The following is a 115,343-nucleotide window of genomic DNA, read 5'->3' as shown; positions in this document are numbered from 1 at the left end:
GCGCGTGTTTTAAGGCTGTAAAGCACGTCGCTGAAATATTGCCGGAGGTCATCCTCGACAAACGAACCGGATTCCAGCGTGAGTGTGCTGAGATCCCATATTTCCCGAAGCTCTGCCGGAAGATGTATTTCCATAAAATCACGGGCAACATCTGGCTGGGTCAGAAATTGACGGAACATAGCGTCATGAGGTGTAGGGGTATAGTTTGTCTTCATCTGCCCTGACTCCGAAATAGGGACATGTTCACTACCAGAGGCGCATGAGCAACGATGCAGAGTTACAACAGGCGTTATTTAAACACAGGGCACAAGGCTCAACGCGTCATGCTCTTATTACTCACGTTCTGTTCACCTTTTTAACTTACAATAAACCTGGTTCCCTTTTTTAAAGGGATATCGTGTGCCTGCAAAAATGTCAATCGAAGCAGTTCGATTAGCTATTTTCTTTGAAAAAATTTAATCGTTATTCTGGCCTGATAATCTGCTGGACCAGCAGCGTGAAAAAAGACTTTTTTGATAAAATGACGCCGCGATACCTATTTAATGTAACTTAAATGTTGAGGGAGTTAATATGCGCTTATTAAATATATCAGAAGCGAAAAGCGTCAGCGGTGCTGATATCGGCTACGCAGAGTTACTTGGGATGTGGAATGACGCTGGCCTGAATTCAGATTGCTGCTTCAATTATAATCGTGCCGCTAAAACCATTAATGCTATCGGTCTGGCCAGCGCGACTGAATACAAAAGCTGGAACAATTCGTCTATGGGTGAAGCCGGATGGATGCTCAACGAGGCGGGCGAGAAAGTGACCTGGTTCAATAACGGTCTTTTTATTGCTTTTCAGGTCAGTTGATTCGGCCTGCGCAATGGGCAAATCGTTGCATTATCTGACCGCGTGATACCGGAAAAGGTTTCTGACGCCTCAGGAACCTTTTATTTAAGTTAAGCAGTGGGTTTACTGACTGGCCGTTATATCTGATCTGACATCCACCCGTGCATTTAGTTACATCATACATATACTACAGAAACAGCTGTTACGGCCCTCCGGGCCGTGCGGGGCGGCTTGTCAAAGGGCACTCGGAGTTTCAGAACAGCTCGATGATAATTGCCAGAGAGGGGCAGCGGGGCGCAGGCTCGCCCGGATAATACTGCCAGCTCTTATTGGTTGTTGTAACTAACATAAGGGTTGATGACAAATAATCTGGCCTTTCTTTTCCGCCTGCACATCAGGGCGCAGACCGTCGTGGCTCCGGTTATCCGGTATAAGTGCCAGGATGCTGTTATGGGTGCTATATCCTGCTCTTTAAATTGTCTTTGAAAACGTAATCCCTCGCGGGCTGTTAAGCAAGTAACATCATTAAATTCGCCCTGATTCGGCAAATACCCTCCCCTTGAGTCGGCTATAACGCCTGAATGACTCAGCGATTTATGTAAAAAAGAACCACTCAGGTGAGAAGCAATATAGGGTTAATTTGAAATCCAATAGTAACGTGCAATTACATTGAGGCTTTATCCCGATGCGAAATCTTTGCATAACGCCAAGCATAAGCGTGTGTACTCTTCGGCGTCATTGTTCTGCCAGAATTTAAAGCGGATTGTAGTGGCTGGATAAGGCTGCCGTTAAGAGAGGGGACTCGGCTTGTTATAAATGATCCAGATCAATTTAATTCACGTAAATCTTTTGAATGCCCTACTGTTATCACGTCGTTTAAGAATGCGAAAACATAATACGGCATCGTTTTAAACAGCAATATACGGGAACGGTTATGAAATCCTCAGCCTTTATCCACAGAAGTGCCATTATCCTTGCCATGATGCTCTCAGCCATGTCACTGGCTGCCTGCTCCGGGAGTTACATCATCTCAACCACGGATGGTCACATGATTACCACCAAAGGCAAGCCGGCTAAAGACAAAGAGACCGGCATGATTGCCTATAAAGATACAGATGGAAATATGCATCAGCTCCAGCAGCATGATGTTAAGGAAATTGTACAAAAATAGGCCTTTTCTGCACTGAGCAGAGTTACCTCATCCTCTGACTTCACGGAAAACAGATTCGATGGAATGTTGTTTGAGCGGTCCTGGCTTAGCACTGTGTGCCTCTTCCTCTGCAATGGCGACAGGCCTCAACGCAGAACAGGGTAAACACTTCACCACCCTTAAGGCAGAGACGGGCCACTCCTCCAGCAGTATCTATCCGGACAGTCAGTGGATAAAAGACGATAGATGACGTTGAGATTGCTCAGACAGGAACGGGCTATAGCCTGGAGACTGGGCCAGTAATTATAGCCGCCGGCGTTAAAACCACGTATGTCGTTAGCGGTATGACTTTTTAATAATCGCTGAGAAACAGATGATGAAACCTTTCCTGTTACTTTTCTTCACTCTCTGTCTGACCGGATGCGTTCAGTACAAATGGGTTAAACCTGATGCCTCTGAGCAGCAGGAGATGATGGCAGAAACCGCGTGTCAGGCTCAGGCGCTGCGTGAGTTGCCGCCTGATAACATTGTCAGTGGCAAATACACGTCTCACGACGACAAGCATAAAACAACGGATACCGACTACTCCACCAGTGACGCGAACGAAAGTCAGCGCGAAATCCTGGTGAAAGATTGTATGTTCAGACAGGGCTGGCAACAGATTGAGGTTCAGCAGTGATGATCTGATGACAGGCGTGGCCGGGAGAACGCCTTCTGGCCCGTTCTGTTTCACCGTTATAACGTTTTACAGAGGATCGTTCTCTGTCTGATCCCTGCGCTGTGCATGCGCCGCGCGTCGGCAGCGTTCAGAACAATATTTCACTTCCTCCCAGCATCTTTCCCATTTTTTCCGCCAGCTCATCGGTTTTTTGCACATTTGACAGTAACGAACCGGTAATGACTTTTTATTCCCCTTAAACACGTTACTCCCCCGCCTAATCAATCCTGACGCTGCTGTTAACCCCTTTGTTCTCTGAGTGTAGCTCAACCCGACAGCGCAACGTTTTCCGGAACACCTGATCCATGATGTCATCGTCAGACTCAGAACGGTCTCAGCTGTTTATAAACGTGTAAAATCTGACCATATTATCTGGCGAGACGGGCATATCAAAGCCTGAGCCGGTATCGACGTCTGTATTCTGGCAGTTATATACAGCGTTAAACTGTGCGCTTCTTAAAGGCAAATTAATTACATCAGGCAACCATCGGACTCTGTTAATGCCCGCTAAGGTTAGCGGATAGTCAGGGGCGGTATTTTGCAGGGTGTCATGCAACAGGCTGTCGATACCTGTGCGCTTTGCAATGTTTTTACGATGCTGATCATAAGATCCTCACCCACCTCAGACAGCAATGATGTGCCACGTTTAATGCATCCTGTGCAATAATACCGTCAGATAATATTACGCACGATGACATTAGCGCCCCCTGATGCACTTAGTTATCCAGTCTGTGCCTGTATGCAGAGTAATTAGAACCGTAAATACTCTCTGAAGAACGGATTAGCCTCGCATGATTCCGCTTAAGTTATGTCCATCGGTTTAAGCACGTATTCGCGTAACGTATTAAAGCCAAACGGCACGACGTTTAGTAAACTATCCGCATCCTGATTATGTTAACAGCACCAGGCCACTCCAAATAAAATTAATCAAATACAGTGCGTTACAAATAAAACCGGGCTAACCAGGCGGCCTGGAATTAACCGCTCTGGCGTTATTTAATAAGGATTTTCACAGCTTATCCCTTCCTGACAGGATAAGCATTCGCCGTTTATCTGACGCCCGGTGTAAATAATTTTATCTTTTCCTGCTCATGAACCTAATCTGAGAGCACACGGCTTCGCTTGAAAAATGGCGAACAAGTCTGGTAACAGACTGAATTATCCGATGAGGGCTGACAGGTTTTTTTTGACAGCGTACGTGAGAAAAGGGTAAAAATGCATAAATTTACTTTTGTTTAACGCTGATGCGCTAAATAGAGTTTCAACTCTCTCAGAAAGCGATTAATATGGCTGTGTTGAACTCCAGGTTCTGTATTTGATTCTTCGAAGGCAAGCATCCTAAAAAAGCAGGTCTGACGAAAAGCATCAGCGTGAACCCGCTCTGTATTTTATTATCTGAACATGACTATGGTGACTTTGATGAGTGACACTCTCAATAGCTTGAATAATATCCGTACCCTTCGCGCTAACGCTCGCGAACTTGATCTTGCTGCTTTAGAAGAAATGCTGGAAAAACTCTCCGTTGTCGTTAGCGAGCGTCGTGAAGAAGCGCAGGCTTCAGAAGCGGCTAATCGTGAAAAAGCAGAAAAACTGGCAAAATACCGCGAATTACTGCTGCAGGAAGGTATCGATCCTAACGAGCTGTTAAATGGTATGCAGACTGCGCCGACAGAGAAGAAAAAGCGTGCGCCCCGCCCTGCCAAATATCAGTACACCGATGAAAATGGCGAAGTTAAGCAGTGGACCGGTCAGGGCCGTACCCCCTCTGCGATTAAAGCTGCCATTGATGAAGGTAAATCGCTGGACGATTTCCTGATTTAATCCGGCAGGCGTTTATCAAAACCCGCCCGGCGTTGCCCGGCGGGTTTTCTGCATCCTGTTGTTTAGCGAAACGCGATGAAACTAACCCCGTCATGCATGTCTGCCACACCCTCCTGACATCACATTAGCTCCCTCAATGGCTGATCCTCCGCGTTACTGCTCTTCACCCATAACCTGGTTTCGCCCTGCCCGTTTTGCACGATACAGAGCCTCGTCCGCGCGCGCTATCAACGCCTGAGGCGCTGACGGAGAGTCAGCCGCCAGGCTTACAGCACAGCCAGCACTCAGCGTGACATGTTTTTGCGGCAGTTCAGAAGTGAGGTGCGGAATATCAAGCTGATTAACGGCTTCGATGAGGGTTTCAGCGAGATGGAGCGCGGCTGACAGCGGCTGATCCGGCAGAATAATCGCAAACTCTTCTCCGCCGTAGCGTGCCGTGAGTTCGTTTTTACGCCGCGTGTTCTGTGCCAGCACGGCAGCGACTTTTTTCAGACAATCATCACCGGCGACATGGCCATAGGTATCGTTGTAACGTTTGAAATAGTCGATATCAAACAGAATCAGTGATACAGGCTCGCCGCTGAGCGCCGCCTTCTGCAGGCTCTGCATCAGCATTTGATCAAAATAGCGCCGGTTGGCCACGCCAGTCAGGCCATCACTGTGTGCCAGATTTTCCAGGGAGCGGTTAGCTGCGGTCAGCTCATCGCGCAGTCGGGTCAGCTCACGCTGATACCGCAGCGTATGCCGTGCCTGACGCAGTACAAAGTTACCCAGTAAGATGATAACGGCCAGCAGGATCAGGCTCAGTATCAGATCCTGTACCCAGCCTCTGAGCCAGTGCTGAAACAGGGCGCGTTTGTCATACCCGGCGGCAACCACCAGCGGATAGCGCTGCGATCGGACAAAACCAAAGATGCGCTGTTTACCATCCAGTGCGGCGGTCCACTGACCGCTGCCTTTGTCGGCATTCGCCAGCATCTTCAGGAAAAGCGGACTCACCGAGAGGTTTTTACCGATGTAGCTATCCGGCATTGGCCGGGCGTAGAGCACCGTACTGTCTGCCAGCATCAGCACCAGTACATCCCCTTCACTGAGCTCGTAGTAGCTGTAAAAACGGCGGAAGTAGTCCACTTTGATGGTGGCCAGTAAAACGCCGCGAAACCCATTATAGGCATCATTAACACGCAGCGTCACCGGAATCACCAGTTCATGCGTGGTGCGACTGCGCAGCACCGGGCCAACATGCAGAGTGTTTCGCAGACTGGAGCGGTGATAAGCAAAATATTCGCGATCGGCATTATTAATATCAGGCGGGATACGGTTCATGGAAGTTGCTATCCACTTACCGTGCGCATCATAGTAAAACAGGCCGTGAAGCTGAGGCAGACGGCTCTGCAGCAGGCGCATTGTCTCGCTCAGCCCCCGGCCATCCACCCCGTTCGTCGCAATCTGCTTTTCGAGCTCGCGCTGTAATTCACGCAAAGAGAGTTCGGTCTGTAAAAACGTATCGTCCGCCTGGCGCGCCTGCGATAGCGACAGGTTGACCGCCGTATCCTCAACTTTCCTGACGGTGTTGTTCCAGTCTTCACGCAACGACCAGAGATCGGATCCAATCACCAGGACAGCAAGCAATACGCCTGACAGCGTAATGCTTCTGAGAAGGGGGGAAATCCCTGACGCTGTCTCATCATTTTTACGGCGAAACTTCATGCCTGTCCTTAATAAAACCTGTTGACTGATTTAAGCACAGTTATCCCCCGGCAAAAATGTAAATCCCGCAATCCCCTTTCGATAGCGATAATCGCTATTTTATCAGCAGATTTCGCTTTTATATTACGTCGGGTCAACTCAGGGAACACACCCAAAACCGGAAAAGCAGTGCATAAATCTACAGAGAGACTTCAAATGGCATGCGGGTCAGTGTTACCCTTGCCCGCTGAAAAATTTGCACTTTATTGATTAACTTGAGTATTTGAGAATTTTGTATGAATAAGAACCTGAACAGCCTGAATAATATCCGCACGCTTCGCGCCGAGGCACGCCATCTGACTGTGGCCACGCTGGAAGAGTTACATCAGAAATTAGAGGCCGTGGTGAACGAGCGTCGCGAAGAGGAAAATGCGCGGGCAGCAGAGGCGCGTGAGAAGGCGGAGAAACTGGCCTTCTACCAGGAGCTGTTGCAGGAAGAAGGCATTGATCCGGCGGAGCTGGTCAACAGCACCCCGACCCCGGCTCCCGGTAAAAAGAAACGGGCGAAGCGTCCGGCGAAATACCGTTACAGCGATGCTCAGGGCCAGGTTCACTTCTGGACAGGTCAGGGCCGGACGCCCAGCGTGATCAAAACAGCCATTGATAAGGGTCAGTCGCTGGATGATTTCCTGATCTGATCAGGGTGAACGTACTGCCGTTACGCTGGTTGCCCGCTGCAGCCGATCGCGGTATTCAGGCATGACCAGGCCCTGATCCTTACCCTGGTCATGCCCCATCCCGCCGCGTATGTTATTAAACACCGGTCAATCAAGAAACTGTGCCTGACTACCTTCCCCATAAGTCGGCACCACCATGCGCCAGCACGATGGCAATGTCATCGTGCTGGCGAGAATATCGGGACAGCAGTCGATACCTGATGCGATACCCGTCGAAGTTTTCAGCCCCTCCTGTCAGTGATAAAAGGCATCGCTTTCAGATTCGACAGGATTAGGCCAGACTGCCTGATAGAGAAATGACTATCCCCCTGAAAGGAGTTCCCTGTGAACCATCTTTGGAAACTGCACTGGCTGGAGGCATCAGGTCAGGTCAGGCAGTACGAATCGGTTATCGTCAGGGAAGCTGAAACCGCCTTCCACCATCTCTCGTGCGTAACAGACGTTCCACGTCTGGATATATTAATTCAGTGTGTACCGGAGGCTGTGATACCTGAAACAGGTTTTGCAGGCAGGGCTTACAGTTCGACATTGTTCGGCATGGCCATTGATCCGGCAAACCCGAACCTGTCCCGGGAGCTGCAAAATGGCAGGCTGATGCGGCAGATCGTGCACGAGGTCCATCACTGTCTGCGCATGCGCGGGCCCGGGTATGGCTGGACGCTGGGGGAAGCATTAGTCAGCGAAGGTCTGGCCGGTCAGTTTGTCTGCTGGCTGCTGGAAACAGCGGCAGAACCCTGGGAGTGTGCCATCGAGCTCAGTGAATTACAGGCTAACCCGGTCCCCCTGACGACGCTGCAAAGCGCCCGGTACGACCATTCAGCCTGGTTCTTCGGCACCGGTGCATATCGCCGCTGGTATGGGTATACGCTGGGCTATCAGATGGTTGCCGCCTGGCACCGTCGTCATCGGGCATGTCCGACAGAAAATTGGTTCGGCGTCACAGCAGATGACGTCATCGCCGCGGCTCTGGAAGAGGGATTAGTCACACAATGAAGATAAAAAAATGCCGCAGCAGGCTGCGGCATTGATTATCCAGGCTTCCATCAGAAATCGGCTTTCAGTACCACACGGTAATTGGCTTTACCGGCACGAACGTGGTCCAGCGCCTTATTGATGTCAGACATCGGGAAATACTCAACCTGAGGGGCAATGTCAGCCCGGGAAGCGAGGCGCAGCAGGGAACGCAGCTGGCCTGGCGAACCGGTGGACGACCCCGTCACCGCCTTGTCACCCATGATCAGTTCGAAAGCACTCACTTCAATCGGCTTCATCACAGCACCCACGGTGTGGAATTTGCCCTGAGGAGCCAGCGCAGCGAAATAGGGCTTCCAGTCGAGGTCGACAGCGACGGTGCTCAGGATCAGATCAAAACGACCCGCCTGTTTCTTCAGGGCTTCAGCGTCGCGGCTGTTAACCACTTCGTCAGCACCCATATCCAGGATTGACTGCTTCTTATCCGGCGTTGAACTGAAGGCCACAACTTCGGCGCCCATCGCGTGCAGGATCTTGATCGCAATGTGGCCCAGACCGCCGATACCAATCACGCCGACGCGGCTGGTGGCAGTAATGTTGCTCATCAGCAGCGGTTTAAAGACGGTAATCCCGCCACACAGCAGGGGACCCGCGGTCGCTGCATCCAGCTTCTCCGGCAGCGGGATCACCCACTGCCAGTCAGCGCGCAGCTTCTCGGCAAAACCACCTTTATTCATGATGGTCGGGATACTGCCCTGCTGGCAGTTAACCTGTTCGCCGTTGATACAGGCATCACAGTGCTGACAGCTTTTTGCCGTCCAGCCAATGCCCACTCGCTGACCGACAGAGAGTCCTTTGTTTTTAGCCGCATCACCCAGGGCAGAGACCCGGCCGATGACTTCGTGTCCGGCGATCACCGGAAACTGAGAGATGCCCCATTCGTTGTCGATCATCGACAGGTCTGAGTGGCAGACGCCACAATACTCGACCTCGACTTCAACTTCTTCGGCTGCCAGCTCGGCGGCATCGTACTCATAGAGTTCCAGGGCCTGGCCAGCCTGCATGGCTGCATAACTTTTGATTTTCATTTATACCTCTGCGTGGTTAATCACCGACAAGTGTAACAACTGCGGGCGCGGCTTGCCTGGCCGATGCGCTTATATCGCAATTTCTTACATTTTATCGAGATAAATCAGCCTTTAACCTGTGCGCCGGAGAGCGTCTGCAGCACCTTGAGCTGGGCTACTGCCTCCTGCATCGCGTCCATGCCCTGCGTGAGTTCACGCAGGCTGCCGAGGTGCTTCGCAATATCGGCGCGCTCATGTCGCGTCTGCTGATTCATGGCAGCCAGCGTGTCGGCTGCGCTGATGCTGCGCTCTGCCATCTGCGCGGCGGTCTGCGCTGAATCACTGGCCACCAGCCGGATACGTGAGATGGTGCTTACGGCCTCACTGATGTTACTCGCGGTCGCTTCAGCCTGCTCTTTCGACGAGTGCGCCAGCCGACGAACCTCGCCCGCCACCACGGCAAAGCCGCGTCCCGCCTCGCCTGCGCGCGCCGCTTCGACTGCCGCATTCAGGGCCAGAATATTGGTCTGGAAAGCAATGTTGCTGATGCCGTGCGTAATGTCGTTGATGCCGTTAGAAATTTTCTCCAGATCGTCCAGCCCCTCATCCAGCCGGCCCTGTGCCTGCTGACTTTCCGTCGCGATGTTACTGATGTTACGGATACTGCTCTCCGCCAGGCTCAGGGTTTCGCCCTGGCTCTGGGTCGCCAGTTCCAGCACCGGCAGCGCTTCCATCAGCGGAGTCAGTGCCTGCTGATAGGTGATCACCCGATTGAGCACCCGCGTCTGGATGCTGTTCAGTGCTTCCCAGCGACGCAGACCGCGTTGCGCGTAATGCGCGGCATAACCGGCATACTCCACCGGGAACTGGCTCATGGCTTTCACATCGCGATTGAAGAACACCAGCGCCGAAAGCGTCTGGTTGATCGGCACGCCCAGAATTTCGCCGAAGCTGGAAAAACCGGCGGCGGCAATCCCTTTAAAGAAATGGGCATTGTGCAGCTTGTCGGCATTGCCGACGCGGCGCAGGATACAGTCATTCATCAGAATCGCCGCCGGTTTACCATGCTGAGCGGTAAACGCCTGCCACTCCTGCTGCGTCGTCTGCTGGAAATCTTTTTCCTGCATCAGGAACAGCCGGTCGCCAAACTCAAGGTCGCAGAAAAACTGCACGCCGCTGGATTCGATTTTGGCAATGGAGCGGATAAAAAACTCATCCCCGACTTTAACGCCAAAGGTCAGCCCTTTCAGCCGCTCGGCCAGTTGCGCTTCATTGCAGTTGAGGTGTTCGCACAGCGCCGGAACAAAGGGCTGCTGCTGACCGTGACGGTTAAATACCGAGGTGACGGTACGCGCGACCGGGTCAGCTTCAGCAATCAGCCAGCTCTGATCGCGTGGCGTAAAGTTCTGGCTTTTAAACGGCGCAAAGGATTTTCCTGGCGCCATCTGGCAGAAAACGATCACCGCTTTGCCCTGCAGCACCTTGCCACCGACACCGATCCAGGTGCCATCAAAGGTAATCCGGCCGCCCGCTGAACCGCCAATGGCCAGGCAGGGAAAGCGGCCGCTGTTGTACCAGGCCTGCATCAGAAAACCTTCTGATGCGGAAAGCCCGTCACAGTAAATCATGGCGAAAGTACGGTCGGCAGAGAGCGGCATCCGCACCGGCAATCGCGCCAGCTCCTGCTGGATGGCGCTGATGCGCTGGCTGGCGGTCTGCGTATCGGCGACGTGAAGATCGACAATGTGCGTCTCATGACGGGCGATCAGCGTGTCCGGCAGCCAGAGATAGCTCCCTTCCGGACCATTCCCCTCACAGTAAGTGCTCTGTGGACGGCTGCTGCTCAGCGCGCCATTCGAGGAGAGTGTCAGCACCGTCAGATCGGCAGACGTAAAGCGTTGCCAGGCCTGACTGACGCGCCGGAAATCCGCCTCAGGCGGAACAAAGGTCATCAGGATCCCGCCCGCGCGTGCGCTCAGGCCGATGGAAGAGAGTGAATCAGGCATTGCACGGCAATCGTAAGTGCCATTTGCAGGCTGGCTGCTACGCCGGAGACGCGCAGCAGGCAGGCGACTTTTGATCGTCTTGATGATCGACATATTATTATTTTCGCTTTTATAAGATTAACTTACGCATAAATTTTGCGTTTACTGGTGTGTAAAAGGAGGGCTAAATGCAGGTCCGTTCGCGTTCAGAACTCGGCGCTGAGTACCGGTTTCGTCAATGATCGGCGGGCTCAACGCCTATGGGTTATCGCCCGTAGTGGGAAAACCTTTAACGATTGCTGCAGGTGGTTTAATCAATGAATTTGTTACATTTTATTAGCATAATGTAACCCCGGACAGCGGCAGGCCAGGAAGATATAAAGCTGCGCAGGCTTCTCTTCCGCCGCATCCGGATAAATTACGTGTCCGCACGGTTTCAGGAACTTAGCGGCACACTTTCCTTCTACCTTTCGTTCTGCTCCTGCCAGTGTTCTTCGCACCGCGCCCGCGCTTCAGCGGGCAGATCGCGCAAATCTGGCAATGTATCGCCGGAGCCGTAGCCCATTGCTCCTGTTGCCTCCTGCTGTTCATCCTGCGCAGCGAAAGTAAGCTTCTCCTCCAGGGCCTGCCAGCTATCACCCTGCTGCCGGTAGATCACGGCATAAGTGGGCATCTGGTCATCATCACCATAAATTTCATATTTCTGTTTCTGTCCACCGGAACCCAGCTCCAGCGTGTCGATTAAGGTGTCATTACGCATTGCGTTCTCCTTTTTCGTCAGGCTTTTAAGCGTAGTTCAACTGCCATGACCCTGCCGGCGCTAAAAATTCATTCATTAACCCTCCACTTATCAAGGAATTCATCGTCTGCCTTTGCTTAAACGAAGCGGACGACTATCCTTCCTGCTGTGGCTAGCTAGTCCTTTTTATCTTACGGAACACTGATAGGAGGTCTTTCTATGACACAACAGAAATACAGAGGTGGTGCCGGTAATTTTGCCAACGATCCAGAACGCGCGAGTGAAGCTGGCAGTGCAGGAGGCAAGGTCAGTGGGGGCAATTTCAAGAATGATCATGAAAAAGCCAGGGAAGCGGGTCGGAAAGGAGGCAAGATTAGTCGCCGTCCTTCTAAGTAGTTCTGAATAAAGCGCTTTAGGAGTTTGTACGCCATGGAGTGGCATCTCTGCCGACAATGTCCGGTGTTCTCACTCCGCCGTTTCGCTCTGTTTCCTTCTGAATGTTGCCGATACAGGCTGGCAGAGGGAGGGGTGAGCACTCCTGTGATGAAGCACCGCGCAAAATAGTCAGTCCTGACTATCCTGAAATAAAGGATATTAATCAGGAGAGAACGATGAAATTTTTCTATTTCGTTTCGCTTATTGCCTCTGCACTCTATTTACTGGCCTTTCTGCCTAAACTCCGTACTCGCCGCGAACCCATAGCCTACTGGGGGTGCTGGACTTATCTTGGTGCTAACGCCATTTTCTGGGCCGTTTATGGTGTTCTGCATTACATTTAGTAGAACGCCGTAAGCAAAGCGGGAAACAGCCATTTATTCCGGCTATGCGATTGAAATAAATGGCTCTTTTCACCCACTCCTTCACAACAGCAGAGGATGATCTCTTCTTCTGTCCGATTGTGGGATATATTGGCAGCACTCTCGTGAACCTCTCTGCATAACAGGTACTTTCGGCAATGGCTTTAATCCCTAAAAACTATGCGCGGCTTGAAAGCGGCTACCGTGAAAAAGCACTCAAACTCTATCCCTGGGTGTGTGGTCGCTGCTCGCGCGAGTTTGTTTATTCAAACCTGCGTGAACTGACGGTTCACCATATTGACCATGACCACACCAACAACCCGGAAGATGGCAGTAACTGGGAACTGTTGTGTCTCTATTGTCATGACCATGAGCACTCGAAGTATACCGAAGCTGACCAGTATGGCACCCGCGTCGTGGCAGGCGAGGATGCACAAAAGGATGTCGGTGAAGCCACCTACAATCCTTTTGCTGACCTGAAATCGATGATGAATAAGAAGAAGTAACCCCTGCCCTTCCCGCCTGTCGGGTCGCTGAACGCGCACTGACAGGCTCAGATCCTTCACTGCCGGGCGGTATAAAAATCACCCTGCAACTGACATGCCTGTTGCCCGCTGTCCACCTCCAGACAGAGATCGACATCCTCACCAAACCCGCGCTGCTGAAGTTCCCGGGCTGAAGAGCACTCGCGAAGGGATAGCGGATTCATCTGCTGCCAGGCGGCGACCGCCCCCTGTGCTTCCGGGGAACAGCGGTCACGTCCGATAGCGGCAATAATGCCGCCTGCGGCCAGATAGTCTTCGATCGCAGGGCGAAGCGTGCCGTCAGGCCACCGCTCGCCGCAGGGGATAACCAGGACGCGCCGGAAGTCACGACAGGCTCTGGCAGTGAGTGAGAGATTCCGGAAACAGCCGCTGAATACCGTCACACCACTCTCCCGCGCCAGGAACGAAATCGCTGAACCATTGGGAGAGGGAAGCACCAGTTTTTCGCCCGCGGCCAGTTTTCGCATCGACGCCGGAGAGAGACTGAAACCGCCCGTACCACTCAGCCTGTCAGGGCTGGCTGCCCTTGCTCCGATGCTGTCTGCATACGTCAACGCAGAGGCATCTTTCCAGGGGTACGGATAAACCTGTGCGCCCTGGTCGACCGCCAGACTGACACAGGTGGAAAATGACATGACGTCAACGATCACAATACAGTCCACATCCTGAGCAACGTAACCGACGGCCGCGGGCCCCCACTCAAGACGGATGTCAGACTGCGCCTGATTACACCACTGCATCTCTTATCCTCCGTGGCATGCTGCCACTCATCGCCAGCGATCATGCGCCAGATTGCCAACGGGCGCTCGCCACTCAGAATATCAGGCTGCGCAGGAAGAAAACGATGGCTGAAATAAATGATTGAAAATCAATTACCTGGCCAGCTATAGTCAGCCAGAGAAGATGAGCGACGACGCCGGAGCAGAACGATGATTTCAAAAGAGAATGCGGAACATTATCAGTGGGGTGACGGTTGCGACGGCTGGTACCTGGTCAACCGCCAGGATATGTTAATCATTCACGAAAAAATGCTGCCCGGCACGCGTGAGAAACGGCACTATCATGCGGCGTCCAGACAGTTTTTCTTTGTCCTTAGCGGGGTGCTGACGATGGAGCTTAACGGCACCGTGCAGGATATCAGCGCGCAACAGGGTATCGAAATCCCCCCGCAATCTGCACATCAGGCGCAGAATAACGGTGATGGCGCGGTCGAATTTCTGGTTATTTCGCATCCCACGACGCGCGGGGATCGTGAAGATATAGCCTGAGCAACCGCCTCTGTCATTACGGCAGGCGCGCAACACAAGAATACGCTGCCGTCATATTTACGCTGAACAGGCACGCTGCACCTTCTGTTGATATTGCCCTTCTGCGGCTGTGAATATTATTGCCGCTTTAATACAGGTCATAAAATTTATCGACACAACTTTCCCTATCAGAAACCAATTAATTTCCGGGTACTTTCCACGCTATTCGCTTCTATTAAAATTCGCAAAAACAGTCAGTTAAAAATTCAAGAGCGATATCAACCCTTACAAGGCTTAAATTACGCACGACATTCCTGTTAAGTCATGACAGTCCGCCTCGCTTATTTCCCGACAAAAACAGCGCGGCGCTCTGCTTATTTTCGAGCTGAAAAGGATGGTGCGCCGGGCACAGAAACATTTTGAGAAAGAATTTCGCGACATATTAGCCAGAATCCACGCGGTTAACGGTTTTCTGTACCAGACTTAGCCGATAACAATAGAGACAATGTGGAGCATTATGAAAGAGCAAAATCGCACAAATGGCATTGCCCCTTATGGTGGCGCGGCCGGAGGCTGGGGTGCATTAAAGGCGGTTGCCGATGCTATCCGCGGCCAGATGTCTGTAAAACAGGATGTTATCGCCCTGTTCAAAGTTAACCAGCCGCAGGGCTTTGACTGCCCGGGATGTGCCTGGCCGGATCCGCAACATGCCTCGTCCTTTGAGTTCTGCGAAAACGGGGCAAAAGCGGTGTCATGGGAAGCGACCAGCAAACGCACCACACCCGCCTTCTTTGCCGCCCATACGGTGACAGAGCTATGGGAGCGCAGCGCACTGCACCTGGAGGGTGAAGGCCGCCTGACGCATCCGATGAAGTACGATGCCGCATCTGACACCTATCAGCCCATCGAATGGGAAACCGCGTTTCGTGAGATTGGTGAACACCTGCGCAGTTACGAAGACCCGGACAGCGTGGAGTTTTACACCTCCGGCCGGGCCTCAAATGAAGCCGCGTTTCTGTGGCAGCTCTTCGCCCGCGAATATGGCACCAATAATTTCCCCGACTGCTCAAACATGTGTCATGAACCCACCAGCGTCGGACTGCCGGAGTCCATCGGCGTCGGCAAAGGCACGGTTGAACTGGAGGATTTCGACCACTGTGACCTGGTGTTATGCATTGGTCACAATCCCGGTACGAATCACCCACGCATGCTGGGGACGCTGCGCGAAGTCGCCAAGCGCGGTGGCACGATTGTGGCGATCAACCCCCTGCGGGAGCGCGGTCTGGAGCGCTTTACCTCACCGCAAAGCCCGATAGAGATGCTGTCGCTCAGCTCGACTGAACTGGCCTCAACCTATTACAAAGTACGAGTGGGCGGCGATGCAGCGATGCTGAAAGGGGTGATGAAAATCCTGCTGACCCTGCATGAAGAAGCGCTGAGTCAAGGCAAACCGGGCGTCATTGATGAGGCGTTTATCACCCAGCACACCGAAGGCTTCGACGCGCTGAAAGCCGACCTGGAGAGCACCGACTGGGATCATATCCTGAAAGTTTCAGGGATGACGCGTGAAGAGATCCAGCACGTTGCCCGGCTCTATGCCAGCGCTGAACGCACGATTATCTGCTACGGCATGGGGATCACTCAGCACCAGTACGGCACCCAGAATGTGCAGCAGATTGCCAACCTGCTGCTGATGCGCGGTAACATCGGTAAACCCGGTGCGGGTATCTGTCCGTTACGCGGTCACTCCAACGTTCAGGGCGACCGCACGGTGGGCATCACAGAGATCCCGCCGCAATCGCTGCTGGACAGTATTGAGAAAGTGTTTGGCTTCCGGCCGCCGCAGAAGCATGGTCATGGTGCCGTTGAGGCGATTAAGGCGATGCGCGATGGCAAAGCCAAAGCGCTGCTCTGTCTGGGTGGTAACCTGGCAGAAGCGATCTCCGATCCACAGGTCACCTTCCCGGCGATGCGCAATCTCGATCTGGTTGTGCATATGGCGACCAAGCTGAACCGCTCACACCTGCTGCTCGGCAGGCATAACTATCTGCTGCCGGTGCTGGGCCGCACGGAGACGGATGTGCAGGCAACGGGCGCACAGAGTGTGACGGTGGAAGATTCGATGTCCATGGTGCATGCCTCGCGTGGCTCGCTCGATCCGGCATCGCCGCATCTTAAATCGGAACCGGCACTGGTGGCCGCGCTGGCGAAAGCGACCCTGCCAGACAGCGTGGTGGACTGGTCCGCGATGGCAGCCGATTACAGCCGCATCCGTGACGCCATCGAAGCGGTCTTTCCGGCGTTCGAAAACTTCAACGAGCGGATTAAGCATCCGGGTGGATTCCGGCTCTATAACGCCGCATCAGAACGCGTCTGGCAGACGCCTTCCGGTAAGGCGCAGTTCAAAGTGATGCAGGGCATCAATGAAGATCCCCGATCGCTGAAATGCCATGACCTGGTGCTGACCACCCTGCGCAGTCACGACCAGTACAACACGACCCTTTATGGGCTGAACGACCGCTATCGTGGCGTCACAGGCCGTCGTGATGTGCTGTTTATTAATGCCGAAGAGGCGGAAAAACGCCAGTTGCGGGTGGGCGACCGTGTCGATCTGATGGCGCTGGACCCGGAGGGCAATCCTACCTCCCGCCAGATGAAAAACCTGACAATTGTGATTATCGATATGGCACCCGGATCGGTCGGGGCCTACTATCCGGAAGCCAACGTGATGGTGCCGCTCGACAGCCACGACACGCAGAGCGGCATTCCGGCTTACAAAAGCATTCCGATCGCCATGACGCGCGTGACGGAGGAGACGCAGACAACGTCGGGTGTTCTGCGCTGATCCCGCGTGTTGCAAAGGGTGAGACCTGATGTTACCCGCGTGGCCGGCGTGCTGGTCACGCGGGTTTTTTCGTCCCGGCCAGGCGGCCCGCTGCGCCGGATTGAACACGGCCAGAGCACCTGCCGTGAAGCAGACCTGGCAAACTCATCCTATACCTTACCGTGCTAAAACGGTTTCATTCGCTATCCTCTCTAAACTGCCTGCGCTGACCGTCAGCGCCTCACCGGAAGATTGCCATGTTTCACCTGATTTTCAGCTTACCCAGCTGGTATGTCATTGCCCGCGTCATTATTCCTTTGTCCCTGCCCCTGTCCGCAAAAATCCTGCTCTCTGCACTGGCGCTGCTGGCCTCTCAATATCTGCTGGTGAGTCGCTTCACATCCGGCGGGATCTTCTCGGCCGAGATGCCCCGCGCCATCATCATTCTGTTTAACTGGGCTTACGGCACCGTGCTGCTGCTGGCCGTGTTTCAGATCGTGCTGGATGCTGTCATGCTGCTTGCCCTGCTGCTGCGACATCCGCTGCCGCTGTCGCCCGATGCGCGCTATCTGACCGTCCTGCTGGCGATGGGGGTGGCGGCTTTCGGGGTTCAGCAGGCAATACGGGTGCCTCCCGTCAAAGAGGTGACGCTGTTCCTGCCGAATCTGCCTGCTGAGTTTGATGGCTATCAGCTTCTGCAACTGACCGACCTGCATATCACGCGACTGTTTAATGCTGTCTGGACCCGCGCCATGGTGGAGCGGGCGATGTCCCTCCGGCCCGACCTTATTGTGGTGACGGGGGATGTGATCGATGGCAGCCTGGAACACCGGCGGCATGATGTTGCGCCACTGCACGGTCTGGCTGCGCCCGACGGCGTCTGGGCCATCACCGGCAATCACGAATATTTCTTTCATCAGGCGATCTGGACGGCGCATCTGGCTTCGCTGGGGCTGCAGCCGCTGCTTAACAGCCACACGGTGATTCAGCGCGGTGAAGCCAGCCTGGTCATTGCGGGTCTGCCCGACGCCTCCGCGCCGCGCCGAAAGTCGACCGGCCCCGATCTGGCCCGTGCGCTGGAGCAGGTTCCCGAAAACGCCCCCATTATTCTGCTGGACCACCAGCCACGTCATGCCCGCGAGAACGCCGCACAGGGTGTCGATGTGCAGCTCTCCGGCCATACGCACGGAGGTCTGATTGTGGGACTGGATCGCCTGTTTGCAAAACCCAACGCCGGTTTTGTTTCCGGGCTTTATCAGGTCGGCGGAATGCAGCTTTATGTCAACAACGGCACGGCGCTCTGGCCTGGCATGGCGATCAGGCTGGGCCGCCCCTCGGAGCTGACCCGGATTACCCTGCGCCGTCAGCCCTGAGGCGATAAAGGCGCCGCCGGGTGCGCATCACCCTGATCGAGACAAAGGAGAACATCATGACCCTGTTATGTACCGCCTGTGGCACCGCCTATCCTGCTTCGGTCACACATCAGCACTGTAAAATCTGTGAGGATGAACGTCAGTATATCCCGGCTTCGGGTCAGGGCTGGATCCCGTTCGACCAGCTGCGCGCCAGCCATGCCAATAAATGGACGGCACACAGTGAGGCGCTGTTAAGTTTTAAAACCGTGCCCGCTTTTGCCATCGGCCAGCGCGCTTTTCTGCTGCGGACGCCGCAGGGCAACGTGCTGTGGGACTGCCTTGCCAACCTTGATGATGCCACCTTTACGCTGATCGCGGCGCTGGGTGGCATTGATGCCATCGCGATTTCACATCCGCACTACTACACCACGATGCAGGAGTGGGCGGAGGCGTTTAACGCGCCCATTCATCTGCATGCCCGTGATCGGCAGTGGATCGTCCGGGAGAGCCCGCATATCCGGCTCTGGCAGGGCGACTCGCTGACGCTGATGCCGGGTGTGACGCTGTTACGGCTGGGGGGGCATTTCCCGGGTGGCTGCGTGCTGCACCGGGACGAAGGCGACGGGATCATTCTGGCGGGTGATATTCTGCAGGTGACGCCGGGTGCGCATGGCGTATCGTTTATGTGGAGCTATCCGAACATGCTGCCGCTCTCTGCGGCCACGGTTGGTGACATTCTGCAGCGGCTCTCGGGTGTGACATTCGGACAGCTTTATGGCGCCTTTGAAGGTCAGGATATCCTTCAGCAGGCGAAAGAGAAGGTGATGCGATCGGGAGAGAAGTATCTCGCCTGTCTGCAGGATCATCAGGCGTGACACAGTAACCGAACAGCCGCCCCGTCAGGCGACGGCTGTTCCGGTCTTATCAGGCCGTTTTGAACAGCGCGACCAGGGTACGCAACTGCACAGCCCGCCCGGCAAGTTCATCCGCAGAAGAAGCGGACTCTTCAACCAGCACGGCGTTCTGCTGGGTGACCTGATCCATCTGATTGACCGCAATATTGACCTGCGAAATGCCGCTGGTCTGCTCTTCCGTGGAGGAGGAGATATCGCGCATCAGCTGAGAAGTCTGTTCAATCGCGCTGACGCTCTGCTTCACTCTGTCGCCTGCGTTCCGGGCCATCGTGATCCCTTCCTGCGCATGAAGCACCGACTGCTCAATCAGACTCTTGATCTCTTTGGCTGCTGTCGCTGAACGCTGTGCCAGCGCCCGCACCTCTGAGGCAACAACGGCAAAGCCTTTACCCTGCTCTCCGGCACGCGCCGCTTCAACCGCCGCATTCAGTGCCAGAATGTTGGTCTGGAAAGCAATGCTGTCGATTACCGACGTGATCTCTTCAATTTGTCCCGAGCTGCCGCGGATTTTGTGCATGGTTTCCATCACCGAATCCATGGCCGAGCCACTGGAGAGGGCCGCCTGCGTCGCAGAATCCGCGCGTTCAGAGGCAAAGCGGGTGTTCTCGGCATTCTGCTGCATGATGGACGCCAGTTGCTCCATGCTGGCAGCCGTTTCCGCCAGGGACGCCGCCTGCTCTTCAGTGCGTGACGAGAGGTCGCCGTTGCCGCGGGCAATCTCTTCCGACGAGCTGGCGATGGTCGCGGCGTTGCCTTTGATATCGGACACCAGCTGGGCAAGACGCTGCTGCATCTGCATCAGGGCATTCAGCAGCTCAGCCATTTCGTTGCTGCCGGACACGGTCAGCTCTGCCGTCAGATCACCGGCGGCGACGCGACTGGCGACTTCCACGGCCTCTCTGACCGGCCGCGTGACCGAACGGGTGATCATCACGGCCAGCAGGATCGCCAGCAGGGCAATCGCCAGAAGGCCGGACAGCAACAGATACTGTGCATGTCGGCGCTCATCGATTTGTGACTGCAGGAGTATCTGCAACTGGTTGCTGCTCTGACTGCCCAGCATGCCATAGCGATTAATCGCTTCGGTTAAGATACGGACATATTCAACCGGCGTAATCGTGACATTCCCGGTCACAATCGCCCCTTCAGCCTGCTGCAGGGCATTCAGAGCCTGCTGTCTGGCATTCTGCGCCAGCTCGCCGAACATCGCTTTGAGATCCGGTTCAATGGTGAACACCTTATCCATGTTACTGCTGAACTGTGACAGCGCCGTTTTGCCATTATCGATCTGGAAGGCCAGGCGACTGCGATCGGCATCAGAGATGTTACCGCTGGCGATCAGTGAAGCCCCCCCGCCACGGATCTGACCCAGCGTCTCGGTCAGCAGCGGCAGTCGGCTAAAAACACTGACGATCAGCTGGTAGGTATTCAAATCAGCATCCAGTGAGAGCTGGTAGTAATCCAGTACATCCTGATTCGTTTCCAGCAGAACCTGGATCAGATGCGTGTGCCGTGCCAGGCTGGTCGCCAGCGTCAGTCGTCCGCCAACCAGATCCTCCTGCAGTTGACGCCACTCCTGATTAACCTGGTCCAGACGCGTTAATGGCTGCGCCTGCTCACTGCTTTGACGCAGATCGGCAGCAATGCTTTCAGATACGCTGTTGATCTGGGTCACTAACGCCAGACGCGGTGGGTTATCCATTCTGTTCTGGCCAATGGCGATGGCGCTTTCTGCCCGATGACGCTGCAGCAGGCTCAGCAGCTGCAGTACTTTTTTCTCAACCGGAATACCGGTGAGTTCAACTTTCTTGGTGTCAATGAGCTGGTTGCCCGTCTGAATAAAGAGAAAAGTGGGTAAAACAAACAGCACCAGTGCAAAGGCTCCCAGTAAAAGGAATTTTGCTGGCAAATTAATCCGGTCGAGTACTTTTTTCATTCTTTTCCGCTCTGATGTGTTAAGCATGCAGGTGATGTCATACCCAAAATGGGTAATGTAATTTTATTTTTACGAATTCTTCATATGCAGCCCATAGCGGTTTGCGCGTAGCACAAAGCCGCCTGAAGGCAATGAAATTTACTTAGTTAAATAAAGGGCTGGATAACAGCAAGAGAGAGTATAGATTGCGCCAGGTTATTTTACAGTGAATAAACAGACGATAGTTACAGCCACTTTCACTTAAGCCAAACTGAAAAATAACGATAGATATCAATGTTATGAACGCTGCCTGATAAATATCACCTGTAAAGCCTTAAGCCAGACTTCAGCATCAACATCTGGAAAATAAAGAAATTAAAGTTAGCCCGGAATCAGCCGATACTAGCTGCCGTCTTTTTTCAGGAATAATTATCATTACGGATAAGAGATTAATTTATCCTTCCCGGGCAATTAATATTCAAACCGTTATTACCGGGCAGGCCCTGAAAATATAATAAATGAAATCGTTTTCATTTAATTTAAAGAAGCGTGATGCATTGAAATAAAAATGAAATAAAGGCAAAAAAAAAGCCCCCACAATGTGGAGGCTTTTCGGGAACGGCTTAAAGCTTAAAAGCTTTCCCAGTTTGCTTTGCTCAGGTCAACACTCTGCGGTTCAGGCTGACGGCTCTTTTTAGCCGGACGGAAGGCAGAAGCGGTCTGTGGCTGCAGCTGCGGTGCAACACGGCCTGAGCTTTCAACGGTAAAGGTCGAGACCAGCGCCGACAGCGTTTCGGCCTGTTCCTGAAGTGATTTCGAGGCAGATGAGGCTTCTTCCACCAGCGCGGCGTTCTGCTGCGTCACTTCGTCCATCTGGCCAATCGCCTGATGAACCTGCTCAATGCCTTTGCTCTGCTCAGAGGTAGCCGCGGCAATCTCATTGACCAGATCGGCGACCTGCTGGATCGCGTGACGAACGTTTTCGCTGTTTGAACCGACGCTGTTGGCCTGCTCTAACCCGTGCTCAACCTGCGAAACGGACGTAGAAATAAGGTCTTTGATTTCGCGGGCAGCCGACGAGGAGCGTTGTGCCAGGTTACGCACTTCCGACGCAACCACGGCAAAACCGCGACCATGTTCGCCGGCACGTGCTGCTTCCACCGCCGCATTCAGCGCCAGGATATTCGTCTGGAAGGCGATGCCTTCAATCAGCCCGGTAATTTCCGAGATTTTGGCCGAGCTGGCGCGAATATCATCCATCGTGGTGAGCATCTGCTTCACAGCCGTTCCGTTCTGGATCGACATATGGTTGGCGTTATTCGCCAGGCTGCTGGCCTGATGCGCGCCTTCGGAGTTCTGCCGCACCGTTTCACTCAGCGTCGCCATGCTCGCTGAGGTCTGCTCCAGTGAAGCAGCCTGCTCTTCGGTGCGGGCAGAGAGATCTTCGTTACCTGCTGCGATCTGCGTTGAACCCGTACTGACCGATTGCGCAGCATGATTCACCGAGAGCAGCGTGCCAGAGACGCGCGCCAGCAGCTGATTAAACGCTATGGCCGTCTGGCCGATCTCATCCTTGCGGCTGACATCCGCAGTATGCGTCAGATCAAGCGTGTGGCTGACCTGGGTCATGGTATTGACGATGCCAGAGAGGCTTCTTTTGATGCCCATGATCACCTTAACGGAGAAGGCAGCCAGAATCAGGATCACCAGTAATGATCCCCCCGACATCGCCCACAGGGTCTGAGTGTAGACGCGTTTGTTTTCAGCACGCAGCTGTTCGCCGATGTCGATGTTCAGCTGAATCTGACGGGTGAAGTCCGCTTCCATTTTACGGGTTGCAGCGCCCACACCATTTTCACTCTGCAACAGTGGCAGGGTGACCGCGTCATCATGAGCGCGAGCCGCAGCAAGAAAAGCGGGCAGTGCGCTGCGCACCGCATCCAGATTCCTGTTGGCCTGTTCTGTCATCGCCTTGTCTTCATCGCTGGAGATGTCATTGGCCATGTAATAATCGTTCAGCGATTTAATCTGCTGCAGCAGATTATTAATGCGCTCTTCTGCAGCGGGGAACTTTGTCTCATCGCTGGTGCTGTGATAGCGGTAAAGAGCAATGCCTAACTGATTGGTTACGCTGATCGATTTATTCAGATCGCGAATACTGGGTATCGCGTTCACCTGCACATATTCAAAACGGGACTGAAAACCCGAAATCACAGATAACGAGATAATCACCAGTGCAATCAGTGACATTGCAAGCAGTGAGAAAATCATTACCAGACGCTGTGTAATAGTCATAAAGCACCCCTGGGGAGAAAGAATAATTTGAACAAATGTTAATGCTGGATCGTTCTTATCGGCTTTTTTCAGCGGCGCTTTAATTGATCGCAGGAGATATATTTTTTTATTTTTTCTTGCGCCTGACGCAGAGTGAACTAACAACGCAAAGAGGCTGATTCTTATTCTCTTTTAGCGTTAACATATTATTTACATCCCGCCATCCATGCTCACTTTCCTCCCTTAACTCTTTATCGTTATATGCAGCAACAATGCCGGATATAAGCACTGAATGTCAGTTGTGGCGATCTGATAATAACGTGGCTGATTTAACAGCAGTGCTCAGGTAATCGGCAACGCTAAGCCTGCTCATCTCCTGGAGAGGGTACGCGGCGGCTGTCAGCGGCAGAACGCGACAGCGAAATCCTGCCCTGTCAGCGCGCTCAGCAGCCTCAGGGCAGGGCAAATCGCGTTGTGGCGGGAGCACCTGCAACTCGGATTTTAGCCATTTGTGGCAGGGCCAGATTAAATTAGTGAATTGACTGGCGGAATGCTGATTCTGGTCTATGCTCACTGGCCCGACCAGGTTTTAACCTGCCGGACAGCACTAACGCTTACAATAAAAAAAGGTAGTCATCATGGATTTAGCCACATTTGAAACCAGAACCGGTCTTTGGCCACACATGCAGTTTACGGATGTTGAATATGAAGCATGCAGCAGTGGCGTTGAGATCTACGCCATTGATGTCACCCGTCAGACCAAGAGCAAGCTGTTTATCTGCCGCGTTGCAAACGAACAGCAGGCGGCCTCGCTGACGGCACAGTTTAAAGAGTGGTTACCGAAAATTAAGCTGAAAAAACGCAAAGTGGCTCTGAATATGGCCCGCACGGGCTGCGAGAAGAGCTATTCTGCCAGGCCGAACTACCAGGACCGCGCCGGGCTGCGTCAAAGCAGCGTCAGGGCCTGATTGCGGCCTCAGCCTGTCTCTGCAGGCAGGCTGAATGCCTGATGGTGCTGCGGTGCGCGCTAATTGCGCGCCGCAGGAACCTGAAACAGCCGGCACTCACCCGGTTCGGTGGAGATATCACGGAATGTCGTGATATGGATCTCTATCCAGACATTCGCCGCTCGCATGGTGTGAGGTGTGTTGTGCAGGTCCAGCTGCGTGACAAAGTCCCGGGTGCTGATCGTACACAGCCCCTCGCTATCCCGCCTCATCGCCTCTCTGAATGCGATCCAGACGGCATCATCCTGTTGCATTGCATTGCCCCCGCAACGTCTCACCACCATTAACTGTATATATAAACAGTATAATTATTCCCGGAGTCGGTCAAGCCTGTCTGGTTTTCGGCTGCGGAGGACGCCCTGCCCTGCCATTTTTATCCGTGTCCGCCAGCGAAACGGGACTTTAATCCAAATCTTAGAAAACGTTTTCATTGACGTTTAACACATTGATTAACCTGAAAATGCATTAAAGTGATCTTTCTAATCATCTGATATCAAACTAAAAAAACGGTTAACCGCAGCGGCATTCAGGCCGCTTTTGCCCTATCTTTAAATGGCTCTGTAACGAAATCCACTTCCTTTACAGAGTGATCTGACTCCTACCCTTGCCCCCTTAAACAGGGGGCACTTTTTCAGAGAGTGCAGCAGCAGAGATCACGTTTCACCGGCCAGCGTAAAAGGGCTGGTGAAAGCAACCTGTAAACATCCGATTAACCAGCGCCTCACCAGGGATGCTGTGTCATTATAATAATGCGCTATATCTTCTGTTCGCCCCCGCTTTAACGGGGGGGCTTTTCTGCTTTATTACAATTGCCTGATCGCTGTCCCGGGAAAATGGCGATTAATGCCTCTTAACCCGGGCGGGATTCATAGCGATATTAATACCGAAAGCAGAACAGCATAATCATTTCAGTTGTGCCCTTAACCCCCGAAATATCTGTGATATTGTTAATAAGTCTCAACTGCCATGCGAGTCCGCTTATGCTCTCCACCCTTATTTACCGCAGCCAGCTTGCGGGTTCTGTCTCGCCGGAGAAACTGCAGGCGCTGGTGGAGCGTGCCAGTGTTAAAAACGCCGAGGCCGAGGTCACCGGGATCCTGCTTTATGACGGGCAGCACTTTTTTCAGGTGCTGGAGGGGAGCGTTGAGAATGTCCACACGGTTTTTCAGCGAATCAGTCAGGACGATCGGCATTTTAATCTGATCGAGCTGATGCGTGACTACGCCCCAGCACGGCGATTTGGTCACGCCGGCATGGCCCTGTTTGATTTGCGTGACTATCAGGAGCATACCGTGGTGGAGGCTCTGCTTGACCGGGTCACGCTTAATGAGGAGCGTATCCGGCATGATCGGGTCGTCAAATTCCTGCGTTCGTTTGTTGAAGGACGGGATAAAGAGACCTTTATTGAGATTGAACCAGCCAGTCAGTGGACACTGACCACTCCCTCCTCCTCCGCTGTACCGCTTTCCTGCCCGCCGGCCGCCGATCAGCGCTGTGAGTTTGCGCTGCAGCCGATTGTGGATGCCACAAATCGCCAGATTGTTTCCTGTGAAGCCCTGATCCGCGGTCAGCATGGCGCTTCACCCGCCGACTATTTTTCTCAGCTACCGGAAAGCCAGCGCTATCAGGCCGATCTTCACTCCAAGACCTATGCTTTCCGGCTAGCCGGACAGCTTGGCCTGGGCGATCAGACCCTCTCCGTTAACCTGTTGCCGATGTCACTGGTGATGATCGAGGGGGCGGTCGATCATCTTCTTCAGCAAATCCGGCTGCAGGGATTGCGACCGGAGCAGGTCGTGGTAGAAGTCACTGAAGATGAGGTCATCTCACGCTTTGACGCCTTTCAGTCCGCAGTGCGCCAGCTGAAAGCGGCCGGCATCAGCCTGGCGCTCGACGATTTTGGCGCCGGTTTTGCTGGCCTGTCTCTGTTAGCCGATTTTCAGCCCGACAAAGTTAAAATCGATCGCAAGCTGATCACTGATATTCACCGCAGCGGCCCGCGTCAGGCGATTGTGCTGGCCATCCTGAAATGCTGTCAGGCGCTGGAAATCACGGTCATCGCAGAAGGCGTTGAAAAAATTGAAGAGTGGCTCTGGCTTGAAGGTGCCGGGGTTCGCTATTACCAGGGTTTTCTGTTTGCGCGCCCTGCTCTCAACGCCCTGCCTGCCGTCAGTTGGCCCTCACGACGACTGGCGTAATCCCGCCTGACTTCCGCTTGCACGCTGCCGTTTTGCTCATAATTTGATGCGGCTCACACCGCTTCGCTGCAAAGAGCAAAAGCTGTGCCATGCTTGATCCATCTGACAGCCATCTGGCCAACAGATATTCATCAGATCCCTGGATAATCACCGAGTTGGGAGAATCACCATGAACGAAGATCGCATTGGCGGTAACTGGAAGCAGTTCAAAGGTAAGGTTAAGGAAAAATGGGGCGATCTCACGGATGACGATATGACCGTTGTGGAAGGGAAGCGCGATCAGCTGGTCGGTAAAATTCAGGAACGTTACGGCTACGAGAAAGATCGTGCCGAGCAGGAAGTGAAAGAGTGGGAAGATTCCAACAAGTATCACTGGTAATCCCCTTTTCCCGCCGGGCGTTTACGCGCCCGGTGCCTGCCCTTTTCTCTCATGGATGTTAACGACCCCGCCCCGCTGTGCAACACCCGATACATTATGGAAATGATTGTTTCTTTATTCATCGCTGGCGCGCATACTACGCTGACTTCCCTGGTGACGGGAGCCCAAAACCTTACGGATACCAATCATGCCTCAACACTCTACCGACACGATATGTGCGCTTGTCGGTGTTCTTCCTGAAACGCTGAGACGCTGGCGCCGCGCCGGGTTGATTACGCCACCGGATGCTGGCGGTTATTCAGATAATCAGCTTACGCGTGCCCTCTATGTGCGGGATATGACGTCAGGCGGCCATACGCTTTTCGATATCCATGCAGCGCTTAACTGGCCCAGTGTTACGCTGCCCGGCGGCTGGGCCTGCCGGGAAGAGGATATGCTGCAGCTGCTCTCTCAGAGCTCAGACGAGGATATTCATCGCGAGTTGCGGATGATGAACATTGACTACTGTGGCGATGATTATGTGAACTGCTACCTGCGCCCGCTTAATCTCTGGCTGCGTACTGACGTCAGCGAAGGGGCAGCGCAGCGTCTTGAGCGTTTTCACACCGCCGTGGTGGGTCAGTGGGAACGCCTGGCGCAGGCCGCCAGACGACGCAGCACCATCCCGCTGTTCCTTGAAGCGGTCAGCGTGACGGATGAGACAGAGATCTGGATGGAAGCGATACGGCTCAACGGACAGGGATTCCGGGTTGAAGTGGCCGCCGAGGCGTCAGGCGTGCCTGCCATGGCGAATCACCGCTTTGAGCACCATCTGATGTGGTGTGGCGACGGAATTACGCCATCCAGGAAGGCAATTTTTCAATCCAGTCTTGAGGCAGGCGATCCCGTCATGCTGACCGGAACAGACACCCGCGTGAAACTGCCTGAAAACACCCTCTCCGCCAGCGCCTGATTGCATGACTTCTTTTGCCTGCCCGCCATCAAAAAGGCGGAAACAGCCTTTGCCATTTCCGCCCTGCAGCTATCAGTGATGCTCAAGCGTACGCGGACCGCCGATGGCAATCGGAATGCGACGCGGTTTCTCGCTCTCCGGTATCTCCTGAATCAGATCGATACGAAGTAATCCTTCAGCCAGACTGGCTCCGGTGACCTTCATATGCTCCGGAATGGAAAAGTTCAGCTGGAAGTCGTGGCGCGCTATCCCGCGATGGATCCAGCCGCCGCTCTCCTCCCGGGCCTCGCCTGTCGATTCCTGCGACGCTTTTTCCCTGTGACCGGCTATGGAAAGACGTCCGCCACGTAACTCGATCTCCAGCTCATGCTCTTTCCAGCCTGGCGTGCTGACAGTCAGCGCATAGTGGTTATCCTCCACGCGCTGCAGATCATAAGCGGGAACGGAGGTGACCGGGCTGTCACCCGTCAGCTGACTGAACAATTTATCGATGCGGCTGAAGCGGTCTGAAAAAACGGAATCAGCCAGCGAAGGCAAAACTGAAAAGGGTTGTAGTGACATCGTGATAATCTCCTGAACAGGTTCATCCAAAAGTTCATCTGACCGGTTTCAGATTCCCGATCACCTTCAAAATAGGGATTAGGGCTACATTTTCAAGCCGGGAAATAGATTTTTTTCCGCTTCACCGGATCCTGTTATCACCGGGAATCAAATCAGGATAGCGGGCTGCCGCTATTTTTTATTCTGCGGTGCAAGAACGAAATGAGGATGACGGCCGGCCAGCAGCAGCAGCAACTCATATTCACCCTGACTCAGTAACGCAGGATTGGCTGCAGCTTCTTTCGTCTGCCAGACGCGCAGACTGAGGTCGAAACGCTCTGCGGCGCTCTGCTGTGACAGCCCGGCGGCCAGACGAAGTTCACGCACATTACTCTGAACAGCCACAGGCGGCTGAGGGGGACGATTAACCAAAAAGGACTCCTTCAACATGATGAAACCGCAAAGGCGCAGCGCTTCGCCTGTATAAAGCGAAGCGACCCGGAAGTGGCCCTGCGAATTGACCTGAGAATAATTGACCATTTTAAATAAATGTCAAATTCCGGATTCTGCATTCCGGCAGGATTTCTTTGTAAACGAAACGGGTAATTCTGCCCCGCCGGCGACTTTTCTATTTTTTTAGAGTGCCTTATTGCGCCAGCCAGGAATAGTCCTGATATTTGACTTAAGCGCGATTCAGGGATTAATCCGCTACCTCAATGCCTCACTCTTCATCACGATAGCTGTTTAGCCTGAGGATGCTGCTCAGCGGGCACCATCAAAAATACGAGGAGGATAATAAATGAAAAATCCTATCCAGCGTCGCTCACCCGACGATCTGTCACGGGTAGAGATCCGTGAACAGTGGCAAATCACCTACTGGACCCAGGAGCTGAAGACGACTCAGGAGAGGCTGACGCGTGCGATTCGCGAACAGGGATCGCTGACCGAACAGGTGCGTGCGTGGCTGGAGCAAAACCCGCCACCCCGGCGTCCGTCACAGTCCGGCCACGGCATCAAACGTTAACCTGATTACTGCCTGACGTGCTGCGTCAGTGGCAGCCCGGCGGCGGATTGGCCTGATTCAGCCATCACAATGGCGACAGGTTATCTCTGCCGGAATGACCCGGTTTCCTGCTTTTACCAGTCATATTAACAGGTTATCTTTCTCACCCGTCTCTGCTCAGCGACGCGGCTCCGGAGCCTGTCGCGGCTGCAGGGTTCAGACTGACTTAGCAAAACCATTCACGCTCCTGAATGCATATTGTTCTGCTGCCTGAAATAAATATTAAAAAGTCTGAAATCACGCGTTTTCTGAAAATGACAACAATATGTAAATATTAACACCTCTCTTCGATTAAATTTTCGAATCGTAAACATGCTTTTAATGCGTTAAAGAAAATATTAAGAGACAGCTACCGCAGAGTCACCTATCATTCAGCGGAAAATAAAAAATACGCTATATTTACTGCCGCCTGATCGACATTTCAAACCGGACAGTTTTCTTTTTCGCTCCGTAATCAACCGGTGCGGGGTATACACACATGCTTAAGAATTTAAACGGCGATGATGAACGCAGAAGCCGTGCTATACAGGCGTTGCGCAGTCCTGATGAAAGTCGCGATGACGTCCTGCGGAAATTTGTCCGTCTGGCGAGTCAGGCACTGGGCATTCCGGGCAGCTTTATCTCTGTTCTGGATGATGAGTATCAGACCGTACAGGCCTCGCACACATTCAATCTTCAGCGCTCCACGCGTGAAGATTCTCTCTGTCGCCACGTGGTCGACAGTAACACGCCTATGGTCGTGCCCGACACCTGGCACGACCCGCGTTTTGTCAGGCATCCCCTGATCACCGGTGCACCCTTTATTCGCTTCTATGCCGGCGTGCCGCTGAAAACGCGCGATAACATTATTCTGGGTACGCTGTGTGTGACCGATACCGAGCCGCATGTGTTCACCTCTGACCAGGTCATCACGCTGACCCTGCTCTCCACGCTGGTCATGTCTTTTCTGGAAGCCTGGCATGCGGCCGGGTTTGTCGATCCGGTAACCGGACTGCCTAACCGCCAGCGTCTGATCCGGGATTTGCAGTATCTGGCCGTGGCGGGCGACATCACACCCCGCCGCCTGGTCCTGATTGATTGCATTGATATGTCGCGAGCCTATGAACTGGCCCGCACGATGGGAATGGGGCCGGTTGAAAGCCTGCTGAAAGATATGGCCACCCTGCTGCCACTGCGGCTGCGTCCGGCGGTGGGCGAAATGCTCTATACCGTGGCCACCGGGCGGTTTGCCATCCTGACCCGGGCAGACAGCCGCCTGAGTGCCGCCTGGGTGGCCGGTCGTCTGGAGGGGATCAGTGCAGATGTGGATGATGGACTGTCGGTCGCGCTGACACCGCACACCGGCGAAGCGGGCTTTGTGGCCAGTCAACTGTCGGCACCTGAGGTATTACGTCGCGCCGTCAGTGCCCTGAACGATGCGGTCGGACTGGGGCTGCCCTCGCAGCGCTATGACGCCGAGGCGCAGACGCAGCATGCTGACGATTTACTGCTGATGAACGATCTTAAAGCTGCGCTGCGCGACAACGTCGGGCTTTATATGGTTTACCAGCCGAAAATCTGCCTGCAGAGTGGCAGACCGGTGGGGCTGGAAGCGCTGATCCGCTGGCAGCATCCTACCCGGGGTGAACTCTCGCCAGGTGCCTTTATCCCGCAGGCTGAACAGACCGAACTGCTCTCTGTGCTGACCGCCTGGATTATCGATCAGGCGGTAGCCCGCCTGAGGCGGCTCAGGAATAGCTGCATCCAGCTGCCGTTAACGATTAACGTCAGCGTGAACGACTTCTCGCAGGAAGGCTTTGCTTCAGCACTGGAAAGCAAGCTGGTCAGGGCTAAGCTCCCCACCTCACTGCTGGGCATTGAGTGTCTGGAAACTGAACGTATCCTTGAAAGCCCTGATGCCCTGCGCGGGCTGGAGAGACTCAGAGAGTGTGGATTTACGATTTCGCTGGATGATTTTGGCTCCGGCTACAGCAATATCAGTTATCTGCGCCGGATGCCGCTGGATGTTATCAAGCTGGATCGCTCCCTGATCAGCGAGCTCTCTTCCGATACTGCCTCACGCATCATTGCCCGCAGCATCATCGCCATGCTGAAAGAGCTGGACTACACCGTGCTGGCTGAGGGGGTCGAGTGTCCCGATGCGGTGACCTCGCTGACAGAGTATGGTTGTGACCAGGCACAGGGCTACTTCTATTCCAGACCGCTGAACGAAGAAGCGCTGGATCACTGGCTCAACTGGAAGCTGCGCGGAGAGCCCTGCTGAGTGACCGTCTGCACGTACCGGAGCTGTGATCCGGAACGTCACCCGACAGCCGCTGCGCTTATTGCTGCCTGCCCGTGTGCACGCCGTGCTACAGTCAGTAAGGAAAGATGAAACATTTTTTAAACAGTGTTAGCGTGTGCGCTATATTCACCTAAAGCGGAGCTGCACATGCTGACTACCATTATATACCGCAGCCATATTTCCGATGATTTTCCGGTCAGAACCCTGCCTGAGATGGTCGATCACGCCAGCGAAATCAACACTGCGCACGACGTAACAGGCATCCTGTTATTCAACGGCACACACTTTTTCCAGTTGCTTGAGGGGCCGGAAGCAGGCGTTCAGGCAGTCTATCAGCGCATCTGTGCCGATCGCCGGCATCATAATGTCGTGGAGCTGATGCGCGACTACGCACCTTCCCGCCGGTTTGGTAATGCGGGTATGTCGCTGTTTGACCTGCGTGAACATGACCGCTCGTCGCTGCTCCAGGCGGTGCTGGACAAAGGGACCTCGAAATATCAACTGACCTATGATGATCGGGCACTGCAATTCCTGCGGACCTTTGTTGAGTCACGCGAGAAGGAGAACTATTACGAGGTTCTTCCGCCCGGTTACTGGGAATTCATTTCAGAGCATAACGAGGTGCCGGATTCCCGCCCTGAAACAGAAGGCGTCAGTTTCCGCCCGGTCGTCGATCCGCTGGCTCGCAAGGTTACCGCGATTGAAGCCACTATTGTCAGAGCGGCGCCCTCCGATGCAGCCTCAGACGCCCAGCTTCACGCTGACGATCTGGAGACCCTGAAAAAGACATTCGCCCATGCAGGTCAGGTCTGCCCTGATGGCATGACGCTCTACGTCAGCCTGCTGCCGATGACGCTGGTGGTGATACCCGATGCCGTCACGCAGATTGTGGCCGCCATTCAGCAGGCGGGACTGGTGCCGGAGCAGGTGGTCATCGGCGTGAGCGAAACGGCAGTTATCTCTCAGCTGGCCGCCTTCTCTGAAGCGGTTCGTGCGTTGAAAGCCGCCGGGATCAGCCTCTCTATCGACAATTTTGGAGACGGCTCCGCCGGGCTTTCGCTGCTGACCCACATTCAGCCGGACCGTATTCGTATCGACGCCGGGATCACCCGCGACGTTCACCGCAGCGGCCCCAAACAGGCGGTGGTTCAGGCAATTATCAAATGCTGTTCTGCGCTGGAAATCACCGTAATCGCAGCCGGTATCGTCCAGGCCGAGGAGTGGATGTGGCTGGAGGCGGCTGGTGTGATCAACTTCCAGGGCACCCTGTTTGCTGCCGCTGGCCGCTACCAGGCTGAATCGGTCGCCTGGCCGGAATACCGGGAGGCGATGTAACGCAACCTGCCTGAACAGCAACAGAGCGGCTGGCGCGCCGGCCGTTTTGTTGCCTCACTCCTGACAATCCTCGCGCAGTTCACTGATTCACTTCCCTGCCCCGTCTCTTTTCCCTGACCTGTTGTATGAGCTTTTACAGCTTCCCGTTTTGACAGCGTATTTCTGACCAGTCAGGCACAGGAATGAGGGATAACCACTATAGCGAGTAATGTTACTTCCCTGCTGCCTGCGGAAAGTCGATTTGTTACATATTTGCACACCGGCAAAGGCGTAATGTGCCAGATATCCACTATAGCGAGTGAATCGCTGCTCAGCTCAGCGTCAGTAACCACTGTAGCGAGTATCGGTGCCAGTGAGAGTTCCTGCTCAGGCGGTTCAGCGACGGGAAACAGGCCAGCAACCACTATAGCGAGAAGACTCCTCAGGCAGGAGGCGTGTTTACTGTTGCAGGGACTCTCTGAGGCCATTTCGGGTGCATCGGGCCTTTCATGCAGGTCAGTTCTGTGGCGGTCAGTCTTAAGAGAACCACTATAGCGAGTGATGACTGAGGCAGAGCATCGTCCTGGTATTTTTCTTGAGGTCTTATCTGACAGGCGATATAACAATAGTAAGCACTCACACATAAGGTAAACCCCCTTAAGGCGTGGCCGGTCAGAAACAGTAACAACCACTATAGCGAGTAAACCTCACCTGCCTGTTTCCGTTTGGCAACCACTGTAGCGAGTGTGTTTACCCCTTAAAACGCTATTATCTGATCATTAACTCACCGCTTTAGCGATAAAACAACCTGATAACCACTGTAACGAGTAGCTCACAGGAGAGGAAGAGCATGGGAATGGCACGATTAGCTTCGAAAACAGAAAGGGTAACCACTATAGCGAGTAAGTGAAGCGCGCGCTGCGCGATAAATACCTGCCCTGCCCCGCTTCTTCTGAGGCATGAAGACGTTCAGCCGGATAACCACTGTAGCGAGTAAAGCAGAGAAATCTCTGTGTCAGCCGTACTCATCATCACCTTTAACAGAAGAGCAACCACTGTAGCGAGTTAACACTGGCTGCGTCGGTTAAAAACGACACAAGGCAGATTAGGTGGAGGCCACAGCGATTGAGCGGGATCTCTGACGCGGGCAGCGGGTGGATTACCACTGTAGAGAGTAACGTAACTCGCTACAGTGGTTGGGTCAGGCCTTCCTGACATCCCTACTCTCAGGCCGCGAGCGGAAAGGGCTATCACAGGGAACGAGGCGTGCTAACGTCTGAAAATTATTGCTTTTTTTGCTTCCTGATTTTGTTCAGCAGCTCTTTCTCCTCACGTGACACCATCACCAGCTCGCTGCTCTCCTCTTCCATCACGGCTTCAGGCTGGCCGACATCAATAACAGTCGGATCGTTGTAGAGATCGTCGAACTCATCCATTTCGTCATCGATCAGACCAGACTTGCTGAGCGGCAGCTCGGCCGGGCGCAGCTTGGGGTGACGGTAATGGACCCAGAAGTAAACCGATGAGCCGCGCCGGGTTTCCGTGTAGTCAAGGTATCCAATCTCTTTCAGCTGCTCCATGGCCTTTCTGACGGTGGCGTTCTGGGTGATCACACGCGAAGTCAGATTAAGTCTGGCACGCAGACGGGCCATAGATATCGGCGCCGGTTTAGGCGGAAGACTCTCAATGAAGGTGTAGAGCGCCTGGGCCGACTCTTTACGTGCCAGCTCATTGATGGCTTTCAGCTGCAGCAGGACTTTCCTGTCGAACTGGTAGAGCTCAAAGATTTTGGGATCGGCCTGTAGGGTGACCGTGTCCTTTTTGATGCTGTATTTGGCAGACTGCACCAGATGCGTGGTGTAGTTCTCGCCGCCCTTGCTGGTAAATGTCAGCGTATTGGAGGCAATACGGGTCAGGGAAGCATCCAGACGGCTTCTGAGCTTCGAGGAGAGACGCACAGAGGGTATGCCACACAATTTGGCGAATTCAACGAAAGAAAGCGTTACCGTGTCTCCCAGACACTCATGCGTGGCGAAGGCACGGATGATCCCCACCCAGGTTTTGAAATCGTTGTCCATATCCAGGCGGGCACCCAGAATCTTGATGTTGTCATACCCTTCCGAGCGGACCAGGGATAACTGTTTAAGATCCTGTGTCACATCCATGGCATTCATCTGGTTTTTCTGACTGCGCGCCGTGGATTTCAGCGTCGGAACGAACAAGCCAAGTCGCATCAGCGCGACCGGCTGAACGGTGTTGTTGCTGTTAGGCGTGAGAGTAACAACCTCGCCAGTGCGTTTGTCTGTTTCGCTAAATGCATCCGCTATGTTCAGGATATCGGGTTCTTTTCTTGGCATCAGGCAGATCCGTGTTATGAACAGGCAACAGCCGCTGTTACTCGATACAGTGGATACTATCACTCACTATAGCGGTTAATCTACTTACCGCAGTGGTTATTTCTCTCACCACAGTGGTTATCTTACTCGCTACAGTGGTTGCTGACAGGGCCTTAAGCCAGTGCTGTCGGGGCCTGACCTGCTGCAGGGATCTTTCAGGAACTATTAATGATCTTATGAGGATCGGTTACTGGATCGAATCGGTGGATAAACGTGTAAAAACGCGCGGTTAAACGTTCATTTTCAGAAAATCAGACCAGCCGACCAGACCCATATCTTCAGAGCCAGCCTGAAAGCAGGCTGTAGCTGATAGCACTGCCGTTTATCCACCGTTATCAGGGCCGTCTGCTCGCTACAGTGGTTGTTCACTACTCACCAGCGCGGTTACTTCTCTCGCCATAGTGGTTGTTATGCTCTCCGCAGTGGTTGTTTTTCTCGCTATAGTGGTTACTGATCCCCTCTCAGGCCTTGTGTCACAAGGCTCAGGCCGCTGCGGGGATCTGTTTAGGATCTCAATGTGATCTATTGAGGATCGACCAATTGGATCTGGCCTGTGGATAACGGGGATAAAAAGACCCAAACCAGACGCTATTCCCGTCTCAAATGAAACTGCTTTTCTGCCGTGATTCAGCGTTAAGCCGTTTCAGCAAACATGACCAGACCCAAAGCCTGACACAGGAGGGTTTAAACAAACTCACCGAAAAACAAAAATTATCGTCAGCGGGGTTTCCGGGTGAGTAGTGCGCTTAAGTTGTCGATCAGCCATCAACTTTTTCTGAAGAGAAAAACGTAAACTCACCCTGAATAAATCTTACCTAAGAAATTGATTTATATATTTTTATCCGGAATTTTTCATGATGAAAACACCGTGAATTATTTCGATATTCAACTGACATCCAGTGAAATACTTTTGCCGGTAAAGGAAAATTACACACCAGTAAAGCAAAAGTCAGAATGCGAGAGCAGAGTGATATGCAGAAGAAGAGAAGTTCAGACCTGCCAGAAAAGAACCCGATTCAGAGCGCAGTAGTCAATTTTCGAATCTGGATGAGAAAGCGAGAACTTATCTGGTAATCATCTGCGAATAAAAATGTAGAGCTGAATAAAGGGGAGTCCGGGATCTTAAGGAGGGCGGTTTTAACCGCCCTGATACTTATCCCGGCTTCCGGTTAAACTCCCCCCTCTTTTCATCTGGCCAGAGCCAGAATCGTTTCGCGGTAAGAATGCAGATCACGGCCTGGCATCTTAACCAGACGCTCGCGGTCGCCCTCCTGAGGGATCATGCCGTCGCTGACGTAACGTTCGGCCATAATGCGCATTTCATATGCCATCCACTCAGGCATGAAATTTGCCATACTGGCCTCAAAGCCGCCCGGATCATCACCTCCATAAGCAATGGGGCGACCCAGCACCTCAGTCCAGATCGCAGCCACATCCGCGCCGGTGAGGATGTCGGGCCCGACTATATTGATTGTCTCAACAGACAGCTTCCCCGCCGCCCGATCGCGACGAATCAGTTCAATGGCAGCTATTTAAGCAATATCACGGGCATCAACCATAGCCACCCCTTTGGAACCGATGGGCATCGGATAAACGTTATGTTTTCTGACCACGTCTGCAATCATTACCTCATTATCGATGAAGTAGGCAGGCCGCAGAATGGTCGCGCTGAAGCCCAGAGTTTCAAGCATGCGCTCTGCGCCTAACTTTACAGCAAAGTGAGGCACGTTTACGGCCTTATCAGCAACAAACACCGACAGGTGAACGACCCGGTCAATGCCGGCTTGCCGGGCTTCATTTAGCGTAATCAGGGCGTGTGAATTCATCCCCGGTGACAGCATTCAGAAGAAAAAGCGTGTCGACACCAGCGAAGGCTCACCGCAGGGAATCGATATCGAGCAGATCGCCTTTAAAGATGTCCACGCCGGTTGCAAAGCCCGAAGGTAAAATGCTTCGTTGAATTCATCTGTAGGAGATAGACGACGGGCTGGTTTATGCCATAAGAAAGAGAAAGGTTAAAACTGATGATCATCCCCGAAACCAGACGCCTTATCGCATCGCATGCACTGTGCTTACAGCTTCTGCGCCTCTGGCAGTGACCTGGCTGACGCCGGACACAACGGCTCACAAAACGACGTCTTACTCCCCCGCCTTCTTGCTACTCTGTCATGCTGGTTTAACTGAGAAAAAGATTTCTGTAAACGATTACGCCGCTGAATAGAGCTGTGAAAGTCGCCTTTCAGTAAGCGTGGTTCAGAATTCATTGCCGGTCTGAATAGCAGAATGAAAAAACACCCTGTCTGACCATGCTCCACTGCAATTTTCACCAAGGAATTTCACGCGTTACTTATTGATTTTTAATAACTATTTCAATATTTTCATGATGAAAACACCCTTCTCACGGCGCTGCCTGCAGCTGAACACCACATCATAAAGACGCTCAGAGCTGGCTGTATCCTACAGAAATGCCCGCACCATCACCCTGCTCCCTTCAGCACCCTGCATGGTTTCCCGACGATTTCTTATCGTCTGCAGTGAAAAATCCAGGTTTTTGGCATTTTTCTAAAAAATTGGCAGATATGCGCTTTTTGTGTAGTATGCCAAAAAACATTAAATCAGAGGGGCTTATGAAGCGTGATTATGGTGGAGTGCTGGAAATGGCCACGCGCGCCAATTCCATGTTACATGGACTGAGTAACCATATTGAGCAGCAGCGTCAGGAGTTTAACCAGACCGGTTTTTACCAGACCTTCTCACGTAATGCCGTTGCCAATATGCCTTTGCTGAGCAAGCACGCGGTCGTCGCGGCTATCGGGGATATGGAAGCTGCTGGCTACCAGTTTGGCAAAAAACAGACGGGCAGTACCTCGCAGTATGCACTGACCATTCAGAACGTCGTCGACATTTATCAGCACCGTAAAGTGCCGAAATATCGCGACCGCCACGACGGCCCTTTTGTCGTCTTTGTTGTCAGCCTCAAGGGCGGGGTCTCTAAAACGGTCAGCACCGTTACGCTCGCCCACGGTATGCGCGCGCACCCCTCCATGCTGCATAACGATCTGCGCATCCTGGTTATCGACCTGGACCCGCAGGCATCAAGCACCATGTTCCTGAGTCATACCAACAGCGTGGGTTCCGTTCTGGAAACGGCCGCTCAGGCGATGCTCAACGATCTCGATGCAGACCAGCTTCGCGAACAGTTCATCAAACCTACCGTCATGCCTGGCGTGGATGTTATCCCGGCGTCAATTGACGATGGCTTTGTGGCCAGCGACTGGGAAGAGCTGGTTGCCGAACACCTGCCGGGGGTAGCGCCATCCGAAGTATTGCGCCGTAACGTCATCGATCGTCTGGCAGGCGATTACGATTTTATCTTCCTGGACACCGGCCCGCATCTGGATTCCTTTATGCTGAACGCGATCGCAGCCAGTGATGTGCTGCTGACGCCTACGCCACCGGCCCAGGTCGACTTTCACTCCACGATGAAGTATCTGACCCGCCTGCCGGAAATGCTGGAGCGGATTGAATCTGAAGGCGTTGAACCGCGACTGAAGGCAAATATCGGCTTCATGTCAAAAATGACCTCTAAACACGATCACCTGACATCGCAAAGCTATGCGCGGGAAGTCTTTACGAAATCAATGCTGGACTGCAGCTTACCGCGCCTGGATGGATTTGAACGCTGCGGTGAATCTTTTGACACGGTGATCAGTGCCAACCCTTCCTCGTATCCGGGCAGTGCCGATGCCCTGCGTAAAGCGAAATATGAAGCTGAGCAGTTCTCAAGGGCGGTATTTGATCGCATCGAATATATCAGGAGCACCCTGTGAGCAAACCTATACAGCGCATTGGCCGCAAATTTGGCGACTCCGCGATTGCAAGCATGATCGACAGCAGCAGCCAGTCGCGGACTTTTACGCTGAAATCGGGCGCGAAGGCGACCTTTGTGCGTCAGCTGATCCCGCATGACGATATCGAAACCCGGACCAGCGTAGACCCGGCCATTAACGGACGGGATCAGAGCAGCCTGACACCGGAGTCGCTGCAGGAGATCACCCGGACCATTACGCTGCAGCAGTTTTTCCCGGCCATTGGTCGCGTGAACGGTGACAAAATTGAGATCATGGACGGTTCCCGCCGCCGCGCCGCCTGCATTCTGTCGGGTGCCAGTCTGGAAGTCCTGGTAACCGCCGATGCGCTGAGCCTCGCGGATGCGCGTCAGCTGGCCGCGGATATTCAGACAGCAAAAGAGCATAACCTGCGCGAGCTGGGACTGCGCTTTATGCTGATGAACGAGAACGGCATGAGCAAATCAGAGATTGCTAAAGCCGAAGGCATCTCTAACGCCAAAGTCTCCCGCGCGTTCCAGGCGGCTGCCGTACCCGCCGAATTTATCGGCCTCTTCCCGGTGGTGTCGGAACTGACATTGCAGGACTACCAGTTACTGCTCGACGTGTGGGAAGAAGCAAAGGCGGAGGCCGCAGACGTCACGGAACTGATCAGCGGGATTGAGCAGCAGCTGGAGGCTGAGGGTTCACTGCTGAGCGCAAATGCAGATGAGAAAAAAAGTGCCATTCTCAATGCCTTTAAAAGCGCCCGTCGCCAGTTAAAAAAGCCCGCGCCGGTCAGCAAAACGGTGACGGAAAAACTGGCCACCTTTACCACGGCAAACACCTACGCGCGCCGTAAAACCAATGACGAGAAACGCACCGTACAGTATGAATTCAGTCGTCTGCCGAAAGAGATTGCTGAGCAGATAGACGCATCGATCCGGCAGATTCTCGCCACCCTGAAGTAACCTGCCTCGCTTCAGCGAAAACGAAACCGGCTCAGGCCGGTTTTTTTTATCGCTTCTCTACCCCAATGACCTGCTCGCGGCTGTCAGCGAGGTATCGCTCCAGCATTAGAACACTTGAAGTTGGCATCGTTTCCCGCTATAGCTAAAACGGTTTAGCGTTCAGGTCTGATTAAAGGAGTCTGTATGTCAGTTCGCGTGTGGTGCCTCGGCGATGCCGTGGTGGATTTACTTCCCGAAATGCCGGGTCGGTTAATGCAGTGTCCGGGCGGGGCGCCCGCCAATGTCGCAGTGGGCGTCGCGCGTCTGGGGGGAAACAGCGCGTTTATCGGCCGGGTTGGCGCGGATCCCTTTGGTGAATTCATGCGGCAGACGCTGCAGGAAGAGCAGGTCGACACCGGGGCCATGATAACCGATCCCCGGCACCGCACCTCGACGGTGGTGGTCGGGCTGGATGAACAGGGCGAACGCTCTTTTACCTTTATGGTGCGGCCAAGCGCCGACCTGTTTCTTGAACCGGGCGACCTGCCTGCGTTCGGCCGCGGGGAGTGGCTGCACTGCTGTTCCATCGCCTTAGCGGCAGAGCCTTCGCGCACCACCACGCTGAAGGCGATGGAACAGATCCGGGCCGCAGGCGGGCATGTCAGTTTTGATTTAAATCTGCGCCACGACCTCTGGCCCGATCCGGCACTGCTGCAGGCGGTGGTGAGCAAGGCGCTCAGTCACGCCGATGTCGTTAAACTGTCAGATGAAGAGCTCGATTTTCTCTGTCCGGAGGGTGAAGCGGCCGGGCGCATGCTGCAACTGGCGTCGCGTTATCAGATCAATTTGTTGCTGGTGACGCGGGGCAGGGAAGGAGTGCTGGCCTGTTATCAGGGCCGGGTTGCGCACTACAGCACCTCCCCTGTGGTCAGTGTCGATACGACGGGCGCAGGCGATGCCTTCGTGGCGGGGTTATTGTGGGAACTCGCAAAGTCGGGTCTGCCCGCCAATGAATCACAGCTGGCCCGCGCGCTGGCGAGTGCTCAGCGCTGCGGTGCACTAGCCACCACGGCTAAAGGCGCCATGACTGCACTCCCCTGGCTCCACCAGCTTCAGGAACTGACGGAGTAATCCCTGCTTTTTTACCCCTGTTTTGCGAACTATCTCACAATCACTAAACCGGTTTAGCTATTTTCGTTGCGAAGGGAAATTACCCGTGGCTATGATTTGGCCTAAACCGGTTTAGCAAAAAGCCGGTGATGATAGCCTCCTCTCAGGGACATAAAAAAATGAAAAAAAGCACCATTGCAGTGACCCTTTCTACCCTGTTGCTTTCCTCTCCCGTCTGGGCCGATTCCAGCATGAGCAGTATCGAAGCCCGTCTGGCAGCCATGGAGCAGCGGCTTCAGGCGGCCGAGCAGCGGGCGGATGCCGCCGAAACCCGCGCACGGGCTGCTGAGAAGCAGGCTCAGCAGCTCGCGGCGGTTCAGCAGCAGAATCAGGCCTCTGCCGCTCAGGTCGAACAGCGCACCGCGAAGCTGGAGCAGCATTCGGCCGATGAAGGCGGCTTTGAATTTCACGGCTATGCCCGATCCGGCCTGCTGATGAACAGTTCAGCCGCTAAAACCCAGGGCGGTCCGACCGTAACCCCCGCCGGGGAGACCGGCGGTCACGTTGGTCGTCTGGGTAATGAACCGGATACCTACGTTGAGCTGAATCTGGAGCATAAGCAGACGCTGGCCAGCGGGGCCACAACCCGTTTTAAAGCGATGCTGGCCGACGGGCAGCGGACCTATAACGACTGGACGGCCGCCAGCAGCGACCTCAATCTGCGTCAGGCGTTTGTCGAACTGGGCCAGCTGCCTACTTTTACCGGTGCCTTCGACAACGCCACCGTCTGGGCCGGTAAGCGTTTTGACCGTGATAACTTTGATATCCACTGGATCGACTCCGATGCGGTGTTCCTTGCCGGAACCGGTGCCGGTATCTACGACATGAAATGGAGCGATCAGGCGCGCAGCAACCTCTCTCTCTATGGCCGTACTTTTGGCGACATTGAAAACAACGAAAACACCGCGCAGAACTACATCCTGTCACTGAACAACTTTGTCGGTCCGGTGCAGATGATGGTCAGCGGCCTGCGGGCAAAAGATAACGATGACCGCCGGGATATTGAGGGTAACAAAGTCAAAAGCGATGCAGCCAATACCGGCGTCCACGCGCTGCTGGGCCTGCACAACGACAGCTTCTATGGGCTGACAGACGGTTCGTCGAAAACTGCACTGCTTTACGGTCACGGACTGGGAGCGGAGGTGAAATCCATTGGCTCTGACGGCGCACTGCTGCCGGAGGCCAGCACCTGGCGTCTGGCAAGTTACGGCATCACGCCGCTGGGCGGCGGCTGGCACATTGCGCCTGCTTTACTGGCGCAGCGCAGTGATGACCGTTACGTCAGAGGGGACAGCTACGACTGGGCGACGGTCAACCTGCGGCTGATTCAGGAAATCACGCAGAACTTTGAGATGCAGTATGAGGGCTCCTATCAGTACATGGATCTGCGTCCGCAGGGGTATAACAATCGCAACGCGGTCAGCGGCAGCTTCACCAAGCTCACCGTGGCGCCCACGCTGAAAGCCGGTGATGTCGGTGACTTCCTCAAGCGCCCGGAAATCCGGCTCTTTGCTACCTGGATGGACTGGGATCACCGGCTGGATAACTATGCCAGTGACGACGCCTTCGGCAGTAAAGGGTTTGATGCCGGTGGCGAATGGAACTTCGGCGTTCAGATGGAAACCTGGTTCTGACCGGCTGGCCCCGCATCCGGGGCCGGATAGTCACGCGGATAAAAACATAACAAGACAGAGGTATGTATGGACTATGTGAAGATTTCCCGGGCACTCCTGCCCCTGCTGGGTGGCAAAGCGAACATCGCCAGTGCCGCACACTGCGCTACCCGGCTGAGGCTGGTGCTGGCCGATGATGCGCTGGCGGACACCGCTGCCATTGGCCGGATTGAGGGGGTAAAGGGGTGCTTCCGCAATGCGGGACAGCTTCAGGTGATCTTTGGCACCGGCGTGGTGAACAAGGTGTATGCGGCGTTCATCGCCGAGGCGGGCATCAGCGAATCGAGTAAGTCTGAGGCGGCGGATATTGCGGCCCGTAAGCTCAACCCTTTCCAGCGAATTGCCCGTCTGTTGTCGAACATCTTTGTGCCGATCATTCCGGCCATTGTGGCGTCGGGGCTGCTGATGGGCCTGCTGGGGATGGTCAAAACCTACGGCTGGGTTAACCCGGAGAATGCGCTCTATATCATGCTCGATATGTGCAGCTCGGCGGCCTTTATTATCCTGCCGATCCTGATTGGCTTTACGGCGGCGCGCGAATTTGGCGGTAACCCCTTTCTCGGCGCGACCCTCGGCGGCATCCTGACGCATCCGGCCCTGACTAACGCCTGGGGGGTCGCGTCGGGTTTCCACACCATGAACTTCTTTGGTTTTGAAGTGGCGATGATCGGCTATCAGGGGACGGTATTCCCGGTGCTACTGGCCGTGTGGTTTATGAGTATGCTGGAAAAGCAGCTGCGCCGGGTTATTCCGGATGCCCTCGATCTGATCCTGACCCCGTTTCTGACCGTGATTCTGTCTGGCTTCATTGCGCTGCTGATCATCGGTCCGGCCGGCCGTATGCTGGGTGATGGCATCTCCTTTGTGCTCAGCACCCTGATCGCACACGCAGGCTGGCTGGCTGGCCTGGTGTTCGGCGGACTCTATTCCGTGATCGTCATTACCGGTGTGCATCACAGCTTTCACGCTATCGAAGCGGGGCTGCTGGGTAATCCGTCCATCGGGGTAAACTTCCTGCTGCCTGTCTGGGCGATGGCGAATGTCGCTCAGGGCGGTGCCTGCCTGGCGGTGTGGTTTAAAACCCGCGATGCAAAAATCAAAGCGATTTCGCTGCCCTCCGCGTTCTCTGCGCTGCTGGGGATCACGGAAGCCGCGATCTTTGGTATCAACCTGCGCTTTATGAAACCTTTCATTGCCGGCCTGGTCGGGGGCGCGCTGGGGGGAGCCTGGGTGGTTTCGGTGCACGTCTACATGACCGCCGTCGGCCTGACCGGTCTGCCGGGCATGGCCATCGTGCAGGCCGGGTCGCTGCTGAACTATATTATCGGTATCGCCATCGCCTTCATTTCGGCGTTTGTGATCTCTTACCTGCTCAAATATAAAACGGACGCGGAATAATGAGCGCATCAACACGTCTGGCCGCTATCCTGCAGGCGGTCATGCAGGGTATGCCCGCGGCGCTCAGCGACCGCCACTATCCCGGCTGGCATCTGGCACCGGTGACCGGGCTGCTCAACGATCCTAACGGCTTTATCCATTTTGACGGACACTATCATCTTTTTTACCAGTGGAACCCGCTGGGGTGTGCACATCAGCATAAGTGCTGGGGTCACTGGCGCTCAGCGGATCTGCTGCACTGGCAGCATCAGCCCATTGCCCTGATGCCTGATGAGGAGTATGACCGCAGCGGTTGCTACTCCGGCAGCGCAGTGGAGGAGAACGGCGTGCTGACGCTGATCTACACCGGTAACGTCAAATTTGAGGATGGCTCGCGCACCGCGTGGCAATGCCTGGCGCAGCAGAACAGCGCAGGGGAATTCGACAAACTCGGCCCGGTCATTGCCGTGCCGGAGGGTTATACCGGCCACGTCCGCGATCCTAAAGTGTGGCGGCACGAAAACCACTGGTACATGGTTCTGGCGGCGCAGACCACGCAGCGGCAGGGCAGGGTGCTGTTACTGCGTTCTGACGATCTGCGCGCGTGGCACTCTCTCGGCGAAATAGCGGGCAGCGAGCGGGGAGGACTGGGCGCCGCGGGCTACATGTGGGAATGCCCGGATATGTTCACGCTGGGCGACAGCACCTATCTGATCTGCTGTCCGCAGGGCGTGGCGCCGGAAGAAAAACGCTACCTGAACAGCCACGCCTGCGCCTGGCTGAGCGGCTCTCTGGATTATGAGCAGGCTGAGTACACCCACGGCCCGCTGAATGAAATGGATGCCGGGTTTGAATTTTATGCGCCGCAGACCACGCTTACTGCAGACGGACGGCGTCTGCTGGTGGGCTGGATGGGTACGCCGGATGGCGAGGAGATGGCCCAGCCGACGGTCGCGCATCGCTGGATCCACCAGATGACCTGCCTGCGTGAACTGAGCTCACGCAACGGGCGGCTCTGTCAGCAGCCGGTTGCTGAACTGCAGGCGCTGCGCGAAGCGGAGCAGCACTATCAGGGTCGCGCTGATGACATGCCACCGATCGCCGCCGCGCGACTGGAGCTGATGCTGGAGAGTCAGGGAGATATCGAACTCAATTTTGCCGATACGCTGATCCTGTCGTGGCAGCAGGATGAACTGCGGCTTGCCCGTCGCAGTCTGGTTACGGGCGAGTGGATCTTCCGCTACTGGACAGGGGCAGCCCGCCGGTTACAGATCCTCTGCGACCACTCCAGCGTGGAGATTTTCATCAATGAGGGGGAAGGCGTGATGAGCAGCCGCTATTTTCCGGACACGCCGGCGAAGCTCACCCTGCGCGGAGGCGCAGAACTGACGGCCCGCTACTGGTCGTTGCGTCGCTGCATGGTAGAATAACGGCCTGTTCCATCAACCGTGTCCTGCCGTGAGAAAAACCAAACGCGTTACCATCAGTGACATTGCCGGGCTGGCTGGCGTTTCAAAAGCCACTGCCAGCCTGGTGCTTAACGGCCGTGGCGAAGAGTTACGGGTGGCAAAGGAGACGCGTGAGCGGGTTCTGACGCTGGCCCGTGAACACCATTATCAGCCCAGCATCCACGCCCGGATGCTGCATGATGCCCGCAGCCACACGCTGGGGCTGGTGGTGCCGGAGATCACTAACCATGGTTTCGCGGCCTTTTCGCATGCGCTGGAAAACCTCTGCCGGGCAGCCGGTCTCCAGCTGCTGATCTCCTGTACCGATGAAAATGGTGCTCAGGAGAGGGTGGTCGTGAATAACCTGGTTGCCCGTCAGGTCGATGGGCTGATTGTCGCCTCCAGCATGCTGGATGACAGTGACTATGTCAGCCTCAGCGAACAGTTACCGGTACTGCTGTTTGATCGCCACATGAACAACACCGCGCTTCCCTGGGTGATCACCGACTCGGTCACCCCTACCGCCGATCTCGTTGAAAAACTGGCGCGCGCCTGTCCGGAAGAGATCTACTTCCTTGGCGGACAGTCGGCGCTGTCGCCTACCCAGGATCGTCTGACAGGATTCCGGCAGGGGCTGGCGCGCGCGGGGGTGACCCTGCAGCCGGAGTGGATTATTCAGGGTAACTACCATCCCGGCAGCGGCTATGAGATGTTTTCGGCCTTGTGTGACCGGCTGGGACGTCCTCCTAAAGCGATGTTCACCGCCGCCTGTGGTCTGCTGGAAGGAGTGCTGCGCTACATGAGCGAGCATCACCTGCTGACCCGCGATATCCGCATCGCCAGTTTTGACGATCACTATCTGTATGATTCGCTCTCCATTCCGATCGATACGGTAGAGCAGAATGTTCCGGCACTGGCGCAGGCCTGTTTCTCCATGCTGACCACCCTGATCCGGGGAGACGACCCCACCGAGAGTCAGCTGGTCTTGCCGGCCACACTGCGGCTGCGCGGTTAACGGATGCGGGGCAGATCCAGCGCCCGAGAGCGTTGTTCTCTGCATCACTGAGGCATACAACGTCATTTACCCCCCCGCCAGATCATTTTCGCCGTATCGGTATAACGATACAGCGACCTCTTAGGGTGCGTAATGCACTGTGCATTCACCCTGAGACTGCGGCACCGGATAAGGGTACAGGCGGTATCGGGCCATTCATAACGAGCCATCGCTCACACGTATTAAAAAAACCATCGCTTCAGCTCAGGTTGTCGGGGGGACACAGCGCGCGAGAAAAAATATAATGGCAATCGATAATTCAAAGAAGATGATGCAAAAAAGTTAACGATGTTTAACCTCATTTACTTGCAAATATAAAAGCATCATCTCTTTTAGCAACTTTTAATTTTTAATCATTATCTTCAGCATTTCAATACACGCAGATTGCCGTAAATCAGGCGAGTAAAACGCGCTGGTTACAGGCTTACAGGGAGGTCATTATGAACTTAATCAGCATGCGTTACTTTGTTGAGCTGGCTGAAAATTTAAATTTCACCAGGGCTGCACAAAATCTTTCAACCTCTCAGCAAAATCTCAGTGTACACATTAAAAAATTAGAGGATTATTATGATACGATTCTCTTCCACAGAAAACCGCAGATTAAACTCACTCAGGCTGGCAGCGCGCTGTATGATTCTGCGATAAAGATACTGATGGAAAGCGATAATATCTCATCACGATTAAGCGATATTAAGCATCATCATATTGGCACGTTATATATCGGGGCGACGCCCTACAGAGGAAGTTACTGGCTTCCTATGGTTCTGCCGGATTATATAAAAAAATGGCCCAACATTACGATAAACCTGACAAACGAAAAATCAGCCAGGATGGAACAGATGCTGATGTCCGGAGAGCTGGATTTTTTTGTTGGGATAAAACAAGGGGATGACCCCCTGTTAAAAACCATCCCATTGATGAACGACAGGCTCTATCTTGCCGTAAATAAAAATCTGCTGATTGAGCATTTTGGCAGTGACACAGATAATTTTATCGCAGGATGCCAGCAGGGCACGACGCTTGATAAATTCAAAGACTTTCCCTTTATCTGTTTTAAATCGGATTACCGGCTGCACAAAATTGTTAACGCATGCTTTGAGGAGGCGGGATTTGAACCGCGGAGAATATTTGAGGTTGACTCCATCGATGTTATGCTTGCCCTGTTTGAATTTGGTGTCTTTTTTCTGACTGAAATAAGAATACCCTCCTTACAGGAACGCTATCCGGAAGGTGTGTTTCTGCCCGTTCTTCTTCAGAATGACTATGTTTTCAGTCCGCTGAGCATTATTTACCACAAAAACCGCTATCTATCACGCTATGCGCGTGACTTCATCTCCCGGACAACGGCGCTATTTGGTACGCCCGGACCTTTTTCACGGCATCGCTGACGCAACCCGCGTGGTGATAAGCCTTCCTGTAACGGAGTTGACGGTTTTATTATGAACCAGACTCCGGAATTTCTGTGAGGTTAATTGCAAATCTCACCGTTTTATATTGACGGCTTAAGCGTGATTAACGAAGTCCTTATTGCAGAATAGTTAAATTAACTTTAAAGAATGCATAAACAACATTTCTTTGTCGGAAATAAATAAAATATTGTTTCTGTTGGTGCGTATTAAAAAATAGAATGCCCGCAAGGTCATCATATTCACCCGGTTTCCGATAGGGTGAAGGTTCTTCTTTATTATCTGACAGGACTTTGTGAGGCAGGAAATGTGCGAAATCACCATTGAAAAGATAAAAGAGTTTTTCCCTCAGTTAGCAGCAGTCAAAAACAGAAGGCTTGCGGATGCTGCATGTGAAATCTGGGTTGAGGCATTTCGGAACAGTGCATGGGAGAACATTGAAGATGCACAGTTTGCGATCAGAGCACCGGATGTTTCTTTGGTTAAGCACACCGAGAATGTCACGGATAATGTCCTGCTTATTGCCCGGAATATCCAGAAAAAATTCGGGTATGAAGTTGACACCGATATTCTGATTGTTTCCGCTGTACTGCATGATGTATGCAAGCTGGAAGAGATGGAGATGGGGGCGGGTGGGCCGGGCACCAGTAAAAAAAGTCAAACGGGTAAGCTTTATCAGCATGGCTTTTTAAGTGGGTATTACACCCATAAATACCGACTTCCGGAAGCAATTACGGCATTGGTCGTCGCGCATTCAGGACAATCCAGAGTTATCCCTCAGGGCATTGAGGGGATGATTTTATTCTATGCAGACATGATGGATGCTGATGTCCATTTTGTTCATGCCGGAACAGATATTTGTCTTACTGAAAAATAAAACGTCAGAAACAGATCATATTAATAAGGAGTCGCTCATGTCAGTGGGTAATCGCGTTTTCACCAGGAGAAAATTGCCGGATCCTGAACTGGTTAAAGCTTTCAGTAAAATTGCAGCCGCAAATGTGGCGGATTGCATGGGGAGATTATGCGGAATGAACCCGCAAATCAGACTGATGTCGAACCCCTCCGGCAGAATTATGTGCGGGGTTGCGTTAACGGTCAAAGCCCGAGCGGGTGACAACATGATGCTCCATAAAGCGATGAATATTTCACAACCTGGCGATGTGATTGTTGTTTCCAATGAGGGGGAACGGAGCCGGGCTATCATGGGTGAAATCATGTTTAATTATTTACAGGGCTTCAAAAAAATAGAGGGGATTGTTATCGATGGCCCGGTCAGAGACATTGATATTCTCTCTCAGGGAACACTACCTCTCTATGCAACCGGAACCACCCCCTCAGGACCTTACAAAGAGGGCCCCGGAGAAGTTAATGTCCCGATTTCCTGTGGCGGTATCATGGTCAATCCTGGCGATATCATCCTGGGTGACAGGGATGGCGTCATCGTCATTCCGAAAGACGACGCTTACTCTGTTCTGGAAAAATCAAAAATATTATCTGAGAAAGATAAAGAAAAAGCCGTCAATTCCGCAGCCGGTACGGTTAATCGTCAATGGGTAGACGATTTAATGGAAAGAAAGAATGTAGAGATTATTGATAATCACTATGAGTAATAAAATAAAACCAGGAAGAACGAAAAATGAAAAGCAAGATAACAAAGCTTATTCCGGTCGTTATTTTCCCTGCGTTATTCTGGACGCTACCCTGTCCTGACGGACTGGATATTAATACATGGCATATGGCGGGCTTATGCCTTGCGCTGATGTGTGGACTCATTCTGAAGCCGTTTTCCGAGCCCATTATCAGCCTGATTATCGTAGGGCTTGGGGCTTTTTTCGTGAAAGATCCCAACGCGCTTTTTTACGGATGGGGACAACAGAACGTCTGGTTTATCCTGGCCGTGTTACTGGCTTGCAGCGCATTCAGAAAAAATGGGCTGGGTAAACGCATGGCATACATTTTACTTTCTAAATTCGGCAACACCTCCTTTGGCCGTTCGTCGCTTGGCCTGGGTTATGTCATGCTGATATGCGATCTGATATTGAGCCCGGCAACGGGATCTAATACATCACGGTCTGCGATTGTCTTCCCGATTTTCAGGGGCTTATCGGAAGCGCTGGATTCCCATCCCGACAAAAATCCCCGAAAACTGGGCGCATATCTTGAGCTCTTACAGCACGTCGTTACCATGTCAACAGCGGCGCTGTTTTTAACCGGAATGGCATCCAATGCCGTGATTGCATCGACGATAAACAATGTCGTTGGGATTGAATTGACGTGGGCGCTGTGGTTCAAAGCCGCTCTGGTCCCCGGTTTACTGATCCTTTTTCTCAGCCCCATTGTGGTCTACAAGTTATTCCCACCCGAAATGCGTGACCTGGGAAATATAAAACCCATCGTTCTGCAAAAGATTGCGGAAATGGGCCCCATGAAGCGGGATGAAAAGGTCATGTTTGTGCTTTTTATCTGTGCCATTCTGGGATGGAGTATTGGCTATAAGATTGGCATGGGACTCTATATTGTTGCCTTTATCTGGTTAGCGCTGGAGCTGGTGTTTGGATTGTTAAACTGGGATGACCTGATGGCTGAAAAAGGCGCCTGGAACATGTTTACCTGGTTTGGTGCTTTTTACAGTCTAACCGTGGCGTTAAATGATGGCGGATTCTATACCTGGATTGCGTCACAGCTTCAGCTGTATCTGAATCTTAACGCGATTAGCGGCTCTCTGGTTCTGGTGATTCTGGTATTACTCAGTCTGGTCGTGAAATATTTTTTTGTTTCGAACTCCGCTTATATCGTTTCCATATATCCAGTGGTGCTGACCTTAGCCAAAGCGACCCAGGTCAATATGATGGCCCTGTCGTTGATGCTGGTCTTCTTTGGCGCATACGGTGCTTTGCTTTGTAATTACGGAAACGGGGCAAGTATTTATTTATACGGGAACGGCTATGTCAGCCAAAAGGACTGGTATACAAAAGGCACGATAATACTCATCCTTATTTCTTTAGTGCTCTTTACTGTCGGTCTTCCCTACTGGAAATTGATAGGCATACTGTAATCTATAAATAACGAGGTTTTATTATGGGATGGAAAGTGCTTTTGCCACAGGAATTGAAACAGGATGGACGACTTCTGCTTGAACGGCAGGGGCATACGTTGATTGACGGGCGTGGCTTTGAAACCGACGACGTGATTGCAGACATGCAGTTACACCAGCCGGATGCCATCATTGTTCGTGTGACCAAAATGTCTCGCAAAGTGTTTGAGGCGGCAGCACCGAATTTAAAAGTCCTCGTCCGGCATGGTGCCGGGTTTGATGCGGTTGATTTGAAGGCTGCTGATGACTTTGGCGTCAAATGCCTCTATGCGCCTGTTGCGAACAGTACATCCGTTGCGGAGACGGCGTTGTTACTCATGCTTTATATGAGCCGCAATGTCAGCCGTCTTCGTGCAATGCTGCCGGTCGACTACTATGCGGCAAAATTAAAAACGCCGATGACAACCTTAAACGGCAAAACCGTGGGGATCATCGGGTGCGGAAACATAGGCAGCCGGACCGCTAAACGTTGTCTGGCGATGGAAATGAACGTGCTTTGTTACGACCCTTACAAGCCTGCTAAAGATTTTCCTGATGGGGTTGAGGTTGTAAGAGACCTGGAGAGAATTTTTACGGAGAGTGATTACGTCTCACTGCACGCCCCCGATACCTCAGTGACGCATAATATGATTAACAAAGAAAAGTTAGCCATGATGAAACCGGGTGCTTTTCTGATCAATACCGCGCGCGGTGGGTTGGTCAATGAAGACGATCTGGTTGAAGCCTGTAAAAATGGCATCATCGCTGGCGCAGGACTGGATGTCATTGCTCATGAGCCGATGCACCCGGATAACCCTCTGGCGGCACTGGATAATGTGCTCATCACCCCGCACGTGGGAGGCAATACGGCTGAAGCCGCCATCCGGGCTTCTTACATGGCTGCTATGGGGGTTGCCGAGATGTATGAAGGTAAGGCCCCCACCTGGCCCATTCCAGTGATTGATTACCAGATTGCGCGGACTTACGCTGATACAAAAGAGAGTCATAAAATTCCCGCCGGGATGTTTGATTATTAATTCACTCCTGCACTGATCATCGATCCTGGCATTGCTAACACTCTGCATAAGAGCCTGTCGGACAACAGGCTCTTATGCCTGCATTGATGTAAACGCATCCTTTCAGCATTTGCCGCTATTCTTCAGAGTGAAAAGTCACAACAGGGCTGTTGCCTGTAACGTTCTCACTTATGACCGGTGACGCACCCTCAGATTCCCCCTTTTGATGGCAGAACGTTCTGCAGGGTCTGCGTGACGCCCTCCGCCTAATGCCTGCGCTGAATGCGGGAAAGGGAGGTCACGAGGCTGTTTTTGTCCGCCTCACTGAGGTGGGGGGCCGCGAGCTGCGAGAGCAGCCAGCCCTTGTCGGCGTCTGCCAGGGTGCCTGCCATCAGCCGCTGACTGATCGCCGTCAGTAACTGTGTATCCAGCCGTTGTATCTGCTGCCGGGTCTCTGCCAGATCCGGAACAGCCTGCAGGCTATCCGGCGTGGAAAGCCAGTCAGCCCGATAGCGATACTGAATGGCTTTACTGGCATTCATCAGGGCGTGAATAAAAGGTTCCACCGATTCCGGCTCAAGTCCTTCCTGCTGCGCATTGTGCAGCATGTTCTCCAGTACCACCTGCTCCCGGGGCAGATCCTCCACGGGTAAATGATGCTGCGCTTTATAACCTGCCACGGCTTTCATGACCTGCATACGTTCATTCAGGGCGGTTGAAATGGCCCCGAGTGAGACGGAAGAGACCGACCCGGCGAAAACGTTGCTGCACATAAAGAGTGAAGAGAAAAAAATCGCTACAAACTGCGTCATTTGCCTGCTCCATGAGTGAAAAGTGGCACTAATTTATGCATGAAACGATAACGTAGTGTGATTAATATTTTTACAAAATGTGAATAATGGCGGTACCGGCAACATTCAGGCAGGTTATTCATTTAACATCGTTTTTTGGCTTTCAGGTTCATAAAAAATTCATATGATCCTGCCATCCTGATAGGTCGGTCCCCGCTCTGCTCAGGGGGAACGGGCTGCCATAAAAGGATAATCTGACGTTGAGGTAAGCGCGGGGGACAAAGAGAAAAGGGCGGCTCAGCCGCCCGGATCGGTCAGGGGCATCCTGTTCTCAGGGAACAAAGACGGCACGAACACAGCCATCTTCTTTATGCTTAAACATCTCATAGCCGCGCGGCGCTTCTTCCAGCGGGAAGCGATGCGTCGCCATAAACGCCGGGTTGAGTTCATTCTGCGCGACATGTTCCAGCAGCCTGTGCATATAGCGTTGCCCGTGCTGCTGGGCGGTGCGGATGGTCAGACTCTTGTTGATCATCAGCCCCAGCGGAAACTTATCCATCACGCCATACACGCCCAGGATAGCGATGTTGCCGCCTTTGCGGCAGCTGTAGAGTGCCTGACGCAGGGCGGCCCCCACATCCGTTTCAAGATGCAGCATCTGTTTCGTCTTGTCGTAGACCTGACTTAAGCCTTCCCCCCTGGCCTCCATGCCGACCGCATCGATACAGCTGTCCGGGCCGCGGCCGCCGGTCAGTTCCAGCAGGGCTTCGTGGATATCGACCGAGGTGTAATCCAGCGCGATGCTGCCTGCAAAGTCCCGCGCCATCGCCAGCCGCTCAGGATAGCGATCGATACCGATGACCTGATGTGCTCCCATCAGCCAGGCACTCTGCTGAGCCATCAGGCCGACGCCGCCACAGCCCCAGACCACCACCGTGTCACCCGGATGGATGTTGCAGAAATCGGCACCCATGTAGCCGGTGGGTGTCGCATCGGAGAGGAACAGCGCCTGCTCATCGGTGACACCGTCGGGAACGACAAAGCAGTCATTGTCGGCAAAGGGGACGCGGACATACTCCGCATGCGAGCCCGCATAGCCGCCAAAAGCATGGCTGTAAGCGTAAATTCCGCCGGTCGGATGGCCCAGCGCCGTCTCCCCTTTTTCCCACTGCGGATGTGTGTTGTCACAGCAGGAGGGGAGCTGTTGCTGGCAATACCAGCAGGAGCCGCAGGAGATGAAGGAGGGGACGACCACCCGGTCACCGCGGCGGATATTTTTCACCGCGCTGCCGACCTCGACGACCTCGCCCATAAATTCATGGCCCAGGATATCTCCCTCGCGCATCGTCGGGATCAGACCGTCAATGACGTGGAGATCGGAGCCACAGGTTGTGGTAAGCCTGACCCGTATGATGGCATCGTGAGGGTTAATCAGACCGGGATCGGCTACCGTTTCAACGCTGAGATCGTTGACGCCATTCCAGCAGAGTGCGCGCATCTATTTCTCCTTATCCTTACGGCTGGCATGGCGGCCCGCAGGCTGCCCCTCCAGCGTGGGAATTTCACCGGTTTCAGCCAGGCTCTTGAAGCGATGTAACGCTTTGCTGGCCACCTCTTTCGGCAGCAGATCGAATAACGTGGTCACCTTTTTCCCCAGTGCCCCGCCCGGCGGGGTGAACTGCAGCGTCAGGGCCAGTTCGGTCCCCCATTCACCCGGCGCGGGGCGAAAACGCAGTTCACCTTCGTTAGGAATGTCCGCGCCGTCCAGCGAACGCCAGGCGATGACTTCGCCCGGCTGCGCTTCAACAATCCGGCTTTCCCAGCGGTAATGCCTGCCGAGAGGCCCTTCAACCTGCCACTGTGCATCGCTTTTATTCACCGGTGTCACGCTGGCGAAGTGGCTCATAATCCGGGGCAGGGTATCCGGCTCAAGCCACAAGGCAAAAAGCTCGGTTGCGGGAAGGCCGATCGTTATCCAGCGCCGGAGCGTGAGGGTATTGTCACTGGTCGTTGTCTCAGATGTGGTTGTCAAAACGTCCTCCGGGAGTTCTCAGTGGAACGGGATTACAGGATTTGAGTTAAGGACAGTGCGGGGGATTCTGCGAGCGAAGCCGCGTCAGTCAGATCAAAGCTGCAATCTCAGAAAGAGGTCAGGATGCCTGCCGGATAGCCAGTGCAGAGACGCACTCTGGCATTCCGGAACAGAGACCTGGCGCCGCCGGGAGGGACATTTACAGCAGCAAAAAGAGGGAGATAGGGCCGTGAGTAACCTGTTTTCCGCGAACAAAAACGTCGCGGAATATGTGAGAAAGCTGGAGAAGCAGGCAGCCAGCCGCTCAGAAGCGAACTGGCATGAAGGACTGAAAATTAGCACCAAAAGCGCGCTGGAAAAAATCAATGCGGCTTATGAGGCTAACCTGATCGGTGCTGAAGAGAGCCTGAGTCTGAAGCAGCGGGTTTACCGGGTGCAGGATAAGCTGATTGCGCTCGCCTTGTGGTGACCTCAGCCGATCAGACCGCCTGTGCGTAAATCGGCGGGGGTAAAAAACTGATACTTCAGCACGCAGCGTCGTCCGGCATTGAAGGCCGTTCGTAAAGAAGGAAGGTTGCCTGGCAGAATCGTGCCGGTCAGCAGCGCGCGCTCGCCATGGTGCAGATGAAGCTGCCGCAGCAAAAGCCGCTGCGCGCTCGCGGCAAGCCCCCGGCCCTGACAGGCAGGGATAATGACTTCATCCATAATCTGGAAGCCTTCAATAAACGCCGTTTGCCGTGGCACACAAATAATCAGTCCAGCCATCCTCTCCTGCCAGACAATCAGACGGACGTGCCCGTCAGCGATATCATCACGCAACTCCTGCCTGCTGGTAGCCTGTAACTGATCGCGGAGATGCGGCAGGGTCTGCCTGCTGACGCGATAGGCATGATGGATCGCCGCGAGACAGGCGGGAAAATCGCGCCGGCTGGCGGTGACCAGAGACAGTTCGCCTGTGACAGGTTCCGGCAGCGAAGCGGGATCGCTGAGAAAAAGCAGCTGGTCAGTAAAGCCGATTTCAGCGTGAGTCACAGGCAACAGGACCCGCAGCCTGAGCGGATTCAGCACCTGCCACGCCCGCATGATGGCGTCAGCCGCCGCAAAATCCAGCGCGCCATCACGTGCGATGACATCAATGAAGGGCTGAGCCAGGTCTCCTCCCAGATAGCGCGGCCCGGTGAGATAGCGCTGGCCGTTTATCGTCAGTTCCCGCTGCAAAAAGGTGTGCTGGGGCAGGCCGGTTTCACGCCAGGGAAACGCGGCGGAAAAGTGATGATCGTGGCAGCGACTCTGCTCCCGGGCCAGCCAGCGGGCAAGCCAGGCGCTGAGACAGTCCGACGAGACAGGAACAGTACGGTAGAGCGACACCATATAATCCAGCATAAGAGTCCTTATTGCCTGCCGTAAGGGAACGTCTGAGCCGTGCCGGTTCGCAGAGAAGGCTGCTGAGAGTGTAACGATATGCTCTGTTTTTGACCATCCCGACAGCATCGGTGACGCTCTGCCCGAGCGGGCGCGCATCTGAAGCCGGAACGGCAGGCCAAAAAAATGCGCGGATGAGCGTGTTATCTGTGCTGTCGTCAATCGCGACAAGGGGCGTCTATTCACATCCGGCCCTGTTATGTCTGCATCGTCAAATTAATTGATGCAATAAGGCGGGTTTGCCCAAAAAAATACTTTGTTTTATCTTTTACGTAAATATTACAGATTCAGATAATCGGCGGGCGGATCCTGCATTATGCTTTAAAGGCTATTCCATAATTATAAAGAGTGCCTTTTTTACACAGCAGGGGGTTCCATGGTTCATATTGATTTATGCACCAAAGAGGGCGTGATGAAAGCTTATGCTTTTCAGACGCCCATGCAGGCGATGAGCCTGGTAGAGAAAATAAAAGATGATGAGTTTCAGTGGTTTAATCTTGAGTGGGACGGGCAGCGTTTTACCTGTCCCTACCATTTTATTAAAAGACTCAGCAGCCGTTCTTATATTAAGTCATTCTGGCGTTAACGTAACCTGATTGATGACGTTATCACGCTCTCGCCAGCCAGTACCGTTCATCTGTATCTGAAAAAATGATGGGTGGGGCAGAAATAGCCCCATCCAATTTTTCAATGAAGCGCCTGTCATCAGTGCTCAAAAAAGTTGAACGGAATGAAAATTTTTATCTGTCACCTCTGAGCGCAACCCGGAACGAAAAAAACCTTTCCTTTTTCATTATTGCAGGAAAAAGAGATCTTTATTTCTTTCCTGTTGTCGGTGGTCAGGAAATAACATTAACAGCGTTATAATTTATCCCTTCATTAATCTGATATACCTTCTTTTAACCAGTCAGAAAAAACAAGAAAATTTAATTAACCTGCTATTAACGTAGTGGTTATTTCATATTGAAATTTTTTCTTTTCACTCTGAAATGTGCTTATTTTTCCATTGCGCAGGGTGAGACTGTTGTCACTCTTTTAAAGCGGCGTGTCAGCTAACATTAAAATAAAAAAATATTATTTTTCATGATCTTATTTATTTCCTGTTGGCTGTCTTTTTCATTCTGGCATGACCTCTGCAACAGCCGGGGAAAGAAACCACAAGGGAGTACCTTAAATGAGCTATAAAATTCTGCTTCCGCAGGAGATCATGAAGGAAGGGCGGGACTATCTGGAGAGTCGTGGCTACGAACTCATTACCGGTTCCGGCATGGAAGAGGAGGATATCATTCGCGATATCCCTGACTGTGACGGAATTATTGTTCGACTTTCAAAAATGTCTGAGCGCGTATTTGCCGCAGCAAAAAAATTAAAAGTGGTTGCCCGCCATGGCGCAGGCTATGACACCGTTGACTTAGAGGCGGCAAAACGCCACGGCGTCACGGTGCTTAATGCGCCTGTCGCCAACAGTATGTCCGTGGCTGAACTGGCGCTTTTTTTCATGCTGCACTGCTCACGTAACTTCCGTCTCGTCGAAGAGAAGATGCTGGAAGATTATTACCGGGCAAAACTGCGCACGCCAAAAGTTGAGCTGGACGGGAAAACCCTCGGCCTTATCGGCGTCGGCAATATTGGTTCACGCGTAGCCATGAAGGCGCTGCATGGCTTCAACATGAAAGTCATTGCTTTTGACCCCTACAAAACAGCTGCTCAGGTGCCGGACGGTGTTGAGTTAACTCAGGATTTTGACCGGATTTTCCGGGAGAGTGATTTTGTTTCGCTGCACTGCCCGGCGACAGAAGAGACCTTTGACTTTGTCGGTGAAAAGCAGTTTTCACTGATGAAGCCAGAGGCTTACTTCATCAATACCGCACGCGGCAAGCTGGTCGATGAAAAAGCGCTGTATCACGCGCTGTCGACCTCTCAGATTGCCGGAGCCGGGCTGGATGTCCTGAAGAAAGAGCCGTTCGATCCCGCCAATCCCATTTTTGCACTGAGTAACGTCGTAATTGCCCCCCATATTGGTGCCGCCACGAAAGAGGCCACGGACCGTGCCTCGCTGCATTCCGCCATCGGCATTGATGAAGTGTTATCGGGCAAAAAACCATCCTGGCCGGTGCCGGGCTTTTAAGGAGAAGCGTATGTCTATTGGTAACCGTATTTTCACACAGCGTCCCGCTTTTGACGTGGCGTTACTCGAAGCCTATCAGCAGCTGCCTGTGGCCAACATTGCTGACACCATGAACCGGATTGCTGTACTCGGTAACGGCATCAGGCGGATCTCTTCACCGGTGAAACCTGTCATGGCGGGCTATGCCATAACCGTGAAGGCGCGCGCCGGTGACAATCTGATGCTGCATGCGGCGCTGGATATGGCAACAGAAAACGATGTCATTGTGGTCTCTAACGAAGGCGATCGGTCCCGTGCGCTGATGGGGGAGATCATGATCGCTTACGCTCACTACGATCGCAAAATTGCCGGCATCGTGCTGGATGGGCCTGTCCGGGATATTGATGCCCTCTCGGTGCTCGATTTCCCCATCTTCGCCACGGGTTCAAACCCCGCCGGTCCGTTTAAAGAGGGACCGGGAGAGGTCAATACCCCCATCGCCGTCGGCGGTGTTGCGGTGTGTCCGGGGGATTTGATCTTGGGCGATGCGGACGGAGTGATTGTCGTCCCGCTGAACGATGCCGCGGCGCTGCTCGAAAAAGCGACGGAATACGCCAGTTTTGACGCCGGTAAAGTTGCCGCAGCGAAGCGTGGCACCGCGAACCGTGCATGGGTCAGAAAAGCATTAGATGAAAAAGGCGTTGAGTTCATCGACGACGTTTACCGCTAATTCTTACGAATAATGAAAAGCCGCGTCCCGGCGTCCCGGTGCGCGGCTGCTAAGCTGAGGTAATATCATCATGCTTTATCTGAAGCTCTTACCCATCCTTTTTTTCCCCGTTCTGTTCTGGATGATCCCGCCCCCGGAAAGCCTCTCCGCCCAGACCTGGCACTTAGTCGGTATCTATCTGGCGATGCTGTGCGGTCTGGTTCTGCGTCCGTTCACCGACGCCGTGATTATGCTGATTATTCTGGGCTTCGCGTCACTGTTCATTGCGCCTGGCCCGCTGTTTGCCGGATTTGGCAGCCCGATGGTCTGGTTTATCATCAGTGCCTTTATCATCTGCAAAGCCTTCGTGATCACCGGCTTAGGTAAGCGTATCGCTTACCTGCTGCTTCAGCGCTATGGCAAAAATACGCTGACACTGGGTTACCTGATGATGGTAACCGACACGGTGCTGGCACCGGCCACAGGCTCAAACATGTCGCGTTCCGGCGGCATCACCTATCCCATTTTCCGCAACATCGCCGAAGCACTGGGTTCAACGCCCGATAAGGGCAGTCGCAGGATTGGCGCTTATCTCACGATTCTGATGTATGTTGTCTCGATGGGCACCTCCAGCCTGTTCCTGACCGGGATGGCGACCAACTCGATCACCGTCTCGCTGGCGAATGAGATCATGAATGTGAATCTCAGCTGGATGGTCTGGTTTAAGGCTGCCATCCTGCCGGCGGGTCTGGTGCTGCTGGCAGCCCCCTGGCTCCTCTATAAACTCTATGCGCCTGAACTGAAGAGCATCGATAACGTCAATGACATTGCCGTTCAGGGATTGCACGAGCTGGGCCCGGTAAAGCGTGAAGAGAAACTGCTGATGGTCTTCTTTGTGCTGGGTATTCTCGGCTGGATGACCGGCTCTTTAACGGGGATCCCCTTCATTCCGGTGGGGCTGGCATTCCTGGCCTGTCTGCTGCTGTTCGGCGTACTGAACTGGAACGATGTAGCCAGTGAAAAATCGGCCTGGCAGACCTTTGTCTGGTACGGTGCGTTTTACGGTTGTGCGGTCGCGCTCTCTAAAGGCGGTTTCTATGTCTTTCTGGTCGACGTGATCAAAAACTATCTGGACCTGTCGCAACTCAGCGAAATCAGTGCCCTTGGCGTACTGGTTTTTATCAGCCTCGCGGTGCGTTACTTCTTCGTTTCTAACAGTGCCTTTGTGGTCTCTTTCTATCCGGTGTTATTCACGCTGGGCATGACCACGCAGGCCCACCCGATGTACATCGCACTGTCACTGGCCTTCTCTGCCGGGTATGGCGCACTCCTGACCCATTACGGCAACGGCGCGGGTGTCTTCACCTTCTCAAGTGGGTATGTCCCGCAAAAAACCTTCTGGTTACTGGGTAGCGCCATGGTGCTGGTCAACGTGCTGGTCTTTTTTCTGATAGGGATCCCCTACTGGAAAATGATCGGTATTGGATAAAGGAAAAGCAAAATGAAACTGGATATTCTGATTAAAAATGGCCGGGTAGTGGACCCGGAACGCGCCATCTTCCTTGACCAGAGCGTTGGGGTGGCAGGCAACCGTATCGTCGATCTGCAGTCGGTTGACAACCCGGAGGCGGAGACCGTTATCGACGCGGCGGGCTGCCTGGTGCTGCCGGGCCTGATTGACTTTCATGCCCACGTTTTTCATGGGGGCACAGCTATCAGCGTTAACCCCGATGTGATCGGCCTGCCCAATGGCGTGACCGGGGTGGTGGATGCGGGCAGCAGCGGCTGGGTGAACTACGGGCTGTTCCGTAACAGCGTCATCAACACGGCGCAGACGCGGATAAAAAGCTATCTGAACGTCGTCAATGTCGGCCTCTCCACGCTGGGCGGCGGGCCGACCGGGTATCTGGAGAATACCAACCCGGCCAACTTCAACGTGGAAAAGATTGCCCGGACGGTAAATGAACATCGCGACAATATTCTCGGTCTGAAGCTGCGTTACAGCCAGGATATCGCCAGAGGACGTCACTTCAGTGGCGATCCCTTCTTCGCCACCGTGGAACTGGCCCGCGAGCTGAACACCGGGCTGTGCGTGCATGTGACAGATTCGCGTCTGCCCGCCGATGAACTGATTACGCATTTTCAGGCTGATGATATCTTCGCGCACTGTTTCCACGGCACCGGCCATGCCATCCTGCAGGCCAACGGCGAGCTCTTTCCGGACATCAAAGCGGCCAGGGATCGCGGCGTCATTTTCGACTGTTCGAATGGTGTGGCGCACTTCGACTTTGCCGTGGCGCGGAAGGCGATGGAGCAGGGGTTTAATCCGGACATCATCAGCACCGATCTGACCCTGCGAAATAGCCTGCGCACCGATAAGGTCTTCAGTCTGCCCTTTATCATGTCCAAGTATCTGAACATGGGAATGTCACTGTTCGATGTGGTTCGCGCCGTCACCACCACGCCTGCACGCCTGATGAAGATGCAGGGCGAGGCAGGCACGCTGGCTTCCGGCGCCTTTGCCGATATCGCTATCGTGAAACTGCGGCAGGAGAAAGTGGTGTTTGAAGACACCCGGGGTGAACGCTTAACGGGCGATCACTATCTCGACAACTGTGCGACCATCAGCAATGGACAGATTGTCTATCGTCGCCAGCGTTTCTGATTGAGAATCCCGCTCATAAAAATCTGCCTGCGTATTGCCCTGCGCAGGCGTTGTTCGTTTCGTCACGCGGCATCGGTTGCTGTCAGCGTGACGAAAGTTGCCGCTTTTCCGGTAAAACGATGGCGCAGAATGGCCTATGAAAAACAACGAAATTGCGATCCTCTCGGTGTCACAAACCATCACACAACGCATCTCGAATGTCCTGCTTGAGAAAAAAATCGATATTCCGGTTTACGAATATCGCTATTTTGACGTGGTTGAAAAAGCGCAGCAGCTGATTCAGGGAGGAACCCGCATCCTCATCAGCCGGGGTGGCACCGCGGCACTGCTTCGGAATAACGTGGCGGTTCCGGTCATTGAAATCGCCCACGACCTGCACGGCATATTTCGTATCCTGATGGAAGCGCGCAAGAAGTCACAAAAAATCGCCGCAGTCGGGTTTCCGCAGTTCTGCCATGTTCTTCGTCATTACCAGAACATGACGCATGAAGAGTTCAAAATCTGTCAGGTCTACAACCACTATGACATTGATAACGTCGTCAAAAATCTGGCAGATAATGATTATGATCTGGTGATTGGCGGCCTGACCGTCGCGGAAATGGCCAGAAAGTACGATCTGAAGGTCATCATGGGGGACACCGATAATATCGCTATCGAGCAGGCTCTCGATGTCGCGGCGAGCACGCTGAAATATATCAACAGGGAGAGCACGAAGCTGGCGATGGCCTGGTCAGCCCTCAATCAGTCGCGGGAGGGGATCCTGTGGCTGGATCAGTCCGGGGAAGTCATCAATATCAACGCCCGGGGCTTGTCGCTTTTTCCCTGCCGGATCGGGGATAAGATTTTAAAAAACGACGCGTTTAAAACGCTGTTCAGCTGCATCATCAATGAGCGGGATATCACCGACGAGGTACATGAGATCAAGGGCGACGCCCTCCGGCTGACGGTGAAACATATCCCCGGTCAGCAAAATTTTTATACCCTCATCACCGCCGTCAGAGCGGGACAGCACGAGGGATGCGCTCCGGTCCCGGCGAGAAAGCCTGCAGGCAGCAGCTTCACCACGGTTTACACCTTTTCGGACATCGTGGGCCGCTCGCCTGAGATGGTGTCTGTGATTGAGCAGGCCAGACTTTATGCGGCTCACGATCTGCCGGTGAATATTCTCGGGGAGACGGGCACGGGCAAAGAGCTGTTTGCCCAGAGTATTCATCACGCCAGTGCACGCAGCGCGGGGCCTTTTATTGCGCTTAACTGCGCGGCAATTCCGGAGTCCCTGCTGGAAAGTGAACTGTTCGGCTACGCTGAAGGGGCGTTTACCAGTGCCCGGCGGGGCGGCAAACCCGGTATTTTCGAAATGGCGATGAACGGCACGGTGTTTATCGACGAAATCAGCGAAGCCCCGCCTGCCGTGCAGATCAAATTGCTGCGTATTCTGCAGGAAAAACGGTTCAGCCGGGTAGGGGGCGAGGGGCTCATCACCGCCAGTTTCCGCCTGATCACCGCCAGTAACAAAGACCTGAGTCAGATGGTGGCCGCGGGACAGTTCCGCCAGGATCTCTTTTACCGCATTAATATTCTGGAGCTGCGGCTGCCGGCGCTGAGAGCGCGCCGGGGCGACATTATGCTGATTGTCGACGCGCTGCTGGCCAGCCAGAACCGGACGCTGACGTTTAGCGACGAAGCGGTTGCCCTGCTCAATAATGCGGCGTGGCCGGGCAATATCCGTGAGCTGAAAGCCGCTATCCTGCGGCTGGTGGTGCTGCATAAGAGCAGCACAGTCGATGCCGATGCATTGCAGTCACTCTGCCACCTTTCTTCAGCTGCCGGTGAGCGTGAGGCGCCACCCTGCACGCTCAGTGACGAGGTGAATTTACTGGAGAAGCAGGAGAGGAAACTGATCGCGTCGGTGATCAACAGAACCGGTGGCGATCGCGCCCGGGCCGCCGTGATGCTGGGCATCAGTCCCACCACCCTGTGGCGAAAGATGAAGCGATATGGACTAAACTCTGACTGACCGGCGTGCGCGCTGTCGGGTAGCGCCGGAACGGTAATCATCCGGAAGGAGAGGTAAATCTTCTTCTTTTCTCCCCTTCAGCCGTGCCATCAACAGTTACACTAAAGGGATACTTAATCCGGATTCCGACTGCAATGCCCCACGAAAAAATACGCCTTCGCTCCCTGCTGACGCTGCTTTCCATTGGTGGCGTCATCCTGACCTCCGGTCTGCTGCTGGGTGCGCTGCTGCTGTTTCAGAAGGCCAATATTGAAGACAGCCTGCTTGAGGGGAACATTGCCTATGCCCGCAAACTGGCGGATACCACCGATCGTTATCTGGCGACAGCGCAGCGCGAACTGGCGTGGAGTGCGTCGCAGATCAGGGACCTCGGCAATCTGACACAGCTGAAAAGCGAAACCGATCGCCTGCGGATGCAGTCGGGCTTTTTCAACTCGGTCGTGGTCGTCAATCATGACGCTGTTATTGCCGCAACTTCACCGGAAAGTCTGAAACTGGTTGGCGTAAAACTCCACTCGGCGGCCAGCCTGCAGGCGATTTCCACCAAAAAGCCCTTTATCTCCGCGCCGTTCACCTCTGCCGCCGGTAACTATGTGCTGTTTTTATCCCAGCCGCTGTTCAGCGCCGATGGCCGCTACCTGGGCTACATAGGCGGCACGATCTATCTCAAAAAACAGAGCATGCTGAGCGACATCCTGAGCCAGCATTTTTATACCAAAGGCTCTACGGTGAGCGTGGTCAGCAATGACGGTCTGATCATCTTCAGTCACGACCCGGCGCAGGTCGGCACGAAAATGCAGCTGAGCCAGGCGCTGCAGAAGCGGCTTGAGGATACGGAGAGCGGGCATTTCACGCTGGAAAACGACGGTCGTCACTATCTGATCGGCTATGGCACACTGCACAAAACCGGCTGGAACGTGTTTATTACCGGCACCTCAGAAACGGTCAGGCACCTGCTGATGCGCACGGCGGAAAACGCTATCTGGTTCACGCTGGGCATTATCGTGCTGACCGCGGCGATTATTGCTTTTCTGGCGGGACGCATCGCCTCTCCGCTTGAGAAGCTGGCGGACAGAGTCCGCAACGGCGGCAGCGAAGCGCAGGCGGAATCTCTCTCCTCGGTCAAAACCTGGTATTACGAAGCCGACCGGCTCCGGGAAGCGGTGCAGGAGCATCGTCACGCCGTCGCCGGACATCTGGCGGCACTGAACGATGAAGCGATGACTGACCCCCTGACCGGACTCTGCAACCGGCGCGGATTCTCGGCGCTGGCGGCGCAGAGTGACAACGACCATGAACAGTGCGTGATCGCCATCGATATCGACCATTTCAAAAAGATCAATGACTGGTACGGACACGATGCGGGCGATGCGGTGCTGGTGAGTCTGGCGGCGCTACTGCGTCAGGCCAGCCGCACGGGGGATATTGTCAGCCGGTTTGGGGGAGAAGAGTTTATTCTGCTGCTGCCGGAGACGTCGCTACCGGACGCCGCCCGCACGGCGGAACGTATCCGTGAGAGCGTCAGCGCTACCCTGTTTCCGTTTGTCGGGACGATGACGATATCCGCAGGCGTCGCGTCGCGGGATCACAACAGCGAACGCGAAGCGCTGTTGCGGCGTGCAGATGAAGCGCTCTATGAGGCAAAAGGCGCCGGACGCAATACCGTCGTGATTGCCGGATCGGCGGGATTCAGCGTGTTTGATCCGGCCCGGTAGAGGGCTGAGGCTGGCGCAACCGGCTCAGCATTTGCTGCGGAGTCGCCAGCCGAGCCACTCATCCAGCGCCGCTTCCGCCAGCGGCCGGGAGTAGAAAAATCCCTGCGCCTGATCGCAGCCAAATTCGGTCAGCGTGTTGACCGTTTCCGCATTCTCCACGCCTTCGGCCAGCACCGTATAATCGAGATCTTTCAGCATCGCAATAATACTGCGGGCAATAACCCGCGAGCCGGTATCACTGGCGATTTCGCTAATCAGCGAGCGGTCCAGCTTGATCACGTCCAGTGGCATACGTCGCAGGTAGCTGATGTTGCTGTAGCCGGTACCAAAGTCATCCAGAGAGATCCCAAATCCGCGCAGTTTCAGCATCTCAAGCCCCTGCATCGCTGACGGGCTCTCCAGAATCCGCTCTGTCTCCAGGCACTCGATGCCCAGCAGTGAAACCGGCAGCTTTGCCTTGATCATCTGCTCTTCAAGCTCGTCGGCAAAGCCGCTGCGGGAGAAATCGCTGCTGCTGACGTTGATGGTGACGGGCAGCTGAATATAGCTGTCACGCAGCCGGGAAAGGCGGGTGATGGCCTGCTCTGTCACCCAGCGGGTCAGCTCGCTGAGCAGTTCAGTCTGTCCGGCAAAAGGCAGAAACTCTGCCGGAGAAAGCTCGCCGCGCTGCGGATGCCGCCAGCGGATCAGCGCTTCCAGCCCAATCGGCTTTCCGCTATGCAGACAGATTTTCGGCTGATACGCGAGCCACAATCCTTTGTTTTCCCGTATCGCCAGGGCCAGATCGTGCATCAGCGTGAAATCCTGAGTATGCCGTGTGTCGGTGGCTTCACTGAAACACATCGACGCGACATCCCGGGCGATCGCTTCATGAAGGGCGCTGACGGCGCGGCGCAGGATCTCCTGTGCGGGCATCTCACCAGTGATGAAACTGGCCTCACCGGTATGCGTCATCAGCGCGACAGACAGCCCGTCGCCCAGATCCGCGCTGATGCCCGTCAGCTGCTTCGCCACCCATCCGGCACTCAGCCGGCTCTCCTGGCGGGTTAACAGGGCAAAACGCCCGGTGGCCACGGTATAGAGTATCTCGCCCGGCGCCGGGCGCAGGCGCAGAGGCAGCAGCGTGGCGACATCTTTCAGCAGGCTTTCAACCGGCCCCATCCCCATCGAACGCGCCAGCTCGTAGGCGCGCGGCATATCAATGCAGTCAATCAGGACCAGTCGCCGTGGCGTCCGATCACCTGAGGCGGCCAGAAACTGGAGGTCGCGGATAAGCCGCTGACGGTTAGGCAATCCGGTGACGGGATCGGCAAAACCTGCCGAATACCAGGCTTCCAGGAATGACATGACCAGGGTGGCCAGCATTGTGAGCATGGTGACCTGAGCCGGACTGAAAGGGTGGGGCGTGGTGTCGGTGACACACAGGGTGCCCAGAATCATGCCCGTGCTGTTTTTCAGCGGCGTACCGGCATAGAAGCGGATAAAGGGTGCGCCGATGATCAAGGGGTGCGTCGCAAACCGTTCATCCAGCAGGGTATCCGGGATCACCACGGTGCTGTCGCTGTCGACCGCATACCGGCAGAGCGAATCTTCGCGGCTGGACCGGGTAAGGGTAAAATTATGCGCGGCCATGACATGCTGCAGCTCATCATCCAGCACGGAGATAAAACTGCCAGGAATGCTGAGCGCCTGACTGGCTAGCCGGACAAACTGACGCAGCACTTCATCACGACTTTCGTCGGGATTGCGCAACGCGCGCAGGGTTCGCGTGCGACCATCATCGCCGCCGCTGAGACTTATGAACATGAATTCCTCCGCCCCGGCTGGTTACGGAGCGAAATTAAGCAGGAAAATTGCAGAGTAGTGTGTAATGAGTACAGGCAATTTCCGTAAAAATAAAGTGTCCTGACAAATTTATTACGTAACGGAATGCAGAGAGCGGCAAATGGTTACCGGATCGGCTTTCTTCAATAAAATATTTTCAGAACGGCGATTCTTTTATTTTGTCGTCAAAAAATTTGTATTTCTGAAATATCCTGCCAGGATAGAAAGAACAAAAATAGTGCACTATATAATAACGCACTAAAGCAGATGACAGAACTTATTATTGCCCGACTTTTACACACACCAATAACAACATCAGGGAAACCTTATGAACTCACTCCGGCATTTCACCATCCGGCGCGTCGTGCTGTGGATGATGATCATTTCACTGGGCGTGGTTGCACTGGCTGGCGGCTACAGTAGCCATGTGCTGCGCGACATCTATCGTCAGACCGACCGCACCGCCGTTCTCACTCAGCAGCTCAGCTTTCTGACGCAAAGCGCTATTGCCATGCAGAGCGGAAGTGCCGCCGACAAAAGTGCGGTGATGGCTGCCATGCCGGAAGGCGCTGACTGGGAGCGTCTGCGTACGGCACTCACCACCACACCTGCAGACTATGCCTCTGCGGCACGGGCGCAACTGAACAGCATCACGCAGCAGCTGGCGCAGCATCAGGCGCCGCTCAAGGCTGACCGGCATCAGCTGCAGGGTGTACTGCTGGCGGCGCTGCTGGCGGCGTTCGCGTTACTGCTGTTCTGCGATCGCTATCTGGTCGTGCATCTGGTGCGTCCGGTGGCAAAAATTCGCGGTCACCTGAAAATCATTGCGGATGGCGATCTGACACAGGAGCCGGAAGATCTGGGCCGTAACTGTGTCGGACAGCTGGTTCCTCTGGTGAAAGAGATGCAGCACAGCCTGTTGCATATGGTCAGCGCTATCCGCGATAACGCCGCCATTCTTCATCGTGAAGCCGCGGATATTGCCGCAGGCAACGCAGACCTCTCCGATCGGACCTCCACCCAGGCTGCGGCACTGGAGCAGACCGCCGCCAGCATGGAAGAGATTACCGTCACCGTGCGCCACAACGCGCAGAACGCCCGTGAAGCGCGGGAGCTGGCCGTCAGTACAACCGATACCACCCAGCAGGGCGCGAAGCTGGTGCAGACGGTGACTGCGGCCATTACCAGCATCGCGGAAGGGTCAGAAAAAATTCGTCAGTTTACCGCCACCATTAACGGCATCGCGTTTCAGACCAATATTCTGGCGCTGAATGCGGCCGTAGAGGCAGCGCGTGCCGGTGAGCAGGGTCGCGGCTTTGCCGTCGTGGCCAGCGAAGTGCGCTCGCTGGCGCAGCGCAGTGCGGCGGCGTCTAAAGAGATCGAAGAGCTGATTTCAGATACGGTGGCGCGGGTTGACGATGGCCGCCGGGCAGCGGAGAGCGCCGGCACCACGATGGAAGCCGTGCTGCGCGGCGTTGGCGGCGTGAATGAGCTTATCGGGCAGATTGCGCTGGCGTCAGATGAACAGAGTAAAGGCATCGCACAGGTCACCGTCGCCGTTGCTGAGCTCGACCGCGTGACGCAGCAGAATGCGACGCTGGTGCAGCAGGTGTCAGCCACCGCGGGCAGTCTCAGCGGTCAGACGCAAACGCTGGGCAGCGTCATCACCCGCTTTACCCTCCCGCATCAGGCGGTTGCCGTGGCGAACAGACGCGAAGCCACGGAACAGCCTGGCGGATGGGCTGCCTTTAGTCAGGCCTGACATCAGTCGCCCGACGAGGAATGGGCCTGTATGAAAACCGCGTGCACGTTCGCGAATGATTATTACATCGCGCTCTGACACCTTATTTTTTAAGGGCAGAGCGTGCGGCAATAATCGCAGGATGAGTCTGCAACTCATCCTGTCGGTTATTCTTTTATCGATGTGCTTATTATTCAGGCATCGTCAGAAAGATAATTTGCCTTATTTAATCATCGCACGCTGCATTCACTGATTTCACAGGACGGCCTGCTGTGCCGGGCGATTAAAACATAACCAGAATTTATGCTTTGGTCAGGCGTGTGATGGCGTCCTGCCCTCTATACGGCCACCCTAAGCCGGGAGTTTCATATGGGAAATCAGATTTTACAGCGGCCTGTCGCCGTGCAGTGCAACGTACGTGAGCTCCGCCTTGCCGCCGGGTTTTCTCAGGAGATCGCCGCAGAGCGTTTCGACCTCAGCCAGCGTGTCTGGCAGACCAAGGAGGCGTCAAAAAATCCTGCGCGGCTCAGTCAGGGGGAATATGAATTGCTGATGCTGCTGGCCGGGGAGCATCCGCACTTTGAGCTGGTAGCAAAACAGAAAAAATAGGGTTTTCAGCCGCTGTTTTCTCTGAAGTTAGAATATGGCAGGCCGATAAACAGATTAAGCGAAGCGCAGCCATCGGCTGCGCCAGATTTTACTGACGGGCCTTTCTTCCGGCAGCGGGTCAGCAGCGTATGCTGCCTGGCCTGTCTGATTGAACGTGTCCTCTTTATGCTGTGTCATGCCGTCCACAGTACCGATCCGCAGAGGAAGTGATCCTGAAACGTCCCGTTTATCATGATGCCGAGGCGGCGCGCCTCGATGCACTCAGGCAGTACCAGATGATGGATTCACCGCCAAACGATGCGCTGGATCGTCTGACTACGCTTGCCGCCCGACTGTTTCAGGTGCCCGTCGCGTTTGTTTCCCTTATTGATGAAAAGCGGCAGTTCTTCGCTTCCCGTTACGGACTGAACATTACGGGTACGTCACGCAACGTCGCGTTCTGCCATCACACCTTAACGCAGGGGCGGATACTCTGTGTGCCGGATACCCTGCAGGATCCGCGCTTCTGCGACAGCCCGCTGGTGCACGGCTATCCCTATATCCGCTTTTATGCCGGTATTCCGCTCTCCACGCCGGATGGTCATCACATCGGCACGGTCTGCCTGACCGATACCCGTCCCCGCGCGCCGCTGACCCCAGAAGATCGGCAGCATCTCAGCGATATTGCCGCGCTGGTGATGGATCGCATGGAGATGCACCGGCTTAAATTACTGCGCTATACCAGTCAGCAGCGGCTGGAGGCGATCTCCTCTACCTCGCCTGACGCCATTATCTGCACGGATCTGCAGCGCGGCATCACTTTCTGGAACCCTGCCGCCACCGCACTGTTCGGCTACAGCGCAGAGGAGATGCGCGGTCAGTTCGTCAGTGAGCTGATCCCGGCGCGCTGCCAGACCGACTACCGTAATGAGCTGGCCCGGATTACCTCCGATGAATCGGCGATCTCGCGTCCGCGCTCTCTGCAGATCTGGGGACTGACGCGTAACGGACGCGAATTTCCGGCTGAGGTCTCTTTCTCCGGCTGGCGTGAAGGGGGAGAGCGGCTGGTGGGCATGATTATCCGCGACGTCACGGCCCGTTATGAAAGTGAGGCACGGCTTTGTGAGCTGGCCTCTCTCGATATGCTGACGCGCCTCGCCAGCCGCAGCGCGTTTATGGATCAGGTCGCTCAGCTCACTAAAGCGGAGATCCCCTATACGTTACTGATGACCGATCTCGATGGCTTTAAGGAAGTAAACGATACCCTGGGCCACGCGGCCGGGGATGCGCTGCTGTGTCACGTTGCCGAACAGATTCGTGCCGTGTGCACCGGTGCGGTGACGGCGGCGCGCCTGGGCGGTGATGAATTTGTCATCCTGCTGACGGGGGGCTGCGCGGAAGCGGCGCTGACGGCAGAGAAGCTGATTGCCGCCGTTCAGACGCCGTTCAGCTATCACGACTCACCGGTTGTGGTCGGCGCCAGCACCGGTATCGCCTCCTACCCGGAGCACGGCCGGGATCCCTCTGCAGTCATGTCCGCCGCCGACCTGGCGCTCTATCGTGCCAAAGCGTCGGGCAAAGGCTGCAGCATCCTGTTCAGGCCCGCCTTTCGTGAAGCGGAGCAGCAGCGCCGTCGTTTTGAACGTGAACTGGAGTCCGCGGTGCGGCAGCAGCAGTTCACGCTCTACTATCAGCCCCGCTACGACGTCGAAAGCGGCAAGCTCACCGGCTGTGAGACGCTGGTGCGCTGGCAGCATCCGACGCGCGGCCTGCTGTTGCCGGCTGATTTCATCGCCATGCTGGTGAAGAGCCCGCTTTCCGTCACGCTGGGGGAGTGGATTATCCGGACGGCGCTGGATCAGGTCCGGCAGTGGCAGGTGCGCGCGCCTCATCTTCGCGTAAGCATCAATCTGTTTCCGCGCCAGCTGGTGGGCAACAGCCTGGAGAAGGTGATCCGCGAGAGTGCCGGTGGCGATGCCGGTTTTGTCGAGCTGGAAGTGGATGAGCCCCTGCTGACGGTGCTGGTGCAGGATATGCCGGTGCAGGTTGAAGCTATCCGCCAGACCGGCGCTTCATTCATTATCGACCATTTCGGACGGACGCTGGGCGCGATCAACCTGTTGCGCTACAGCTTTGTGTCGGGCTTTAAAATCGATAAGTCACTGACGCGCGAGCTGGGGTCCAGTATGCGGGTGCGTATGATGTTCCGGGCTATCGCCGGGCTCGGTAAAAGTCTGGGTATCCGGGTCGCCGCCGAAGGGGTCGAGGAAAAAGAGCAAATCGCGTTTGTGACGACGGCAGGATGCGACATTATGCAGGGGAACGGGCTGTGCCAGCCGCTGAGTCCGGCCGATTTTGAAGCGATGCTCTGCGCAGAAACGCCTTCTCCGCCTGCCGCGGCCATCGCAGCCGGTTCAGGGGCCGCCCTGCGCTGATCGCGCGTCACTGAGGCGGGGGAGAGTCATCTACGGCCTCTCCCGGCCTCAGGGCCGGTACTCCTGTTTCAGCAGGCCGAAGATCCAGTCATCCTGCCACGCGCCGTCCAGAAAGAAATTCTGCCGCAGTGTCCCCTCCTGAACGAAACCCGCCGAGAGCAGGGTGCGGCGTGAGGCTGCATTACCCGCCGTCACCGTGGCGACCAGACGGCGGTAATCCAGCTGCTCAAAGCAGAGCCTGATGGTGGTATGCAGTGATTCGCGGCCGTAGCCTTTTCCCTGCGCATGAGCGGCAACAATAAAACCGAACTCGGCAATGCCGTCTCCACGATCGATAAACCCGCAGAAACCTGCGGGCAGCCCGCTGGTTTTTTCCTCCATCACCAGGCAGAGCCAGTGCTGGCAGCCCTTTTCCCATTCAGGCAGGCGAACATCAAAAGAGCGGGTTCTTATCTCTTTGGCGCTGCGCGGGTCACAGATATATTTCATCACCGATCTGTCCTGACTGACTGCCAGATAGAAGGGCCAGTCCTCAGGGTTGAGCGGCCGGTAGGTCAGACGTGGCGAACGCATTTCAGACAACATAGCCGCCTCCATGGCGTAACGCTTTTCGCGATCTCAGGGATAGCGCAAAAATAACACAGAGACGCAGAAACAGAACATGCGGCACGCATTTTCTCCCTCCCTGACCCGTTCAGTGACGGCCGGATCGGCGAAGGGGGCCAGTTTACCTCCCGCGATGGCAGGCCATCTGGTCACTTCGTTGCTACGCTTGAGCAGAGCCGTCTGGCTTAACCCCTGACCCTGACGAGAGAAACCCCGATGGATTTGACACAGTTTGAAGCAACCGCCTGGGCAGCGCTGGAGGCGGCCGCCGCCGATCCACAGGACGCATTTCGTTATCTGGCACTCTGTACTGTTGACGCTGAGCAGCGCCCCCAGGCGCGCACGCTGGTCCTGCGCCAGAGTCGCACTCCCCGCCGGATGCTGACTTTTCACACTGATGTCCGCAGCCCGAAGTGGCAGGAGATGGCGGCCAATCCGGCGGTCACAGTTCTGGGTTATTGTCTGCAACGCCGCCTGCAGCTGCGACTGGCGGGCCGGGTCAGCTGTTATGCGGCGGGAAGTGATATCGCCCGGCAGGCCTGGCAGGCATTACCTCAGCACACCCGGCAGACCTATCAGGGCGGGCCGCCGGGCGAGACACCGACACCGGCGAATAAGATGCCCGCTGTGCACGCCGCAGAGTCTGGCGAGCCGCACTTCGGCGTGGTGATCCTGCAGGTCACCGCACTGGAGGGCTACCAGTTACAGCGTAACGACAATCAGCGCGCCCTGTTTCGCTATTCTCCCGACGGCGAGCTGAAGGCGTGTCAGTGGCTCAATCCCTGAACGCAGACGTCTCTGTTTCCCGGGCCAGCCTGAAAAAGGGCTGGCCCTTTTTTTGAGCAGGCTAAAACTGCAATCTGACTGTCAGACACAGTAAGAACCTTTTTTTATCTGCCGCCTCGTTTATGCGATTTTAGCGCCACGTTATCCTCATATGGCTGCGTTTATCTGCTTTTTCCTTTCTTTTGTCCATCTTTGTGCCAGGCTTTAACTAACCGAAAAGCAGTGACTTATGCTCAAGGCCAGGGGAAGTACAAATGATCGCTCTGTATGACAGGCAGGTTAACCATGAACAATCAGCCTCCTGAAAAATCAGGGTCAGCGGATAACGAGCAGGTGATAAGCCTTGCTGAAGAAACGGCAGAGGTGTCGAAACAGCGTATCAGTGACGGCGTTGTCAGGGTAACCCGGCAGGTCACTGAGCATCAGCAGACGATGGCGCTGATGCTCCGGCAGCAGACGGCGGCGATAGAGCGCATTCCCAAATCGGAAAGGCTGGCGGCGATGCCGGCGATCCGTGAGGAAAATGGCGTTCTGATCATCCCGATTGTGGAAGAGGAAGTCGAGATCGTTCGTCATCTGGTGCTGAAAGAGGAGTGGCACATCCGCACGGTCGTCAGCGAGGCGGCGACAGAACAGGTCGTGACCCTGCGCAGACAGCACGCTCACCTGACCCGATCCCCTCATACAGAGTCATCCGAATCCATCAGCGAGGAACACAACATGGCGCGTGAAACAATCGTAACAATGTTCAGCAATCTCTCACTGGCAGAGGGGGCAAAACGTAACCTGATTAAAGCGGGATTCCTGGATGATGATATCGATATCATCTCCGGCGAACGACTGCGGACAGAAGGTCATGAGGCCCGCCACCCTGGCTTCTGGCAACGCCTGTTCGGCAACACGCTGGAGGAAGATCAGGCCGAAGTGTATGAAGATGCGATGCGTACCGGCGGGGTGGTGCTGTCGCTGCGCGCTGATGAAGATGAGCTGCCGCGCGCGCTGGGCATTCTTGATGCCCATGAAGAGCTGACGGAGCGTACCGCCGCCGTTCCCGGTGACGCTACGGTTAACAGTAGCCTGACGCCGCCAGCCAGCGGAACGTTACCGGGTAACGAGACGGTCAATCCGCTGAACAGTGAGCGCGGCACGACCCGCACCGCGCTGACCGGTGATGAGAGTGATGAGGATGTGCTGCGTCTGGCTGAAGAGCGACTGGAAGTGGGTAAGCGACTGGTCAGCGAAGGCTCGACCCGCGTCCGTCGCTATACGGTCACCGATCGGGTGTCTGAAAATGTCTCGCTGCATGAGCAGCACGCCGAAATCTTCCGCCGCCCGGTGAACGAAGCGGGTTCGCCCGATAATGTCGACTGGTCAGAAAAAACGGTGGAAGTGGAGGAGTCGCACGAGCAGCCGGTGGTTAATAAGACCGCGCAAATCATCGAAGAGGTGGTGCTACGTAAAGAGGAGAGCGACCGGGTGGAGACCATCAATGACTCGGTGCGCCGTCAGGAAGTCGACATCGACCATGCCAGGGCCGATCACACCCGCGCCGCACCGGTCAGCGGCCAGGGCACAGCGACCGATCCCCTGCTGGAAGGCACGCGACAGGCCCGCGCAGAGCAGGATCACCGCTCGCTGACGCCAGACCATCCCGATCACAAAGAGGGGCTGATGGACAAGGCCGGGGACAAAATCGCGGAAGCGAAAGAGAAAGTCGAAGACAAGTTTAAAAAACCGTGATGCTGTGAGGGCCGGAAGGGGGGCGTCTCTGCCCCTTTCCCGGCTGACTACAGAAGGCCATGTTCCTCCGGCCCCCCCTCTGAACGTGTGCCCCCTTGCCGATTCAAGGCGTTACTCCACCCCATAAATTGTTAAATCCCGGTTCCCTGACTACCCTTGCTGATGTTTTTCAGAAGCGGGCCAGTGCGTCCGCCAGATTAGCCGCTGCAGTTTTCGGCCATTCATCGCAGGCGATCATCAGTCGGCCGCATTTCACCAGGCAGGGACATCATGACAGAACACCGCTTTACCGAGACATACCGCGCTGAAGAGGGGGAGATCGATCCCTGTATCTCCGTGCAGGGCGCGCGCACCCATAACCTTAAAGAGGTGTCGCTGCGTTTTCCCCGTAACGCCATGGTGGTGTTCACCGGGGTTTCCGGCTCCGGTAAATCGTCCCTCGCCTTTGATACGATCTATGCGGAAGCGCAGCGCCGGTTTATCGAGTCGGTTTCACCTCACGCCCGCCGTCTGATCGATCAGGCTGCGGCGCCGGATGTCGATAACATTGACGGACTTCCGCCTGCGGTGGCCCTGCAGCAGAGCCGGGCGGGCGCGCAGGAGCGATCGACGGTCGGCAGCCTCACCCGGATCGCCGTCACGCTGCGTCTGCTCTATTCCCGTGCGGGCACCAGACCGGACGGTGTTCCTTTTATGACGGCCGACTATTTTTCACCGAACAACCCAAAGGGTGCCTGTCCCCACTGCCAGGGGCTGGGAAAGGTTCACACTGTCAGAACTGAGGCGCTGGTGCCGGATAGCTCACTGAGCATCCGGCAGGGGGCTATCGCCGCCTGGCCCAGGGGCTGGCACAACAAGAATCTGCGAAGCATCCTTGACACGCTCGGCTACGATATCGATGCGCCGTGGCACACTCTGTCTGAGCGTGACCGGCAGTGGATACTGCTGACCGAGGAGCAGCCGTCGGTGCCCATCTACGAAGGTCTCAACGCTGAGCAGCGCGAGAAGGCGATAGCGGCAGGCGTGGAACCGGGGTACACCGGCACTTACACCAGCGCCGCAAAAATCGTGTTGCAGAGCTATTCGGGCGGCAGCGAATCGGTCAGAAAACGGCTGGCGCGCTTTGTGGCGGTCACGCCCTGTTCTGAGTGCCACGGTAAACGACTCAACCGCGATGCGCTCTCCGTGACATTTGCCGGGTATGACATAGCCAGCCTGAGCGAGCTGACGGTTTCCGCGCTGGCGGAACGCTTTCGTCCCTATGCCCGTGGCGCCTCTCCCGATCTGCCAGAAGAGCCGGCGCTGCGTGAGGCGGTCATCCGGATGGCGGCAGACATCTGTATGCGGCTTGAGCAGCTTGACGCGCTGGGCCTGGGACATCTCGCGCCGGGGCGTCGCACCACGCTACTCTCCTCCGGCGAGCTGCAGCGCGTCCGTCTGGCAACCCAGATGATTTCGCGCCTGTTTGGCGTGCTGTACGTGCTGGATGAGCCGTCCGCCGGGCTGCATCCTGAAGATGTGAAAGCGCTGCTTGCCTCCCTGAAAAGGCTGGTTCGCGCAGGCAACTCGCTGATAGTCGTGGAACATAACACTGACCTCATCGCGGAAGCGGACTGGCTGATAGAGATCGGACCCGGTCCGGGCGGTTACGGCGGGGCGATCGTGTACAACGGCGTCCCGGCGGGGGTCAAAGAGGTTGAATCGCCCACCTCAGGCTATCTCTTCTCCCGACGCTACACCGGACTGCGCCAGCGGCAGTCGCCGGAAAACTGGCTCAGGCTGGAAGCGATCGACTGCAACAATATTGCCGGGATGGATATCGCCCTTCCGCTGGCGAGAATGACGGCCATCACCGGGGTGTCAGGCTCAGGGAAATCGACGCTGCTGAATCGCGTGCTGCCTGAAATGCTCGGTCATGCGGATAAAGAGTCCGACAGCGAGGAGGGGGAGGACGAGGATCTGGTGCCCGATGTGAAGGGACGCGTGGTCAGCGGAAGCGACGCCTTCGGCCGGCTCATCAGAATCGATCAGCGTCCTATCGGACGGACGCCACGCTCCAACCTGGCCACCTATACCGGCTTTTTCGACATCATTCGCCGATTGTTTGCCGATACCCCCGAAGCGAAGGCAAAAGGCTTCGACGCCGGGCGGTTCTCATTCAATCTGCCTGCCGGGCGCTGTCCTGCGTGTGAGGGGCAGGGGCAGATCTCCATTGAGCTGCTGTTCATGCCCAGCGCCACGGCCACCTGCTCCGTCTGCGCGGGCAGCCGCTACAACCCCGGGACGCTGGAGGTAAGGTGGAACAACCTGACGATTGCGGATGTGCTCGATCTCACGGTAGACGAGGCAACGGCGGTCTTTAGCGGCAACGAAGGGATTCAGCGTTCGCTGTCGGCACTGACGGCGCTGGGGCTGGGATACCTCCGGCTTGGGCAGCCCGCCACAGAACTTTCCGGCGGAGAGTGTCAGCGTATCAAGCTCGCCTGGGAACTGCAGCGGGTCCAGCGCACCGCCACGCTCTATCTGCTCGATGAACCTTCGACCGGATTGCATCCGGCGGATATGGATAAGCTGCTGCGGGTGCTGGACGAGCTGGTTAAGCGCGGCCATACGGTCATCATGGCAGAACATAATATGCGAATTGTGGCGGAGTCGGACTGGGTGATCGATCTGGGACCGGGTTCGGGCGATAAGGGGGGCCGGATTGTTTCATCCGGCTCACCGGAGACGGTCAGTCAGTCATCAGAGAGTCTGACCGCTCCGTGGCTGTCAGCCCAGCTGCAAAAGCGAGCGGGCGATCCGGATTAATCGGGCCGGGCACTCTGGCTGAACCGCGGCGCATTAACCTGCAGGGCCTCCAGCTCACGTGCGTCGTGACTGCAGAAAAAGGTGATCTCGCTGCCGCGCTGACAGGAGAGCTCCCGCAGGCGTTGCTGGTTGTGTCGTCTGGCACCGTTATCTATCGCCATCATCCACTGGTAAAAACGCAGTCCAGGCGTGCAGTGGCGCGTCTGCTGGCGCATTTCGCCCCGATAGAACCACGCATCGCCCCCGTGCAGCAGCCAGCCGTCAGGCTGCTGAATGGCGATGCCCGCGTGACCCGGCGTGTGGCCCGCCAGCGGCACCAGCAGAATCTCCGGCGGTAAATCCCGCAGGCGATTAACCGCTTCAAAACCAAACCACGTTTCGCCCTGCGGCTGATAGGTCTCCCAGTGGCTGATCCCACCCCATTGTCCGGGACGGTAACGCTCCCGCGACAGCCAGCTATGACGCTGATGGGCCGTGTCCACCTCCTGCTGTAGCAGGTGGATACGCGCCTGCGGAAAATCGGTCAGTCCGCCCGCATGGTCAAAATCGAGGTGGGTCAGAATAATATGCCGCACATCCTCAGCCCGGAAGCCCAGCGCCCTGACCTGTGACAGGGCGGTCAGTTCATCGCGACGCTGAATATTGTTCAGCGCGCGGAAAAAGCCGGACAGGCGGCTGCCCGGCGCGTGGATATCCTGGCGGCCAAAGCCGGTGTCGACCAGCACCAGCCCGTCGCGGTCCGTCTCAATCAGCAGGCAGTGACAGACCAGATGCGCTTTGATGCCTTTGCTGAATCCATCATAAAATGCCCCGCCCAGCGGGCACATACAGCCACAGTTCAGGTGGTGAATTTTCATCGGGCCTCCATCGCAATCATCGGCAGAATGGCTGAGGTGCTTCGGCTCGTCTCCGGCACGCAGCAGATCAGCCTGGCTTTAGAGTGTAGAGAGGGTTGTAACAGTAGGCGGAGCGGTGAAGCGGATAACCGGGCAAAATTGCCGGTTATCCGCCAGAAAGCAGAGTTAACGATGGAAGAACGGGAAAGCGCCGGTGAGCAGACCGCCCGCCATCAGCACCAGACTGACCAGAATTCCCCATTTAATCGCAAAGCGCTGGTGGTCGCCGATATCGACTTTTGCCAGACCCACCAGCAGATAGACCGATGGCACCAGCGGACTCAGCAGATGGAAAGGCTGACCGACGATAGAGGCGCGGGCGATCTCCTCTGCGGTAATACCGTAGCTGGCCGCCGTCTGTGCGATGACCGGCAGAATGCCGAAGTAAAAGGCATCATTCGACATAAAGAAGGTGAACGGCAGACTGACCAGCGCGGTGAAGACGGCCAGATAAGGTCCGAAGCTGTGCGGGATCACCGCCAGCAGGCTCTTCGCCATAGCATCCACCATGCCGGTGCCGGAGAGAATACCGGTGAAGATACCGGCGGCAAAAATCAGCGCGGTCACAGCCAGTACGTTACCGGCATGAGAGCTGATGCGCGCTTTCTGCTCCTCCAGGCTCGGATAGTTGAGCATCACGGCAATCGCAAACGCCAGCATAAACAGGATCTGAATCGGCATTAACCCGACCACCAGCAGCACCAGCAGCACGGTGGTCAGAATGAAGTTGGGCCAGAACATCTTAGGACGGCGGTTGGCGGCGCACTCATCGGCATCGCCCAGCCCCAGCTCGATGTTGTCGAGATGGTGATCTTTCAGCGTCATGACGCCTAAACGCTTGCGCTCACGCAGGCCAAACAGCATAGCCATCGCGACCAGGCTGACGCAGGCCAGCAGCATGGCGGGCAGCATCGGGATAAAGATGTCGAGGGCGTCAATGCGCAGGGCGGCGGCGGCGCGGGCGGTCGGGCCACCCCAGGGCGAGAGGTTCATGATGCCGCTGGCGAGGTTGACCAGACAGGTCATCATCAGCACGTTCATCCCCAGCCGGTGATAGAGGGGCAGGAAAGCCGCGATGGCGATCATGTAGGTGGTGGAGCTGTCACCATCCAGTGAAACCAGCAGCGTCAGCACGGCGGTGCCGACCAGCACTTTAAGCGGATCGCCGCGCACCAGCCGGAGAATAAAACGGACCAGCGGGTCAAACAGGCCGGCGTCGATCATCAGACCAAAATAGAGAATGGAGAAGGTCAGCATGACACCGGTGGGGGCCAGCTTTTTGACGCCATCCAGCATCATTTCGCCCAGTCCCGCATAAAAACCGCCAATCAGCGCAAAAATGGTTGGTATCAGGATCAGCGCAATTAAGGCTGACATGCGTTTGGTCATGATGAGATACATGAAGCAAACAACCATGGAAAAACCCAGTATCGTCAGCAAAATAACAGCCCTCACAATGGCGTAAAAGTAATGAAAAGGTGGCGTTCAGTCAGGAAAATTCAGGAAATTGCTTAGCGTGGTAACGATTAACCTGTTGTTTTAATTAACCCTGATCGGAAAGATGATATTAAATTGTTATCAGGTTTTAGCATTTCTTTAACAGGGAAGGGTGATCGGGATCATCTTTAAACGAATGTTAAACGAGATTGTGTGACTGAGATCAAACGATAGGGGGGCGTCAGAGGGAATTGCGGGCCAGACGGGGGCTGATGCAGCGGCGAAAAGCCATCAAGGGGAAGCGGCTGAGCGCGAGCGCTCAGCCTAATGGGCTTTAATTATTCAGCAACTGGATAATGGTCTCAGGCGTTTTGTTGGCCATTTTGCTGACGGCGGTCTGCCCCTGCTGAATAATCTGGCTGCGTGCCAGCTGGCTCGCTTCTTCCGCGTAGTCAGCATCCTGAATACGGCTGCGGGCGGTGGCGGTATCCACACCCTGCTGCGACAGCACATTCCGGTTCGACTCGTAGCGGTTAATCTTCGCGCCATAGAGCGACTGGTAGCTGCTGATCTTCTCCAGGGCTGAATCCAGCGCCTTCATGGTGACGGAGATGTCACCGCTGGTCAGCAGCGTGGTGTTATTCAGCTTCAGCGTTTTGGTGTCCGAGGGCGTGGCCGGAATCGAGTCCGACTGCACCGGCTGACCATAATCCGCACTGGTAATCACCTCCATCGGCTGACTCTTATGCGGCGGTATGGCGGGCATCCCTTTCGGCTCAGGCAGGATCCCCCAGGTCAGATTGCTGGTGAAAGAACCGTTGCCGACCACCACCACAATCAGATCTTCGCTGACGGTATCCAGCGTAATGCGCTCCAGCCGGTTGCCGGTAATGGTGCCGTTGTTGAAATCGCCGCTGGTGGCATCTTCATAGCGATCGCCGTCACCGCTGTAGGTGATGTTCATGCCGTTGTAGCTGCCGCTGTTACTGCCCGCCAGCGCCCAGCTCGATCCCCCCTCCAGTAAGGAGGAGCTGTCATAGGCCGCGTTGCTGTCAAAGCCGTTACTGCTGGTCAGCAGGCGCGATTTTGCGGTCGCCGCATCGGTTATCCCCTTGCTGGTCCAGGTGTAGTCGGGCGCGCTGCCTTCCAGCGGCGTGCCGACCAGATGCTTACCGTCGCGGGTAAACAGCTGAAGGTCATCATCCTGACCCAGCGAGTCGATGGTGATGGTAATCGACGTCGCGCCTGCCGGAATATAGGCCAGCGGGATCACCCCGGAGCTGAAGGAGTAATTCCTGCCCGAAACCGGAAATTTGGTGTTGATGGGATCAACGTTGCCCAGCTTCGCGGGCGGAAGATCGGGTTTATCGGTCGCCAGCGGGTAACGGCCAAAAATCTCAGTGTGATCGGCCACTTCATCAATGCCGGCCAGAATCTGCTGATACTGGGCGTTAACGCTCTGCCGATCCGCATCAGAGAGCGTGCCGTTCGCCGCCTGCACGGAGAGCGTGCGGGCCTGAATGAGCAGATTGGCGATGGTGTCCAGGCCGCCGCCTGCCGTCTGGGAGTAGCTGATCGCGTCATTGAGGCCGCGCGCAACAACCGCATCGGCATTCACATTGGCCGTCATGCGGTTGGCAATGGCCTGGCCCGCCGCGTCATCTTTAGCACTGTTAATCCGCATCCCTGATGAAAGTCGTTCAACCGTTCGTCCCAGAACAGAGTCAGTGCCGTACCGCGTTTTGTTCGCTATCGCGGCGGTGTCGTTATGGTTGATTGTTAACATGGTCGCTTCGAACAGGGAGAGGAGTCTTTGATTTATCGGCAGGGTGATAAGCAGCTTTAACCTCTGCAGTGACAAAAAACCAGCAGGGGCGCGGCCAGGCGGGCAACCTGCTGATGGTTAACCGCTTTTCAGATAAAAAATATTTAAGGGTGAAGCCGGGCAGGAAAAACAGCTGCTGCGCGCTGGCGCAGCAGGCAGGGGGATCAGTTAAAGACCATGCCGCCGTCGATCAGCAGGGACTGGCCGGTCATGTAGTCGGAGTCGGGGCTGGCAAGGTAGGCCACACAGGCCGCCACATCTTCCGGCTCAGAGAGACGTCCCAGCGTAATACGTCTGGCGAACGCTTCCGTGCCGTAACCGGCGGGTTTTCCGGCCGCTTCCGATATCTGCCGATCGATCGCTTCCCACATTGGCGTCCTGACGATGCCGGGACAGAAGGCGTTGACCGTAATGCCGGCCGCGGCCAGGTCGCGCGCGGCGGTTTGTGTCAGGCCCCGCACGGCAAATTTACTGGAGCTGTAGACAGCCAGCTCCGGGTTGCCGACGTGTCCGGCCTGAGAGCAGGCGTTGATAATTTTGCCGCCGTGCCCTTCAGCCGCAAAAGCCTTTATCGCCGCCTGCATACCCCAGATCACGCCTTTGACGTTGACGTTGTAAACCTTGTCGACCACCTCTTCGGTAATCTCCGCAATCGGCGTCGAGGGGGCAATACCGGCGTTGTTGACGATGACGTCGAAGCCCCCCAGCGCACGACGCGCCTCCTCAACTGCCGCCATCACCTGATCGCGCTGCGACACATCTACTTTCAGCGCGATCGCTTTACCGCCCTGCTGAGTAATCTTCTCCGCCACCTGACGGGCGGTGTCCTGATTAAAGTCCGCCACCGCGACCGCCAGTCCATCTTTCGCCAGACGCAGGGCAATCGCTTCACCAATGCCCTGGCCTGCGCCGGTTACAAATGCCACTCTGTTTTTCATCGTGATTTCCTTTTTGCATGAAATTAAAGAAGCTGGCTCAGATGCAGCTGGCCCATCAGCAGCGGGTTATCGGCGTAATCCACCGGGACAGCCACTACCGCAGGTCCCTGAACATCCATCGCTTTACGCAGCGTCGGCTCCAGTTCTGCCGCGCTGGTCACCGCAAAGCCTGCTGCGCCAAACGCTTCGGCATAGGCTTTGAAATCGACCGGGCCAAAGTTAACGCCCGAGACGCGGTGATATTTTTTCTCTTCCTGCATCGCCACCATGTTGTAGGCGTTGTCGACCCAGACGATGTGCAGAATGTTGGCTTTCAGCCGGACGGCGGTCTCCAGCTCCATGCTGGACTGCAGGAAGCCACCATCGCCCGAGACCGAAACGACTTTGCGCTGCGGGTCGACCAGCCAGGCCCCGATTGCCCACGGCAGGGCGACGCCCATGGTCTGCTGACCGTTGGAGATCATGATCTGGCGGGCGCGGAAGCTGTAGAGATAGCGGGCGATCCAGATGTGGAAGCTGCCCATGTCCACCGTGAGGCTGACGTCGCTGTTAATGATGTCCTGCATGGCACGCACGATGCGCAGCGGATGCAGGGCAAACTGATTGAGGCTGGCACCCTGCATCGCCAGCAGTTTCCGCTGCTGCTGACGGTCATCGAGGATGGTGGCGGCTTCCGGCGTCAGCTGCAGCGGCGCGGTGATGCGCGCCGCCAGTTTACGCAGCGTGGCGGCGATATCGCCCACCAGCTCGGCGTCCGGCAGGTAGCGGTTGTCGGTCTCTGCGGGGATCACGTCGATGTGAATCAGCGTGGCGTTGCCGCTGTTCCACATGGCCGGTTCATACTCCACCGGGCTGTAACCGATGGTGATGATCAGATCAGCCTGTTGCAGCAGCCGATCGCCCGCCTGGTTGTTAAATAATCCGACGCGTCCGGCAAAGCGTGAAAAGTGCTCCTGGCGGATGGCACCGGCGGCCTGATAGGTACTGGTGACCGGGATGTGACTGCGGCTCAGCAGATCGTGGATCGCCTCGCTGTTCTCGGGCTGACTCGCCATCAGTCCCAGCAGGATGACCGGATTTTTAGCCCCGGCGATGGCCTGGCTCACGGCATCGATCATCGCGTCCGGTGCTGCGCCCAGGACGGGACGCGCTTTGCTGCTCAGTGCTTTGCCGGTAACAGGCTGGTCGACAATATCCTGCGGCAGGCTGACAAACGCGCCGCCGCCCCGGCCATGTTCGGCGTGACGAAACGCATTCGACAGGCACTCGGAGAGCGCGGAGGGATCGGTGACCTCAACTGCATATTTGGTGATCGGGCGGAACATCGAGACGGTATCCATGCTCTGGTGCACCTGTTTGGCGCTGTCGGAGCGTTTTACCTGGCCGCCGAGGGCGACCACCGGGTCCCCTTCGCTGGTGGCGGTAGCCATGCCGGTGATCAGGTTAGAACAGCCCGGTCCGGAGGTGACCAGCGCCACTCCCGCATTGCCGGTAAGGCGGCCTACGGCTGCTGCCATGAACGCCGCGTTCGCCTCGTGGCGAACCGGAATCGTCTGGATGGAGGAGTCCAGCAGGGAGTCAAAAACCTTATCAATCTTGGCGCCGGGAATACCAAAGACGTGGCGGACGCCCTGCGCCTCAAGCTGCGCGACCACCAGGTCAGCGCCACAGGTCCAGAGCGTGGTATCGGTTGGAGTTTTCATCGTCATTCCTCTGATTAGCTTTCGACCGCACGGATGGCAGCGTCAAGATTGGCGGGGTTCAGGTCGGCATTGAGAAAGTCACTGTCCTGCGGCAAGTCCACGACCAGTTTGCTGATGGCACCGAAGGTCAGGGTTCCCTGTTCCAGCGCATAATCCAGAATGTGTCCACCGCCTTCGCGATCGTCGGTAATAAAATGTTCGTGATAGCCCGCGACGTTAATCCCCTGCATGTACTGGGGTGTGCGGAAGCCGATCAGTTCCCCCGCACGCTGGCGGAACGCAAAGGTCGGCTGATCGCCCAGCACTTCCGGCATGGAGCGATAGGGGCGACACTGGCACGGCACGGTGCGGGTCTCGACCCGGCTGAAACGGCCACTGATCCGCAGCGCGCAGAACTGGTTGTCGGAGGTGATTTCGCTGTCGATCACCTGATGGATGGCCTCACGCGACATCGGCCGGTCAAACTCAAACAGATATTGCGGTTTGAAAAAGGTCATGACAGCAAACGGGGTTTTCTGCGCCGGATCGGCCGGATGGGCGCTGCCATCGGCGTGCAGCTGGTAAACCTGACTGTCAAAGGCGATCAGCTCGCCATCCAGCCGGTTAAAGGTGCCCAGGCCAAAATCGCCTTTGCGCAGAAGATCGGCAATCCGCGTGTTCCCGTCGTAAACGCCGCTCAGTAGCGCACTCATTAAAGAGGTCTGATAGATAACACTTTCTGGTGCATCCTGGGAAAGCGTTAAGACAGTTCGTTTTAGTTGATCCTCACAGGAACAATCAGTTACACAATTGCTCATTTGATGCCTCGTAAGTTAACCGTTAAGCCGTGTTAACCTAAGGGTGAACCGATTCAGTCGTAAGATCCAATAGCGAAACCTGTTAACTTTGAGACGTTTTTGATATGGAACTGCGCCACCTGCGTTATTTTGTTGCCGTTGCCGAGACGCTTCACTTCACCCGCGCCGCCGAAATGCTGGGGATATCGCAGCCGCCGCTGAGTCAGCAGATATTGCGGCTGGAGCAGGAGATTGGCACACCCCTGCTGAAGCGGCTGACGCGCGGGGTGGAACTCACCGAGGCCGGCGAGGCTTTTCTGGCGGATGCCGTGCAGATTGTGCAACTTGCCGACCAGGCGCTGGAGAATGCGCGCGGGATCGCCCGTGGGATCAGCGGCCAGCTGTCACTGGGATTTGCCAGCTCGGTTGCCTTTAATCCTCATATCTTTACCCTGATCCGCCGCTTTACCGGGCGTTATCCGGCGATGGAGCTGCTGACGCGCGAAGAGAACATGTCCCTGCTGATGCAGGATTTGCAGGAGGGATTGCTGGACGCCGCCTTTATCCGGCTGCCGTGCGAAAGCAGCAAGGCGTTTAATCTGCGCGTCATCTCCACCGAAAAGATGCTGATTGCGCTGCCGCGCTGCCACCCTCTCAGCGGCACACCCGTTCTGCCCTTATCGGCCCTGGCCAGTGAAACCCTGGTGATTTTCCCGCGCGATGTTTCGCCCAGCCTGTATGAGCTGATTGTCACCGCCTGTCTGCGGGCGGGGTTTTCGCGCCACACCTTCCAGCAGGCGCCGCAGATCACCACGTCACTCGGTATGGTGGCGGCAGGGTGCGGGATTGCGCTGGTGCCGGAGTCGATGCGCTGCGTTGATAACCCGGACGTCAGCTTCAGCGATATCGAAAACAACACGCTGTTCACCGACGTGGCGTTTGCCTGGCGGCGGCATCACCCCTCGAAAGCGGTGCTGCACCTGCTGTCGCTGCTGGCGGAACAGTCGGCTTCAGGCGAAGCGGGTTGATAAGCGCCAGCTATTGAACTGAAAACAATAACCAGCTGGCGAGCGGTGGGCGGGATATTAATAATCGGGGCATGACTACATACCGCGTAAGAGTCGGGTTTCACAACCCGTCAGCCCTGACATTCAGGCAACTGGATGAAATTCTGGAGCCGCAGCGATTCTGGAGAACAGATTCGGCGGGTGGCCAGTTCCGCTATTTCATGGAGTATGAGTACCAGTCTGACGTGCGCGACCTCTGTTCGGTCTGTTCGCTGGCCTATACCCAGGCCTGTAAAGTCAGAAAGTGCCCGCTGATTCTGGTGGAGGTGATGAACTGAGCATGTCAGGCGATCCCGCGCGATCGCCTGACACCGTTTCAGCGCGACCGGCGCTGCATTAACAGGCTTAACGCGGCGGGCAGCACGGTGAGCGTCACCAGCGTTCCGCTGACCAGCCCCCCGATAATCGCCAGCGCCATCGGTCCCCAGAAAACCTGATGGGCGATGGGGATCATACCGAGGATCGCGGCGCAGGCGGTCAGCAGAATAGGCCGCGCGCGGTGATGCGCTGCCTGGCGGATGGCCTCACCGGCGGCCAGCCCGACGCGGGCATTGGCATCCACTTCACTGATCATGATCACCGCATTGCGGATGATGATACCTGCCAGTGCAATAATCCCCAGCAGCGCCACAAAGCCCAGCGGGGTGCCGGTCGGCAGCATGGCGGAAACGATGCCGGGCAGGCCGAAGGGGGCCATGCTCAGCGCAAGCAGCATGCCGGAAAAGCGTTGCAGCTGAATCATCAGCAGGACCAGCATGGCGCAGAGCGTCATCGGCAGCAGGGCAAAGACCGAACTGTTGCCCTTGTCCGACTCCGCTACCGTGCCCGCTTCCTCAATCGTGTACCCGGCGGGCAGGGAAGCACGCAGGGCGGCGATAGCCGGTGTCAGCTGTTGGGAGACCGCTTCCGCCCGCTGGCCGGGGGCGATATCCGTCTGCACCGTGATGTAGGGCAGCCGCTGACGCCGCCAGATCACCGGGTCATCCACGCCCCACTTCAGGGTCGCCACCTGGCGCAGCGGGATCTTCTGACCGCTGGCATTGGTGATCATCAAACCCGCCAGCGTCGCCGTATCCTGCCGCTCGGCGTCATTGCCGCGTAACACCACATCAATCAGCCGGTTGCGGTCGCGCAGTGTCGTCACCACGCTGCCGGACATCAGCGTATTCAGGGCACGGGCTATCGTCCCGGAGGAGAGTCCGGCCGCGCGGGCTTCGGTCTGATTGACGGCCAGCGTCATGACACGCTCCGGTTCTCCGGCGGTCAGATTGACCTCGCGGGTCAGCGGTGAGCGGGCAATCAGCGCCGCCAGCCGGGATGCCGCCAGCCGGACATGACCATAATCCGGTCCGGTAAGGCGGTATTTCAGTGGCCAGCCAACCGGCGGTCCCAGCTCCAGCGGCGAGACCCGTGTGGTGATATCACTGAAGTTCTCACCGAGTCTGCTCTCCAGCCTGCGCTGCAACCGGTCGCGCACCGACAGGTTTCTGGCGACCACCACCAGCTGCGCGATGTTTTCATTCTCCAGCAGCACATCCATCGGCAGATAGAAACGGATGGCGCCCGACCCTGCGTAGCTGCTGAAGCTGGCGACATCGCGGTCATGGCGCAGCACCTCTTCCAGCTGTGCGGTCCGGCGCGTGGTTTCAGCCTGCGTCGCACTGGCGGGAAGCGTGAGGCTGACCAGCAGTTCGGGGCGGTCGGACGCCGGGAAAAATTCACCCTGCATAAACGTGGTGGCGTACAGGCTGACCAGCAGCACCCCCAGCGCCGCGCTGACCGTCACGCCCCGATGACGCAGAATCACTTCCAGCAGCCAGTGATAGCCGCGCATCAGCACGCCCGGTCGCGGGTCGGCATGATTCAGTTTTGCCGACAGCAGCCAGCAGCCGGTAAGCGGAGAGAAGATCACCGCGACGACCCACGAGCAGAGCAGCGCCAGCGCGATGACCACAAACAGCGAGTAGCAGTACTCGCCGGCGCTGGAGGCGGCGAACCCGACCGGAATGAAGCCGGCGATCATGACCAGCGTGCCGGTCAGCATCGGAAAGGCGGTGGTTTTAAACGCCCAGGTAGCGGCCTGCCACTTACTGTCACCCGCTTCCAGCCGGGCCACCATCGCCTCGACGGTGATCATGGCGTCATCCACCAGCAGCCCCAGTGCGATAATCAGCGCACCCAGCGAGATGCGTTGCAGCCCGATACCGGCCAGCAACATACCGGTAAAGGTCATCGCCAGCACCAGCGGGATCGCCGCCGCCACCACCAGTCCGGCGCGCAGCCCCAGCGAGATAAACGACACGGCTAACACAATCACCACGGCTTCGCCCAGGATTCGCACAAAACCGCTGACCGCCGTTTTTACCACCGCAGACTGATCGGCAACGCGGGTCATGGTGATGCCGTGCGGTAACTGACCAGCCAGCGTCTGCATGCGATGATTCAGCTGCTGACCAAAGTCGAGCAGGTTGCCGCTGGCGGCCATGGAGACGGCCAGCCCGATAGCGGGCACGCCATTGACCCGGAACGTCGGGGCGGGCGGTTCGGCGGGTTGCAGGCTGATCGTCGCGAGATCGGTCAGCGGGATAAAGCGATCGCCGATATGCAGCGTCATCGCCTGCAGGCTGTCGACGGAGGTCAGGGTGCCGCTGACCCGCAGCGCAATATTCTCGCGGTCGGTGCGCAGGCTGCCCGCCGGAACGACCTCGTTCTGCGCGTTGATGGCGTCGCTGACCTGCTGCAAATCGAGACCCATGCCATTGAGCTTTTGCGGAGAAAAGGCGATAACCACCTGTTGCTCCTGCACACCCAGCAGCCGGGTTTTGCCGATGTCGGGCAGGGTCGCCAGAGCGCGCCGCAGGTTATCGACGCGGTCGCGCAGCTCACGGGCGGTAAAGCCCTCAGCCGTGAAGCCATAAATCGTGCCGAAGGTGTCATCAAACTCGTCGTTCACCGCCGGACCCTGCACGCCCTGCGGCAGAGAGGTGCTCACATCCTGCATCTTTTTGCGCAGCTGATACCAGATGCCCGCGACCTGAGACGGCGGCGTATCGTCACGCAGGTTGACATAGATGACCGTCTGCCCGGCGCGGGTTTCACTCTCCACCGTATCGAGAGAGGGGAGTTCCTGCACCTTCTGCTCCAGCACGTCTGTCACCAGCTGCACCATGGTGTTAACGTCGGCGCCCGGCCATTGGGCAGAGACCACCGCGGTTTTGATGGTAAACGCCGGATCTTCATTGCGTGACAGATGTTCATAGCTCATCACGCCCGCGGCCATCACCAGCAGCATAAAAAAGACAACCAGCTGCTGATGCGCCAGCGCCCAGCCAGAGAGGTTAAAGCCAGCCGGTTTTTTCATGGTTCCTCCTGCGCAGGCAACACTTTTTCGCCGGGCTGCAGGGTGGCGACGCCGGCGGTAACGATGCGCTCGCCCGGCTGAATACCGGATGCGACGAAGATCTGCTGAGCGTCAAAGCGGGCCAGCACCACCGGGCGAAGCTGCAGACGGGAAGCCGCATCCACAACCAGCAGCGCCGGCTGGTCGGCTAAGCGCGTCAGGGCGCTGGCGGGCAGGGCGATGACCGGCGGTTGCGAGTCGGGCAGGGTAACCATAACGGTGGCACCGGGCGCCATCGCCTCGGGCGGCTGATTCAGCGTGACACGCAGCCGCCAGGTGCGGGTCTGCGGGTCAGCCTGCGGACTGATGTCACGGACCGTGCCGCTGGCCTCAGTGCCGGGGGCAGCAAGCAGCGTCACCCTCAGCGGTGTGCGATCAGCGATCTGCAGCCGCTCGGTGGTGGTCAGATCAAACACCGCATCGCGAGCATCCCCCGCGGCCAGCGTCATTACGCTTTGTCCGGCGCTGACCACCTGACCCGGCTGAACCGTGATAGCGGTGATCCGGCCCGCAGCAGGGGCCGTCAGCCGGGTCCAGCTGAGGCTATCCTGAGCATTTTTCAGCGCCGCTTCGCTACTGAGGCGGCGGGACTGCGCGCTCTGCCAGTCCGCCTGGGCACTGTCCAGCTGGCTGCGGGCGATAGCACCGCCGGGCATCAGCAACCGCATCCGATGCAGATTCAGCGCGGCGACCCGCTCCGCAGCCCGGGCGCTGTCGAGATCGGCCCGGGCGCTGCTCAGCTGGTTACGCGTCTGATCGTTTTCCAGCGCCGCCAGCGGTTGCCCGGCACTGACCCGATCGCCCAGTTCAGCCGTGCGGCTGACGACCCGCCCGTCGAGCCGGAAGGCCAGGGTGACTTCGTCATGCGCCCGGATTTCACCGGTCAGCCGCAGAGAGGCCGCACCGCCGGGCGGCGGCGCGGTCACGGTTTTTACCGGGCGGGGCGGAGCTGGCGGCGGGGCCGCACTGTTATCGCGGCAGCCGGTCATGATCAGCACCCCGGACAGCACAAAGACGAACGGCACCACGAGGTGAACAGAGAAGAGGTGACGCCAGATCTGGCGGGCAGCATCAGATAAGAAGTCTGTCATAGCCGGGTTCCTGTAATGAGTTGTGCTCATTGAACCCGGCCCATGTCCAGAAACGTTCCATGAACCATCAAGAAATGGTCAAGTCAGAACAATTTATCGATCCGGGAGTGTTATCCGAATCAGCAGGCCGCCGTCGGCGGGTAGCGAGGCGGTGATCGTCCCGCCGTGCGCGTCGACAATGGCTTTGGCAATGGACAATCCCAGTCCGCTGCCGCCGGAGTGGCGGGCGCGTGAGGAGTCGGCGCGGGTAAAGCGGTCAAACAGCTGTGGCAGGAAGTCCGGATCCACGCCCTGACCGTAATCACGAAAGGTCAGTATCGTGGCCCGGGCGTCCCGGCTGGCGGAAATGAGCAGCACACCGCCGTCCGCCGCGTAGCGCAGCGCATTTTCGCAGAGGATGGTCACCACCTGCCCCAGCCGGAACGCATCGGCGCAGAGCAGCAGGTTGTCAGGGGCTTTCACGCGGAGGGTCAGGCCTGCCTGCTCTGCCTGCGGCAGCAGCCAGCCGGTGCGCTCGCGCAGCAGCTCTGCGGGGTTAAAGCACTCCGGGTTCAGCGTAAGCTGCCCCGCATCCGCCAGTGACAGCAGATGCAGTTCGTCAGTCAGCCGGCTCAGTTGTGTCAGCTGCTTCATGATCATCGCCAGCTGCTGAGGGTCGGCCGGGAAAACGCCATCCAGAATGCCCTGCAGACGGCCCATCGCCGCCGTCAATGGAGAGCGCAGTTCATGCGCCATCGCGACGTGAGAGGCGCGCAGCTCGCGCTCGTAACGCGCCAGCTGCTGTGTCATCTGATTAAAGTCTTCGGTAAAGCGCACCAGCTCCTGCGGAGCCGCGTCAACGACCGCCGCCGGGCGGCCAAACTCCCCCTGCGACACCGCACGCGCCGCCGTTGCCAGCTGGCTGAACTGTGCGGAGAGCGGACGCGCAAAGCGCAGCGCGATCAGCACCATAAGCGGAATGGTGACCACGACCAGAAGGATGACGGTCAGCCAGTCAGAGGAGGCCAGCGACGGATCGGAAAAATTGATGCCCCAGTATTGATCGACTATCTGATGGAAGCGCGCCGGATCGCTGGCGGGATGCTGGCGCAGCCGGGTGAACTCCTCCACCAGCGCGGGGGGCATCCGGTGGTAGACCCAGACCGCCTGCACCGCAAATCGCAGCCACATACAGAGGGCGATCAGCACTACGCTGCCTATCGCCAGCAACAGGACCCGGATGCAGATCCAGCGCCACAGTGAGGTGTGGGTTGCGTTCTTCATGGCTGTCTGAACCGGTAGCCGACGCTGCGCACCGCCGGCAGCACATCAGAGATGCCGGCGGCTTCCAGTTTGCGGCGCAGGTTGTAGACATGGGTATCGACTACGCGCTCCAGCGCATCACTTTCCGGCAGGCAGTGCTCCAGCAGAAACAGGCGGGTAAAGGGTCGCGTCGGAGCGCGCATCAGCGTGACCAGCAGGGAAAACTCGGTGGGCGTCAGATCGAGCCGGTGTGGGGCGGCGCTGTCACCCTCCACGACCGCGGTGAGCGCCTCGGGATCGACCGTTAAACCGGCCCAGCGCAGGACCCCGGCCGCGGCCGCGGCCGGCTGGCTGCGGCGCAGAACGGCCTGCACGCGCGCCACCACTTCACCGGGATGGTAGGGTTTTACCACATAGTCATCGGCCCCATAGCGCAGCGCACCGATGCGATCGGGCGCGTCACCCATCGCCGTGACCATGATCACCGGGGTATCGTCACGCCGCCGCAGCGCTGCCAGCACCTCGGTGCCGTTCATGCCGGGCAGCATGATATCGAGCAGGATCAGATCGGGCTGCCAGCGTCTGGCCGCCTCCAGCCCGCCCGGTCCGTCACCGGCTATCGTAACCGCATAGTTTTCACGTTTCAGGTAAGCCTCAAGGACGCCCGCTGCATCCGCGTCATCTTCAATAATCAGTACACGTTTTTCCTGCATTTCCGGACCACCTTGACTGTTTCTTCATAAATCCCTGGCCGTTCATTGATACGCGCCTCGCATACTCACCTCCGGTGACGCGGTACTGACTCCCCAGCTCCGCACCGGATGTGATAATGAGGAAACGTGATGATAACCGGAAAAATAACGCTTCACATGGTCTGTTTGTCGCTGGGTTTCAGTGCCGCCGCCGCGATGGCCGAAGAGAGTCCCACGCCGCCTCCCAGCATGACGCTGGGCATTGCGGGCATCAACGCACCGCGCTACAGCGGCGCAAAGAGGAATCACTGGCAGGTGATGCCGGTGATTCAGGCGCGCGACGGGGCGTTTTTTCTCGATTCGCAAAAAGGTATCGGTTATGACCTGCAGGCGGATAACGGACTTTACCTTGAGCATACGCTGGGCTACGGGCTGGGCCGCTCAGACCGGAATTCCTCCTGGCGTGACGGGGATGACCGGCTGCGGGGAATGGGAAATATCGACGCGACGGTCAATACCGCGCTGGCGCTGGGCTGGTCTGTAACGCCGTGGCTGGTGCTGGAGGGTAAAGCGACGCTGCCATTGAGTGACAGCCAGGGTGTGCAGTACCGGACGTCGGTCACCCTGATCCCCTGGCAGACCGCGGACGATACCCTGGCGCTGCAGGTGGCCGGTCTGTTCGGTGACGGACGCTACATGAACACCTGGTACGGGGTGAACAGCCAGCAGAGTGCGCGCAGCGGGTTTGCACGGTATAACGCTTCGGGGGGATTCTACGGAACGGATGCCAGTCTGACCTGGAGTCATCAGCTGACCCCTGCCTGGGCAGCCAGCGTCACGGGTGATTACAGCTGGCTCGATAAATCTGCCTCCGACAGTCCCCTTGTCGCACGGCATGACGGTGCCGGGGTTACGCTGGCCCTCAGCTATACCTTCTGAGCTACGTGGGAATAAGCGGGATGCGCAGTCACCGTGCTCTGCTTGTCGCGCTCATCCTGTTGTATCTGCTGGTCTTTACCCTGACCGGTATAGCACTCAGCCTGTTTGATGCGCCGGAGTTGAGCCGACGCGACAGGGAGGCGACAGAGAGGGTTGAGCGCCTCCCTTATCCTGACGCTGCCTGCGGGCCAGATGACCCTGACCGGTCAGCTAATTTTTCTGTGGCTGGCGCTGGAGGAAATTCCATGTTGCGCCCAGCATGCCGGAGTCATTGCCATAGGTGGCCGCATCAATGCGAATATCAATCTGATACTTTGCCAGTTGCTCAGAGAGTTCTTCAAGGAACGGTTCCCGCGCCGTGATGCCGCCGCCGATAAATATCATCTGCGGATCAAAGACGCTGAAGAGGTTATATAAACAGGCCGCAAGATCCTGGTAGAATTTTTCCACCACCTGCTGTGCCGTTTTTTCCTGGCGATCGCAGGCGTCAAACACATCTTTGCCACTGACGTCATCGACAGGCCGATCGGTGAGCTGACTGTAATTCTCCCGCAGCGCGGTCATGGTACAGCTCTGGCTCATGGTGTGGCGTTCAATGTCGCTGCTGGTGGGGCGTGAGGTCAGCAGACAGCCAAACTCACCTGCCCGGTTCCGGCCACCGCGAATCAGCGCACCGTTGCAGAAAGCGGCTCCGCCCATCCCGGTTCCGATGGTCAGCATCAGGAAATCGTTCAGTTTTTTCGCTTTGCCCAGCCAGTATTCCGCCAGCAGGGCACAGTGCGCGTCGTTTTCCACCGTGGCAGGCAGGGCGGTTTTCTCCGTCAGCCACTGGCTCAGATGAAACCCGTCAAAGTCACGGATGGTGCCGCCCATCTCAATAAAGCCTTTATCGGGGTCGATATAGCCTGGCGTACTCACGGCGATACCTTCACAGCCGGGATTCTTCTCCAGCCAGCCCACTATTTCTTCCAGAATTTTGTCCCGCGCGTTGTGGGAAATGTCGGCGCTCTCCTGCGTCAGAATGTTTCCCCGATCGTCCACCACGCCCATTTTTAAAGAGGTACCGCCAATATCAAAAGCTGCAATATTCATCAACGTTCTCTGAAATGATGTTGGTGCGATTAATTGTAGTGTCGAAATAAAACCGCAGGCGGCCGGGCAGCCCTAATTTTGTCAGGAAAGGTACAGATTTATAAAGCTGCCGGAACAGGGCGCCATGAGCGAAGCGTTAATAACGGGAGGTGCTGCTATTAAGTAAGCGGTGCGGAGAATAGTGAACATTCCGGCGGCGATGTTTCTGTTAAGCGAATGTTTTCGGTATTAATTTACCGGATTAACCCTGCCTGGTGCTTCTTCCATTCAGCTGAATTATACTGTCGGCAATGAGCGCAAATTCAGTGATTTCTTAATGATTTACATTATCGATGACCAGATTACGTATAATTCAGATGACTGTACGCTGAGCCATATACCTACTCAGGAGTCGCTGAGCCTGAGTATCTCTTCCGGCCGGTTGTTTGAGCAGCTGCTGAATTCTGGTGGAGAAATCCTGTCGCGTGACACCTTACTGACAGAGGTGTGGGACCGGTATGGCCTGCGCGGCTCTAACAGTAATCTGAATCAGTATCTGAGTATTCTGCGCAGGGCGCTTGCGGCCTATGGTTGCCAGAATCTGATAATGACCCTGCCGAAGATTGGCATCCGACTGAATCCGGAGATCAGGATTGTCCGGCAAACGGCTCAGCCGGTGGCGGTGTCTGATATCGCGCCGGAGCCGGTAGCGGGCACAGACTCCGAGGTGCCGCCGGATAACGTCACCGCGCCGGAACCCTCTCTGGCTCCGGTGGCAAAGCCGATGCGCAGGACCCGACAACTGAGTGTGGCCCTGATTCTTCTGGCGATATTCATCGTTGCCTTCAGCTTTTACATCTTCATCCATCCTGCGCAGAAGAACAGCGGGCTGACCACTGTGCCACTGGCGGGCGGCTGTGAAGCGGTACTGCTGAAAGGCCTGGATGTGGTAGAGCGCGAGTCTATTGATCAACAGATACTGCAGATGCTCCGGGAGAATAATCAATCATGCAGCGCCGGGCGACGGATCTATTTCGATAAAAACACGGCGTTCACCACCACGAACTACGGCAGAACGATGCTGTCAGCCTGTAATCTTGATGAGCGTGGGCACATCATTTCCTGTGACAACGTTTATTATCTCGACTGGAGAATGAATTGAAACGCAGCGCCACTCTTACGCTGACGGCAGCGCTGGCCATATTGCTGCTGGTTACCTTTGCAGCCATCAATTTTTATCGTCATCAGGAAACTGATTTGCCGTTCCGATGCTCGGCGTTCAGCCGCTACGATCTCAGTCGTCAGGAAGGGAAGAAAGTCGAGTTTGCGGTGTCGCAGGATTTGCGTTTTATTGATGCGCACTCGGGTTATCTGTTACTCAACGGGCAGGTCACGCTGGGAGATAAGGTCACCACGCTCAATCGCCGTATTGCACTGAGCGAGGGGGGAAAAATAGAGAGCGATACTTATCGCTATAAAATTAAATCGATTATCACCTCAACCAACGATACGACCCCGGATGCGGTATTCAATCTGCTGCTGGCGGAGATCACGCTGGATCCGACCTACCTGCAGCTGGATGTGCGCCAGGTGGATCAGCAGGCCTACCTGATTAGCGGGCCGCTCTCCTATCTGTTTACCTGCAAGCGTTACTGAATGAAGGCAGGCCTCTGCAGGGGCCTGTTAAGCGTTGAAAGCGGACGTTAGGCTTTGAGTGTATCCGCTCTTCCCTGCATCGGACTAAGAGGTTGTTAACCTGATATCGAATTGCAGATATAGGTCGGGATAAAGTTGACCATAAAAAGAAAGTTTTTGTTCTTCTGCCTGATGATTCGCATATAAACTTCTTTCTCAGAGGCGATGAAAAACCGCGAGAGATACTGGCTGATCTCGTCATCACTGAGATTGTCATCCGGTAGCCTGATGTTTTTTTCAGCGGACATATAATAGATATCGCCATTGCGCTGCAGGCTGAAGGAGACTTTACGATTAAACACCTTTCCAGGATTCATTTCTGAATAACCGGTGATATGGGCTAACGCAAAGTTATCGCGAATCATATAGTTGAGTGACAGATGATAAATGTCGTCACTGTAATGTTCTACTAAGTTTGCAACACAGTTAAAACTTTCTGTGGGACGGCGCTGAAGATAGGGGTAAGCCAGAAAAGCCGCCTCCATTAAAATTACGATACCCGTTAGTACGATAAGCGTTTTTTTAATCACCCGGATTCAATCCTCTGAAATGATATTCTGAAATGCACTGATTTTTCTGGCTCATCGGTTTATTGCAGCGAATGACTGAGGTTCTGGGCAGGAGCGCATAATGCGTCACATAGACCCAGGGATAATGGCTGCAGCTACTTTTCAATTTTTCAACCAGAGAAAGCGTTTTCTTTTTCTCCTCTGAACGGGCATCTTTGTCGGCAATATAAACCCGGCATCCATTGATATCTGCCAGAAAAGGGTACTCATCAAAATGGACGCGGGGCGCATCTGATGCGCTGTGAGTTTTCAGAATTACCATCAGCAGAATCAGTGCGACCAGGCTCATGGTCCAGAGTAAAACCGCTGGCAGGAAAGATTTCAGCGGTGCTCCCGACTCCTGCCGGGCAGCGTGCGCCACCAGCCGCTCGCTCGGTTCAGTATCCGCTGAGGGTGGCAGGCTCATCTCATCATAAGGTTCTTCCGCAAAAGTATCTTCATCTCTGGAGTGTGTGTTTACCTGACTGCCATCAACGTGCGTTTCACTACTGCGTTTCTTTATATCTGTTCCACTGGCCAGTGTCAGACCGACGCGTGGGATTGTTACGACAGGATCTTCCGCCAGCCCGACCTTTTTTAAACCCTTCCGCAGAATAGAAATATTCTGATAAAAGGTATTGGGAGAAACCAGCATCCCATTTTTCTCCCAGACAATCTCCATAAACTCCTGCTGCGTAATAATCGTGTCATTTCGTGTGATTAATAATAAGAGGCAGCGGCCTGCCGGAGAATTGAGGACTACACATTTTTCTGGATCGTTCAGATTACGCAATGTACTGGCCGCAGGATGAAACTCAATAAATCCATTAATGATGTAGTGATTATGCATCAGGCTAAACTCAGCAGAAAAATCTGAGTCTAGCTTTTTTACCCCCTTATTGTTACCTCCAATCTGTGCGACATTTTAAGATTCCATTTTCATTTGGGAATTTTTATAGGGTCAGCGTCACAACGCAGCCCGCTTTTACCGGACATAAAAAAAGGTGCAGAATGTTCTGCACCTTGTCAAAGCCAGTCATATAAGCATCAGATCAAGCGGCTTGCCGCATTATCCTGGAAGGTGCCGTTGAAAGCGTTAGTGATAAACTGATTGACCAGTGCATATACTGACTCTGAATCATTCCAGCCCATAATTGCACCGGCGACAGCACCCGCCGCGGCACCGATCATGCCTGCACCCAACATACCCACCAGCTGGCCAATGGCACCAATGCCGAGGATACCGCCACCGTCGCCACCGTGCATGCCGCCGATGGTGGCACCCGCAGCGTAGCCTGCCGCTGCCAGCAGAACGCTGCTGGTGAGTGATTCCCATAAGCCCGCACCCGATACGGCATCAATTTCCATCATGCTTAAATCGCGCATTATTATTTCCTCAGATTAATTTTAAAGTTAAGCCATGTCTTATCTTCTCATTTGAGAAGTTAAAATATGACTTTTCATAGGCTGTTTCAAAATGACGGCAGTGACATGCTGTCTTGTTTCAAAACAGGTAAAGCAGGCATTTTTTATTACAGCATGCCTTTCTGAATTATTATCCTGTGCTACATGGATAACCTATCAGGATTACACATTCAATATTCTGACGATAAAGTGAATGGCTTAGCGCTTCTCTTTTTATCTCTTGTCCGATTAATTTTGCTGCGGCGTTATGCCGTTATGCTTCAGTCAGGAAATGAGCTGGCACGGGTTTGTCAGCGACTTTACGCCCGTTGAGTGATTCCCGATGATGACGACGACCGCAACATCCCTTGCAGATATCAGCAGAACGCGGTTGAAGCATTCCTCCTGAATATTCAGCGGTGCAAACGTCAGCTTCCGTGATACTGAAATCACGCACGGTCACTTCCTGACCCTGTCACTGATGGCAGGTGGTGTTATTAATGTTAATTTTCGGCGTTAATTATGCATTTAACCTGAAGCCTCTTAAATAGAATTACTTCTATTTTTAATTTCTTTCAGCTTTTGTGTTTGTATCTGGTATGGCCATTTTAAAATCCGTGTTAATACCTCAGGTGTTGTTAAGCGTAAATGACTTTACGCAATGTGCCAGCCTGTGCATCTCATTCTTCATGGATACTTCATCAGGGTAAATTGACGTGAAGTTGATCGTAACATTATCAGCCAGCAGACAGGCATAGGTTACCTGCCAGACTCGCTGACTGCCGCCCTGGCCGGTTATAAAGCTGTAAATCACCTGGAAAGTCTTCGTAAATGCATGGCCATCATTGACCTCTTCCATTTTTACCAGGTTGAACTGATTAAATATTTTTTCGGCATTACTGACCTGTAAGGCAATATTCTCGCCAAGGGTTTGTCCTTCAGCAAGCCGGTCGCGGTTGATGGTGATCTGCTGGCCGGTTCTGAATGCCACAACATTAATTGTCTGAGTTCTGACTTCTTCGTCAAATTTAAGCGTGCCTTCCAGGCAGATTAGACTGTTTTTCATATTCACTCCTTGGTTTCAGGGCTGGGCAGCACTTAACAGTGCCCTCTGTTAATTTATTTCCAGCGTCACCTGTGAGGCGTTCACTAAAGCTGCAAACTCTGCTTTGGTGATTTCGGTCACGCCATGGCGGTTGATTTGGATAATGCGGTCTGCGCTCATGATCGTTTCCGGCCGGTGTGCGATGATGACGCGGGTGATGCTCATGTGCTTTATCGCATCATTGATGGCACTCTCTCTGGCCACATCCAGATGACTGGTGGCCTCATCAAGGATAAGCAGGCGCGGCTGGCGGTAAAGCGCGCGGGCGAGGATGACACGCTGCACCTGCCCTCCGGAGAGAGACGAACCCATATCGCCCACCATGCTGTTGTAGCCCATAGGCATTGCCATAATGTCGCCATGTATCTGGGCGATACGTGCTGCCCACTCGACCCTGGCTTTATCCAGGCTGGCATCAAAGAAACTGATGTTGTCCATGATGGAGCCGGCAAACATCATATCGTTTTGCATCACGCTTCCGATTAGATCGCGGTAATGCGTCATTCCCAGTTTTGTATGGTCGATACCGTTAATGCTGATCATACCGGCGTTCGGTTTGAGCAGTCCGAGCAGCAATTTTGCCAGCGTCGTTTTACCCTGGCCGGAGGGGCCGATGATGGCGACAGATTCACCGGCCGCAATGCTCAGGCTGAAGTCAGAGAAGATCTCTTCGTCAGTGGCTGAATAACGGAAGGTCATGTCGCTGATATCCAGACGCACCGGCCCTGTTTCTTCCGCCAGCGCGATGTGGCTTTCCATATTCTGCTCTTTCTCCGTCAGGACAATATCGGAGAGACGTTCACCGTGTAAGCGGAGCATTTTGAATTCGATCAGCGCGTTGATCAGGCCCGCAGAGCGAGAGATAAACTGATCGGAGAACGAGATGAACGCCACCAGCATCCCGCTGGTAAAGTTACCGTCCAGTACCTGCGCCGCAGCCAGCCAGATCAGAACAATTTTGCCAACGCCGGAAATTGTCCCCTGCAGCGTGTTGAATCCAATCGAGAGTTTCTGCGTCGTAATCCCTTTGTTTGTCGACTCCACGGTTTCATTGGTATAAGTCGAAACGCGCAGATCCTGCTTATTGTTGAGCTTGATCGCCTGCACGCCACGGATCGATTCAAGCAGCTGTGACTGCACTACGGCGGAGGCCATCAGCTGATTCTCATTCGCCTGGCGAAAGGGTTCGAATGAGATCCAGCGAATCAGTGCATAAAGCAGGAACAGGCCAACGACCACACAGGTCAGGGTGGCGTTATAGGTGAAAATTACGCCGAGGGTAACCAGCGCCATAACCCCGTCGAAAACAGACGAGATAAAGCGGCCGGTTAGCGTGCTCTGAATATTGCCGATGGACCCGAAGCGCGAAAGAATGTCGCCAACATGACGTTCTTCAAAGTAACTGAGCGGTAATCCCAGCAGATGGGCGCACAGATTGGATGACCACTGTACGCTCAGCATGCTGGAGAACCAGGTCGTAACCCAGCTTCGCAGTGCTGAAATCAGGTTCTGAAACAGGGTGATGCAGATAAAGGCGACACCGAGCAGCGTCAGCAAATCACGGTCCGCAGAGACCAGCACCTGATCCATCACCCACTGCATGTAAAATGGCGTGATGATGCCAAAAAATTCCAGTGCCAGTGACAGTAAGGCCACCTGCACGAACGCAGAGCCAATTCCGGACACGTTACGGATCAGGCTCAGCATGGAAATCGATTTTTTCTCGTTTTTCTTCTCAAAGGTGGCGCCGGGATAAAGTTCCAGCGCGACGCCAGTGAATGAGGCGGAGACTTCATCCATCGGCACTTTGCGTATGCCACGCGCCGGGTCATGAATAATGAGCCTGTTTTTAGCGATGCCTTTCAGCACGACAAAGTGGTTCATCTCCCAGTGCAGAACGCAGGGCAGATTCAGTTTATCCAGTTCATCCAGTTCGAGGCGAACCGCACGACAGCCCATGCCTATGCTCTGTGCGAATGACATCACATTCGCCAGCGTGCTGCCTTTAAGGGAGGTCGGGAAGCGCTGGCGCAGCGAGACCATATCGGTGTGATGACCATAGTAGCCGGCAATCATGCCGATACAGGTCAGGCCACATTCAGCCGCCTGGGTCTGACGTAAAACGGGCAGTTTCTGGCGAAATGACAAATTCAGTTTGTGAAATAAATCCATAGGTAACCTGATAAGATAATGAAATTATAAGGACGTCATTTTGCCCAATGCGTTTAATGGCTCCAGAACCCACTCGTAGAGGCGTCGTTTATCGACGATAAAGTCTGCCTCCAGCGCACTGCCCGCATGCAAGCTGCTCTGCCTGCCGTAGGCCTGCACCGTCTGCTTATCCAGCGCCACTTTCACCTGATACATCGACTCTTTCACCTGACCATCGCCGGTCAGGCTGGCGACTTCCTGCGGTGACAGGGCCGACTTTGAAATTTCCAGCACGGTGCCGTATTGCTGGCCAAACTTCTGCCATGGGAAAGGTTGATAGCGCAGCACGACACGCTGGCCTGGCCGGATAAAGCCGATGGCGCGGCTGCTGAGCATAATCCTTGCCTGCAAACGCGCATTATCCGGCAGCATCATCGCCACGGTCTGACCCGACGTGACGATCTGTCCCGGTTTGACCAGCACGGCACTGACGGTGCCGTTTTCCGGCGCATGCAGCTCAATCGAACGACGGGATTCGTTTTCCATGATCGACTGCGTAATCCCGGAAAGCTTTTGCTGTAACTCGTTTTTTTGCTGGTTATAAGAGAGGGGTTGCTCACGCAGCTGCTGCCGCGCCTGAGCCAGTTGCTGGCGGATATCAATACGCTGACGTGCGACATCCTGTAAACGCACGCTGGCATCAAGCAACTCATTCTGCTGCTGTTCTACCTGCGTATTGGAGGCGTAGCCCTCTTTGCGCATGGCGCTCATTTTATTGAGCTGTGTTCTGGACAGCTGAATCTGCTGGGTGCGCTGGCGAAAAATGGTCTCCAGTTCAGCCGATTGCTGGCCGAGTAAACTGACCTTTTCCTCAAGAGATTTCAGCGTTTCGGTGTGCAGTTGCTCAAGATTGATCAGCTGATTTTTCAGCCCTGCTTGCTGAAACTCCAGCTGGGCCGCGATCGCCTCCCGTGTCTGGCCATAGCGTGTTGAAATTTCCGATGAGACGGTGGCGATCAGGCTGCCCTTTTGCAGGCTCTCACCTTCACGGGCGGGCAGAGCGATAACCGTGCCGGTGCTCATCGCTGTAATCGTCATCATGCCGTTTTCCGGTACCAGTACACCCTGCGCACTTTCACGTTTGGTGTAAGTGCCAAAGATGCAAAAGGCGATCATGACGGCAACCAGCAGTCCGATCAGCGTGATGACAACCCAGCGGAAAGGGGGGCAATACAACGCAACAGAGCCCAGGACTTTAGTTTTCTTAGCATCCAGCGCTTCCTGGCGAAATAAGTCGTTATTCATCTATTCGATTCCCGTTATGCCGCGCCACAGCTGAAACTTTTCATCGCGGCGTAGTCGAGCGAGCCAGTGGCCGCTTTTAATTTGACGATTGACTGGATGAGCGCGTTCTGCGCCTGTGCCAGATCCTGCACGGCCTGGAAATAATCCTTTTCTGCATTGAATTCATCGATCAGGGTGCGCTGACCGATTTCGCGGCCATAACGGGTGGCACTCAGGCGTTTGTCTGCTGAGGCGATTGCGCGTTGACAGGCTTTAATCCGGGACTGGCTGTTATGCACACCGGACGCCGCCTGAATGGCCTGCTGTTCCGCTTTGCGTCTGGCATCGGTGATCAGCTCTTTGCTCTGTTCGAAACGGTGCGCCGCTTCCAGACTTTGTGAGACAGGGCCACCCCCGCCAAACAGGGGGATCGAAACATTAACGCTAATCTGGGTGTTATCAGTTTTAGAGGTGGTGCCAAAAAGCGTGTCAAGATAGTTGCCGTTTTCTGCCCGACTCCAGTTCTTGCCGTACCCAGCCTGCAGGGTGACGACCGGCATATGACTGGAGGTGGCGGACAGAATGTCTGTCTCACTGGCTTTGTGCGTCTGAATAGCGGCAAGTACGTCGAGGTTGTTAGCAGCGGCATCGCGTTTCAGTTGTTCAGGAACGAGCCTGTCGGGAAAGCGCACACAGCGCATGCTGCTGTCTGGGATGCTCCGGGGATCCCTGCCAGTAAGCTGACGGAAAGCAAGACTGGCATCGTTCAGATCGTTTTCTGCCACCAGTTCGTCTGCCACGGCTTTATCATAGTTGGCCTGTGCTTCAGCTAAATCGAGCCGGGTGCCGTCGCCTATTTCCAGCGCTTTTTGTGTCTGTTTAAGCCGTGCACTGAAGGCAGCAAGAATGCGATGACTGGTTTCCAGCACGCTGCGTTGATAAAGCACGTCGTAATAAGCCGTGGTGACACTGGCGATCATTTTCTGCTGTGCAATAAGCAGATTGACATCGGCCAGATTGCTAATCACCACGCTTCTGCGCCAGGTGGCATACTTTGCCATATCAAAAACGGGCTGTGTCAGATTGACGCTATAATTGTGGCGGGTGACACCGGCAGAATAGGCCGCATCCGGCTGATCCGTTTTAACCCAGGCACCGTCAATGGAGATTGCCGGCAGTAATCCCGCAAAGCCCTGATATTTTTTCTGCCCGTCGGCATCATGTTCACTGCGGGCAGCGTTCATTTCTGCATTATAACTGTTTGCAGCCATCAGCGACTCCTGAAGTGACAGCGCACCGGCCTGACCGGACAGCAATAATCCTCCCGCCAGCGGGAATAAAAATTTTTTCAGCATGAGATTCCGAAATTAATACGAATTAAAAAAATGCGTTCTGGTGCAGAAAGCGCAATAGCTCTGTTTCATTTCTCAGATGTAACTTATTCATGGCGTTTCTTTTTTGTGTTGAAATAGTACTCATTGCGCGACATTTTTTAGACGCTATTTCTGACAGCGAATAACCCTCCTGAATCAGATTGATGACCTCCCACTCCTTGGGTGTTAAATCTGTGCACTCCTCCTGAAAATGTTCATGCACAGAGCGGGAAATATAGGTTTCTGCTGACGATGCAGGCATGATGCTTCTGAGTGCGTTGACCAGCTCCTGCGGGGTATCCTGCAGACTGAGCATGATGTTTACACCCGCATCAAGCATCTTTTTCAGCAGCACAGACCGCATGTTCTGAGTAAAACAAACAGTAATGATGTTTTCATTGCCACACAGTACGCTGAGCACCTTTTTGATTTCTGTCTCCCGGAACGATCCATCAAACAGACAGGCGGAATTGATAATAATCACGTCGATGCGATTTTCTTCTGCGGCCTTCAGTAAACTTTTTACATCAGGAAAATGGTGCAGATCAAATTGCGTGTTATTCATTTCCTGCCGGAGGAACGAGGTAATTAAATCGTATGACATATGATACTTATGAAAATAGGTCATATTTATTGTTTTGTGTGTAGTGTCTTTCACTGGCTGCTCAACTCTCTTTTATAAGGTATATGCTTGCCGTAATCATCGATTACTGTCCAGTTCAGGGTGTGATCGGCACTTATCTCTTTTACCGCAAGGGTGAGAGACGAAAAGGGTGCAATCATCTCTGCTTTCAGCGGTGTTCTTCCGAGCGTGATACTCCCTAATGTCATGTAATAGGGTGTTGGATTGTTCACGGTCAGTTGTGCATGTTTAGTTTGTGTCTGGCCGAGGATAAACCGTAATTTTTCACCGACATCTTCTTCCGGCTCCTTTAAACCGGTCGGGCGGATAAATACTTTTAAACGGATGCGCAGCGGCAAAATTACTTTCTTCTCCAGCGCCGACTTCTGGGCAGTATTTGGTGGAATCTGATAAATGTTCAGCCAGTACAGACGCTCGCGGTCTGCAGGCATCCCTTTGCGGGAAATGAGCATGACACGCAGGTTGCGCGATTCACCGGGGGCCAGTTTAAATAGTGGCGGCACGACGACAAGGGGTGTACTGATGCGATCGGGCGGACTGAGAGGATCGTCATCATCGCTCCAGACCTGTACCAGTGCCGGGGATCTGACAGAATTCACCACGGTAAGTGACTCCGCCACGCTCTTTTCATTGAACACCAGCCGGCTCTGGGTGCTGTTAACTACCGCGCTGGCCGGGCCAGCACTAAGAGTCAGCGCGCTGGCTAATAGCAGGCTACTGCAGACTGACAAGAATCTGTGCCTGCGCATTGACCGATCCTCCCTGTGCGGTTTGTCCCGGAAGTTGCTCAAGGGACGCCGTAAAAACACCGGCATAGGATTTATCGCCTTTAAGCGATAACCCGGTTTTACTCAGCAGTTCCGTAAATCCGTACCAGCCCGCTTCTGAACCTGTGCCCGTTATTGCATTACTGGACAACAGGTTTAACGCCCTGCTTCCAGCATAGATGCGGATGCCAACACCCTTTGCAACGCCTTGTGTGCCGTAGTTATTGTCGAGTAAATGGCTGATGCCCCCGGCACTCGTTTTCAGCCCGAGGGCATCAGCCTGAGCCAGTGCCGTCGGTTGTGTCACCAGAAAACCCATCGCGACTGGCGGTTTTGAATCGCTGGATTCAGTACCTGAAACGGCCCCTTTTTCGCAATTAATCTCCACGCTGAAGGTATTGCTACTGGTCATGCCATTACTCAAGTCATTGGCGCTGATGGTCGGCAGGGTTACAACCTGGTCAAAATCCCCAACGAGACAATTCTTTCCCTGTATGACAGTGGTGTTACCGCCGCGCATACTCCAGACTGCTGAGGCATACCCAGAGCTGGGTGGATAGGCAACTTCACCTGTTTTATTGATATTGTTTATAAAGGGTGTTCTGATCGCTATATATCCCTGCGGAACGGTTATTTGCCCGAAAGCATTTCGCGTAGGGAGGCCGAAATCGTCGTCACTTTTGATCAGTTCGAAAGTCGCGCTACTGAACGATGATGCCGGGATATAAATATGTGAACCTACAGTAATGTAATCATCAGCGGTCAGTTTTCGCTCCTGCCATTCACTCTTGTAATAGAGTCCGGTTTTCAGGTTAGTTATGCGATAGGCGATATGCTGTGCCGGTGTCCGGTATCCCCCCTCAACATCACTCACGGCTTTACCACCATACTCTGCCCCATATGAGGCAGCCAGGGCATAAATTTCATACAAGCTGTCCGCGTCGGACAGTGCACATTTATAGACAATCTGATTGGCTTGATAGGCGACATTCAATCCTTTCGTCAGAAATGGCATGTCAGCAGAGGCCAGCACGGTTCCGGCTGGCGCAAGTGAATCCGCGCCAGTTCCGATACTGATTGCCCCAAAGTCAAGCTTCGCACTTATGGCATCCCCTGTGCCCGTACCCCATGACTTTGCAATATAGCCCCGATTCACCACTTCCTGCGGCAGTTCGTTAAACCGATCACCCGCCTTAGTTATCTTGTGACAAATCGCCTGTGCCGCGGGCGTACACACTATGAAAGCGGATGCGAGCAGCCAGATTTTGAGGCGGCTATGTGCTGTTTTCATCTTCTTCCTCACTGAATACAGGTGCCGTTTAAATGAACAAAGCTGGCATCCTCAATTTTTTTAGAGGGCAGCTGATAGTTGATCCGGCAGGTGTTACTGCTCCCCCAACTGACAAACAACGTGCCAGAGGCGTTGGGAAGACGGGCGTAAATCTGCCCGTTCTGGCCTGCCATCCCAAGGCTGTTGCCCTGGCTGTCTTTAACTTCTGCACCCATCGGAACAGGCGTGCCGTCAGCCTGCGAGGCGAGAATCAGTGCCGGCGTACCCGTCAGGGTCTTAAAGGCTATTTTGGGTACGCCACCATGCACCGGCACCACGCGCACGTTACCGCCTTCGAGTTCAACATCCTGAGAGATTGAGCTGCCGTCGAGGCTGATGGTGTTATAACGGTAGGGAGCCAGCGATGGCATGATGGCGTAGCCAAAGGTATCGATCCTGGCACCCTGACCGTTGTTGATGCGCGCGCCGCTGGCACCTTTGGCTTCAATCAGTGCAAAGGTGTCGCTGGCGTAAGGACCATAGGTGATACCGCCCCCGTGGATGGCCAGCGTGCCCGATGTGCCCAGTCCAAGCTGGTGATAATCATCACTGCGGGCATAAGAGGCGCGAATGGCACCCAGGCGCGTCCGTTCCTGTACGTTCGTTCCCCAGCGCATCGCATGGCTTTTTCCCTGAGATACATCACGGTATTTGTCGTAACTGGAATAGAGGGCGTAAGTAAAATCGCTCTCCTGGCCCGCGGAACCCGACAGGGTGGTCATTGCCGATGAAGTCGTTTTATCTCTGGTCATATCCAGAGAGACGGTGGAACGGCTATCACGCCAGTCCAGCGGAAGGGAAAAACCCAATGAGATGACGTTTTCTGTGTATTTCTGATAGCGGTTAGCATCGTAATCGCTGTCGTAAACGCTATAGACGTCTTTGCTGTTCCAGCTGGAGCGTTGCCGGCTGAGGTTAAGGTTGTAACTTACTTTCTTCCACATATTGTTGTATGAAAGCTGCATCTCTGAGATACGTGAGCGATTGTGATAGTAGTCAGTGCTGCTGCCGCTCAAAGACAGGGTACCGTAGTCACCCATGTACTGACTTACCGTCGCAGAGAAGCGATTTCGCTGTCTGAGCGTATCGGAGTAGTAGTCCGCCCCACCATTCTGCTGACGACGAACGCCCAGTACATCTTCCAGATCGCGATAACCGGAAGTCGAGTAACGATAGGCTGCCAGCACCAGGTTCGTTCTGGTGGGGAAACTCTTGCTGTACGATGCCTCTGCACGCCAGCCGCTTCTGGTGATGTCGTTTTCTACCCTCGCATGTGACCAGGTGGTGTTGAGTGACAGCGCGCCAACTGGAGAGGCGTAGACGCCACCGGCCAGTAAAGCCTGATATCCATTTGCGAAGCGCGCCCCGGTATTGGTGGTAAGACTGTTACTGAGACCATACTGCAAAACGGCCTCAGTAAAGGTGTTCTGGACGGAGTAAAAGTTCCTCACCTTCCCGGCGGCAAACTGATAACTCAGATTACCCGGCCGCATTGAGCTCGGCACTGCGGCATAAGGCACAGTGAAAAAGGATGATTTGCCGTCAGCCTCGACGATTTGTACTTTCAGGTCGCCCTGACTCTTGGTGTTATATAAGTCGTCAATAATAAATGGGCCTGGCGGGACCTGAGTTTCATAGATTACGTTACCGGCCTGGCTTATCAGCACACGGGCGTTGCTGGTAGCGACGCCCCGGACTTCCGGCGCATATCCGCGACGTGCCTGAGGCCACATACGCTGGTCGGTCGCGATCTTCACGCCGTTGAAGGACATTGAACCAAACATCGTGCTGTCAGTGTAGGCATCACCGACCACCAGTTCGCTGGAAAGAGAGGGCAGGGGACGCTGTACCCAGGTGCGTACAGCATTCCATTTGTACTGATCGGTGCTGACGCTGCTGTTCATATAGCGGAGGTTGGCCTGATGACGTAACTGCCACATGCCCAGGTTACCCCCTGCGTTGATCATGCTCCAGAGATAGCTGGAGTGCGTGTCGCGCAAAATATTGCGGGTAAAGCTGGAGCTATGACGCAAAAAAAGCAATGGAGCTCCCGCATTCCATTCAGAGGTCGGGATGTAATCGCGTGGCTGGCGGTTCAGCAGAATCTGCGGGATCAGAAAATCAAGTGTCAGCGTGGACTGGCGGATATTCCAGTTACCCTGACTGCTGATCTCTGACAGAAACAGACACTGCGATTCAGCCGCTTCTTTCAGGCCGGTCTTCAGCTGCAACAGTTTGACCATGTCGGCATCAATACAGGGTTGCGCACTTTTATCGGCGGCATCCTTCCTGCGAAAATTCACCGCCACCTGACTTTTTATTATTATGCCATTCAGGCTGATATCCAGAAGCTGTTGACCTTCAGGAATAGTGATCTGCTTTTCGTTAAATTGCTTAAGGTCTACGCCTTCCTCAAAACCGGATCCTGCCAGCAAACGACTATCAAAATGGTATTCTTCGGCATGAGCAGTCTGTGTCAATAAAGCCGCTTTTACAACGCAACTGATTATAGCCAGACGAGGATCTGTTTTTTTATTTTTGAATTGGAAACTCATATGTCACCGTTGCCCCATAATCATTCACTAAGCCTATTTCTATTCCCTGGGCGCTTTTTGTTAATTTCTGTTCTGTTAATGGCACATCAACAGACGAAAACGGCGCGATCATCGGTGCAGTCTCTTTTGCGACTCTGTTTCTGACAACGACTTTGGTTAATGAAACGTAATAGGGTGAACTATTGGTGATGCGTACGCTGGGCGACGATACGTTACTGAATGTTAAATGTTCATAAATGTGATGAGCGCTGATTTTAAGGCCTTTTGGGCGGTAAAACAGTTTCAGTCTGTTCTTTAATAACAACATCATCTGATTACCTGTGTCACCAGAAACATTGCCTGGTGGGACCTGAAGAAAATTAAAATAAAAAACGGATTCACGATCCTGGGGTAATGAATTTGCACCCGTGAAGAAAATGCGCAGCACCTGACCATCTTTAGCGGCAATTCTGAATGTCGGTGGGGTGACGATGAACGGCGCTTTGCCGGTGGCTGGCGTAGATTCTTCGTCACCATTGTCCAACCATGCCTGGATTACGTACGGGAAAGCATCATTATTTTTCAGTTTTACATCGACCGATTTTTCGTCAGAGGGATAAATAATCCGAGATCCCGTCATAACAACGCTGGCGAATGCTGGCGGGTAAATAACAAGAGACAGAAGGAGTAATAGAATGGTACGCAATGATGAGTGAGTGATAAGCAATCGAGGCATAATAACCATCCGTTGAAATTTTACTACCAGACCCTGGATAAAGTAAGTCAGGCCATCCATGGCCTGATTAAATCCACTTATAGATTAAAAATATTTCGCATCCATGCTGATTTTTTATTTGTAGATGATGGCGTATTGCATTGTGGCTTCCACCGCACCGGCAACTGCGTCCTTTTCAACGGCGACATATTGCGCAGTATAGGTTGCAGAGGCATTTTTTACTCCGGCAGCAAGAGTCAGATGGCCCTGACCGGTAAAAGTACCCTCACCAAATGGAATAATTTTATTTTCTTTATTACTCACAATCTGAATTTCTACATTTTCCGCAGCACCTTCGGTTGCCAGGTTACCCAGATTACCCGCCTTAGTGACATTATTACCGCTAAGCTGGGTAGAGATTGTTGTGGCATCAGTATCACTTCCTGTACAGCCAGTAACACCAATTTCAAAAGTTGTCTTACCCGCGACATTACCATTTGATAACGCAGAGGTGCTGACAGTTGGCAGGAGCACCAGAGGTTTAGCGGTGTTACCATTGACTGTCACGGTACAGGTTTCTCCTGTGACCAATCCCTGGAACGTAATAGTATTGTTGGAGACCGCAAATGCCTGAGAAGCTAACAGTGCAGATACTACAGATGCGGTTAAAAAGGCGATTTTTTTCATGTTCAAATTCCCTATTGAAAGTTGGACTGCGTTGACGTGCTACAGACAGGACAAATAATCTTGTCCGACCACTTAAAGGTTAAGCCCGGAGGCAATCTGTTGCTTCTGAAGTAATCTTAATAAAGCTTAATTTAACTTCAGCGTGGCTGTATCATTCCCAAATGAGAAGGGTGCTGACATTCAGGGTTAATATTTTTGGCTTTTGTTAATAGGTGAAGATAATGTTAATTTGTATACATTTATACAGAGACGGCCTATTAAGCCATGTTTTCTGTGACCAGGGTGCGATAAAAACCTTCTGTAACAACATTTACCCTCTCAGGTACGTTAGCGCATCGGGACTTTCAACCCGATGGGGTGCTTTAACGCCTTTCCACACTATTTTTTAATCTGTCACGCTGTAGGTTTTATTTTTTACAGAGTTAACTATCAGTCACCTTCCCGGTCCTTCTGAATTCGTTGCAAAGACCAGTTAATGGATAATCTTCATTATTCGGCAGCACATTGCGTACTGCATGCTGAATCAATCTGCTCATCGCCTTTTCGTACAATAAAGCGGTGGAATCAGATGTGAAGTGAGAAAATTAAGGCGAGTAATGTTAAACGTCATCTCATAAGAGCACTGCTCAGAAGTCACAAGAGATTAACTTTTAACGCGAAACAGTGATGCCGATAGGCAGTCTATTGTGTCAGGGATTCACTTTCTCTCCCTGCAGGGACGCCTGTTAATATCCCGTTCAGGGCAATGAGACTAGCGGCGCCAGCTCTGCTTTAAAGGTGGTGGCTTCTGAGATCGCTGCTGGAATCAGGCTACTGGAATCAGCCAAAACATTATCATTTGTGCTGAGAAGTGAAACGCACCGAAAAGAGGTTCTGAGTGCATTGGATTTTAAAACTGAAAACCAAATATAAATCAGAACATAAATCTAAATGCATGGCGTTTTTTAATTTAAATCTCCTAATTGACATCGTTATGGTTTAATCATTTCCAGGGAGTGATGTTGAGTATTTTTAATTTTCCAGGAGAATTAACAATGATGCCAATGTGATTCTGACCTTTTCATTTATCGGCTTTCTTTATTGAAGTGCATACATTCATGTTAATACTGTATCTGTTTCATAACATGAAACTTCAAATGAATATGTTGGGTTCTCTTTTATAGAAAAAAGTTATAACAGTTTCAGTAAGTCACGGCATGATGGGTTAATATGCTAATTGAGTGACTTTAAAGCGGTGTAATGTATGGTTGCTGCGCCACTGTTTGGCGATGTACTCTCCCTTTTCGCATGTTTATGGTGTTGAGTTTCACAGTTCCTGTTTTACTATAGTCAAGCCAATTACGTATTTTATCCGATATCAGAAGTGTGAACTGGAAGATTGTCGTACACCAGGCGAAAAAGAAGATTATAAAAACCAGCTTTACTAATTTTGCTACTAATCACTAACCTGTGTTAGTTAGATTGAGTTGATTATTATGTATAGAGTGACTGAAAATCATGAACGAATCATTGATGCACTAGCAGGATATACGCAGGTGGCTAATCCGGATGAGATCTCGCGCGGAAAACGCCGTTACCACCTGACGAAAGATAATGTGCGTCGGGTTATGTTTATTCTTGATGGCGATTTTTTGCTCAAGCTCAAAAGTGAAAATAAAGTGCTTAACATTGTCTCTGCTCCTTTTGTTGTTGGTGTCACACCGGCACTGGATGAGCCACCGGTTTATCTGGAGAGAATAGATTACGGCAAAGTTAGTTTCATTGATTATGATGTGTTCTGGCGGCTGATTTTTGAGAAAGATCTTTTCAACGATGCCATGTCCGTTCTTTCAGGACAGTATTCAGATCTGATGGATTACATCCAGCTGCCTAAGAGCAACTCTTACGATGAGGTTATTTCTTTAATCGGACGCTGGGAAAAACTACCGGCTCATCTGAAGAAACGTTTCTCTGCCCTGTATCTGATTGAAAATAGTTCGCACCTTTCCAAAAGTTCAATTTGCAGAGTACTTAAAGAGCTTAAAGAGAAAGGCGAGCTTGTGCTGGTTAACGGGAAGTTTACCTGAATTTATGGAGGTTTTTGAGATGCCTGAGGAGAAAAATGGATCTTAAAGTCATTTGTACAGAAGAGAATTATTTCTTCAGGATAGGCATCTCAAAAGTGATTGAGGGCGCATTGTTAACTGAAGCTAATGTGGAGTTTTTGTCGGGTTTTGACAGCCACAATCTCAGGCAGGCTGATTTTATCCTGATCAATGTTTCGCAATGGCGTTTATATATGTGTCAACCTGCGTACCGGGATCGGAAGCCCGGTAGCATTATCATGGTTTTTGTTAATCAGACTGACGATATTATGACAGAGCAGCTTCCGGTCTGTTATCGCTCTCTGGTTGTTATTTCACGACTTGATTCTGTTCGTACGATATCTCAGAAAGTCATCTGTTCCTGGCTGGCCTTTCAGGACAGGATGCACGCTTTTTTGCCAGCGGATTGTCTGCATTGTGAGTTCGCTCGCATAACAGTGGTGCAGTTACAGGTGCTCAGCCTTTTAAAAAAAGGTTACAGCGTCAGACAGACGGCGAAACGTCTGGATCTGTCAGAAAAAACCATCTATGCGCACAAATATAATGTGATGCGAAAATTCGCCTTGCGGGGTGATATGGAATTTAACGCGTTTATTAACGATCTCTCTCTACTGGAGCTTTACAGAGGAGTCATAAACTCTGTTGAGGTTTAATTGTTCCGGATCGATTGACGGGTAGCAGGGCAGACGATTCTCTGCTGCCGCAGGGTCACAGTAAACGACTGACGACAGGGCAGCTGTCGATCAGAGTGGTACCCTTTCAATCCCTATTTTGAATACGTTATTCCCGAGGCTTTCATCATGCGTATAAAACAGATGTCCGGCATTTCAGTGATGCTGCTGGCTTTGCAACTTACAGCCTGTACTCCACACGCTCAGCAACCGCAGCGTATGATAATGCGTAATCCTGCCAGCGTCTGGTGCCTTCAGCGTGGCGGCCAGGAAGTAAAAGGAATATCTCCGGCAGACAGTACCCTTTACTGTCTGCTGCCGTCTGGCGAGCGTATTGAGCAATGGGCACTGTATCACCGCGACCACCCGCAGTAATTTCAGACCTCGCCTGAATAGAGTTATCTTTTTGATTCAGGCGAAGGCTTCCCGAGCTAATATTTTATGTTTACCCCCACTGTCACGAAAAGGTATTTCTTTTTACCTTACATAAAACAGGTCTGTCTTCAGACAGCATCTGGTTTTTTCTTATCCATATGTGTCTGTTTGCTTTTATTTTTAGTCAGCTATTCAATCTAAAGC

Annotated in this window: 97 protein-coding genes and 1 pseudogene (1 of these 98 running past the window's edge); 53 read left to right on the top strand and 45 right to left on the bottom strand. The window is 54.6% G+C overall.

Features of this window, described 5'->3' with window-relative positions; all coding sequences use genetic code 11:
* Nucleotides 1-215: pseudogene (locus tag FJW00_RS09525) on the bottom strand (Rpn family recombination-promoting nuclease/putative transposase) (it extends 378 nt beyond the left edge of the window).
* A gap of 355 nt (nt 216-570) precedes the next feature.
* Here FJW00_RS09525 and FJW00_RS09520 point away from each other — a divergent pair.
* The 3 genes from FJW00_RS09520 (at nt 571) to FJW00_RS09510 (ending at nt 2,660) form a co-directional block, all read left to right on the top strand.
* Nucleotides 571-852, top strand: a complete 282-nt coding sequence (locus tag FJW00_RS09520; protein ID WP_009093134.1) for a hypothetical protein — start codon at nt 571-573, stop codon at nt 850-852.
* A gap of 913 nt (nt 853-1,765) precedes the next feature.
* A complete protein-coding gene (locus tag FJW00_RS09515; RefSeq protein ID WP_009093133.1) occupies nt 1,766-2,002 on the top strand; it encodes a YgdI/YgdR family lipoprotein in 237 nt (78 codons plus the stop codon).
* Between the two features lie 352 nt (nt 2,003-2,354).
* Nucleotides 2,355-2,660, top strand: coding sequence for a hypothetical protein (locus FJW00_RS09510; protein ID WP_033736866.1), 306 nt, complete (start codon nt 2,355-2,357; stop codon nt 2,658-2,660).
* A gap of 66 nt (nt 2,661-2,726) precedes the next feature.
* Here FJW00_RS09510 and FJW00_RS22685 read toward each other — a convergent pair whose 3' ends face one another.
* Nucleotides 2,727-2,903 (bottom strand): DUF2256 domain-containing protein, encoded by a 177-nt coding sequence (locus FJW00_RS22685; protein WP_009093131.1) that lies wholly within the window; start codon nt 2,901-2,903, stop codon nt 2,727-2,729.
* A gap of 1,215 nt (nt 2,904-4,118) precedes the next feature.
* Here FJW00_RS22685 and FJW00_RS09500 point away from each other — a divergent pair.
* Nucleotides 4,119-4,520, top strand: coding sequence for an H-NS family histone-like protein (locus tag FJW00_RS09500; RefSeq protein ID WP_009093130.1), 402 nt, complete (start codon nt 4,119-4,121; stop codon nt 4,518-4,520).
* 153 nt (nt 4,521-4,673) lie between these two features.
* On the opposite strand, the gene FJW00_RS09495 is transcribed toward FJW00_RS09500, so the two are convergent.
* A complete protein-coding gene (locus FJW00_RS09495; protein ID WP_140923821.1) occupies nt 4,674-6,230 on the bottom strand; it encodes a sensor domain-containing diguanylate cyclase in 1,557 nt (518 codons plus the stop codon).
* A 275-nt stretch (nt 6,231-6,505) separates the two neighbouring features.
* Between FJW00_RS09495 and FJW00_RS09490 the strand changes: the two genes are divergently transcribed.
* Nucleotides 6,506-6,907: an H-NS family histone-like protein gene (locus FJW00_RS09490; RefSeq protein ID WP_140923819.1), complete on the top strand. Its 402-nt coding sequence runs from the start codon at nt 6,506-6,508 to the stop codon at nt 6,905-6,907.
* A 363-nt stretch (nt 6,908-7,270) separates the two neighbouring features.
* Complete coding sequence (locus tag FJW00_RS09485) at nt 7,271-7,939, top strand: DUF2268 domain-containing putative Zn-dependent protease (protein WP_181405373.1); 669 nt, start codon at nt 7,271-7,273, stop codon at nt 7,937-7,939.
* A 50-nt stretch (nt 7,940-7,989) separates the two neighbouring features.
* On the opposite strand, the gene ahr is transcribed toward FJW00_RS09485, so the two are convergent.
* The 3 genes from ahr to FJW00_RS09470 form a co-directional block, all read right to left on the bottom strand.
* Nucleotides 7,990-9,006 (bottom strand): NADPH-dependent aldehyde reductase Ahr, encoded by a 1,017-nt coding sequence (gene ahr / locus FJW00_RS09480; protein WP_009093125.1) that lies wholly within the window; start codon nt 9,004-9,006, stop codon nt 7,990-7,992.
* Nucleotides 9,007-9,110: 104 nt separating this feature from the next.
* Nucleotides 9,111-11,084: a methyl-accepting chemotaxis protein gene (locus FJW00_RS09475; RefSeq protein ID WP_140923816.1), complete on the bottom strand. Its 1,974-nt coding sequence runs from the start codon at nt 11,082-11,084 to the stop codon at nt 9,111-9,113.
* A gap of 349 nt (nt 11,085-11,433) precedes the next feature.
* Nucleotides 11,434-11,730 carry a hypothetical protein gene (locus FJW00_RS09470; RefSeq protein ID WP_140923814.1) on the bottom strand — a complete coding sequence of 99 codons (297 nt, stop codon included), beginning with the start codon at nt 11,728-11,730 and terminating at the stop codon, nt 11,434-11,436.
* A gap of 198 nt (nt 11,731-11,928) precedes the next feature.
* Between FJW00_RS09470 and FJW00_RS09465 the strand changes: the two genes are divergently transcribed.
* Together FJW00_RS09465 and yajD are read left to right on the top strand one after the other, a co-directional pair.
* Nucleotides 11,929-12,105: a con-10 family general stress protein gene (locus tag FJW00_RS09465; RefSeq protein ID WP_009093122.1), complete on the top strand. Its 177-nt coding sequence runs from the start codon at nt 11,929-11,931 to the stop codon at nt 12,103-12,105.
* A 559-nt stretch (nt 12,106-12,664) separates the two neighbouring features.
* Nucleotides 12,665-13,012 carry an HNH nuclease YajD gene (gene yajD, locus FJW00_RS09460; RefSeq protein WP_009093119.1) on the top strand — a complete coding sequence of 116 codons (348 nt, stop codon included), beginning with the start codon at nt 12,665-12,667 and terminating at the stop codon, nt 13,010-13,012.
* 56 nt (nt 13,013-13,068) lie between these two features.
* Here yajD and FJW00_RS09455 read toward each other — a convergent pair whose 3' ends face one another.
* Complete coding sequence (locus FJW00_RS09455; RefSeq protein WP_140923812.1) at nt 13,069-13,791, bottom strand: 2-phosphosulfolactate phosphatase; 723 nt, start codon at nt 13,789-13,791, stop codon at nt 13,069-13,071.
* Nucleotides 13,792-13,980: 189 nt separating this feature from the next.
* Here FJW00_RS09455 and FJW00_RS09450 point away from each other — a divergent pair, with 189 nt between their 5' ends.
* The 4 genes from FJW00_RS09450 (at nt 13,981) to FJW00_RS09435 (ending at nt 19,352) form a co-directional block, all read left to right on the top strand.
* Complete coding sequence (locus FJW00_RS09450; RefSeq protein ID WP_140923810.1) at nt 13,981-14,319, top strand: cupin domain-containing protein; 339 nt, start codon at nt 13,981-13,983, stop codon at nt 14,317-14,319.
* Nucleotides 14,320-14,815: 496 nt separating this feature from the next.
* Nucleotides 14,816-17,143 carry an FdhF/YdeP family oxidoreductase gene (locus FJW00_RS09445; RefSeq protein WP_140923808.1) on the top strand — a complete coding sequence of 776 codons (2,328 nt, stop codon included), beginning with the start codon at nt 14,816-14,818 and terminating at the stop codon, nt 17,141-17,143.
* Nucleotides 17,144-17,379: 236 nt separating this feature from the next.
* Nucleotides 17,380-18,495 (top strand): metallophosphoesterase, encoded by a 1,116-nt coding sequence (locus FJW00_RS09440; protein WP_140923806.1) that lies wholly within the window; start codon nt 17,380-17,382, stop codon nt 18,493-18,495.
* Nucleotides 18,496-18,551: 56 nt separating this feature from the next.
* On the top strand, nt 18,552-19,352 hold the full coding sequence (locus FJW00_RS09435; RefSeq protein WP_140923804.1) for an MBL fold metallo-hydrolase: 801 nt from the start codon (nt 18,552-18,554) through the stop codon (nt 19,350-19,352).
* Between the two features lie 49 nt (nt 19,353-19,401).
* On the opposite strand, the gene FJW00_RS09430 is transcribed toward FJW00_RS09435, so the two are convergent.
* A complete protein-coding gene (locus FJW00_RS09430; protein ID WP_009093266.1) occupies nt 19,402-21,327 on the bottom strand; it encodes a methyl-accepting chemotaxis protein in 1,926 nt (641 codons plus the stop codon).
* Nucleotides 21,328-21,936: 609 nt separating this feature from the next.
* Nucleotides 21,937-23,601, bottom strand: a complete 1,665-nt coding sequence (locus FJW00_RS09425; RefSeq protein WP_140029914.1) for a methyl-accepting chemotaxis protein — start codon at nt 23,599-23,601, stop codon at nt 21,937-21,939.
* A gap of 617 nt (nt 23,602-24,218) precedes the next feature.
* Here FJW00_RS09425 and FJW00_RS09420 point away from each other — a divergent pair.
* Nucleotides 24,219-24,548, top strand: coding sequence for a hypothetical protein (locus FJW00_RS09420; RefSeq protein ID WP_046103071.1), 330 nt, complete (start codon nt 24,219-24,221; stop codon nt 24,546-24,548).
* Nucleotides 24,549-24,607: 59 nt separating this feature from the next.
* On the opposite strand, the gene FJW00_RS09415 is transcribed toward FJW00_RS09420, so the two are convergent.
* The gene (locus FJW00_RS09415) at nt 24,608-24,841 is read right to left on the bottom strand and encodes a hypothetical protein (RefSeq protein WP_009093263.1); all 234 of its coding nucleotides are present in this window, start codon (nt 24,839-24,841) and stop codon (nt 24,608-24,610) included.
* Nucleotides 24,842-25,567: 726 nt separating this feature from the next.
* Here FJW00_RS09415 and FJW00_RS09410 point away from each other — a divergent pair.
* The 3 genes from FJW00_RS09410 to FJW00_RS09400 all read left to right on the top strand — a co-directional run bounded on the left by FJW00_RS09410 (nt 25,568) and on the right by FJW00_RS09400 (nt 28,116).
* The gene (locus FJW00_RS09410) at nt 25,568-26,785 is read left to right on the top strand and encodes a diguanylate phosphodiesterase (RefSeq protein WP_140923802.1); all 1,218 of its coding nucleotides are present in this window, start codon (nt 25,568-25,570) and stop codon (nt 26,783-26,785) included.
* Between the two features lie 169 nt (nt 26,786-26,954).
* Nucleotides 26,955-27,164, top strand: a complete 210-nt coding sequence (locus tag FJW00_RS09405) for a CsbD family protein (protein WP_009093260.1) — start codon at nt 26,955-26,957, stop codon at nt 27,162-27,164.
* 187 nt (nt 27,165-27,351) lie between these two features.
* Entirely contained in the window at nt 27,352-28,116 is a 765-nt protein-coding gene (locus FJW00_RS09400) for a MerR family transcriptional regulator (protein ID WP_140923799.1), read from the top strand.
* A gap of 72 nt (nt 28,117-28,188) precedes the next feature.
* Here the strand turns inward: FJW00_RS09400 and FJW00_RS09395 are convergent, their stop codons facing one another.
* On the bottom strand, nt 28,189-28,677 hold the full coding sequence (locus tag FJW00_RS09395) for an Hsp20 family protein (RefSeq protein WP_009093258.1): 489 nt from the start codon (nt 28,675-28,677) through the stop codon (nt 28,189-28,191).
* Nucleotides 28,678-28,848: 171 nt separating this feature from the next.
* Nucleotides 28,849-29,088 (bottom strand): hypothetical protein, encoded by a 240-nt coding sequence (locus tag FJW00_RS09390; RefSeq protein WP_009093257.1) that lies wholly within the window; start codon nt 29,086-29,088, stop codon nt 28,849-28,851.
* 367 nt (nt 29,089-29,455) lie between these two features.
* On the opposite strand from FJW00_RS09390, the gene FJW00_RS09385 reads away from it, so the two are divergent.
* From FJW00_RS09385 to FJW00_RS09375, 3 genes are all read left to right on the top strand, one after another.
* A complete protein-coding gene (locus tag FJW00_RS09385; protein ID WP_140029917.1) occupies nt 29,456-29,680 on the top strand; it encodes a DUF3606 domain-containing protein in 225 nt (74 codons plus the stop codon).
* A 517-nt stretch (nt 29,681-30,197) separates the two neighbouring features.
* Nucleotides 30,198-31,982, top strand: coding sequence for an EAL domain-containing protein (locus FJW00_RS09380; protein ID WP_140923795.1), 1,785 nt, complete (start codon nt 30,198-30,200; stop codon nt 31,980-31,982).
* A gap of 168 nt (nt 31,983-32,150) precedes the next feature.
* Nucleotides 32,151-33,338: a diguanylate phosphodiesterase gene (locus FJW00_RS09375; protein ID WP_009093254.1), complete on the top strand. Its 1,188-nt coding sequence runs from the start codon at nt 32,151-32,153 to the stop codon at nt 33,336-33,338.
* Between the two features lie 1,262 nt (nt 33,339-34,600).
* Here FJW00_RS09375 and FJW00_RS09370 read toward each other — a convergent pair.
* The 3 genes from FJW00_RS09370 to FJW00_RS22800 all read right to left on the bottom strand — a co-directional run bounded on the left by FJW00_RS09370 (nt 34,601) and on the right by FJW00_RS22800 (nt 37,404).
* Nucleotides 34,601-35,674, bottom strand: a complete 1,074-nt coding sequence (locus FJW00_RS09370) for a RepB family plasmid replication initiator protein (RefSeq protein ID WP_009093253.1) — start codon at nt 35,672-35,674, stop codon at nt 34,601-34,603.
* A gap of 1,226 nt (nt 35,675-36,900) precedes the next feature.
* Complete coding sequence (locus FJW00_RS22575; RefSeq protein WP_258317031.1) at nt 36,901-37,146, bottom strand: hypothetical protein; 246 nt, start codon at nt 37,144-37,146, stop codon at nt 36,901-36,903.
* 99 nt (nt 37,147-37,245) lie between these two features.
* Nucleotides 37,246-37,404, bottom strand: a complete 159-nt coding sequence (locus FJW00_RS22800; RefSeq protein WP_444939631.1) for an SDR family oxidoreductase — start codon at nt 37,402-37,404, stop codon at nt 37,246-37,248.
* Between the two features lie 936 nt (nt 37,405-38,340).
* Between FJW00_RS22800 and FJW00_RS09360 the strand changes: the two genes are divergently transcribed.
* The 12 genes from FJW00_RS09360 (at nt 38,341) to FJW00_RS09305 (ending at nt 52,731) form a co-directional block, all read left to right on the top strand.
* Nucleotides 38,341-39,543, top strand: coding sequence for an AAA family ATPase (locus tag FJW00_RS09360; protein ID WP_009093252.1), 1,203 nt, complete (start codon nt 38,341-38,343; stop codon nt 39,541-39,543).
* Entirely contained in the window at nt 39,540-40,511 is a 972-nt protein-coding gene (locus FJW00_RS09355) for a ParB family protein (protein ID WP_140923793.1), read from the top strand. The genes FJW00_RS09360 and FJW00_RS09355 overlap by 4 nt, the downstream gene beginning before the upstream one ends.
* Before the next feature lie 183 nt (nt 40,512-40,694).
* Nucleotides 40,695-41,621, top strand: coding sequence for a fructokinase (gene cscK / locus FJW00_RS09350; protein WP_140923790.1), 927 nt, complete (start codon nt 40,695-40,697; stop codon nt 41,619-41,621).
* A 158-nt stretch (nt 41,622-41,779) separates the two neighbouring features.
* A complete protein-coding gene (locus FJW00_RS09345) occupies nt 41,780-43,294 on the top strand; it encodes a carbohydrate porin (RefSeq protein WP_140923788.1) in 1,515 nt (504 codons plus the stop codon).
* Between the two features lie 66 nt (nt 43,295-43,360).
* Entirely contained in the window at nt 43,361-44,731 is a 1,371-nt protein-coding gene (locus FJW00_RS09340) for a sucrose-specific PTS transporter subunit IIBC (RefSeq protein ID WP_046103061.1), read from the top strand.
* A complete protein-coding gene (locus FJW00_RS09335; RefSeq protein ID WP_140923786.1) occupies nt 44,731-46,140 on the top strand; it encodes a sucrose-6-phosphate hydrolase in 1,410 nt (469 codons plus the stop codon). Before FJW00_RS09340 ends, FJW00_RS09335 begins: the two co-directional genes overlap by 1 nt.
* Before the next feature lie 28 nt (nt 46,141-46,168).
* Nucleotides 46,169-47,173: a substrate-binding domain-containing protein gene (locus FJW00_RS09330; protein ID WP_140923784.1), complete on the top strand. Its 1,005-nt coding sequence runs from the start codon at nt 46,169-46,171 to the stop codon at nt 47,171-47,173.
* 479 nt (nt 47,174-47,652) lie between these two features.
* Nucleotides 47,653-48,600, top strand: a complete 948-nt coding sequence (locus FJW00_RS09325; RefSeq protein ID WP_009093245.1) for a LysR family transcriptional regulator — start codon at nt 47,653-47,655, stop codon at nt 48,598-48,600.
* 325 nt (nt 48,601-48,925) lie between these two features.
* Nucleotides 48,926-49,495, top strand: a complete 570-nt coding sequence (locus tag FJW00_RS09320) for an HD domain-containing protein (RefSeq protein WP_140923782.1) — start codon at nt 48,926-48,928, stop codon at nt 49,493-49,495.
* Nucleotides 49,496-49,532: 37 nt separating this feature from the next.
* Nucleotides 49,533-50,231, top strand: a complete 699-nt coding sequence (locus tag FJW00_RS09315; protein ID WP_009093243.1) for an RraA family protein — start codon at nt 49,533-49,535, stop codon at nt 50,229-50,231.
* Nucleotides 50,232-50,257: 26 nt separating this feature from the next.
* On the top strand, nt 50,258-51,676 hold the full coding sequence (locus FJW00_RS09310; RefSeq protein WP_111209100.1) for a DASS family sodium-coupled anion symporter: 1,419 nt from the start codon (nt 50,258-50,260) through the stop codon (nt 51,674-51,676).
* Nucleotides 51,677-51,699: 23 nt separating this feature from the next.
* On the top strand, nt 51,700-52,731 hold the full coding sequence (locus FJW00_RS09305; RefSeq protein WP_058958376.1) for a hydroxyacid dehydrogenase: 1,032 nt from the start codon (nt 51,700-51,702) through the stop codon (nt 52,729-52,731).
* 245 nt (nt 52,732-52,976) lie between these two features.
* Here the strand turns inward: FJW00_RS09305 and FJW00_RS09300 are convergent, their stop codons facing one another.
* The 3 genes from FJW00_RS09300 to FJW00_RS09290 all read right to left on the bottom strand — a co-directional run bounded on the left by FJW00_RS09300 (nt 52,977) and on the right by FJW00_RS09290 (nt 55,533).
* Nucleotides 52,977-53,522 (bottom strand): chorismate mutase, encoded by a 546-nt coding sequence (locus FJW00_RS09300; protein ID WP_140029842.1) that lies wholly within the window; start codon nt 53,520-53,522, stop codon nt 52,977-52,979.
* 310 nt (nt 53,523-53,832) lie between these two features.
* The gene (locus FJW00_RS09295; RefSeq protein WP_046103058.1) at nt 53,833-54,999 is read right to left on the bottom strand and encodes a zinc-dependent alcohol dehydrogenase; all 1,167 of its coding nucleotides are present in this window, start codon (nt 54,997-54,999) and stop codon (nt 53,833-53,835) included.
* The gene (locus FJW00_RS09290; protein WP_140923780.1) at nt 55,000-55,533 is read right to left on the bottom strand and encodes an SRPBCC family protein; all 534 of its coding nucleotides are present in this window, start codon (nt 55,531-55,533) and stop codon (nt 55,000-55,002) included.
* A gap of 229 nt (nt 55,534-55,762) precedes the next feature.
* On the opposite strand from FJW00_RS09290, the gene FJW00_RS09285 reads away from it, so the two are divergent.
* The gene (locus FJW00_RS09285; protein WP_058958373.1) at nt 55,763-56,002 is read left to right on the top strand and encodes a hypothetical protein; all 240 of its coding nucleotides are present in this window, start codon (nt 55,763-55,765) and stop codon (nt 56,000-56,002) included.
* Nucleotides 56,003-56,004: 2 nt separating this feature from the next.
* Here FJW00_RS09285 and FJW00_RS09280 read toward each other — a convergent pair whose 3' ends face one another.
* Complete coding sequence (locus tag FJW00_RS09280) at nt 56,005-56,916, bottom strand: N-acetyltransferase (RefSeq protein ID WP_140923778.1); 912 nt, start codon at nt 56,914-56,916, stop codon at nt 56,005-56,007.
* A 415-nt stretch (nt 56,917-57,331) separates the two neighbouring features.
* Here FJW00_RS09280 and FJW00_RS09275 point away from each other — a divergent pair, with 415 nt between their 5' ends.
* The 7 genes from FJW00_RS09275 to FJW00_RS09245 all read left to right on the top strand — a co-directional run bounded on the left by FJW00_RS09275 (nt 57,332) and on the right by FJW00_RS09245 (nt 66,168).
* Nucleotides 57,332-57,541, top strand: a complete 210-nt coding sequence (locus tag FJW00_RS09275; protein ID WP_058958532.1) for a hypothetical protein — start codon at nt 57,332-57,334, stop codon at nt 57,539-57,541.
* A gap of 588 nt (nt 57,542-58,129) precedes the next feature.
* The gene (locus FJW00_RS09270) at nt 58,130-59,083 is read left to right on the top strand and encodes a hydroxyacid dehydrogenase (protein WP_140923777.1); all 954 of its coding nucleotides are present in this window, start codon (nt 58,130-58,132) and stop codon (nt 59,081-59,083) included.
* A 10-nt stretch (nt 59,084-59,093) separates the two neighbouring features.
* On the top strand, nt 59,094-59,792 hold the full coding sequence (locus tag FJW00_RS09265) for an RraA family protein (RefSeq protein ID WP_140923775.1): 699 nt from the start codon (nt 59,094-59,096) through the stop codon (nt 59,790-59,792).
* Between the two features lie 70 nt (nt 59,793-59,862).
* Nucleotides 59,863-61,260 (top strand): DASS family sodium-coupled anion symporter, encoded by a 1,398-nt coding sequence (locus tag FJW00_RS09260; protein ID WP_140923772.1) that lies wholly within the window; start codon nt 59,863-59,865, stop codon nt 61,258-61,260.
* A gap of 12 nt (nt 61,261-61,272) precedes the next feature.
* Nucleotides 61,273-62,436 carry a metallo-dependent hydrolase gene (locus FJW00_RS09255; protein ID WP_058957577.1) on the top strand — a complete coding sequence of 388 codons (1,164 nt, stop codon included), beginning with the start codon at nt 61,273-61,275 and terminating at the stop codon, nt 62,434-62,436.
* A 136-nt stretch (nt 62,437-62,572) separates the two neighbouring features.
* The gene (locus tag FJW00_RS09250) at nt 62,573-64,453 is read left to right on the top strand and encodes a sigma 54-interacting transcriptional regulator (protein ID WP_140923770.1); all 1,881 of its coding nucleotides are present in this window, start codon (nt 62,573-62,575) and stop codon (nt 64,451-64,453) included.
* 134 nt (nt 64,454-64,587) lie between these two features.
* Entirely contained in the window at nt 64,588-66,168 is a 1,581-nt protein-coding gene (locus FJW00_RS09245; protein ID WP_140923768.1) for a sensor domain-containing diguanylate cyclase, read from the top strand.
* Between the two features lie 24 nt (nt 66,169-66,192).
* On the opposite strand, the gene FJW00_RS09240 is transcribed toward FJW00_RS09245, so the two are convergent.
* Nucleotides 66,193-67,974, bottom strand: coding sequence for a sensor domain-containing diguanylate cyclase (locus FJW00_RS09240; protein WP_140923766.1), 1,782 nt, complete (start codon nt 67,972-67,974; stop codon nt 66,193-66,195).
* 346 nt (nt 67,975-68,320) lie between these two features.
* On the opposite strand from FJW00_RS09240, the gene FJW00_RS09235 reads away from it, so the two are divergent.
* From FJW00_RS09235 to FJW00_RS09220, 3 genes are all read left to right on the top strand, one after another.
* Nucleotides 68,321-69,754 (top strand): methyl-accepting chemotaxis protein, encoded by a 1,434-nt coding sequence (locus tag FJW00_RS09235; protein WP_140923764.1) that lies wholly within the window; start codon nt 68,321-68,323, stop codon nt 69,752-69,754.
* 348 nt (nt 69,755-70,102) lie between these two features.
* Nucleotides 70,103-70,342 (top strand): hypothetical protein, encoded by a 240-nt coding sequence (locus FJW00_RS09230; protein WP_009093224.1) that lies wholly within the window; start codon nt 70,103-70,105, stop codon nt 70,340-70,342.
* Nucleotides 70,343-70,620: 278 nt separating this feature from the next.
* Nucleotides 70,621-72,756, top strand: a complete 2,136-nt coding sequence (locus FJW00_RS09220; RefSeq protein WP_140923882.1) for a sensor domain-containing phosphodiesterase — start codon at nt 70,621-70,623, stop codon at nt 72,754-72,756.
* A gap of 48 nt (nt 72,757-72,804) precedes the next feature.
* Here the strand turns inward: FJW00_RS09220 and FJW00_RS09215 are convergent, their stop codons facing one another.
* Nucleotides 72,805-73,341 carry a GNAT family N-acetyltransferase gene (locus FJW00_RS09215; protein ID WP_140923762.1) on the bottom strand — a complete coding sequence of 179 codons (537 nt, stop codon included), beginning with the start codon at nt 73,339-73,341 and terminating at the stop codon, nt 72,805-72,807.
* A 237-nt stretch (nt 73,342-73,578) separates the two neighbouring features.
* On the opposite strand from FJW00_RS09215, the gene FJW00_RS09210 reads away from it, so the two are divergent.
* From FJW00_RS09210 to FJW00_RS09200, 3 genes are all read left to right on the top strand, one after another.
* Complete coding sequence (locus FJW00_RS09210) at nt 73,579-74,148, top strand: pyridoxamine 5'-phosphate oxidase family protein (protein WP_140923760.1); 570 nt, start codon at nt 73,579-73,581, stop codon at nt 74,146-74,148.
* 267 nt (nt 74,149-74,415) lie between these two features.
* Nucleotides 74,416-75,888, top strand: a complete 1,473-nt coding sequence (locus tag FJW00_RS09205) for a YsnF/AvaK domain-containing protein (protein ID WP_258317029.1) — start codon at nt 74,416-74,418, stop codon at nt 75,886-75,888.
* Between the two features lie 270 nt (nt 75,889-76,158).
* Entirely contained in the window at nt 76,159-78,696 is a 2,538-nt protein-coding gene (locus FJW00_RS09200) for an excinuclease ABC subunit UvrA (protein ID WP_140923758.1), read from the top strand.
* On the opposite strand, the gene FJW00_RS09195 is transcribed toward FJW00_RS09200, so the two are convergent.
* The 6 genes from FJW00_RS09195 to budA all read right to left on the bottom strand — a co-directional run bounded on the left by FJW00_RS09195 (nt 78,693) and on the right by budA (nt 86,292).
* The gene (locus FJW00_RS09195; protein WP_140923756.1) at nt 78,693-79,553 is read right to left on the bottom strand and encodes an MBL fold metallo-hydrolase; all 861 of its coding nucleotides are present in this window, start codon (nt 79,551-79,553) and stop codon (nt 78,693-78,695) included. The genes FJW00_RS09200 and FJW00_RS09195 overlap by 4 nt on opposite strands.
* A 165-nt stretch (nt 79,554-79,718) precedes the next feature.
* Nucleotides 79,719-81,032, bottom strand: coding sequence for a CitMHS family transporter (locus tag FJW00_RS09190; protein ID WP_009093217.1), 1,314 nt, complete (start codon nt 81,030-81,032; stop codon nt 79,719-79,721).
* Between the two features lie 331 nt (nt 81,033-81,363).
* Nucleotides 81,364-82,815: a flagellin N-terminal helical domain-containing protein gene (locus tag FJW00_RS09185; RefSeq protein ID WP_140923754.1), complete on the bottom strand. Its 1,452-nt coding sequence runs from the start codon at nt 82,813-82,815 to the stop codon at nt 81,364-81,366.
* Between the two features lie 203 nt (nt 82,816-83,018).
* Entirely contained in the window at nt 83,019-83,792 is a 774-nt protein-coding gene (locus FJW00_RS09180; protein WP_058957546.1) for a (S)-acetoin forming diacetyl reductase, read from the bottom strand.
* A gap of 23 nt (nt 83,793-83,815) precedes the next feature.
* Complete coding sequence (gene alsS / locus FJW00_RS09175) at nt 83,816-85,495, bottom strand: acetolactate synthase AlsS (RefSeq protein ID WP_009093213.1); 1,680 nt, start codon at nt 85,493-85,495, stop codon at nt 83,816-83,818.
* Nucleotides 85,496-85,509: 14 nt separating this feature from the next.
* On the bottom strand, nt 85,510-86,292 hold the full coding sequence (gene budA, locus FJW00_RS09170; RefSeq protein ID WP_009093211.1) for an acetolactate decarboxylase: 783 nt from the start codon (nt 86,290-86,292) through the stop codon (nt 85,510-85,512).
* Nucleotides 86,293-86,396: 104 nt separating this feature from the next.
* Here budA and FJW00_RS09165 point away from each other — a divergent pair, with 104 nt between their 5' ends.
* Together FJW00_RS09165 and FJW00_RS09160 are read left to right on the top strand one after the other, a co-directional pair.
* Nucleotides 86,397-87,299 carry a LysR family transcriptional regulator gene (locus tag FJW00_RS09165; protein WP_058957545.1) on the top strand — a complete coding sequence of 301 codons (903 nt, stop codon included), beginning with the start codon at nt 86,397-86,399 and terminating at the stop codon, nt 87,297-87,299.
* A 71-nt stretch (nt 87,300-87,370) separates the two neighbouring features.
* Nucleotides 87,371-87,616 carry a hypothetical protein gene (locus tag FJW00_RS09160; RefSeq protein ID WP_033736884.1) on the top strand — a complete coding sequence of 82 codons (246 nt, stop codon included), beginning with the start codon at nt 87,371-87,373 and terminating at the stop codon, nt 87,614-87,616.
* Between the two features lie 38 nt (nt 87,617-87,654).
* Here FJW00_RS09160 and FJW00_RS09155 read toward each other — a convergent pair whose 3' ends face one another.
* From FJW00_RS09155 to FJW00_RS09140, 4 genes are all read right to left on the bottom strand, one after another.
* A complete protein-coding gene (locus FJW00_RS09155) occupies nt 87,655-90,699 on the bottom strand; it encodes an efflux RND transporter permease subunit (protein ID WP_140923752.1) in 3,045 nt (1,014 codons plus the stop codon).
* Complete coding sequence (locus FJW00_RS09150; protein WP_140923750.1) at nt 90,696-91,829, bottom strand: efflux RND transporter periplasmic adaptor subunit; 1,134 nt, start codon at nt 91,827-91,829, stop codon at nt 90,696-90,698. Before FJW00_RS09150 ends, FJW00_RS09155 begins: the two co-directional genes overlap by 4 nt.
* Before the next feature lie 93 nt (nt 91,830-91,922).
* The gene (locus FJW00_RS09145) at nt 91,923-93,092 is read right to left on the bottom strand and encodes a sensor histidine kinase (RefSeq protein WP_140923748.1); all 1,170 of its coding nucleotides are present in this window, start codon (nt 93,090-93,092) and stop codon (nt 91,923-91,925) included.
* Entirely contained in the window at nt 93,089-93,784 is a 696-nt protein-coding gene (locus tag FJW00_RS09140; RefSeq protein WP_140923746.1) for a response regulator, read from the bottom strand. Before FJW00_RS09140 ends, FJW00_RS09145 begins: the two co-directional genes overlap by 4 nt.
* A gap of 129 nt (nt 93,785-93,913) precedes the next feature.
* Between FJW00_RS09140 and FJW00_RS09135 the strand changes: the two genes are divergently transcribed.
* Nucleotides 93,914-94,702 (top strand): MipA/OmpV family protein, encoded by a 789-nt coding sequence (locus FJW00_RS09135; protein ID WP_140923744.1) that lies wholly within the window; start codon nt 93,914-93,916, stop codon nt 94,700-94,702.
* 210 nt (nt 94,703-94,912) lie between these two features.
* On the opposite strand, the gene FJW00_RS09130 is transcribed toward FJW00_RS09135, so the two are convergent.
* Entirely contained in the window at nt 94,913-95,794 is an 882-nt protein-coding gene (locus tag FJW00_RS09130) for an ROK family protein (RefSeq protein WP_140923742.1), read from the bottom strand.
* A 316-nt stretch (nt 95,795-96,110) separates the two neighbouring features.
* Here FJW00_RS09130 and FJW00_RS09125 point away from each other — a divergent pair, with 316 nt between their 5' ends.
* Both FJW00_RS09125 and FJW00_RS09120 read left to right on the top strand, forming a co-directional pair.
* Entirely contained in the window at nt 96,111-96,935 is an 825-nt protein-coding gene (locus FJW00_RS09125) for a transcriptional regulator (protein ID WP_140923740.1), read from the top strand.
* The gene (locus tag FJW00_RS09120) at nt 96,932-97,429 is read left to right on the top strand and encodes a FidL-like protein (RefSeq protein ID WP_009093200.1); all 498 of its coding nucleotides are present in this window, start codon (nt 96,932-96,934) and stop codon (nt 97,427-97,429) included. The genes FJW00_RS09125 and FJW00_RS09120 overlap by 4 nt, the downstream gene beginning before the upstream one ends.
* 95 nt (nt 97,430-97,524) lie before the next feature.
* Here FJW00_RS09120 and FJW00_RS09115 read toward each other — a convergent pair whose 3' ends face one another.
* The 13 genes from FJW00_RS09115 to FJW00_RS09055 all read right to left on the bottom strand — a co-directional run bounded on the left by FJW00_RS09115 (nt 97,525) and on the right by FJW00_RS09055 (nt 112,009).
* A complete protein-coding gene (locus FJW00_RS09115; protein ID WP_140923738.1) occupies nt 97,525-97,998 on the bottom strand; it encodes a YqeJ family protein in 474 nt (157 codons plus the stop codon).
* A complete protein-coding gene (locus FJW00_RS09110) occupies nt 97,991-98,866 on the bottom strand; it encodes a winged helix-turn-helix domain-containing protein (RefSeq protein ID WP_140923736.1) in 876 nt (291 codons plus the stop codon). The genes FJW00_RS09115 and FJW00_RS09110 overlap by 8 nt, the downstream gene beginning before the upstream one ends.
* A gap of 197 nt (nt 98,867-99,063) precedes the next feature.
* A complete protein-coding gene (locus tag FJW00_RS09105; protein ID WP_009093197.1) occupies nt 99,064-99,402 on the bottom strand; it encodes a hypothetical protein in 339 nt (112 codons plus the stop codon).
* Between the two features lie 646 nt (nt 99,403-100,048).
* Nucleotides 100,049-100,486, bottom strand: coding sequence for a DcrB-related protein (locus tag FJW00_RS09100; protein ID WP_058957534.1), 438 nt, complete (start codon nt 100,484-100,486; stop codon nt 100,049-100,051).
* Between the two features lie 48 nt (nt 100,487-100,534).
* Complete coding sequence (locus tag FJW00_RS09095; protein ID WP_140923734.1) at nt 100,535-102,697, bottom strand: peptidase domain-containing ABC transporter; 2,163 nt, start codon at nt 102,695-102,697, stop codon at nt 100,535-100,537.
* A 24-nt stretch (nt 102,698-102,721) separates the two neighbouring features.
* Nucleotides 102,722-103,981 (bottom strand): HlyD family secretion protein, encoded by a 1,260-nt coding sequence (locus FJW00_RS09090; protein ID WP_140923732.1) that lies wholly within the window; start codon nt 103,979-103,981, stop codon nt 102,722-102,724.
* A gap of 14 nt (nt 103,982-103,995) precedes the next feature.
* On the bottom strand, nt 103,996-105,315 hold the full coding sequence (locus tag FJW00_RS09085; protein WP_009093192.1) for a TolC family outer membrane protein: 1,320 nt from the start codon (nt 105,313-105,315) through the stop codon (nt 103,996-103,998).
* 22 nt (nt 105,316-105,337) lie between these two features.
* Nucleotides 105,338-105,898, bottom strand: a complete 561-nt coding sequence (locus tag FJW00_RS09080) for a LuxR C-terminal-related transcriptional regulator (RefSeq protein ID WP_050544673.1) — start codon at nt 105,896-105,898, stop codon at nt 105,338-105,340.
* Between the two features lie 89 nt (nt 105,899-105,987).
* Entirely contained in the window at nt 105,988-106,725 is a 738-nt protein-coding gene (locus tag FJW00_RS09075; protein WP_033736879.1) for a fimbria/pilus periplasmic chaperone, read from the bottom strand.
* The gene (locus FJW00_RS09070) at nt 106,691-108,034 is read right to left on the bottom strand and encodes a fimbrial protein (RefSeq protein ID WP_140923727.1); all 1,344 of its coding nucleotides are present in this window, start codon (nt 108,032-108,034) and stop codon (nt 106,691-106,693) included. The genes FJW00_RS09075 and FJW00_RS09070 overlap by 35 nt, the downstream gene beginning before the upstream one ends.
* Before the next feature lie 8 nt (nt 108,035-108,042).
* A complete protein-coding gene (locus tag FJW00_RS09065; RefSeq protein WP_140923725.1) occupies nt 108,043-110,628 on the bottom strand; it encodes a fimbrial outer membrane usher protein in 2,586 nt (861 codons plus the stop codon).
* A complete protein-coding gene (locus FJW00_RS09060; protein WP_140923723.1) occupies nt 110,606-111,403 on the bottom strand; it encodes a fimbrial biogenesis chaperone in 798 nt (265 codons plus the stop codon). Before FJW00_RS09060 ends, FJW00_RS09065 begins: the two co-directional genes overlap by 23 nt.
* Before the next feature lie 54 nt (nt 111,404-111,457).
* A complete protein-coding gene (locus tag FJW00_RS09055) occupies nt 111,458-112,009 on the bottom strand; it encodes a fimbrial protein (RefSeq protein WP_058957525.1) in 552 nt (183 codons plus the stop codon).
* A gap of 1,535 nt (nt 112,010-113,544) precedes the next feature.
* Between FJW00_RS09055 and FJW00_RS09050 the strand changes: the two genes are divergently transcribed.
* The 3 genes from FJW00_RS09050 to FJW00_RS09040 all read left to right on the top strand — a co-directional run bounded on the left by FJW00_RS09050 (nt 113,545) and on the right by FJW00_RS09040 (nt 115,139).
* Nucleotides 113,545-114,075, top strand: a complete 531-nt coding sequence (locus FJW00_RS09050; protein WP_009093185.1) for a helix-turn-helix domain-containing protein — start codon at nt 113,545-113,547, stop codon at nt 114,073-114,075.
* A 35-nt stretch (nt 114,076-114,110) separates the two neighbouring features.
* A complete protein-coding gene (locus FJW00_RS09045; protein ID WP_140923721.1) occupies nt 114,111-114,746 on the top strand; it encodes a helix-turn-helix transcriptional regulator in 636 nt (211 codons plus the stop codon).
* A gap of 147 nt (nt 114,747-114,893) precedes the next feature.
* Complete coding sequence (locus tag FJW00_RS09040; protein WP_336794733.1) at nt 114,894-115,139, top strand: putative hemolysin; 246 nt, start codon at nt 114,894-114,896, stop codon at nt 115,137-115,139.
* Nucleotides 115,140-115,343: the final 204 nt, after the last annotated feature.

It is taken from the genome of Pantoea anthophila, assembly GCF_006494375.1.
In the GTDB taxonomy this organism is placed as follows: domain Bacteria; phylum Pseudomonadota; class Gammaproteobacteria; order Enterobacterales; family Enterobacteriaceae; genus Pantoea; species Pantoea anthophila.
The sequence above is the reverse complement of the archived record's forward strand: the minus strand, read 5'-3'. Positions and strand labels throughout refer to the sequence as shown.

What these genes read in the sequence shown, in the direction of transcription:
- FJW00_RS09520 (WP_009093134.1), top strand. Translation starts at nt 571, where the DNA reads ATGCGCTTATTAAATATATCAGAAGCGAAAAGCGTCAGCGGTGCTGAT.
- FJW00_RS09515 (WP_009093133.1), top strand. Translation starts at nt 1,766, where the DNA reads ATGAAATCCTCAGCCTTTATCCACAGAAGTGCCATTATCCTTGCCATG.
- FJW00_RS09510 (WP_033736866.1), top strand. Translation starts at nt 2,355, where the DNA reads ATGATGAAACCTTTCCTGTTACTTTTCTTCACTCTCTGTCTGACCGGA.
- FJW00_RS09500 (WP_009093130.1), top strand. Translation starts at nt 4,119, where the DNA reads ATGAGTGACACTCTCAATAGCTTGAATAATATCCGTACCCTTCGCGCT.
- FJW00_RS09495 (WP_140923821.1), bottom strand. Translation starts at nt 6,230, where the DNA reads ATGAAGTTTCGCCGTAAAAATGATGAGACAGCGTCAGGGATTTCCCCC.
- FJW00_RS09490 (WP_140923819.1), top strand. Translation starts at nt 6,506, where the DNA reads ATGAATAAGAACCTGAACAGCCTGAATAATATCCGCACGCTTCGCGCC.
- ahr (WP_009093125.1), bottom strand. Translation starts at nt 9,006, where the DNA reads ATGAAAATCAAAAGTTATGCAGCCATGCAGGCTGGCCAGGCCCTGGAA.
- FJW00_RS09475 (WP_140923816.1), bottom strand. Translation starts at nt 11,084, where the DNA reads ATGTCGATCATCAAGACGATCAAAAGTCGCCTGCCTGCTGCGCGTCTC.
- FJW00_RS09470 (WP_140923814.1), bottom strand. Translation starts at nt 11,730, where the DNA reads ATGCGTAATGACACCTTAATCGACACGCTGGAGCTGGGTTCCGGTGGA.
- FJW00_RS09465 (WP_009093122.1), top strand. Translation starts at nt 11,929, where the DNA reads ATGACACAACAGAAATACAGAGGTGGTGCCGGTAATTTTGCCAACGAT.
- yajD (WP_009093119.1), top strand. Translation starts at nt 12,665, where the DNA reads ATGGCTTTAATCCCTAAAAACTATGCGCGGCTTGAAAGCGGCTACCGT.
- FJW00_RS09455 (WP_140923812.1), bottom strand. Translation starts at nt 13,791, where the DNA reads ATGCAGTGGTGTAATCAGGCGCAGTCTGACATCCGTCTTGAGTGGGGG.
- FJW00_RS09450 (WP_140923810.1), top strand. Translation starts at nt 13,981, where the DNA reads ATGATTTCAAAAGAGAATGCGGAACATTATCAGTGGGGTGACGGTTGC.
- FJW00_RS09445 (WP_140923808.1), top strand. Translation starts at nt 14,816, where the DNA reads ATGAAAGAGCAAAATCGCACAAATGGCATTGCCCCTTATGGTGGCGCG.
- FJW00_RS09440 (WP_140923806.1), top strand. Translation starts at nt 17,380, where the DNA reads ATGTTTCACCTGATTTTCAGCTTACCCAGCTGGTATGTCATTGCCCGC.
- FJW00_RS09435 (WP_140923804.1), top strand. Translation starts at nt 18,552, where the DNA reads ATGACCCTGTTATGTACCGCCTGTGGCACCGCCTATCCTGCTTCGGTC.
- FJW00_RS09430 (WP_009093266.1), bottom strand. Translation starts at nt 21,327, where the DNA reads ATGAAAAAAGTACTCGACCGGATTAATTTGCCAGCAAAATTCCTTTTA.
- FJW00_RS09425 (WP_140029914.1), bottom strand. Translation starts at nt 23,601, where the DNA reads ATGACTATTACACAGCGTCTGGTAATGATTTTCTCACTGCTTGCAATG.
- FJW00_RS09420 (WP_046103071.1), top strand. Translation starts at nt 24,219, where the DNA reads ATGGATTTAGCCACATTTGAAACCAGAACCGGTCTTTGGCCACACATG.
- FJW00_RS09415 (WP_009093263.1), bottom strand. Translation starts at nt 24,841, where the DNA reads ATGCAACAGGATGATGCCGTCTGGATCGCATTCAGAGAGGCGATGAGG.
- FJW00_RS09410 (WP_140923802.1), top strand. Translation starts at nt 25,568, where the DNA reads ATGCTCTCCACCCTTATTTACCGCAGCCAGCTTGCGGGTTCTGTCTCG.
- FJW00_RS09405 (WP_009093260.1), top strand. Translation starts at nt 26,955, where the DNA reads ATGAACGAAGATCGCATTGGCGGTAACTGGAAGCAGTTCAAAGGTAAG.
- FJW00_RS09400 (WP_140923799.1), top strand. Translation starts at nt 27,352, where the DNA reads ATGCCTCAACACTCTACCGACACGATATGTGCGCTTGTCGGTGTTCTT.
- FJW00_RS09395 (WP_009093258.1), bottom strand. Translation starts at nt 28,677, where the DNA reads ATGTCACTACAACCCTTTTCAGTTTTGCCTTCGCTGGCTGATTCCGTT.
- FJW00_RS09385 (WP_140029917.1), top strand. Translation starts at nt 29,456, where the DNA reads ATGAAAAATCCTATCCAGCGTCGCTCACCCGACGATCTGTCACGGGTA.
- FJW00_RS09380 (WP_140923795.1), top strand. Translation starts at nt 30,198, where the DNA reads ATGCTTAAGAATTTAAACGGCGATGATGAACGCAGAAGCCGTGCTATA.
- FJW00_RS09375 (WP_009093254.1), top strand. Translation starts at nt 32,151, where the DNA reads ATGCTGACTACCATTATATACCGCAGCCATATTTCCGATGATTTTCCG.
- FJW00_RS09370 (WP_009093253.1), bottom strand. Translation starts at nt 35,674, where the DNA reads ATGCCAAGAAAAGAACCCGATATCCTGAACATAGCGGATGCATTTAGC.
- FJW00_RS22800 (WP_444939631.1), bottom strand. Translation starts at nt 37,404, where the DNA reads ATGCTTGAAACTCTGGGCTTCAGCGCGACCATTCTGCGGCCTGCCTAC.
- FJW00_RS09360 (WP_009093252.1), top strand. Translation starts at nt 38,341, where the DNA reads ATGAAGCGTGATTATGGTGGAGTGCTGGAAATGGCCACGCGCGCCAAT.
- cscK (WP_140923790.1), top strand. Translation starts at nt 40,695, where the DNA reads ATGTCAGTTCGCGTGTGGTGCCTCGGCGATGCCGTGGTGGATTTACTT.
- FJW00_RS09345 (WP_140923788.1), top strand. Translation starts at nt 41,780, where the DNA reads ATGAAAAAAAGCACCATTGCAGTGACCCTTTCTACCCTGTTGCTTTCC.
- FJW00_RS09340 (WP_046103061.1), top strand. Translation starts at nt 43,361, where the DNA reads ATGGACTATGTGAAGATTTCCCGGGCACTCCTGCCCCTGCTGGGTGGC.
- FJW00_RS09335 (WP_140923786.1), top strand. Translation starts at nt 44,731, where the DNA reads ATGAGCGCATCAACACGTCTGGCCGCTATCCTGCAGGCGGTCATGCAG.
- FJW00_RS09325 (WP_009093245.1), top strand. Translation starts at nt 47,653, where the DNA reads ATGAACTTAATCAGCATGCGTTACTTTGTTGAGCTGGCTGAAAATTTA.
- FJW00_RS09320 (WP_140923782.1), top strand. Translation starts at nt 48,926, where the DNA reads ATGTGCGAAATCACCATTGAAAAGATAAAAGAGTTTTTCCCTCAGTTA.
- FJW00_RS09315 (WP_009093243.1), top strand. Translation starts at nt 49,533, where the DNA reads ATGTCAGTGGGTAATCGCGTTTTCACCAGGAGAAAATTGCCGGATCCT.
- FJW00_RS09310 (WP_111209100.1), top strand. Translation starts at nt 50,258, where the DNA reads ATGAAAAGCAAGATAACAAAGCTTATTCCGGTCGTTATTTTCCCTGCG.
- FJW00_RS09305 (WP_058958376.1), top strand. Translation starts at nt 51,700, where the DNA reads ATGGGATGGAAAGTGCTTTTGCCACAGGAATTGAAACAGGATGGACGA.
- FJW00_RS09300 (WP_140029842.1), bottom strand. Translation starts at nt 53,522, where the DNA reads ATGACGCAGTTTGTAGCGATTTTTTTCTCTTCACTCTTTATGTGCAGC.
- FJW00_RS09295 (WP_046103058.1), bottom strand. Translation starts at nt 54,999, where the DNA reads ATGCGCGCACTCTGCTGGAATGGCGTCAACGATCTCAGCGTTGAAACG.
- FJW00_RS09280 (WP_140923778.1), bottom strand. Translation starts at nt 56,916, where the DNA reads ATGCTGGATTATATGGTGTCGCTCTACCGTACTGTTCCTGTCTCGTCG.
- FJW00_RS09275 (WP_058958532.1), top strand. Translation starts at nt 57,332, where the DNA reads ATGGTTCATATTGATTTATGCACCAAAGAGGGCGTGATGAAAGCTTAT.
- FJW00_RS09270 (WP_140923777.1), top strand. Translation starts at nt 58,130, where the DNA reads ATGAGCTATAAAATTCTGCTTCCGCAGGAGATCATGAAGGAAGGGCGG.
- FJW00_RS09265 (WP_140923775.1), top strand. Translation starts at nt 59,094, where the DNA reads ATGTCTATTGGTAACCGTATTTTCACACAGCGTCCCGCTTTTGACGTG.
- FJW00_RS09260 (WP_140923772.1), top strand. Translation starts at nt 59,863, where the DNA reads ATGCTTTATCTGAAGCTCTTACCCATCCTTTTTTTCCCCGTTCTGTTC.
- FJW00_RS09255 (WP_058957577.1), top strand. Translation starts at nt 61,273, where the DNA reads ATGAAACTGGATATTCTGATTAAAAATGGCCGGGTAGTGGACCCGGAA.
- FJW00_RS09250 (WP_140923770.1), top strand. Translation starts at nt 62,573, where the DNA reads ATGAAAAACAACGAAATTGCGATCCTCTCGGTGTCACAAACCATCACA.
- FJW00_RS09245 (WP_140923768.1), top strand. Translation starts at nt 64,588, where the DNA reads ATGCCCCACGAAAAAATACGCCTTCGCTCCCTGCTGACGCTGCTTTCC.
- FJW00_RS09240 (WP_140923766.1), bottom strand. Translation starts at nt 67,974, where the DNA reads ATGTTCATAAGTCTCAGCGGCGGCGATGATGGTCGCACGCGAACCCTG.
- FJW00_RS09235 (WP_140923764.1), top strand. Translation starts at nt 68,321, where the DNA reads ATGAACTCACTCCGGCATTTCACCATCCGGCGCGTCGTGCTGTGGATG.
- FJW00_RS09230 (WP_009093224.1), top strand. Translation starts at nt 70,103, where the DNA reads ATGGGAAATCAGATTTTACAGCGGCCTGTCGCCGTGCAGTGCAACGTA.
- FJW00_RS09220 (WP_140923882.1), top strand. Translation starts at nt 70,621, where the DNA reads ATGGATTCACCGCCAAACGATGCGCTGGATCGTCTGACTACGCTTGCC.
- FJW00_RS09215 (WP_140923762.1), bottom strand. Translation starts at nt 73,341, where the DNA reads ATGTTGTCTGAAATGCGTTCGCCACGTCTGACCTACCGGCCGCTCAAC.
- FJW00_RS09210 (WP_140923760.1), top strand. Translation starts at nt 73,579, where the DNA reads ATGGATTTGACACAGTTTGAAGCAACCGCCTGGGCAGCGCTGGAGGCG.
- FJW00_RS09205 (WP_258317029.1), top strand. Translation starts at nt 74,416, where the DNA reads ATGACAGGCAGGTTAACCATGAACAATCAGCCTCCTGAAAAATCAGGG.
- FJW00_RS09200 (WP_140923758.1), top strand. Translation starts at nt 76,159, where the DNA reads ATGACAGAACACCGCTTTACCGAGACATACCGCGCTGAAGAGGGGGAG.
- FJW00_RS09195 (WP_140923756.1), bottom strand. Translation starts at nt 79,553, where the DNA reads ATGAAAATTCACCACCTGAACTGTGGCTGTATGTGCCCGCTGGGCGGG.
- FJW00_RS09185 (WP_140923754.1), bottom strand. Translation starts at nt 82,815, where the DNA reads ATGTTAACAATCAACCATAACGACACCGCCGCGATAGCGAACAAAACG.
- FJW00_RS09180 (WP_058957546.1), bottom strand. Translation starts at nt 83,792, where the DNA reads ATGAAAAACAGAGTGGCATTTGTAACCGGCGCAGGCCAGGGCATTGGT.
- alsS (WP_009093213.1), bottom strand. Translation starts at nt 85,495, where the DNA reads ATGAAAACTCCAACCGATACCACGCTCTGGACCTGTGGCGCTGACCTG.
- budA (WP_009093211.1), bottom strand. Translation starts at nt 86,292, where the DNA reads ATGAGCAATTGTGTAACTGATTGTTCCTGTGAGGATCAACTAAAACGA.
- FJW00_RS09165 (WP_058957545.1), top strand. Translation starts at nt 86,397, where the DNA reads ATGGAACTGCGCCACCTGCGTTATTTTGTTGCCGTTGCCGAGACGCTT.
- FJW00_RS09160 (WP_033736884.1), top strand. Translation starts at nt 87,371, where the DNA reads ATGACTACATACCGCGTAAGAGTCGGGTTTCACAACCCGTCAGCCCTG.
- FJW00_RS09155 (WP_140923752.1), bottom strand. Translation starts at nt 90,699, where the DNA reads ATGAAAAAACCGGCTGGCTTTAACCTCTCTGGCTGGGCGCTGGCGCAT.
- FJW00_RS09150 (WP_140923750.1), bottom strand. Translation starts at nt 91,829, where the DNA reads ATGACAGACTTCTTATCTGATGCTGCCCGCCAGATCTGGCGTCACCTC.
- FJW00_RS09145 (WP_140923748.1), bottom strand. Translation starts at nt 93,092, where the DNA reads ATGAAGAACGCAACCCACACCTCACTGTGGCGCTGGATCTGCATCCGG.
- FJW00_RS09140 (WP_140923746.1), bottom strand. Translation starts at nt 93,784, where the DNA reads ATGCAGGAAAAACGTGTACTGATTATTGAAGATGACGCGGATGCAGCG.
- FJW00_RS09135 (WP_140923744.1), top strand. Translation starts at nt 93,914, where the DNA reads ATGATAACCGGAAAAATAACGCTTCACATGGTCTGTTTGTCGCTGGGT.
- FJW00_RS09130 (WP_140923742.1), bottom strand. Translation starts at nt 95,794, where the DNA reads ATGAATATTGCAGCTTTTGATATTGGCGGTACCTCTTTAAAAATGGGC.
- FJW00_RS09125 (WP_140923740.1), top strand. Translation starts at nt 96,111, where the DNA reads ATGATTTACATTATCGATGACCAGATTACGTATAATTCAGATGACTGT.
- FJW00_RS09110 (WP_140923736.1), bottom strand. Translation starts at nt 98,866, where the DNA reads ATGCATAATCACTACATCATTAATGGATTTATTGAGTTTCATCCTGCG.
- FJW00_RS09105 (WP_009093197.1), bottom strand. Translation starts at nt 99,402, where the DNA reads ATGCGCGATTTAAGCATGATGGAAATTGATGCCGTATCGGGTGCGGGC.
- FJW00_RS09100 (WP_058957534.1), bottom strand. Translation starts at nt 100,486, where the DNA reads ATGAAAAACAGTCTAATCTGCCTGGAAGGCACGCTTAAATTTGACGAA.
- FJW00_RS09095 (WP_140923734.1), bottom strand. Translation starts at nt 102,697, where the DNA reads ATGGATTTATTTCACAAACTGAATTTGTCATTTCGCCAGAAACTGCCC.
- FJW00_RS09090 (WP_140923732.1), bottom strand. Translation starts at nt 103,981, where the DNA reads ATGAATAACGACTTATTTCGCCAGGAAGCGCTGGATGCTAAGAAAACT.
- FJW00_RS09085 (WP_009093192.1), bottom strand. Translation starts at nt 105,315, where the DNA reads ATGCTGAAAAAATTTTTATTCCCGCTGGCGGGAGGATTATTGCTGTCC.
- FJW00_RS09080 (WP_050544673.1), bottom strand. Translation starts at nt 105,898, where the DNA reads ATGAATAACACGCAATTTGATCTGCACCATTTTCCTGATGTAAAAAGT.
- FJW00_RS09075 (WP_033736879.1), bottom strand. Translation starts at nt 106,725, where the DNA reads ATGCGCAGGCACAGATTCTTGTCAGTCTGCAGTAGCCTGCTATTAGCC.
- FJW00_RS09070 (WP_140923727.1), bottom strand. Translation starts at nt 108,034, where the DNA reads ATGAAAACAGCACATAGCCGCCTCAAAATCTGGCTGCTCGCATCCGCT.
- FJW00_RS09065 (WP_140923725.1), bottom strand. Translation starts at nt 110,628, where the DNA reads ATGAGTTTCCAATTCAAAAATAAAAAAACAGATCCTCGTCTGGCTATA.
- FJW00_RS09060 (WP_140923723.1), bottom strand. Translation starts at nt 111,403, where the DNA reads ATGGATGGCCTGACTTACTTTATCCAGGGTCTGGTAGTAAAATTTCAA.
- FJW00_RS09055 (WP_058957525.1), bottom strand. Translation starts at nt 112,009, where the DNA reads ATGAAAAAAATCGCCTTTTTAACCGCATCTGTAGTATCTGCACTGTTA.
- FJW00_RS09045 (WP_140923721.1), top strand. Translation starts at nt 114,111, where the DNA reads ATGGATCTTAAAGTCATTTGTACAGAAGAGAATTATTTCTTCAGGATA.
- FJW00_RS09040 (WP_336794733.1), top strand. Translation starts at nt 114,894, where the DNA reads ATGCGTATAAAACAGATGTCCGGCATTTCAGTGATGCTGCTGGCTTTG.